The 92,057-nt window shown below is 39.8% G+C and carries 74 protein-coding genes; 44 read left to right on the top strand and 30 right to left on the bottom strand.

Annotation, left to right across the window (positions count from 1 at the left end):
• Positions 1–184 precede the first annotated feature (184 nt).
• The 7 genes from Q8M41_RS14670 to Q8M41_RS14640 form a co-directional block, all read right to left on the bottom strand.
• The gene (locus Q8M41_RS14670) at positions 185–2,272 is read right to left on the bottom strand and encodes a TonB-dependent receptor (protein ID WP_305366037.1); all 2,088 of its coding nucleotides are present in this window, start codon (positions 2,270–2,272) and stop codon (positions 185–187) included.
• Positions 2,273–2,406: 134 nt separating this feature from the next.
• Positions 2,407–2,832: a hypothetical protein gene (locus tag Q8M41_RS14665; RefSeq protein ID WP_305366036.1), complete on the bottom strand. Its 426-nt coding sequence runs from the start codon at positions 2,830–2,832 to the stop codon at positions 2,407–2,409.
• Positions 2,833–2,957: 125 nt separating this feature from the next.
• Entirely contained in the window at positions 2,958–4,130 is a 1,173-nt protein-coding gene (dnaJ, locus tag Q8M41_RS14660; protein WP_305366035.1) for a molecular chaperone DnaJ, read from the bottom strand.
• A gap of 77 nt (positions 4,131–4,207) precedes the next feature.
• A complete protein-coding gene (locus Q8M41_RS14655; RefSeq protein WP_305366034.1) occupies positions 4,208–4,840 on the bottom strand; it encodes a nucleotide exchange factor GrpE in 633 nt (210 codons plus the stop codon).
• Positions 4,841–5,010: 170 nt separating this feature from the next.
• Positions 5,011–5,691 carry a cell division ATP-binding protein FtsE gene (locus tag Q8M41_RS14650; RefSeq protein ID WP_305366033.1) on the bottom strand — a complete coding sequence of 227 codons (681 nt, stop codon included), beginning with the start codon at positions 5,689–5,691 and terminating at the stop codon, positions 5,011–5,013.
• Positions 5,688–5,891: a fructose-6-phosphate aldolase gene (locus tag Q8M41_RS14645; RefSeq protein ID WP_305366032.1), complete on the bottom strand. Its 204-nt coding sequence runs from the start codon at positions 5,889–5,891 to the stop codon at positions 5,688–5,690. The genes Q8M41_RS14650 and Q8M41_RS14645 overlap by 4 nt, the downstream gene beginning before the upstream one ends.
• Before the next feature lie 244 nt (positions 5,892–6,135).
• A complete protein-coding gene (locus Q8M41_RS14640) occupies positions 6,136–7,161 on the bottom strand; it encodes an acyl-CoA reductase (protein WP_305366031.1) in 1,026 nt (341 codons plus the stop codon).
• 104 nt (positions 7,162–7,265) lie between these two features.
• Here Q8M41_RS14640 and Q8M41_RS14635 point away from each other — a divergent pair, with 104 nt between their 5' ends.
• Positions 7,266–7,616, top strand: a complete 351-nt coding sequence (locus Q8M41_RS14635; RefSeq protein ID WP_305366030.1) for a 4Fe-4S dicluster domain-containing protein — start codon at positions 7,266–7,268, stop codon at positions 7,614–7,616.
• Between the two features lie 59 nt (positions 7,617–7,675).
• On the opposite strand, the gene Q8M41_RS14630 is transcribed toward Q8M41_RS14635, so the two are convergent.
• Positions 7,676–8,149, bottom strand: coding sequence for a universal stress protein (locus Q8M41_RS14630; RefSeq protein WP_305366029.1), 474 nt, complete (start codon positions 8,147–8,149; stop codon positions 7,676–7,678).
• An 86-nt stretch (positions 8,150–8,235) separates the two neighbouring features.
• On the opposite strand from Q8M41_RS14630, the gene Q8M41_RS14625 reads away from it, so the two are divergent.
• A complete protein-coding gene (locus Q8M41_RS14625) occupies positions 8,236–9,021 on the top strand; it encodes a C40 family peptidase (protein WP_305366028.1) in 786 nt (261 codons plus the stop codon).
• Between the two features lie 377 nt (positions 9,022–9,398).
• On the opposite strand, the gene Q8M41_RS14620 is transcribed toward Q8M41_RS14625, so the two are convergent.
• The 11 genes from Q8M41_RS14620 to Q8M41_RS14570 form a co-directional block, all read right to left on the bottom strand.
• On the bottom strand, positions 9,399–10,316 hold the full coding sequence (locus Q8M41_RS14620; RefSeq protein ID WP_305366027.1) for a WD40 repeat domain-containing protein: 918 nt from the start codon (positions 10,314–10,316) through the stop codon (positions 9,399–9,401).
• Between the two features lie 21 nt (positions 10,317–10,337).
• A complete protein-coding gene (gene hisIE / locus Q8M41_RS14615; protein WP_305366026.1) occupies positions 10,338–10,931 on the bottom strand; it encodes a bifunctional phosphoribosyl-AMP cyclohydrolase/phosphoribosyl-ATP diphosphatase HisIE in 594 nt (197 codons plus the stop codon).
• A gap of 11 nt (positions 10,932–10,942) precedes the next feature.
• Positions 10,943–11,743 (bottom strand): imidazole glycerol phosphate synthase subunit HisF, encoded by an 801-nt coding sequence (gene hisF / locus Q8M41_RS14610; RefSeq protein ID WP_305366025.1) that lies wholly within the window; start codon positions 11,741–11,743, stop codon positions 10,943–10,945.
• A 115-nt stretch (positions 11,744–11,858) separates the two neighbouring features.
• Positions 11,859–12,608: a 1-(5-phosphoribosyl)-5-[(5-phosphoribosylamino)methylideneamino]imidazole-4-carboxamide isomerase gene (gene hisA / locus Q8M41_RS14605; protein WP_305366024.1), complete on the bottom strand. Its 750-nt coding sequence runs from the start codon at positions 12,606–12,608 to the stop codon at positions 11,859–11,861.
• Positions 12,609–12,612: 4 nt separating this feature from the next.
• Entirely contained in the window at positions 12,613–13,206 is a 594-nt protein-coding gene (gene hisH, locus Q8M41_RS14600; RefSeq protein ID WP_305366023.1) for an imidazole glycerol phosphate synthase subunit HisH, read from the bottom strand.
• Complete coding sequence (gene hisB / locus Q8M41_RS14595; RefSeq protein WP_305366022.1) at positions 13,203–14,297, bottom strand: bifunctional histidinol-phosphatase/imidazoleglycerol-phosphate dehydratase HisB; 1,095 nt, start codon at positions 14,295–14,297, stop codon at positions 13,203–13,205. Before hisB ends, hisH begins: the two co-directional genes overlap by 4 nt.
• Complete coding sequence (hisC, locus tag Q8M41_RS14590; RefSeq protein ID WP_305366021.1) at positions 14,294–15,355, bottom strand: histidinol-phosphate transaminase; 1,062 nt, start codon at positions 15,353–15,355, stop codon at positions 14,294–14,296. Before hisC ends, hisB begins: the two co-directional genes overlap by 4 nt.
• 28 nt (positions 15,356–15,383) lie before the next feature.
• Positions 15,384–16,682 (bottom strand): histidinol dehydrogenase, encoded by a 1,299-nt coding sequence (gene hisD, locus Q8M41_RS14585; protein ID WP_305366020.1) that lies wholly within the window; start codon positions 16,680–16,682, stop codon positions 15,384–15,386.
• 10 nt (positions 16,683–16,692) lie between these two features.
• Positions 16,693–17,544 (bottom strand): ATP phosphoribosyltransferase, encoded by an 852-nt coding sequence (gene hisG / locus Q8M41_RS14580; RefSeq protein ID WP_305366019.1) that lies wholly within the window; start codon positions 17,542–17,544, stop codon positions 16,693–16,695.
• Between the two features lie 350 nt (positions 17,545–17,894).
• On the bottom strand, positions 17,895–18,149 hold the full coding sequence (locus tag Q8M41_RS14575; protein WP_305366018.1) for a four helix bundle protein: 255 nt from the start codon (positions 18,147–18,149) through the stop codon (positions 17,895–17,897).
• Positions 18,150–18,354: 205 nt separating this feature from the next.
• Complete coding sequence (locus tag Q8M41_RS14570) at positions 18,355–19,617, bottom strand: asparagine synthetase B (RefSeq protein ID WP_305366017.1); 1,263 nt, start codon at positions 19,615–19,617, stop codon at positions 18,355–18,357.
• A 115-nt stretch (positions 19,618–19,732) separates the two neighbouring features.
• On the opposite strand from Q8M41_RS14570, the gene Q8M41_RS14565 reads away from it, so the two are divergent.
• Positions 19,733–20,170, top strand: coding sequence for a peptidylprolyl isomerase (locus Q8M41_RS14565; RefSeq protein WP_305366016.1), 438 nt, complete (start codon positions 19,733–19,735; stop codon positions 20,168–20,170).
• Positions 20,171–20,350: 180 nt separating this feature from the next.
• On the top strand, positions 20,351–20,878 hold the full coding sequence (locus Q8M41_RS14560) for a DUF5606 domain-containing protein (protein ID WP_305366015.1): 528 nt from the start codon (positions 20,351–20,353) through the stop codon (positions 20,876–20,878).
• Between the two features lie 241 nt (positions 20,879–21,119).
• On the opposite strand, the gene rlmH is transcribed toward Q8M41_RS14560, so the two are convergent.
• The 9 genes from rlmH to Q8M41_RS14515 all read right to left on the bottom strand — a co-directional run bounded on the left by rlmH (position 21,120) and on the right by Q8M41_RS14515 (position 31,821).
• Positions 21,120–21,593: a 23S rRNA (pseudouridine(1915)-N(3))-methyltransferase RlmH gene (gene rlmH, locus Q8M41_RS14555; protein WP_305366014.1), complete on the bottom strand. Its 474-nt coding sequence runs from the start codon at positions 21,591–21,593 to the stop codon at positions 21,120–21,122.
• A 40-nt stretch (positions 21,594–21,633) separates the two neighbouring features.
• On the bottom strand, positions 21,634–24,282 hold the full coding sequence (locus Q8M41_RS14550; protein ID WP_305366013.1) for a gliding motility-associated C-terminal domain-containing protein: 2,649 nt from the start codon (positions 24,280–24,282) through the stop codon (positions 21,634–21,636).
• A 529-nt stretch (positions 24,283–24,811) separates the two neighbouring features.
• Positions 24,812–25,678, bottom strand: a complete 867-nt coding sequence (locus Q8M41_RS14545) for an SDR family oxidoreductase (protein ID WP_305366012.1) — start codon at positions 25,676–25,678, stop codon at positions 24,812–24,814.
• Between the two features lie 90 nt (positions 25,679–25,768).
• Entirely contained in the window at positions 25,769–28,036 is a 2,268-nt protein-coding gene (locus Q8M41_RS14540; RefSeq protein WP_305366011.1) for an aconitate hydratase, read from the bottom strand.
• A gap of 548 nt (positions 28,037–28,584) precedes the next feature.
• Positions 28,585–29,046 carry an OsmC family protein gene (locus tag Q8M41_RS14535; RefSeq protein WP_305366010.1) on the bottom strand — a complete coding sequence of 154 codons (462 nt, stop codon included), beginning with the start codon at positions 29,044–29,046 and terminating at the stop codon, positions 28,585–28,587.
• 12 nt (positions 29,047–29,058) lie between these two features.
• A complete protein-coding gene (locus Q8M41_RS14530) occupies positions 29,059–29,445 on the bottom strand; it encodes a DUF302 domain-containing protein (protein ID WP_305366009.1) in 387 nt (128 codons plus the stop codon).
• A gap of 111 nt (positions 29,446–29,556) precedes the next feature.
• Positions 29,557–29,910: a 6-carboxytetrahydropterin synthase QueD gene (gene queD / locus Q8M41_RS14525; RefSeq protein WP_305366008.1), complete on the bottom strand. Its 354-nt coding sequence runs from the start codon at positions 29,908–29,910 to the stop codon at positions 29,557–29,559.
• A gap of 43 nt (positions 29,911–29,953) precedes the next feature.
• A complete protein-coding gene (locus Q8M41_RS14520; protein WP_305366007.1) occupies positions 29,954–31,123 on the bottom strand; it encodes a beta-ketoacyl synthase N-terminal-like domain-containing protein in 1,170 nt (389 codons plus the stop codon).
• An 80-nt stretch (positions 31,124–31,203) separates the two neighbouring features.
• Positions 31,204–31,821 carry a polysaccharide deacetylase family protein gene (locus Q8M41_RS14515; protein WP_305366006.1) on the bottom strand — a complete coding sequence of 206 codons (618 nt, stop codon included), beginning with the start codon at positions 31,819–31,821 and terminating at the stop codon, positions 31,204–31,206.
• 100 nt (positions 31,822–31,921) lie between these two features.
• Between Q8M41_RS14515 and Q8M41_RS14510 the strand changes: the two genes are divergently transcribed.
• From Q8M41_RS14510 to Q8M41_RS14500, 3 genes are all read left to right on the top strand, one after another.
• Positions 31,922–33,271, top strand: a complete 1,350-nt coding sequence (locus tag Q8M41_RS14510) for a TolC family protein (protein ID WP_305366005.1) — start codon at positions 31,922–31,924, stop codon at positions 33,269–33,271.
• A gap of 29 nt (positions 33,272–33,300) precedes the next feature.
• The gene (locus Q8M41_RS14505) at positions 33,301–34,671 is read left to right on the top strand and encodes an efflux RND transporter periplasmic adaptor subunit (RefSeq protein WP_305366004.1); all 1,371 of its coding nucleotides are present in this window, start codon (positions 33,301–33,303) and stop codon (positions 34,669–34,671) included.
• A gap of 70 nt (positions 34,672–34,741) precedes the next feature.
• A complete protein-coding gene (locus Q8M41_RS14500; RefSeq protein ID WP_305366003.1) occupies positions 34,742–35,749 on the top strand; it encodes an NAD(P)H-dependent glycerol-3-phosphate dehydrogenase in 1,008 nt (335 codons plus the stop codon).
• 280 nt (positions 35,750–36,029) lie between these two features.
• On the opposite strand, the gene Q8M41_RS14495 is transcribed toward Q8M41_RS14500, so the two are convergent.
• Positions 36,030–37,907, bottom strand: a complete 1,878-nt coding sequence (locus Q8M41_RS14495; protein ID WP_305366002.1) for a DEAD/DEAH box helicase — start codon at positions 37,905–37,907, stop codon at positions 36,030–36,032.
• A gap of 358 nt (positions 37,908–38,265) precedes the next feature.
• Here Q8M41_RS14495 and Q8M41_RS14490 point away from each other — a divergent pair, with 358 nt between their 5' ends.
• The 37 genes from Q8M41_RS14490 to Q8M41_RS14310 all read left to right on the top strand — a co-directional run bounded on the left by Q8M41_RS14490 (position 38,266) and on the right by Q8M41_RS14310 (position 91,631).
• Entirely contained in the window at positions 38,266–39,927 is a 1,662-nt protein-coding gene (locus tag Q8M41_RS14490) for an aminotransferase class V-fold PLP-dependent enzyme (protein WP_305366001.1), read from the top strand.
• A gap of 46 nt (positions 39,928–39,973) precedes the next feature.
• Positions 39,974–40,441 carry a RidA family protein gene (locus tag Q8M41_RS14485; protein WP_305366000.1) on the top strand — a complete coding sequence of 156 codons (468 nt, stop codon included), beginning with the start codon at positions 39,974–39,976 and terminating at the stop codon, positions 40,439–40,441.
• Between the two features lie 135 nt (positions 40,442–40,576).
• Positions 40,577–41,158 (top strand): RNA polymerase sigma factor, encoded by a 582-nt coding sequence (locus Q8M41_RS14480; RefSeq protein WP_305365999.1) that lies wholly within the window; start codon positions 40,577–40,579, stop codon positions 41,156–41,158.
• Positions 41,159–41,278: 120 nt separating this feature from the next.
• On the top strand, positions 41,279–42,295 hold the full coding sequence (locus Q8M41_RS14475) for a FecR family protein (protein WP_305365998.1): 1,017 nt from the start codon (positions 41,279–41,281) through the stop codon (positions 42,293–42,295).
• Positions 42,296–42,489: 194 nt separating this feature from the next.
• On the top strand, positions 42,490–45,858 hold the full coding sequence (locus Q8M41_RS14470; protein ID WP_305365997.1) for a SusC/RagA family TonB-linked outer membrane protein: 3,369 nt from the start codon (positions 42,490–42,492) through the stop codon (positions 45,856–45,858).
• 49 nt (positions 45,859–45,907) lie between these two features.
• On the top strand, positions 45,908–47,464 hold the full coding sequence (locus Q8M41_RS14465; RefSeq protein WP_305365996.1) for a SusD/RagB family nutrient-binding outer membrane lipoprotein: 1,557 nt from the start codon (positions 45,908–45,910) through the stop codon (positions 47,462–47,464).
• 159 nt (positions 47,465–47,623) lie between these two features.
• Positions 47,624–48,373, top strand: a complete 750-nt coding sequence (locus Q8M41_RS14460) for a carbohydrate-binding family 9-like protein (RefSeq protein ID WP_305365995.1) — start codon at positions 47,624–47,626, stop codon at positions 48,371–48,373.
• On the top strand, positions 48,373–49,944 hold the full coding sequence (locus tag Q8M41_RS14455) for a PQQ-dependent sugar dehydrogenase (protein WP_305365994.1): 1,572 nt from the start codon (positions 48,373–48,375) through the stop codon (positions 49,942–49,944). Before Q8M41_RS14460 ends, Q8M41_RS14455 begins: the two co-directional genes overlap by 1 nt.
• 80 nt (positions 49,945–50,024) lie before the next feature.
• Entirely contained in the window at positions 50,025–51,224 is a 1,200-nt protein-coding gene (locus Q8M41_RS14450) for an amidohydrolase/deacetylase family metallohydrolase (RefSeq protein ID WP_305365993.1), read from the top strand.
• 196 nt (positions 51,225–51,420) lie between these two features.
• Complete coding sequence (locus Q8M41_RS14445) at positions 51,421–52,554, top strand: lactonase family protein (protein ID WP_305365992.1); 1,134 nt, start codon at positions 51,421–51,423, stop codon at positions 52,552–52,554.
• 631 nt (positions 52,555–53,185) lie between these two features.
• The gene (locus Q8M41_RS14440; protein WP_305365991.1) at positions 53,186–54,211 is read left to right on the top strand and encodes a PIG-L deacetylase family protein; all 1,026 of its coding nucleotides are present in this window, start codon (positions 53,186–53,188) and stop codon (positions 54,209–54,211) included.
• Positions 54,212–54,220: 9 nt separating this feature from the next.
• Positions 54,221–55,462, top strand: coding sequence for an amidohydrolase/deacetylase family metallohydrolase (locus tag Q8M41_RS14435; RefSeq protein WP_305365990.1), 1,242 nt, complete (start codon positions 54,221–54,223; stop codon positions 55,460–55,462).
• Positions 55,463–55,643: 181 nt separating this feature from the next.
• A complete protein-coding gene (locus tag Q8M41_RS14430; RefSeq protein ID WP_305365989.1) occupies positions 55,644–57,299 on the top strand; it encodes a PLP-dependent transferase in 1,656 nt (551 codons plus the stop codon).
• Between the two features lie 233 nt (positions 57,300–57,532).
• Positions 57,533–58,000: a RidA family protein gene (locus tag Q8M41_RS14425; RefSeq protein WP_305365988.1), complete on the top strand. Its 468-nt coding sequence runs from the start codon at positions 57,533–57,535 to the stop codon at positions 57,998–58,000.
• A 299-nt stretch (positions 58,001–58,299) separates the two neighbouring features.
• Positions 58,300–59,574, top strand: coding sequence for an amidohydrolase/deacetylase family metallohydrolase (locus Q8M41_RS14420; RefSeq protein ID WP_305365987.1), 1,275 nt, complete (start codon positions 58,300–58,302; stop codon positions 59,572–59,574).
• A gap of 55 nt (positions 59,575–59,629) precedes the next feature.
• A complete protein-coding gene (locus Q8M41_RS14415) occupies positions 59,630–61,294 on the top strand; it encodes an aminotransferase class V-fold PLP-dependent enzyme (protein ID WP_305365986.1) in 1,665 nt (554 codons plus the stop codon).
• A gap of 139 nt (positions 61,295–61,433) precedes the next feature.
• Positions 61,434–61,991 carry a sigma-70 family RNA polymerase sigma factor gene (locus Q8M41_RS14410; RefSeq protein ID WP_305365985.1) on the top strand — a complete coding sequence of 186 codons (558 nt, stop codon included), beginning with the start codon at positions 61,434–61,436 and terminating at the stop codon, positions 61,989–61,991.
• 97 nt (positions 61,992–62,088) lie between these two features.
• Positions 62,089–63,267 carry a FecR family protein gene (locus Q8M41_RS14405; protein WP_305365984.1) on the top strand — a complete coding sequence of 393 codons (1,179 nt, stop codon included), beginning with the start codon at positions 62,089–62,091 and terminating at the stop codon, positions 63,265–63,267.
• Positions 63,268–63,383: 116 nt separating this feature from the next.
• Positions 63,384–66,872: a SusC/RagA family TonB-linked outer membrane protein gene (locus tag Q8M41_RS14400; protein WP_305365983.1), complete on the top strand. Its 3,489-nt coding sequence runs from the start codon at positions 63,384–63,386 to the stop codon at positions 66,870–66,872.
• A gap of 24 nt (positions 66,873–66,896) precedes the next feature.
• Positions 66,897–68,450 carry a SusD/RagB family nutrient-binding outer membrane lipoprotein gene (locus tag Q8M41_RS14395; RefSeq protein WP_305365982.1) on the top strand — a complete coding sequence of 518 codons (1,554 nt, stop codon included), beginning with the start codon at positions 66,897–66,899 and terminating at the stop codon, positions 68,448–68,450.
• A 101-nt stretch (positions 68,451–68,551) separates the two neighbouring features.
• The gene (locus Q8M41_RS14390; protein ID WP_305365981.1) at positions 68,552–69,850 is read left to right on the top strand and encodes a hypothetical protein; all 1,299 of its coding nucleotides are present in this window, start codon (positions 68,552–68,554) and stop codon (positions 69,848–69,850) included.
• Positions 69,851–69,935: 85 nt separating this feature from the next.
• On the top strand, positions 69,936–71,189 hold the full coding sequence (locus Q8M41_RS14385; protein ID WP_305365980.1) for an amidohydrolase/deacetylase family metallohydrolase: 1,254 nt from the start codon (positions 69,936–69,938) through the stop codon (positions 71,187–71,189).
• A gap of 23 nt (positions 71,190–71,212) precedes the next feature.
• Complete coding sequence (locus Q8M41_RS14380) at positions 71,213–72,424, top strand: aminotransferase class V-fold PLP-dependent enzyme (protein ID WP_305365979.1); 1,212 nt, start codon at positions 71,213–71,215, stop codon at positions 72,422–72,424.
• Between the two features lie 125 nt (positions 72,425–72,549).
• Positions 72,550–73,770, top strand: a complete 1,221-nt coding sequence (locus tag Q8M41_RS14375) for an aminotransferase class V-fold PLP-dependent enzyme (protein WP_305365978.1) — start codon at positions 72,550–72,552, stop codon at positions 73,768–73,770.
• Between the two features lie 24 nt (positions 73,771–73,794).
• The gene (locus Q8M41_RS14370) at positions 73,795–75,048 is read left to right on the top strand and encodes an amidohydrolase/deacetylase family metallohydrolase (RefSeq protein ID WP_305365977.1); all 1,254 of its coding nucleotides are present in this window, start codon (positions 73,795–73,797) and stop codon (positions 75,046–75,048) included.
• A gap of 60 nt (positions 75,049–75,108) precedes the next feature.
• Complete coding sequence (locus Q8M41_RS14365) at positions 75,109–75,654, top strand: RidA family protein (RefSeq protein WP_305365976.1); 546 nt, start codon at positions 75,109–75,111, stop codon at positions 75,652–75,654.
• A gap of 27 nt (positions 75,655–75,681) precedes the next feature.
• Complete coding sequence (locus Q8M41_RS14360; RefSeq protein ID WP_305365975.1) at positions 75,682–76,917, top strand: aminotransferase class V-fold PLP-dependent enzyme; 1,236 nt, start codon at positions 75,682–75,684, stop codon at positions 76,915–76,917.
• A gap of 34 nt (positions 76,918–76,951) precedes the next feature.
• Positions 76,952–78,061 (top strand): bile acid:sodium symporter family protein, encoded by a 1,110-nt coding sequence (locus tag Q8M41_RS14355; RefSeq protein ID WP_305365974.1) that lies wholly within the window; start codon positions 76,952–76,954, stop codon positions 78,059–78,061.
• Between the two features lie 40 nt (positions 78,062–78,101).
• The gene (locus Q8M41_RS14350; protein ID WP_305365973.1) at positions 78,102–79,568 is read left to right on the top strand and encodes a M81 family metallopeptidase; all 1,467 of its coding nucleotides are present in this window, start codon (positions 78,102–78,104) and stop codon (positions 79,566–79,568) included.
• A 76-nt stretch (positions 79,569–79,644) separates the two neighbouring features.
• Positions 79,645–81,444 carry a gamma-glutamyltransferase gene (gene ggt, locus Q8M41_RS14345; RefSeq protein WP_305365972.1) on the top strand — a complete coding sequence of 600 codons (1,800 nt, stop codon included), beginning with the start codon at positions 79,645–79,647 and terminating at the stop codon, positions 81,442–81,444.
• Positions 81,445–81,483: 39 nt separating this feature from the next.
• Positions 81,484–82,854, top strand: a complete 1,371-nt coding sequence (locus Q8M41_RS14340; protein ID WP_305365971.1) for a hypothetical protein — start codon at positions 81,484–81,486, stop codon at positions 82,852–82,854.
• Between the two features lie 147 nt (positions 82,855–83,001).
• Positions 83,002–84,774: a c-type cytochrome gene (locus Q8M41_RS14335; protein ID WP_305365970.1), complete on the top strand. Its 1,773-nt coding sequence runs from the start codon at positions 83,002–83,004 to the stop codon at positions 84,772–84,774.
• A 13-nt stretch (positions 84,775–84,787) separates the two neighbouring features.
• The gene (locus Q8M41_RS14330; RefSeq protein ID WP_305365969.1) at positions 84,788–85,579 is read left to right on the top strand and encodes a carbohydrate-binding family 9-like protein; all 792 of its coding nucleotides are present in this window, start codon (positions 84,788–84,790) and stop codon (positions 85,577–85,579) included.
• A 10-nt stretch (positions 85,580–85,589) separates the two neighbouring features.
• Complete coding sequence (locus Q8M41_RS14325; RefSeq protein ID WP_305365968.1) at positions 85,590–86,537, top strand: 3-hydroxyacyl-CoA dehydrogenase family protein; 948 nt, start codon at positions 85,590–85,592, stop codon at positions 86,535–86,537.
• Between the two features lie 75 nt (positions 86,538–86,612).
• Positions 86,613–87,917, top strand: coding sequence for an aspartate aminotransferase family protein (locus Q8M41_RS14320; protein ID WP_305365967.1), 1,305 nt, complete (start codon positions 86,613–86,615; stop codon positions 87,915–87,917).
• Positions 87,918–87,987: 70 nt separating this feature from the next.
• Positions 87,988–90,822, top strand: coding sequence for an FAD-binding and (Fe-S)-binding domain-containing protein (locus Q8M41_RS14315; RefSeq protein WP_305365966.1), 2,835 nt, complete (start codon positions 87,988–87,990; stop codon positions 90,820–90,822).
• Positions 90,823–90,863: 41 nt separating this feature from the next.
• A complete protein-coding gene (locus Q8M41_RS14310; RefSeq protein WP_305365965.1) occupies positions 90,864–91,631 on the top strand; it encodes a 3-hydroxybutyrate dehydrogenase in 768 nt (255 codons plus the stop codon).
• Between the two features lie 197 nt (positions 91,632–91,828).
• Here the strand turns inward: Q8M41_RS14310 and Q8M41_RS14305 are convergent, their stop codons facing one another.
• Complete coding sequence (locus tag Q8M41_RS14305) at positions 91,829–91,969, bottom strand: hypothetical protein (protein ID WP_305365964.1); 141 nt, start codon at positions 91,967–91,969, stop codon at positions 91,829–91,831.
• Between the last annotated feature and the right edge of the window lie 88 nt (positions 91,970–92,057).

The following is a 92,057-nucleotide window of genomic DNA, read 5'->3' as shown; positions in this document are numbered from 1 at the left end:
GTACGCAAATGAGGAGACTATTCAAAAATATATAAATGAACAAGGCCAAGAAAAGACTGCTTATAAGAAGTTTCATAGGGCACAATTACGGTTATTCGAATAACGCGATACCTCGAAGCTCTGCTTCGGGGTCATTCATTACTCATCCGGCACTAAGAGGAAAGTCGGATGAGTATTAATTTAGCTACAAGGTATATTTTATTCCTCCAAAGAAATTGCGCTTAGGTGCAGCATTAAAGAACCGGCCTCCAAAGGCATTTATATCATTCCCAAGGCTATAAGTTTCATTCAACAGATTGTCTATCCCTGCGTAAAAATCCAAAACAGGTTTTCCGGGTTTTGAGCTTCTCCAACCCGCTTTGAAATGTACAAGGTCAAAACTTCCTGCATATACGCTGTTCGCATCATTCAAAGGGATTTTCGAGGTATAATTGTGCTGTGCGAACAGGTAGAAATTCTTTTGAAAGCGGAAATCCAGACCACTGACTATCACACTTCTGGGCGTGCCGGTTAAACGGTTTCCCGAATAATTTGCTGTTCCATTCTGATAATCCCTGAAAAAATATTTACTGAGTGTAAAACTGTTTTGCAGCTGAAGTCCGCTTAAGAACCCTTTTGAACCCGGTTCGATAAGCCAATAGCTGGTCTGGGTTTCCACACCAGTCTGCCGGGTACCACCAGCATTTAAATAGAATTCAGTATCATCTGCATTTACGCGTCGAACAATCGCATTTTCAAGTCGATACTGGAAAATTGAGGCATCCATCCAAAGACGGTCATTGCCATTACGTAAGCGGAAACCTGCTTCGTAATTCCATCCTGTTTCAGATTCCAGAGTTGTATTGATCTTCTTGTCAGATGCTCTAACCTCGGCAATTGTTGGAGGTGAATAACCTCTGCTGATAGAAGAACGAAGCGCAAGCATATCTGATATCTGATAAGATAGTGCAAATCGTGGCATTAGTTCAGGATCAAAATTGCGTTCAAATCGGCTCGCATAAGATCTGATATCCTTTGAAAACTTATACCTGTAATAATTTAAGCTGGCGGCAACTTCGGCGGTAAGCTTGTCGCCGATATTTGCAGAAAAACGTGTGAAATAGAAAAATTGACGCGAAAGTATATCGTCCTGTGCCTGTAGACTGCCCTGAACTCCTCTGTTATTATTATAGTTGGCAATATCAGCGCTGGTACCCTGCAATTCAAGACCGGCATTCCATTTCCAGTTAACTGCTTTATCTTCATTTCCGGATAGCTCGAGGTAGGTTCTTATTCCACCTGTATATTCTTTACGGATTTCATAATTGGTAATGAATGGGTTCAGATAATCGGTTTTTGAGCCATAGACTCCAAAAACATGCCGCAAATTACCGGTGATCTTTGCATCATTGACAACTCCGGCATATAAAGTATTGTTTTCAATCCTGGCTTTTTGTGCAACCGGGCCTGCAACAAATGCGGTTGATGGTCGGGCTGCCTGTGGATTGAGATTGTATTGAGCCAGGGTCAAACCTCCGGGAGTTTTGTATTCCAGGTCAGAATAAAAAGCAAGTACACGAAGCTGATTCTCTTCTGAATAATTCATGCGGTACATCAGTTGGGCATAATGACGGCTCATGGCACTATGTTCACGGTAACCATCTGATCTCTGATAGGAATGATTAATGTTCAGGTATTGGTTTTTGAATTTTTTCTGAACGGCTAGCTTTTCATGAAACAAACCATATGATCCGCTGCTGATACCGGCTGATGCCCAGGTACTGTCGGCATTTTTGTCGACAGGGTTTATCAATACAACTCCGCCGGAGTTTGCTCCGAATAAACTGCCATCGGGGCCTTTCAAAACTTCAATATTATGGATACTGTTCACATCGATCAGATTTAGATAGGTGTTTCCTCCCGCATCTGTCAATGGGAATTCATCCAGATAGATTTTTACGTTTCTTACTCCAAAAGGGGATCTTAATGAACTTCCACGAATGGATAGGCGATAACTTCCCGGAGATCTTTCTTCCATTCTGATACCGGGTACCGCGTTAAGGGCAGGTACCATTGAGATCCCGGGCTGGTCTCTCAATTGTTTATTACTGATTAAACTCACAGATGATGGAACCTGTAATATTGGCTGTTCTGAAAGATAAGCCCTGATCACAATTTCTTTTACTTTCTGAACCGAATCTACTTTGCTTTGTGCAAAGCTAACATTCACTAATAATGTAAATATCAGAGTGAATTTTATTCCCCTGAAACTAAAATATCTGCTTGTTTCCATTTTTTATATTAAAAATCCTTTTTTCTTAGGCGCGGCTAATTTATTAAAACTTATAATGAAATTTTGCTTTTATTGTAATGGATATTGAAAATTGATGTAAAATTTTTGAGTGTTTAGAAACAGCCCTGATCTGATTATTCAATAATTACCTTATTAAAGAAAATAGCCAGATTTGTTTTCCGGCGTTCATCATATCCTCCATGTTCTATGCTCAACATATATTTGTCTTTAAGATCAGGTCCTGCAGATATTTTTGGATTATAAAATGGCCCAATTGAAAAAAGGTTCCAAATGGGGTTTTCATCGTATTCAGCTACATTGACAAGTAAATTGCAACTGTTTTCATGACCTCCAGCTTGCATTGCGCTGCCTGATGGGTTTCCAACAAGAAACACCTTAATTATAAAACGATCAGCCATGATTATCATGCCTGAATCAATACTGCCTAATAGTTTAACAACAGACTTTGTTTTTACAGACTTTACAGAAGGTTCAGGTAATTGGCTAAAGGAGAGGAATGCATGACTTATTAGAATCAAGCAAATGATTATGGATTTCATCAGAGAAGGATTTATACATCAAGATACAAAATTTCAGTATGCCTGGTTCAAGCTAAACCCTGACCCATTTTCATAAAAAAACCCATCGATTTTGGATGGGTTTTATCAATCGAAATTAATTTTCTTTATTCGAAATATTCTTTCATTTTATCGAAAAAGCTCTTTTCATTTTTCCCTGGCTGAGGTTTGAAATTCGGAGATTCCCTAAGTTTATCAAGTATTTCATGTTCATCTTTTGATAATGCTTTTGGAGTCCATATATTGACATAAATGAGTTGATCTCCTTTATGATAGGAATTTACTTCCGGTACACCCTTAGCTTTCAGACGTAAAATTTTTCCGCCCTGGGTACCTGATTCAATCTTGATCTTTGCTTTTCCATCAATGGTTGGTACTTCAACGCTGGCACCTATGGCAGCATCAATGAAGCTGATGTGCAGGTCGTAAATGATATTATTTCCTTCACGCTTCAATGATTCATGAGGTATTTCTTCAATAAGAATAATCAGATCGCCTGGAATACCACCTCTTGGAGCAGCGTTTCCTTTGCCACTCATCGAAAGTTGCATGCCTTCACTTACCCCGGCAGGGATATTGATACTGATTGTTTCCTCGCCCCGTGTAAGTCCATCACCATGACAAACCGTACATTTTGAAGTAATCTGTGTTCCCTCACCATTACAGGTAGGGCAGGTGCTTGTGGTTTGCATCTGACCTAAGATGGTATTGGTTACCCTTCTTACCGCTCCGCTTCCATTACAGGTACTACAAGTATTAAATGAGGATTTATCTTTAGCACCGCTTCCATCGCAGGTGTCACAAACAATCTGTTTGTTAACTTTTACTTTTTTCTCAACTCCTTTGGCTATCTCTTCAAGACTTAATTTAACCTTGATCCGAAGATTACTTCCTCTGGAAGCACGACGACCACCTCTGGTCTGCTGCTGGCCACCGAAAAAACTATCGAATGGACTTCCGCCACCGCCTCCACCGCCAAAGATGTCTCCAAACTGACTGAAAATATCCTCCATATTCATGTGGCCACCGCCATAAGCACCGCCATTCGGACTAGAAGCTCCTCCGGCATGGCCAAACTGATCGTACCTTTTTTTCTTATCAGGATTGCTTAAAACCTCGTAGGCCTCGGCAGCTTCCTTGAAATTCTCCTCAGAAGCTTTATCCCCGGGATTTTTATCCGGATGATATTTGATCGCCATTTTCCGATAAGCTTTTTTTATCTCATCGGCATTTGAACTGCGTGTGACACCAAGTATGTCGTAATAATCTCTTTTAGCCATTTTTATAAATCAACAATATGCACATTGTTTAATTGAGCAATTAATTCTGATTCGAATATAATTACCAGCATATTATTTTATGCACCAATAATAACTTTTGCAAAGCGTATTACCTTATCATTCAGTAAATACCCCTTTTCTAATTCATCAATAACCTTGCCCTTCAAATCCGCTGAAGGTGCAGGAATACTGGTTATACCCTCATGCAAATCGGCGTCAAATTCTTTGCCTATTGATTCCATCTCCTTCAACCCTTTTTGGTTAAGGATACTTTTTAATTTAAGTTGAACAAGTGTTACCCCTTCTTTCACTGCTACCACATCTGTAGCAGTTTCTATTGATTTTTGTGCTCTTTCAAAATCATCGAGTACGGTTAAGAGATCAGATATGACATCTTTTCCTGCTATTTGCAGTAATTCCAGTCGCTCTTTACTTGTGCGGCGTTTAAAATTGTCAAATTCTGCATATAAACGCAGGTATTTATTCTGCCATTCGGTAGCTTCTGCCTTCAATTTATCTTCGTCTGAAATCTGGGATTCCTTATTTTCAGAAGACGATTCTTCTGATCCTTCTTCTACACCATCTGAAACTTCATTTTTATCGGTCTCATTCTCATGCAGTGTTTCATTTTGCTCTATATTTTCAGGATTTTGATTCACTTCCATTTTGTTCTTCTTCTTCTTTTTATTCAATATTTCTGAAAAATTCATATTAAGTCATCACAATTTTTTTGCCAAAGATAAAATCAGTCAAGCTGTCAGTGTTTTTGCAGGATAGGAGGATTAAAGAGCAAGGAACAAAGACAGTTTAGGATCAATAAAATTTTGATTTAATAGAGCTTGAGATCAAATTAGTGATCAAGATATAATTAACCTTTGCTCTATATTTTCACATCTTCATGAACCAGGCCAGCTTCACATTTAATAATTCTGGAAGGAAAGGTCCTGATGATATGATAATCATGTGAGGCCATTAGTACCGCGGTACCCGACTGACTGATCTGCTTCAAAAGCGTAACAATCTCTTCTGATGTTTCAGGGTCAAGATTTCCTGTTGGCTCATCTGCAAGTATTAATTCAGGATCATTCAATAATGCTCTGGCAATTACAACGCGCTGCTGTTCACCACCGGATAGTTCATGAGGCATTTTTTTGATCTTTGAACGTAATCCTACCTTTTCCAGAACATCAAGTATGCGTTCTGAAATTAGTTTTTGATCCTTCCAGCCGGTGGCTTTCATTACAAATTCAAGATTTTGTTCAATGGTGCGATCGGTCAGTAACTGAAAATCCTGGAAAACAATTCCCAGTTTACGACGAAGAAAAGGGATGTCTTTTACTGTTAGTTTCTTAAGATCAAAACCTGCAACAAGCCCGTTTCCATTTGAAATATGCAGATCTCCATAGATAATCTTCAATAAACTGCTTTTTCCTGAACCGGTTTGTCCGATTAAAAACACAAACTCACCCGGATTGATATGCAGATTTACATTGCTCAGTACCAGGTGCTTTTGCTGATACACATCTACACCTTCTAATTTTATAACGGAGTTTGCAATCATAATTCTAGTTTTAAAATTTGCCCGAAAGGCAGGTCTTTAATTTTGTTCATGATGTAATCTGCCTGTTCTGCAAGTCCCGCTTTCTCCAGTGCTTTTTCAGGCCGGTCAACGCGAAAATACGCCAGAAGTGTGAATTTCTCATCACGCAATTGAACATAATCCGGGATTTTTGCCCCCCCCTTTACTTTAATCACATACATTATGGTCAAAGTTAATTAAATAGTAGTTAGTAGTTAGTATTTAGTAGTTAGATTTATGGGAGATTCATTGGGAATTAGGGGCCTTTATTATGACAAAAGTCAACAGAATTGAGCCAGGAACCAGGAGCCAGGAATCAAGACTGGATTCAGCTACCTATGGTATTTTTTTAAGAACAAAGAGATGAAGTATTCTTTACTTTAGTATCCTCTTATCAGACCTCAGACTTCAGTCATCAGACAACTCCTACCTAAGTTCTCTTAAGAACTTCATCGTATTCACACCATCGGCATAATCAAATAGACCGGGGCACTGGCTTTGACCAAATGGCAATGTACTGAGTGGTAATTTAGAATTGGAAACGATGCATTGGATCAGATCTTCATTTTTCAGTAATTCGGATTCCACTTTTTCAAGTTTCTGATATTCTTCGTAATATAATACTGCGAGAGGCGAAACAAAATGTGAATCTTCTTTTAATAGCAGAAAGCCATTGTCAAGGTGTTTGTCGAGATTGACTAAAAAAATCGATTTGTTATAATCGTAGTTATTATTGTATTTATGATGATCAGCCACCGATTTAAATCCTTCAATCGATTCGAAAAATATTCTGAAATCATAGCCTTGAGGTACATAGAGTTTTGAAACATTCCGGCAGCCGAGACCGAAATAATCAAAAATATCATGGCCTAGAGCTTTGAGCTCTTCCCTGCTCTCCTGACCGTTTAATACAGCTACACTGTTTCGGTTTTTGCGGATGATATGCGGTACTTTACTGAAATAATAGTCGAAATATCTTGAAGTATTGTTGCTTCCTGTCGCGATTACTGCATCAAAATCTTTCAATCTATCGATATAGCTGATCTGTTGCTCAAAATTAGGCTCAATTTCAACTAGTTTATTCAGTATATAGGGTATTAACTTCTGATCCTGAGAAGATAGTTTGATCAGCGCTTTGTGCCCGGATGCCAGGACGCAAAGAATATCATGGAATCCAACTATCGGAATATTGCCTGCCAGAATTAAACCTATAGAGCGCATTTTTATTTCGGCGTTTCCTGATTCATTTTCCAGCCATTTTCCCAGATCCTTTTTATTCATCATTCCAGCAATTGCACTCACAGCCATTGCAGCACTTTGAGGAGTGAACCAGGCATTGTATTGGTGTGCAGAGTTAATTAATGCACTTAATTGCTCATCTGGTTTTGCCATGATATGGCCTAAAGCCTCAAAAGCCGTGATTCGTTGATTGCTTGTCAAAATCTTACTCATTAAAATATTTACTTCAAATAATGTTATATTTGTCCCACACTCAAAAATGAGCTTCTGCTCAATTTTAGTGCAAAAATAGCTTTACAAATAGACTTTTAGATAAGATGGCAATTAAAATCACCGATGAGTGTATTAACTGCGGGGCTTGTGAGCCCGAATGCCCAAATAACGCAATTTATGATGCCGGTGCAGCATGGAGATTTTCTGATGGCACAGGATTAAAAGGCCTCATTGATTTTGGAGATGGTTCAACCCTGAATGCAGAAGAAGCACAGGCTGCTATCTCGGATGAGGTATATTACATTGTTTCGGATAAGTGTACCGAATGTGTTGGTTTTCATGATGAACCACAATGTGCCGCAGTTTGTCCGGTAGACTGCTGCGTTGATGACGAAGATGTTCGCGAAAGCCGTGAAGAATTGCTTGCTAAGAAAGCATGGCTGCACGTTGAATAAGATTAATAGATTATGATAGCGGACTGATAATTCAGGCCGCTTTTTTTATGTCTGTTTTTTTATTTCTTTTCGGGATTGGGAATGATCAAAACCGGGCATTTTGATTTTCTGGCAACACTCTCAGAAACACTTCCTGAAATGAAATGATCAAATCCTGTTCTTCCGTGTGTTCCAAGAATAATGAGATCAGCTTTGCATTCTTCCGCAACTGCCAGAATCTCATCCTGAGCCCTGCCAATCCGGGTATAGGTTGAAATTTCTACGGTCTTACCATGCTTCTCAACTAATCTTTTAAAAAGATTTTTACTCGCTTCTTCCTGTATGTTCATCAGTTCAGGAATCATTGCCGGCGACTCATTAAGTAATGGATCAGCTGTGTATGATGAGGCAATGGGAATTTCATCAGCATGAACCAGAATGATATTCGAACCAAGATTCTTAGCCAGTAATACACCATAATTTACCGCCAATTCCGAATAAGGGCTGTCTTCAACCGCTATAAGTATTCTGTTAATGTTTTCAGGACTTATCATAATTCTTTTCTGGTTAAATTTTAGTGATTTTGGTATTTAGGCTTCAATTATCGCTCAATTTAATGTAAAATTGGTTTATTTGCAATATGAATCAACAGTTTGGTGTTTGTAATCTTGCACTTGTCCCGCTCCGGACTGATCCTTCTGATAAGAGTGAGATGTGCTCTCAGTTATTATTTGGCGAGGTTTTTAGTATTCTTGAGGTTGGAGAAAAATGGACAAGGGTTCTGACAAGCTACGATGATTATGAAGGCTGGATCGATAATAAGCAATACATCGGGATCACTGATACTGCACATGCAGGCTTATCAAACCTGAATACAATACTTGGTTTATTTGCCATTCATGCTGTATTGAAAACCGATACTTCAGAAGTGCTGAATCTGTTGGCTGGCACGATTATTCCACATACTGTCGATAATTATTTCTATTTGGGAGAGACCCGGTATAAACTTGAAGGGCAAGTCCACCATCCGAAAATTAACGAGTTCAGATCTTCAGTTGCTGAGGCAGCCATGTTTTATATGAATGCACCTTATCTATGGGGAGGACGTTCAGTTTTTGGGATTGATTGTTCAGGGTTTACACAAATGGTGTTCCGGCAGTTCGGTATCCGCATAAAAAGGGATGCCTGGCAGCAGGCCGAGCAAGGCCAATTATTAGGATTTATTCAGGAAGCCAGAGCCGGTGATCTTGCTTTTTTTGATAATGATGAAGGACGGATTACCCATGTAGGAATCATGCTTGATAATGACCGCATTATTCATGCTTCAGGTAGGGTAAGGGTCGATCCGGTCGACACCCAGGGCATATTTAATAAAGAGTTGAATAAGTATACGCATAAGTTGAGGATTGTTAAGAGGTTTAATTAAGTTAGTATTGAGTATAGAGTATTGAGTAGTGAGAGGCAGGAACCAAAAGAATCCTAATAAAAAGAACTGAATTGAGAATTGATATCCGATAGCTATCGGATTGACATTTAGTAAAGAAATTTGCTAATATTATTAATTTTAATTTAAGCAGGATGTCATCCTGATCCGCCCTGGGCGGAGAAGGAACTTCACAATGGGTGAGTAGGAGTTTTGCAGCGAAAATAGAGGTCGATAGGGGCTAAGTTCCCTCCTGCGTCGGGATGACAGATCGTTGAGAACTGATGGCTATCGGGTGGAAATTAAACCATCATGGCATTGAAAATTAAGTTTGCAATGAACCGAAAATTTACCAGCAACCAACAACTAACAACCAACAACTACCCACCAAACTCTACTTTCCAAATCTTCAACAATTTATCATCGCTAACTGAAATGAGTTGATTATCAACTGATTCCCAAATGATTTTATTGATGGACAGGCGATGGGCATTGTATCCTTTTTCAAGACTGATGGTTTTCTTTAAGCTATAAGTTTCTGTATCCCAAATCTTGATACTTTTATCTCTGCTTGCAGTGGCCATAAAAGGCAGATCGGGGTGAAAGGCGATACTATAAATCGAAAATAAATGTGCCGGAATACTTTGAACCAGGGAATAATCGGAACTGCTCCAGATCTTCAACTGAGCATCCCTGCTTCCTGATAAAAGGTGTTTCCCATCCGGAGAAAACTGGATTGAACTGATGGGCATCGTATGCTCATCAATAATATGAATCAGGCTATAATCTTCAAGATTGTATATCCTGATCGTATTATCCTTACAACCGAAAGCAACTGTTTTTTCATCCGGACTGATACTTATCACCCTGACTGTTTCTGAGGAGACCTTGAATGAAAATAACAGATTCAGGCTTTTAATATCCCAGATACTTACGGTACCATCTTCAGATGAAATAATCAGTTCATTTTTAGAGGATACAGATTTGATATCAAAAACCGGAAGTTTATGGTGATCTAATACAGCTACAATCTTTTGTTCCTCAAAATTAAAGACATCCACCTGCCCGCTACGCTCAGCAGCAAGAAGGAGTGGTGCTGAAACCGGGCAATGAAGACTATATACAGATGATTTTACCGGGAAAAGCACCTTGATAAAGCCCGGAGTTTTTACATTCCACTCCACAACTCCTTTATCATTTCCTCCTGTAAAGATTATCCCTGCTTTCTGAGAATTCTCGACAGTGAAAATAGGGTTCTGATGCCCCGATAAAGTGGCTGTGTTTTGAATCTCGATCATATTCGGAAGGTGTTCAAAAAATTATTTTCCCGAATGTCTGCCTTCCAGGTTTTGGGCAATTTTTTCGAGACTGACATTCTTTTCTTTCAATAATACCAGCAGGTGAAACACCAGATCGGACGCCTCATTGATTAAGTCATGCTCTGTTTCATTCAGCGCAGCGATCACAGTTTCAACACCCTCTTCACCAACCTTTTGCGCAATCTTGTTCAGTCCTTTATTACGAAGCTTGTTGACATAAGATCCTTCGACTGGATTTGCATAACGATCTCCAATGATTTTCTCCAGTTCAAAGATGAAATTCTGGTTAAAAGCCGTATCAAAACAGCTTCTGTTGCCTTTGTGACAGGTTGGCCCGACCGGATTTACCTTGATCAGCAGGGTATCATTATCGCAGTCCTCAGCGATGGATACCACATGAAGAAAGTTTCCGCTTTCTTCACCTTTTGTCCACAAACGGTTTTTCGTCCTTGAAAAGAAAGTAACCTTATTTTCAGACACCGTTTTCTGATATGCTTCTGCATTCATGTAACCAAGCATAAGCACTTCCAGTGTTTGCTCATCCTGAATAATTGCAGGTACCAGACCTTCTCCTTTATTGAAATCAATCGTCATTTTCTCCGGACTTATATTCTAACCTCGATATTATTTTGCTGCAGCACTTTTTTAAGATCAGGGATCAGTATTTCACCGTAATGAAAAACCGAAGCCGCAAGTGCTGCATCAGCATTACTTATTTTAAACACATCCACAAAGTCCTGAATATTTCCGGCACCGCCGGAGGCAATCAAAGGAATGCTCAGTGTATCATTTATTTTCTTTAACAGGCCATTGTCAAAACCCGCTTTCGTGCCATCATGGTCCATAGAAGTCAGAAGGATTTCTCCTGCGCCTCTGCTTTCTGCTTCTCTTATCCAGTCCTCTGTTTCAATTTCAGTAGCTATACGTCCGCCATTTAAATGAACATAGTTTTTGCCATTTATATGCTTGGTGTCGATAGCTACTACAACGAACTGCTTACCAAAGGCCAGTGCGAGTTCATCTATGAAGGCCGGGTTTCTTACAACCGCAGAATTTACGGATATTTTATCAGCTCCTGAGTTAAGAAGAATGTCGGCATCAGAGATCTCATTTATTCCACCGCCAATGGTAAATGGAATATTTACCTGCCGGGCAACAGCTTTAACCAGTTCAACTATGGTTTTTCGTCTCTCATGAGTAGCAGTAATATCCAGAAATACAAGTTCATCTGCACCCTGTCGTGAATACTGATAGGCAAGTTCAACAGGATCACCGGCATCACGTAATGCAACAAAATTGACGCCCTTAACTGTGCGGCCATCTTTTACATCCAGACAAGGAATGATTCGTTTTGCCAGATCATTGCCTGACTTAATAACTTCAGTTTGTAGGCTTGAGGATTCCAAAACTTAGATAAATATAATACCCATATTCATACGGGTCTTTGATCGTAAAACGATTTAATTAATTGCCTGACTAAGGACAAACCAAATTTCCTGGCTCTTAGAAAAATGCAGAATCTTAGAAACTAATCAACGCTTTCAGATTCCAGTCCTTAATTTCTTCTATCGAAATTCTTCCTTCATAAATTGCTTTTCCAACAACGCATGATTCTACTTTGATCTTCTGCAGATCTTCAATATCCTTCATTGAACTTATTCCACCTGAAGCAATTAGTTTTATAAAAGGGGAGTGTTCAAGCAGTTTTTTGTAAAGACTTACTCCTGCACCACCCAGTTTACCATCTTTATCAATATCAGTACAGAGAAATCTGAAAAACCCAAGATTTAAGCATTTATCAACATAATCCATCAGTTTAATCGGAGAACTTTCCATCCATCCCGAATATTTGATTACTTCATCAAGTACATCGATAGCTACAACAACCTGATCCTGACATTTCTCTTTACCGCAAACTTCCTCACTTAATTCCTTAAGGAAATTTACATTTGTGATTGCCTGAGTTCCAACTATAACCCGGTGGACTCCGGCATCAATTAGTTCTTTCACTTTATCTATGCTTCTGATACCACCACCGTACTGGATCTTAATACTTGTCTTATTGATAATATCAAACAGATATTTCTGATTGCTAAAATCACCCTTGGCACCATTAAGATCAATGATATGAATGAACTCTGTGCCATTAGATTTGTATTTTTCAATCATCTCCTCGAGGGTAACATCATAAAATGTTGCCTGCTCGTAATCACCTTCGCGTAAACGGACAACTTTTCCGTTTAAAATATCAATAGCTGGAATTATATACATGAGTTTATGCTAAGTGTGCAAAATTTTTCAATAATTGTTCGCCGGCAATACCGGATTTTTCCGGATGAAACTGAACGCCATAAAAGTTATCTTTCTGTATAACAGCAGAGAATTTTATTCCGTATTCTGCTAAAGCAATCGTAAAAATAGAATTAAATTCTATATAATAGGAATGAACAAAATAAAAATGAGTTCCCGGTGTGATATCACTGAATAAAGGATTAACAGATGACTGAAAGACTTTATTCCATCCTGTATGTGGTACCTTAACGTTCAGTTTGTTGCTGAAAAGCCTTGTTTCCAATGGAATAATACCTGTAAGTGCAGAATCACCTTCCTCAGAATGAGTGGTTAACAATTGCATTCCCACACATATTCCAAGCACAGGTTTCCTGAGAGCAATAATGGAAGGCACCAGACCGGTATCTTTCAGCTTTTGCATGGCAGAACCTGCATGACCTACACCAGGAATAATATAGCGGTCATATTTTTCAAAGTCTTCAGCTGTTTTGATCATCCCATAACTTAAGCCAAGGCGATCAAGTGCAGCTGTTAACGAAAAAATATTTCCGGCACCATAATATACTATACCGATCATAATACTCCTTTAGTACTTGGCAATTCTGTTCCGGTTATTTGAATCGCTTGTTTAATGCTTTTAGCCAGGGCTTTAAAGCTGGCTTCTATCATATGGTGGGTATTGCTCCCGTCAATAATTTTTAAGTTTAAATTCATTCCGGCATGTTCAGAGAATGATTTCATCCAATGTTCAAACATTTCTGTTGGGAAATCACCTACATATTCCCGGTCGAATTTGCCTTCATAAATAAAATAAGCCCGGTCAGAAAAATCAATGGCGCATTGAACAAGAGCTTCATCCATAGGCAAAAGGAATCCATAGCGCTCAATTCCGCGCTTATCTCCCAGTGCCTGTTTAAAGGCTTTACCCAATGCAATCGCACTGTCTTCTATCGTATGGTGTTCATCAATTTCCAGATCACCCTCAACCTTCAGAACCAGGTCAACACCTGAGTGCTTTGCGAGTTGATCGAGCATATGATCATAGAATTTCAATCCGGTATCAATCTTATGTTCGCCGTTCCCATCCAGATTCAGACTAAGCCGGATCTTCGTTTCCTTCGTATTGCGTTCAAGTTCAACCAGCCTGTCTTTTTTACCAGTTAGAAATTTGCAGATCTCAGGCCAGCTATTGCTGTTCAGGGCTGTATTTCCCAAATTCCTGTCTGAAAAAAAGATAGCCTTACATCCAAGATTTTGCGCAAGCTGAACATCCGTTTCCCTGTCGCCTATAGTATAGGAATTATGCAGGTCAATTAGGTTGGATATCAGGTAATTAGTTAATAGTCCGGTATTTGGCTTGCGATTCGGACTATTATCGTCCGGAAAGGAATCATCGATAAAAATTTCTGTAAACTCTATACCTTCATTTGCCAGAATTCTCAGCATTTTCTGATGTGGTTTCTGGAAATCCTCCTCTGGGAAGCTGCTTGTGCCTCTTCCGTCCTGATTGCTGACCATCACTAATTCGTAGCCATAATCCTGTAGCTTTTTCAGAGATGAGATCGCATAGGGCAGGAACTCCAGTTTTTCCAGGCTATCAACCTGTAAATCGATAGGTGGTTCTGCGATCATGGTTCCATCGCGGTCTATAAACAATACCTTTTTCATATTTTATCAGATTCCTGAAAGGATTTTAACGCGTTTAATAATTCTATATTTTCTTGCGGCGTGCCGATTGTGATCCTTAGACAGCCTTCACAAAGTTCAACTTTTGAACGGTCGCGTACAATGATCCCCAAATTGACGAGGCGGCTGTAAATACCTTTTGGATTGCTTGTTTTCACAAGAATGAAATTCGCATCTGAGGGGTATATTTTCAGGACAGATGAGATTTGGGCGAGTTCAGCTATTAATTTCTCGCGTTCTGCAACAGTTTCTTTGATCCAGCTGTTTATCTGATCCACATTTTGCAATGCTTCAAGAGCCAGTTCCTGTGATGCTTCATTAATATTATACGGAGGCTTTACTTTATTGAAAATTTCAATAATTTCTTCACTCGCAAATGCCATTCCAACTCTCAATCCGGCAAGTCCCCAGGCTTTTGATAAGGTCTGAAGTATAACCAGATTCGAATATTCAGTCAGTTCCTGAATAAAAGTTTTTTGCCTGCTGTAATTAATATACGCTTCATCAATAACCACCAGACCGTTAAAGTTGGCAAGAATGGTTTCAATATCCTTTCTGTCAATGGAGTTTCCGGTTGGGTTATTAGGAGAGCAGATAAATATGATTCTGGTATGCTCATCAATAGCTTCTGCAATAGCTTCCATATTCAGCTGATAATCAGTCCTGAGTGGTACTTTTCGTAATCTGACATTATTGATATTTGCAGAAACCTCATACATTCCATAAGTAGGAGGAAGGGTTATTACATTATCCACACCTGGATTGCAAAATGCTCTGAAAAGTATGTCAATGGCTTCGTCACTTCCATTCCCTAAGAAAATATTCTTAGCAGGCACTCCTTTTATTTCAGCAAGGCGATTTTTGACCTTCCATTGCAGCGGGTCAGGATAACGATTGTAATTGTGGTTTAATGGTGAGCCATAACTGTTCTCATTGGCATCCAGAAAAACCGATGCTTCACCCTTAAATTCATCCCTTGCAGATGAATAAGGCACCAGCTCCTTTATATTTTTACGAAGTATATTATCTATGTTGAACATCGTATTTCTTTTTTTAATGCCGGGATTATTATTCCAGGCTGTCTTTCAAACGTACAGTCACAGCATTCTTATGTGCTTGTAATCCCTCCAGCGATGCCAGTATCTCTACGGCAGGCCCCAGGTTTCTTATACCTTCTTTATTGATGTGCTGAAAAGTGATCTTTTTTACAAATGAATCTACTGAAACTCCTGAATATGCTTTTGCATAGGAACTGGTAGGCAGGGTATGGTTTGTCCCAGAAGCATAATCTCCTGCACTTTCAGGAGTAAGATGTCCAAGGAATACTGAACCTGCATTAATGATATCATCAGAGATACTTTCCCACTGGTCTGTTGCCAGAATCAGGTGCTCAGGTGCATAGGTATTACTGAATTGCATTGCTTCCTTGAGATCTGAACAAAGTACAGCATAAGAATTGGCAATAGCTTTTGCAGCGATCTCAGCTCTTGGGAGTACTATAAGCTGTTTTTTCAGTTCAAGTATAGTTTCTTCAATGATCTTTGCAGAACTTGAAACAAGCACAGCCTGACTGTCGATTCCGTGTTCTGCCTGAGCCAAAAGATCAGCGGCAACATATTCTGCATTTGCCGTATCATCAGCTATGACCAAAACTTCAGAAGGACCTGCAGGCATATCTATGGCAGTCTGACTTTCAGATTGTATGATCGTTTTTGCCTTGGTTACGTACTGATTTCCGGGACCAAAAATCTTATCAACTTTCAGGATACTCTCTGTGCCATAAGCCATTGCAGCTATTGCCTGTGCACCTCCCGCAAGATAAATCCGGTCAATTTCAAGCAGTTCGGCACAATAGGCCAGATAAGCATTTACCTTTCCGTCTTTCTGCGGCGGAGAACAAACAATAATTTCTTTACATCCGGCAATTCTTGCAGGTATGCCAAGCATCAGAAAGGTACTGGGCAGAACCGCGGTTCCTCCCGGTATATAGAGCCCAACTTTCTCAATTGCCCTTAGTTCCCGCCAACAGACCACACCTTTTGATGTTTCAGTCTTTTCTTCTGTTTTGAGCTGACTTGCATGAAACTTCCAAATATTATCGTATGCCAGTTTCAAAGCCTGTTTTGCCTCTTCAGAAGTACCTGAAGCAATAGTTCTGATCTCTTCCTTATCTAAAAAGAGTTTATCGAGTGTAATGCCATCAAACTTTTCGGCAAATACTTTCAGGGCATTGTCCCCATTAAGCTTTACCTCATCAATGATTTCTGTTACTGCTGCCCGGATATGATTATTGGAATCTATATTGCGTTTGCAAAGATCTTCAACAGCTTTTGCGTTCAGATCCTTTAAATTATAGACTTTCAACATGGCTGTCCTTTTATAAGATGATCTTTTCGATAGGCATCACAACAATGCCCTGGGCACCTGCACTTTTCAACAGGCTAATCTTCTCCCAGAAATCGCGCTCAGGAATTACCGTATGAACAGCTACCCATCCGCTTTCTGCCAGAGGTACTACCGTCGGACTTTTAACACCCGGAAGTAGCTCAAGTATGCGATCCAGATTTTTAGACTCTGCATTCAAAACCACATATTTGGTTTCTTTCGCCCGGAGTACCGATTGAATTCTTTGAATCAGTTCAACAACAAGAGGTTCAGCTTCAATTCCATTTCTTCCGATCAATACCGCTTCCGATTTCATCACTTCTGCGAATGGCTTCAGTCCGTTGCTTTTAAGTGTACCACCTGTTGATACAATATCAAATATCGCATCACTCAGACCGAGACCCGGGGCAATTTCAACCGAACCGGATATCGTGCGGATATCAGCACTGATATTATTCTTGTCCAGGAAGTTCTTCAGTATTACAGGATAGGAAGTCGCAATCGATTTTCCATTCAGGTCACTAACATTTTGGATGCTGCTATGAGTTTGTACTGCCAGTTTCAGTGTACACTTGCCGAATCCCAGCATTTGCAGGAAGCTGACATCGACCCCTGTTTCACTGATCACGTTTTCTCCTACTATTCCGAGGTCGGCAATGCCATCCTGAACATATTCAGGAATATCATCATCCCGGAGGAACAATATTTCAAGCGGGAAATTCGATACAGTGGATATCAGGGAACTTTTATAATTTTCGAAGCTTAATCCGCAATTTTTGAGCAGTTCGACCGATTTTTCGTTTAATCTACCAGATTTCTGGATAGCTATTTTAAGAGTTTTCAAATTGTAAGTTTTAATCAGACCAAAAAATTATTAAGAAACAGTTTCACGTAGAAACGTATATTATATTACATCGCCGCAAAGCGATGATGGAAATGTACGTGATGTGTGAAAACTATATTCATAATATTTGGCCCAAATAGCTTGGGAGGCGAGCAAATATAAGGATTGGATATGGGAATTAAAAATTTATGTTAGTTGACAGTTGACAGTTGAAAATGCCTGATAAATTTAAATAAATTATCAGGCATTTTTAGGTTTAATCAAATTGCTTTTTGTGGTTTTGACGATACTGATCAGGAGTCTGAGTACTTCTGAACAATCATGATTGATCGTGCTATATTCATCCTGATTTATAAATCCAGTATCTTTAAAAGGCTTATCCAATATTCAGTTTCATTAGCTTCCTTTAGGGCGATATTCATTTTATGGAGAAAGTCAGCAGATGATTGGGCATGTTTCGCCTCTTTGATTTGGGCACATATTGATGTGCCGCTTCTTAATAGTTGTTTTGATAGAACAAATTCTTTCCGCTCCTCAGACAGCACTTTGTAAAGTCTGATTGTTTGGATTGCAAAGGCATAAGATTTTGTCGCGACAATACTCATTATTCTAATTGATAATTGACACCCGGTAGCTATCCTATCGGGTTGACAATGGATAATTAAAAAGATTAACTTCAATATTATCTACTGAACCTCCAATCAAAATCTACCCTTTGGTAGCGAAGATCTATTTAACGGTAAATAAAAAATGGTAGCAGATTTTCATACCTACTACCATTCAAATTGTCAACTGTCAATTATCAATTAATCAAGTTTTCTGTTTCTTCCTCTTCGCAGCAGGGAATAAAACATTATTCAGGATTAATCTGTAGCCGGGTGAGTTAGGATGAAGATTCAGGTCGGTAGGTGGGTCTCCCACCATATGCTGATAATCTTCCGGGTCATGCCCGCCATAAAAGGTCCACTGCCCTTTTCCAAACTCTCCATGGATGTAACGGGCTTCATCGCTTGTTTTGGTTTCACCCATCACAAGTACATTTGGCTTAATGACGCTCTTTCTGAATGCGGTTGTCTGGCCCATGAATCCCTTCACCACTTTATCATGGTTTTGGGTAAGCATCGCCGGAACGATATCCCATTTGGCAGAGAAATCAAACAAAGTAAAAAAGTCGTTCGTGCGATTTAATATTTGCGAACGGATAGGAGTAGCATCAATATTTGAAAATTCATTGTTCGCCGGATTCATATCCAGCTTGAAGTTCTGGAAAGCAAAGGTTTGATTAAAATCCAGTTTCGATTGTGCTTTTGGGTCTGAAGTGTCACCATCAAAAACACGCTCCACAATGTCTGTTCCGTTAGCTGCCAGTGCAATATCAATGGTTTCGGGCCCTGAGCACATGGCAAACATGAAGCCACCACCTGAGCAAAAGTTTCGAATGTTTCTGGCGACCTCAAGTTTCATTTCAGACACTTTACTGAAGCCATTTCTCTTTGCAGTGGCTTCCTGTAATTTTACATCATCAATATACCATGAAGCATTTCTGAAAGCACTCCAGAAACGATTGTATTGTCCTGTAAAATCTTCATGGTGAAGGTGCAGCCAGTCGTATTTCGGCAATTCACCTTTTAAAACCTCATCGTCATACAAAATATCATAGGGAATTTCAGCATAGCTAAGTACCATGGTTACTGCATCATCCCATGGTAACTTATTTTTGGGGGAATAAACGGCAATTTTCGGGGCTTTCTCAAGTTTGACCATCTCCATGTTTACTGATGGGTCGGTCACTTCATTTAAAATCGCATTTACCTTTCCGTCAGCCAGCACTTCATAAGACACTCCCCTGATCTTACATTCCGATTCCATGGATTGGGTATATTTCATCAGAAAACTACCACCTCTGTAATTCAGCAGCCAGTCGGTTTCAAGTCCATTTTTTAGAGCCCAGTAGGTGATACCATAGGCTTTTAGATGATTTTTCTGATCCTCATCCATAGGTACAAGGATGGAAGCAGCTCTGCAAACTGCAGTTAAAATTAGGAAAAGAAGGGTTAATCTGGCTTTTAACATCAGGTTTTATAACGTTCTACAGTATTTAAAGGTATAAAAAGGAAGAAGATATTTTAAGAATTTCATCAATTGACCGAAATAATTACCTTTGTCTTCCAATGATAGTCAAAGAAATATGAGCAAAGCAATTATTAAAACCGAGAAAGGTGATATGACTGTTCAATTTTACGATAAAGATGCACCCAATACAGTTGCAAATTTCTTAAAATTGGCGAAATCAGGTTATTATGATGGGGTAACTTTTCACAGAGTGATCAATGATTTTGTGATTCAGGGCGGAGATCCGACAGGTACGGGTGCCGGTGGTCCGGGATATAGCATTGATTGTGAACTTGATGGGGAAAACCAATTCCACGATAGAGGCGTACTTTCTATGGCTCATGCTGGCCGTAATACAGGTGGTTCACAGTTTTTTATTTGCCATAGCCGTACCAATACCTCCCATCTTGACCGTAATCATACCTGTTTTGGTAAGGTTATTGAGAACGTAGATGTTGTTGACGACATCCGTCAGGGCGATAAAATATTAGGAATAGAGGTTATTGAAGACTAGTATTGAGTATTGAGTATTGAGTACTTAGAACCTGGACGAATATATCTAAGGGACAGGATCGTTTAACAATAGAGATCAAATTGAAATGATTTAGATTAGTGATAGTAATAGACGGTATATGCTTTAAATCCATAGTACTTTTTGTCTAAATACTAAATACTAACTACTAACTACTAAAAAATGAATTTAAGAGGATTAGTATCCGTATCCGGTAAACCGGGATTGTTTAAACTGATTGGCCAGAATAAATCGGGCTTTATCCTGGAAACATTGGATGAGCAGAAGAATAAGATCGTAGTGAATATCAGTACTGCAAAGATGGCCTCTTTAGAAGATATTACCGTTTTTGGTAATACGGCTGATTTGAAACTGAGCGATATCTTCCTCAAAATGAAAGACAGCAAAAATTTACCTGATGCAAAAACCGCAGATGGGAATTCTTTATGTGCTTTCTTTACAGAAGTAGCTCCTGATCACGATCAGGAACGTGTTTATGCTTCTGACATGAAGAAGATCATAAACTGGTTCAGTATCATTAAGGACTTACCTTTGTTCAACGAAGAAGCTCCTGAGCCGATAGCAGATGGCTCTCCGGTTGCTCCTGCAGATACTCCAGTCGTTAAAAAGCCAGAGCCTGTGAAAGAGAAACCTAAGGCTACCAAAGCTGCAGGAAAGAGCGCTACGAGATTGTCTCAGAAATCGAAGTAGGAGATCTGAAGTCTGAAATCTGATGTCTGAGGTCTGAGGTCTGAAATCTGATGTCTGAAGTAGGAATGGACGATAGTTAATCCATTTCCTATTTCCATAAATTCTGAATCACAAGTAGCGTATAATCAGATATCCAATAGCAATAGCGATCAGGGTCATTATCCAAAAAAGCCTGCTTTCTTTTGATCGGTTCCCTGAGCGGAATCTGTAATTTCTTTTATAGTCTGTCATAATTCAGCGCTTAATCATGATGATAAGGTTCTCCTTTCAAAATGGTGCATGCCCGATAAAGCTGCTCAGCAAAAAATAGGCGGATCATCTGATGTGAAAGAGTCATTTTAGAAAGGGATATTTTTTCATTGCTTCGTTCATAGACCTCATTACTAAATCCATAGGGGCCTCCAATGATAAACACAAGGTGCTGCAGCCCGCTTACCATTTTTTTATTTAAATATACTGAAAAGCCTCTTGAACTGAACTCTTTGCCATTCTCATCGAGCAGAATAACATGGTCGGTACTCAGAATATTTTTAAAGATCAGTTCTGCCTCCCGGCTTTTTTGTTGTTCCTGCGACAGGCTTTTCGTATTCTTTAATTCCGGAATTTCGAGTATCCGGAATGAGATATAATGTTTCAGGCGTTTCAAATAGATGTCAATCCCTTCAATCAGATATTTATCTTCTGTTTTGCCGATGGTTAAAAGAGTGATTTTCATCTGATAGCAATTGTTTTATTATCTGTGCAGGCGGTAATTGTTAACGTAATATAGTTACCGGCCCTGTTTTTTTGATCATATTTCCATTAAAATCGACGGCATCAATCAGATAATAATAGGTCCCAACCGGTAAGGGTTCATTATTGAAAGTTCCTTTCCAATGATTGAAAAGATTATCCGACACAAACATAGAAACCCCGAATCTATTAAAGATCTGTATTCTGTAGGTTTTTATATTGGTCATACTGATCACAAACTCATCATTCAAAGCATCATTATTCGGAGTAAATGTATTAGGGATGAACAGGATATTGTTTGCACTGATCATGAACTGGCCTTGTGAAGTGGATGCACTGCAAACCGAGCTTTTAAAGACAGTCAGCGTTACATCAAAGTCACCCGCACTGAGGTAGGTATGTTCGGGGTCCTTATCGGTAGAAGTATTCCCATCCCCGAAATCCCATAGAAATGCGTCTGCATCTTTAGATTCATTGAAAAAGCCGACCCGGATAGGGAATGAAAGTTTTGCGGGTGGCTTTGGCTCTGAACGGAATGCCGCCACGGGGTTCTTATAAATCGGTGGTACTACAATGCTTACCGTTTCGGTGCTGCAATTCCCCCTGCTCAATGTCAGGGTATAAGTACCTGCTACTGCTACACTTGTGACAGCTATTTCAGGTGATTGCAAATTGGAACTGAAATTATTAGGGCCAGTCCAGTTATAAGTAACATCACTTTGCGCTGCAGTACTGAGCCTGATTACGTCAGTCAGGCAGAAATCAGGTTTATTGACAATGATTACAGGTTTCACCGGACTCAATGCTACGATTACCTCTTGCGTGAAAACGCTGATACAGCCTGAACTTCCTTCTGCTTCCAGACGAATGGTTTTAGTTCCTCCGCTAGAATAAGTAATCGTATTTGCCGGATTACTGCCGCCGGGAGGAATATTTGAACCAGCTCCAAAATCCCATCTGATTTTCTGGAAGTCCTTAGAACTGTTCGTAAATGTGAAGCTTTGCCCGACAGTGCAGGGATTATTATTGGTTATAACAAATGAGGCTGTTGGTGTTTGACCGATAGAAGCTATGTTAACTGAGGCAGGGTCACTTATACAGCCATTCAGGGTGACAGTGACAGAGTATGTGCCCGCCTTTCCTGCACCGTCAACCGGGACTTTGATTTCTGCAGTGGTGGATGTAAATCCTCCAGGACCTGTCCAGGAATAAGTCGCTCCTTCCACTAAATCAACCTTCAGACTTATCGTTTCGCCAACACAGTATCTTGTTTGGAGTCCACTAATTTTTGGTGCATCGGGTTTAATGACATGCATGAAAGTTTCAGTTTGAACAATCGAGCACCCATCGTTATTCTTAACCTGTAAAACAACTGTTTTCAACCCGCTTGTGTTGTAGGTTACGGTTCCAGGATTTTGCTTAGTGCTTCCGGCTATACTTGCACCTTCTCCAAAATACCATTGTAAAATGGTGAAATCAGATGCATCACTGCTAAAGGTATAGGAAGGGCTGGAAGTGCACAGATTATTATCTACTTTCTTGATTTTTGCGGAAGGGCCTTTAAATAAACCGGTTCCGGCTTTGCCGGCTTTGTCGGTGAAGGCAATTTCAAATCCATTATTATTAGCTGAAGCGTTATTTACAAGGAGGGCGTAAACATAACCCTTTTTCATGGTGATGAACTGAACAACCCCATCTTGTCCTGTCCCACAGCCGCTTGCCTCCCTTAAATCAGTTGCGTTAAAGTCTAATCCTGTTTGTACATACGTTGCTTCATTCGCGCAACGTTGGTTGATGCCTTCCCCAGCGGCACATCTGATTGCATTAGAGGCTAAAGGATTCTGTGTATTACCTTCAGGTCCTAATTCATATAATACCCAGTCAATATCGTCCCTTTTGCTTGGTGTAATCGTAAAGACAAGAGTTCCATCATTGGCAGCTGTCCATTTATACCATGCAGAATTTGTTTCTGAAAAGGCAATACCGGGTTGAACATCCAGGCAAGTCCCTACTGCTTCATTGGGATTTAAACCCGCCCCAGATATGTTAACTTCTCTTATAATGCTCTCAATTGAGCAGATTAACGATGCTCCTGAGAAATCCTGCCCTGGTTTAATTTCAGATTGATAATTATCGATACAAAGTTTGAAAGTACCGGTACTGTTGTTTGTCCCGCTGATTCCAATGAAATAGGTAATGCCCGGAACTAATCCTGCACCGGTTATAATAGTCGTATTGCCATCTTTTACTGTTTGTACAGTCCTTTGTGTACCATCGCAACCATTGTACAAACGAATTTCAGGTGATTGTAAAGTACCAGTACCAGGAGAACCACTAATAGTCACCTTAACCTCAAAATTTCTTGCAGTAAACTTAAACCATACATCATTCCCAGTACCAATGAAAGAAGGGCTTGCATTTATATTGCTGTATTGTCCATTGCCTGAACAATATTCACGGGCATCAGTAATTTCAAATGCATTAGCGCACTCATCATTTGCAGGTTGTGCAAATGCAGTAAACACTGAAATGAAAAGAAGGAAAAAAAGTGAAATGTATTTCAATTTTCTGGTGTAGGCTGTTACGAAAATACGAAAAAACCGTCCCGGTTCGTCCAATGTCTGAACTTTGATTTTTTTGATTAGTGGGATTGTTGTGATTTTGATAATCATAATAATCAGATCAATCAGCTGGAATCATGGTTCAGACAAAGGGCTGAGTTCGAATATAAAGAAGGTTAAAAAATACTTTATAATTGGCCAGATAAGGCTCAGAAGCCAAAATAGTTTAATTTTGGAAAGCAATTCCTGCGTGGTATAGGTTGGTTCAGCCCTTTCCTCCGGAGTAGTTCCGGCAAAAAATCGCGTTCTATTTCAAATTATCAATAGCCGGAAGCTACCTCCTCCGGCAAGGTTTATTTTACCCGGAACTGTATTTCATCGGAAAGGGCACCCCGACCAAAGGACCATTTGCCATTGGAAATAAACCCGTGGCAGCTGTAGATTTTTGCCTGGCAGATTTTTATATTACAAAGGAATTTATTGGCAAAAACTACGGCAGAACACGGGACTGGCAAGACCGAAGAAGCACAGACCTTGCTTTCCAAAACAAGAGAAAATAACAGTATCCAACAAGATTTTATATCGAACTTACGCTAGTATTAATACATCGAAAGGACAAAGTGATATTAACCTTTCAAAATTACTTATTCAATATCCCCTTTCTCACCTGAGCTTTCATAATCTCACCATCCGGATCCAGGCTTGTTTTTAATTTCGTGAAGGCCAGAGTGCCCTCAGAAGTGAGGTAGCGAACTTTAGGATTCGGATCATTCATACATCTGATGATTACCTCAGCGATATCTGCAGGTTTTTGAAAGGCCTTTTCCTTAAACTCTTCCGTAAAAGTAGAGCGGTAAGCCATATAGTCTTCCATCAGAGGTTTGTAGTCATCATTCAAAATACCACCGGTCGACTCGAAATATTCGGTCAGGCTATTGCCGAACTCTGTAATCGTGCCTCCGGGCTCAATTAGTGATACATTGATCCCGAAATAGGGCTCCAGGTAGCTTGCAAGGCTTTCTGTTAAACCTTCAAGTGCAAACTTTGCGGCACAATAAATCTCATTTACCGGAGAACCTACAATTCCCCCGACTGAAGAAACATTGATGATATGGCCGCTTTTTTGCTTGCGCATATATGGCATTACGGCTTTGCTGCAGCGGATAGGTCCATAGAAGTTGACATCCATCACCTGCTGAATTTCTTCCATGCTTGCCTGCTCCATCGGTTTGATAAATCCGGCGCCTGCATTATTGATCAGCACATCAATCCTTTGTTCGGCCGAAATGATCTCAGCAATGCATACTGCTATGCTTTTTTCATCCTGAACGTCCAATTGTAAAACCCGGAGTTTAACTTTTCTTCTATCAATTTCCTGATCCAGCAAAGCTCTTTTATTCAGGTTGCGCATGCTTGCATAAACCTGATGGCCCTGTTCAGCAAGCTGAACCGCAGTTTCGAGTCCGATGCCGGTTGAAGCCCCGGTAATGAGAATTACTTTTGACATGATGAAATTTTAATAAAACAGAATTGGATTAAAAGCAAAAAGCCAAAAGTATTGAACTTTTGGCTTTTAAATATTTAACAGGTTAATTTATTAACCCTTTTGATTCATTCTGATAATGTTTAATGCACCACCAGCTTTAAACCACTCAATTTGTTGTTCATTATAAGTATGGTTTACACTGAATGATTCAGTATTTCCATCTGCATGATGAAGAACAATACTCAGCGGTTTACCGGGAGTGAAGTCATTTAATCCACAGATATCAATGGTATCATCTTCAAGTATACGGTCATAATCATTTACATCTTCAAATGTCAATGCAAGCATTCCCTGTTTCTTCAGGTTGGTTTCGTGAATACGGGCAAATGATTTTACCAGAATGGCACGTACACCTAAGTGTCTTGGCTCCATTGCAGCATGTTCACGTGATGATCCCTCTCCATAATTTTCATCTCCGACAACAATACTTCCAACACCAACTGCCTTATAAGCACGAGCAGTAGCAGGTACTGATCCGTATGCACCATTAAGTTGGTTTTTTACGTTATCCGCTTTTTCGTTAAAGAAATTCGTAGCTCCGATGAGCATATTATTAGAGATATTATCAAGGTGACCCCGGAATTTCAACCATGGACCTGCCATAGAAATATGGTCAGTGGTACATTTTCCTTTTGCCTTAATTAGAAGTTTTAATCCGGTAATATCCGCACCTTCCCATGCTTTGAATGGGTCAAGCAATTGGAGACGTGCAGAATTTGGATCTACGAGTACGCTTACTGCGCTTCCGTCTTCTGCCGGTGCCTGATATCCTGCATCTTCAACAGCAAATCCTTTGGTCGGCATTTCCAAACCCTGTGGCTCATCAAGTTTAACCTGTATGCCTTCTGAGTTAGTTAGCGTGTCGGTCAATGGATTGAAAGCTAAATCGCCGGCAATGGTCATTGCAGTAACAATCTCAGGAGATGCTACGAATGCATGGGTATTCGGGTTCCCGTCGTTACGCGACTTAAAGTTTCTGTTGAATGAAGTAATGATAGAGTTTTTACGGGTAGGGTCCTCACTGTGACGTGCCCATTGTCCGATACATGGTCCGCAGGCATTTGCCAGAACAACACCACCCATTTTCTCAAAAGTATTAAGATAGCCATCGCGCTCGACGGTGTAACGTACAAGCTCTGAACCAGGAGTAATTGTGAATTCAGCTTTTGCAACCAGTTTCTTATCAACAGCCTGCTGAGCAAGAGATGCTGCTCTCGAAATATCTTCGTAAGAAGAATTGGTACATGAACCAATCAAACCAACCTCTAAAGTTTGCGGCCAACCGTTTTCACGTACAGCTTCTGCAAATTTTGATATAGGCCATGCCATATCCGGTGTAAAAGGACCGTTTATATGAGGCTCGAGCGTTGAAAGATCGATCTCAATCACCTGATCAAAATAATTCTGAGGATTAGCGTAAACTTCATCATCACCTGTTAAGTGTTCTTTAACCTGATCAGCAAGTTTTGCAATTTCTTCTCTTTCAGTACCTTTTAAGTATGTAGCAATTTTATCATCGTATCCAAACACTGAAGTGGTTGCACCAATTTCAGCACCCATGTTACAGATTGTTCCTTTTCCGGTTGCTGAAAGTGATCTTGCTCCTTCTCCGAAATATTCAACAATATATCCGGTACCGCCTTTTACAGTCAGGATACCGGCAACTTTAAGGATTACGTCTTTAGCCGAAGCCCATCCTGAAAGTTTTCCTGTTAGTTTTACACCAATCAGCTTAGGGAACTTTAACTCCCATGCCAAACCTGCCATTACATCACAGGCATCAGCACCACCAACACCAATGGCTATCATTCCTAAACCACCTGCATTTGGTGTATGAGAGTCGGTTCCGATCATCATACCACCAGGGAATGCATAGTTTTCTAAAACTACCTGGTGGATAATACCTGCCCCCGGTTTCCAGAAACCAATTCCATATTTGTTTGATACAGAAGCGAGGAAATCATAAACTTCTTTATTCTGAGTATTGGCAGTTGCCAGATCCTCGTCAGCACCAATTTTCGCCTGAATCAGGTGATCGCAGTGTACAGTCGAAGGTACAGCTACTGTTGGTCTGCCGGCTTGCATAAACTGCAATAATGCCATTTGAGCTGTTGCATCCTGCATCGCAACACGGTCAGGGGCAAAGTCAACATAAGTGACTCCACGCTCATGTGCTTCGCTTGCGTTACCATCCCATAAGTGGGCATATAAAATTTTCTCTGTTAATGTAAGTGGCTTACCAACAACTTTACGCGCTGCCGCAAGACGCGGACCGTAGTTGTCATAAACCTTTTTGATCATGTCTAAATCAAATGCCATCTTATTTGCTTGATTTTAATTTATTCCCAATTCTAATTGCGAGCGAAGTTACATAAAACGACCTTAAAAATGAATAGAAAAGGCCATTGAAAACGCAAAAAAATATGTATTATCTGAAAAATAATACACAATTTCCCGAAAATGAAGGTGGGGAGAAGTTTAGAATAACCTGATTTCGATAATAGGAAGGGTAAAATAGTACGGTTAGAATACATCAGATAAGGCTCTGGAGCAATAATAATTTGTTTTTTGAAACCAATACCTGTGTGTTATAGGCTGATTCCGCCCTTTCCTACGGAGTATTTCCGGCAAGAAATTGCGTTCTATGTCAAATTACGAATAGCCGGAAGATACCTCCTGCGGCAAGGTTTATTTTACCCGGTGCTGTTTTTCATTGGGACGGATAGCCCTGCAAGATTTTGTATTGAATCGCTGCTGGTGCGCGCGTATCGCGCATTCCAGGAATTAAATTAACAAGCACACGCTACACGCGTGCGCCAGCATGGGATTTTATCTCGAACTCAGGTTAGACCAGAAAAAATGAGAAATTATAAGCTTTCGCTTAGTTCCTCATTTTTATTTGTGAAAATTTGTAAGTCATTATAGTTTACTTCCCATGTAACAGGAAGCGCCTTTTTGAGCATGCTGCTTACCCCGCAGTATTTTTCCTGAGAATCGGTAACGGCTTTTATTGCTGCATCTTTTGCAGCTTCAGAACCTTTAAAATTATAGATCAGGTGAATAGCAATATATTCAATTGGTGCTTGTTTGCTTATTTCACCGATTGCTTTGATATCAAAATCATCAACCGGCTGTCCAAATTTTCTGAGCAGTGATACAACATCCATACCTGTACAACCGGAAAGGGCTGTCAGTACAAATGGCTTAGGAACAGGGCCATTATCTTCACCGCCAACTTTTTCAGGTGCATCCATAATTACGGTATGACCGTTCACTAAGGCATTGAACTGCATTTTACCCATCCACTGGGTCTCAATTTCATGTGTCATGATCGCTGATTTCTAGAGATTTTCGATTACTCTGCGTAATTTACCGCTTACAGCAGAGGCGACTTCTCCAAGTGAATCATTTTTTATTGCCATCATTGATGCAATCGGATCAACTGCAGAAACTTCAATTCTGCCATCTTCGTGTTCCTGAACAATTACATTGCAGGGCAGCATAGTACCGACCTTGTCCTCAGACTTAATTGCCTCAAATGCGAAGTTTGGATTGCAGGCCCCCAGGATACGGTATTTGCGGAAATCCACGTCCAGTTTCTTTTTAAAGGTTTCTTTAACATCAATTTCAGTAAGTACACCGAAGCCCTCTTTTTTAAGTTCATCAGTAACTCTGGAGATGGCTGAATCAAAATCTGTGTTTAGGATTTTAGAGAAATAGTAGCTCATGGTTTTGTCTTTTAGGATTTGAATGATACTCAAATCTCACCTTTTTTCTAGCCGGAGAGTGTTACTATTGTTACATAGAAAAATTGATGTCAGAATTTTTGGAACAGCTGATTAACCCTCGTAAATCACTCCTGAACTAGGGGTTTCTTTTAGTTCGATCCTTTTTAATTCAGGAATCATGGGCTTTAATTTGTTCCATAACCAGATAGTCAGGATTTCGCTGGTCGGGTTTTCGAGTCCCGGTATTTCGTTCAATAAATGGTGGTCCAGAATATCAATAACGGGTTTGATATGCTTTTTAAGATCTCCATAATCAATGATCCATCCAGTTTTTTCATCGGGATGCCCTTCCACAAAAACACTGAGGGCATAGGTATGACCATGCATATTGGCACATTTATGTCCCTCTGGAACATTGGGAAGAAAATGTGCTGAATCGAAAGTAAATTGCTTGTAAATTAACATGCGGCAAAATTAGATTCTAAATTAAAGATAAAAATGATCCTGATCAGTTTTGCGGATTATTTTCAACCAGAATACTGAGTGCAGTTCCGCCAAAACCTGCTGCATTGATGAGGATTTTTTGCAGGGATTTAGGCTGCTTTTGCTGAGGAAGATATGGCACCTGAATAAATTGATTATGTTTCAGCATTAAAAGAGCCATTTCCAGACTTAGCGCACCGGAAGCCCCGAAAGTATGTCCGATTTTCCATTTATTTCCGGTTAAAAGGGGCTTGTTTTTACCAAAGATGGTTTCAATGGCTATCATTTCAGAGCTGTCGCCCAATATAGTGCCCGGCGAATGCATGATCACCGCGTCAACAGTTCCAGGATCATGACCCTCCAGAGCTATTTGCATTGATTTTTGCAGGCAGTCCGCATCTGCAGATAAGGAGGCTCCATGACTAATGATCTCTGTTCCAAAACCTATACCTGTAATAAATCCAATCGCGTTCTCAGAATTAAGCTCCAGGCAAAAACAGGCCGCACCTTCTCCCAGAATCAGGGTATTTTGCTCTTTTTTAAGATCCATACTCCTGCAGGGATAATCCTGATCAAGTGTAGAATATATTTTGAGAGCTTTCATCTGGGCAATTGTAAAGGGCGTTAGGGGAGCCTCGCTGCCTCCGGCTAAAAAGCGTTTGCAAAAGCCTGCCCGGAGCCATGCAGCGGCATTGGCAATCGACTGTAAAGCCGTTGAGCAGGTGGCAGAATGCGAAATGGCTGGCCCGCTTATATTCTGGTCGCAGGCAACCCAACTGGCAATATTCCCCAATGTGGTGCCGGGAGAGGTCAGTGGATTTACTTTTTGGCTACCACTCTCGATAAATTCACTGTGATATTTTTCAAAGCTTGCAGTTGCTCCTCTGGATGAACCCATATTAATACCAAATCCCTCACCGGTATTCCACCCCGCTTGCTTTACAGCGGTTCTTGATGCTGCAATGGCATAAAGTACACTGGAATCAAGCTGCTGATATTTCTTATCCTTAATCAGTCCGGTAATTAGTTCTTTCGACTCAAGGGAAAGTCTTGCTACCCATTCCGTTTTGTTAATTATCTGCTCCCTCTGAAAACAATGCTGATTATCCAAATATTTGTTCCAGACAGATTCACTGTTTATACCCAAAGCCGAAATACTTCCGTAACCACTTATCGCTATTTTTAGGTTTTTCATTATCGAAGGTAAGGTTGAAAATGAGGATTTGAGAATATCAACATTATAAATCAGCAATAGATTGGGAGAGTTTTGTTTTTTTAAAGCGTTTTAAACAGGAAACCTTGTTGAGTTAAACTTTCAAGAACGGCAGGCAGTGCATATTCCAGACGTTCGAATGCTTTCAGACTGTCGTGAAAAACGATAATTGAACCATTTTTGCAATGCTTTAAGACATTTTCGACGCATTGTTCTTTCGTGATGCTTTCATCAAAATCACCACTAAGTACATCCCACATCACGATTTCAGTCTCAGGAAAATGTTTTCTGATTTCAGTTATCTGTGATTTTTTTATCCTTCCATAAGGTGGTCTGAACAGACGTGTGCCTGTAAGTAAGGAACCTTTTCTTACATTGTCCAAATAATCGCTGGCTGATGATTTCCAGCCCTTGAGGTGATTATAAGTGTGATTTCCCACCGTATGTCCTTCGGCGATTATATCAGATAAAATTGATGGATGCTTATCTATATTATCGCCAATACAAAAGAAGGTGGCTTTGCAATTAAATTTTTTAAGAGTATTTAATACAAAGGGTGTAACAACTGCTATAGGTCCGTCGTCAAAAGTGATATATGCATATTTTTCTTCGCGGCTTTTATGCCAGGTTAGGGTAGGGTATAACCATCTAAGCCAAAAGGGGGAATAAGCTAAATACAATTGCCTTTTAATAATTTACCACGAAGATAAATATGTTATGAATTAAATGATAGTATTTTTAGAGTGGATTTACATCCTAACCAATCTTGTTGAATAATATATGAAACATCCAAACCCTAAGGTCTTTTACAGATATAGTGTTTTTGCCTTATTACTGGCCGGCTCAATAATGAATCCGATTTTTGCGCAGGAGCGTATCACCTTGAAAAGGGCTACTGAACTGGTCATTGAGAATAACCTTCAGATCAAGCAGGCGCAATTTTCTGAAGCCATATCCGAGGAGAACCTAAGCCAGTCTAAGCTTGCCCTTTATCCGACACTGAATGCGAATACAGGTCTTAATTTTAACTTTGGGCGTAGTATTGACCCATTGACCAATCAGTTTATCAATCAGGCAATCTCATCAACCAGTGGAAACGTTACTTCCAACACCAATTTGTTTCAGGGATTTAGAAGGATGAACGAAATATCCCAGAACAAACTCCAGCTTGAAGCTGATAAAAGCAATACCCAAAAGGTTAAGAATGATCTGGTGTTGGCTGTCGTAACCAATTATTTATCTGTACTCAATGCTCAGGACCTTTTAATAGCATCACAGCAGCAACTGGATATCGCGAATCAGCAACTGGATATAGAACAAAAATTCTTTGATGTAGGTAATAAGACGCTAGCCGATCTTTCGCAGGCGAAATCGCAGGTTGCTACTGCAGAACTAAATGTCACCAACGCGAAGAATCAGGTTGATCTATCATTCTTAAATCTCGCGCAGTTATTGGAGCGTGATCCATCAGTATCATTTGAAGTTGAAAAACCTCAAATTGATAATGTTAGTAGTGTTAATGCGGCCTATTCTGCTGTAGATGTTTTCAAAACCGCTTCATTGAATTTCCCGGATATAAAGCTTGCTGAATACAGAAAACAGGTACTTGAGAAAGAAATAGATATTGCAAGAGGAGGCTATTTCCCATCCCTCAACCTTCAGAGTGGTTTTGGTACCAGGTATTCTAACGGAACATTTGCCAATACTTCTTTTGCTGCACAGGTAAAAGATAACTTCAACCAGTTTATCGGTTTTGGCTTGAGTATTCCAATTTTCAACGGACTTGCAGCCAAGTCTAATGTGCGTAGGGCAAATATTAATTTTCAAAATGCAATGTTGTCTGAGCAGCTTGCAAAAAACAACCTGAATAAAGTTATTAACCAGGCTGTTTACGATCTCAGAGCTGCCGAGAAACGTTATTATTCTGCACTGACTGCTTATGAGTCATCAAAGGAAGCATTCAATGTAATACAGCAACGTTATGCAGTTGGTTTGGTTAACTCTCTTGATTTTAATCAGGCACAGACAAATTTAAATAGAGCACAGTTTGATCAGATTCAGGCACGTTATGATCTTATTTTCAGAAGTAAAGTAATTGATTATTATCTGGGCAATCCAATCACCTTTTAATCAGAAAAATTTCCCCTTATATCAAAAAAATGGCAAAGAAAAGTAATACGTTAAAATATGTGCTCATTGGAGCAGGAGTCCTCGTAGTTGTGGCAGTTGCGGGTAATAAACTCGGCTGGTTTGGCAAAAGCGACGTTATTAAAGTGGCAGTTGATAAGGTTGAGAAGCGAACCATCATCGAAACAGTTTCTGCCAGTGGTAAGGTGCAGCCCGAGGTTGAGGTAAAGTTAAGTGCTGAAGTATCCGGGGAAGTTGTAGAATTGCATGTTAAGGAAGGTGATGTGGTTAAAAAGGGACAATTATTGTGTAAGGTTCGTCCTGACGTACTTCAGTCGGGTTATGACCGCGCAGTAGCATCCCTGAATAGTCAGCGGGCTTCACTTGCAAGTACGCAGCAACAATTAAAGCAATCTGAGGCGAATTTTGCCAATACCGAGGCAAAGTACAAACGTAATCAGGAACTTTTTTCTAAAAAGGTAATCTCTGCCGCAGAGTTTGATGCAGTAAAAGCCGAGTATATGGGTGCAAAAGCGAGTCTTGAATCAGTTCGTCAGAATGTTGTAGGATCTCGTTTCGGTGTCGATCAATCGAGTGCTGTGGTAAAAGAAGCAGGTGCAAATCTTGCTAAAACTACTATTTATGCTCCGGTTGATGGCGTAATTTCAAAGCTTTCTGTTGAATTGGGAGATCGTATCCTTGGTACTTCACAAATGGCTGGAACAGAGATTATGAGGATATCTAATCTGAGCTCGATGGAAGTTAGTGTGGATGTTAATGAGAGTGATATTAACCGTGTTACTGTAGGTGATCTTGCTGATATTGAGGTAGATGCTTTCCAAAATCAGAAATTTAAAGGAGAAGTTACTGAGATAGCCAGTTCCTCGAGTGTGGTTGGAACTTCAACCGATCAGGTTACCAATTTTACCGTAAAGGTTCGGATTTTACCTGATTCTTATGCTAAGCTTCTTCGTTCTGATAGTGCAAATCCATCTCCATTCCGTCCGGGACTATCGGCTACCGTAGATATCCAGACCGAACAGTTCAATGGAATTGCTGTTCCGATCCAGTCGGTAACTATTCGAGATGAGAAGAAAGATGTAAAGGAAGGTGAAAAAGCTGCAAAACCATCATCTGCACCAACTACCGACAAGAAGGAAAAAGATAAGAATGCAGAACCTGTCAAAGAATATGTATTTGTTTATAGTGCCGGAAAGGTAAAACAGGTACAGGTTACAACTGGAATTCAGGATGATACCTATATTTATGTAAAAACTGGTTTGAAGGGTAATGAAGAGGTTGTATCACTTCCATTTACTGCAATTTCAAAAACACTGAAAGACGGCTCGATCGTTGAGAAGGTTGATAAAGAACAGCTTTTCAAAGCTGAAGGTAAAGAGTAATTTAACAGAAATACCTAAATTTCCCGCTTAATGTGCTGATATTTATAGCTCATTAAGCGGGATTATTTTTATGGTACAAATTCAGAAAAAGATAGCTGTAGTTGGTGGAGGTAGCTGGGCAACCGCGATTGTAAAGATCTTGTCCGATAATCTGATCGGTAAGGAGATTTATTGGTGGATGCGAAACCCGGAGGCAATTGACCATATCCGTCATTATAATCACAATCCGCATTACCTGAGTTCAGTGGAAATAAGAATCCCTGACAGGAACCTCAGTACTAACCTGAAGGAATTAATAGCACCTTGCGAATTGATTGTTCTGAATGTGCCCGCAGCCTTTTTAAAAGACGCATTGAATGGTATTAGTCCGGAGGATCTGAAAGGCAAAAAGATAATTTCTGCAATCAAAGGTATAGTTCCCGACGAGAATATGATCATCGGAGAGTTTCTGAATAAGCATTATCAGATACCTTTCAGTGATATCATTGTAATCAGCGGACCCTGCCATGCGGAAGAGGTGGCACTTGAGAAATTGTCCTATCTGACCATTGCTTCGCAGGATGCAGGCCTGGCAGCAGATTTTGCATCGATGCTTAATACCCGTTACATTAAAACAAATGTTTCCGATGATATTTATGGCACTGAATATTCTGCAGTTCTGAAAAATATTTATGCTATTGCAAGCGGTATTTGTCGTGGTATAGGTTACGGAGATAATTTCCAGGCAGTGCTTATTTCGAATGCAATTCGCGAGACTTCCCGTTTTGTTGAGGCAATACATCCAATACAAAGGGATATTAAAGAATCGGCTTATCTGGGAGATCTTTTGGTGACAGCTTATTCACAATTTAGCCGTAACCGTACTTTTGGTTTTATGGTCGGTAAGGGTTATACGGTAACATCTGCCCAACTGGAGATGAATATGATTGCAGAGGGTTATTATGCCGTTAACTGCCTTCATCAGATCAATAAAGCCTATAAAGTAAATATGCCAATCTGCCGTGCGGTGTATGCAATTCTTTATGAAAGACATTCTCCACAGATTGAGATGAAATTATTGTCGGAGCAACTGACTTGAGTATTGAGTAGTGAGTATTGAGTAGTGAGTATTGAGTAGTGAGTAGTGAGTATTGAGTATTGAGTAGTGAGTATCAAGAACCAAGACTTATTCTGGCTTCAATTAAAATTTGTGCTCAAGGATATTAAAAAAAGGTAATTCATTTGATAATTACTAACAACCAACAACTAAATAGTCTGTCTTGATTCCTGGTTCTTGGCTCCTGGTTCTAAACAAAAAAAGGAGCAAAAACTCAGGTTTAACCTTCGTCTTTGCTCCTTATACTTTGCTCTTTATTCTTCTAGATGCGTCTGCGTCTGTCGCCGCCTTCACGGCGTGCTCCACCGGCATTGCTTCCGCTACGATCTTCACGGCGTTTGCCAGAAAAATCACGGAAACCACCACCGCCGCTACCACCTTCGCGTCTGCCGGCACCGCCGTTTCCGCCACGGTATCCGCCACCACTTCCACCTTCTCTGCGTCCAGCACCGCCGCCTGCGCCACGGTAAGAAGAACCACCACGATCACCGCCTCCGGCATCCCGGTCGCCTGCTAATTCAATACGGACACTTCTTCCCTGGAAATCAACAGTTTTGAAACCTTCAACAACCTGATTGACTGCAGAATCTTCAACTTCAAAGAATGTAAACACACCTTTCAGGTCAATCTTTCCTACACTTTTTCCGCTGATCTTGGTATTGTTGCAAATGAATCCAAGCATATCTCCACGCGTGAAATCATCCACTGAACCCAGGTTCATAAACAATCGGGTATATCCGGCACTAGTGCCTGATCTCATTGGACGCTCAGAACGGTCACCTCTTTCAGAACGCTCAAATCCTCTGTCATCAGAAGAAATATTGAGATCAGGGGCTTTGGAATAATATTCAAGGAAACGGTTAAACTCAAGGGAAGCAAATCTTTTAATGATTTCTTCTTTATCCAGATCTTTAAATTCATCCATAATACGCGGGATGTATTGTTCGATCTGCTCCTGGTTAACCTCTACATTATGTACTTTATGAACAAGGGCAAACAATTGCTTTTCGCAAACGTCAAATCCGGTTGGAATCTCAGCTTTTGTAAACTGCTTACCTATGGTTCTTTCTATATGACGGATTTTACCAAGTTCTTTGGAGTTGATGATTGCGATAGAAATACCTGTTTTACCTGCACGACCGGTACGGCCACTACGGTGGGTATAATTTTCGATTTCATCAGGCAATGAATAATTGATTACGTGAGTAACATCATTCACATCAATTCCTCTTGCTGCAACGTCTGTAGCAATCAGTAACTGAAGGCTGCGTTCGCGATAACGCTTCATTACTTTATCGCGTTGCTGTTGTGACAGGTCACCATGTAAGGCATCTGCATTATAACCATCCTTCATTAATGACTCAGCAATTTCCTGAGTTTCAATTTTAGTACGGCAGAATACGATCCCGAAGATCTCAGGATTGAAATCAACGATACGCTTAAATGCTGCATATTTATCTCTTGCTTTTACAATATAATACTCGTGTTCGATATTGACATTTCCGGTATTTTTGGTACCCATAGTCAGTTCGAAAGGATCAGTCATGTATTTTTTTGCAATACGACGAACTTCGTTTGGCATGGTTGCAGAGAATAACCAGGTTTTTTTGTCCTCAGGAGTAGTTGACAAAATACTGTCAATATCTTCCTGGAAACCCATGTTAAGCATCTCATCTGCTTCGTCGAGTACAACGAATTGTACCTGAGTAAAATCAATTGCTTTACGATTGATGATATCAAGCATACGGCCAGGAGTGGCCACTACGATCTGAACGCCGCGTTTGATCTGGCGTAACTGATCTGAAATGTTTGCTCCGCCATAAACAGCAACGACTTGAACGTTTTTCATGTTTTTGGCGTAGTTTTTTATATCATTAGTGATCTGAAGGCAGAGTTCACGTGTAGGACATAAAATTAGCGCTTGTGGATAATTTTCTTCAAAATCCAGTAATTCTAATAGGGGGAGGCCGAAGGCTGCCGTTTTACCGGTTCCTGTTTGAGCTAATCCGACAAAATCGTTGCTGCCTGAAAGTAATACCGGGATAGATTGCTCCTGGATTGGTGTGGGATTTTCGAATCCCAGTTCAGTAATGGCATTAACAATATCATGACGGATACCCAAGGTAATAAATGGGTTCATGATAATTTTTATAGCCCTCAGCTATATTGCTGAAAGCGCCGCAAAGGTAAGGTTTTAATTTGGTATTTTCTTATTAAGCTGAAGATGGAGCTTTATGACTAGAGTTTAGGGATATGCCGGGTGTTGGAATTTGGAAATCATCAGTTCTTAGCCCTATGAATTAATAAATTCATAATTTCATTTGCATCAATGTTTATTTTGTATTTTCAAATGTTCTTGAATTCCGGCATTTCGGTCTTGGTCCTGATTTTGCCAATCAATAAATCTGTGTGAAAATAAATTAATTTAAACGAAATTATCTGTATTGAACATACTCTCATCACTTAGAAAAAGATAAAAAATAATTATTAATCATAAAATGAAACGAAGAAACGTAATTAAAGGATTAACACTGCTTCCGTTCGCAGGAACTGTGCTTAGAAATCAATCTGTACAGGCAAATACTCAAGTTGCCGGTAGTAATAACATAATTGAAACATCAACATCCAAGTCAGCAAATTCAGCTTTCATGGATGAAGCAAATATTTTTCGTTCCATTGGTGTCGAACCTGTCATCAATTGTATGGGGACTTTTACGATTATTGGAGGTTCTTTAGAGCGTCCTTCCGTTCGTGCAGCTATGGAGGCAGCTGCACATAATTTCGTGCAGTATGATGAACTGGCCGATGGAATTGGTCAGAGGCTGGCTGATCTTACGGGTGCTGAGTGGGGTATGGTATCGGCGGGATGTGCTGCCGGACTTAAACATATCACAGCTGCCTGCGTTACAGGAGGAAATCCCGAGAAATTAATCCGTATTCCTGATTTGAGTGGTTTTGATAAGAATGAAGTGATTATACCAGATTTTTCAAGGAATGCCTATGATCATGCCATACGAAACATTGGAGTTAAAATTGTGAGTGTGAAAACACCGGATGAGCTTCGGAAGGCAATTAATCCACGTACTGCAATGATCTATATCCGCTCGACCGATACAGATACATTTACCGGACAGCCATTATCACTTGAAGTGATTTCGCAGATAGCTAAACCACACCAGGTACCGGTATTAATTGATGCCGCTGCAGAGAATTTGACTTTACCACCGGTCCATCTAAAGAGAGGAGCCACAATTGTTGCGTACAGTGGTGGAAAGGCAATTTGCGGACCCCAATGCGCTGGTTTAATGCTGGGTGATAAATCTATTTTAATGTCTGCATGGCAGGCAAGTTCTCCGCATCATGGTCCGGGCCGCGACAATAAAGTAGGCAGAGAAGAGATGGTTGGGATGATGGCAGCAGTAGAAGACTGGGTAAAGCGTGACCATGATGCCGATTGGAAGAAATGGTTGGGATGGCTGGATACTATTTCAAAAAGATTAAGCCCGATTTCGGGTTTGAAATTAGAAGTGATTGAACGCATCTTACTTGATAATAAAACGCCAGTATTAAAAATTAGCTGGGATCCCCAAAAACTGCATATCAGCGGGTTTGAACTTGCTGAAGAACTGGGAAGAAATAAACCCAGAATTGCGGTTTGGGCAGAGGATGATAGTAGCGGGGAGAGTTTTTTTAATATCACCACCGGGCAAATGCAGGCCGGAGAGGAAAAAATTGTAGCAGAAAGAGTGTTTTCAATTTTCTCGAAAAAGCGTAATCCTAAACCTGAAAGCATGATGGCACCTGTAGCTAACCTTAGCGGGCGCTGGGACTTAAGCGTTCAGTTTTTCAGTAGTGTCAGTCAGCACTCATTAAATATCGTGCAGGATGGCAATTGGTTGAGCGGAACACATAAGACTGAATTTCAATCAGGAAGTATGAGTGGGACAATTGAGGGAAATCGGGTCATGATGCAAAGTGCTATGCGAATTGTGGGTGATGATCTGTCCTATCAGTTTTCAGGGATTGTAAATGGAGACAGCATGTCTGGTGATATTCATCTCGGTGAGTACCGCACAGCTAAATTCACAGCTAAACGAAATGTGCAGAAAGCGCCAAGAAGAAAAGTGAATATTCCTGCAGGTCCGCCATTGGCAACCTGATCAGGCCGCTAAATTTTAAAGAATTCAATAAATAATACAACAGGCTATGAAATCAACACGAAGATCAGTTATAACCAGCCTTTTTTCAACCATTGCCGGACTTGCAGGATATAGTCTGGTGGCTCAGTCCCAGACTCCCCAAAACAATGATGCCCCGTTTTTGAGTACAGGTACATCCCCGGATGTTACCTTGTATCCCGGATCTATAAGATATGGAAATCTGGTTTTTGTCTCAGGGACCGGTGCAGATGCGGAATCCGTTTTTGAAATCAAGGCTGATACTGATTTTGTACTAAAAAAGATGGAGAAGAGATTGCTTGCTGCAGGCTCCTCGATGGAAAAGGTATTGAAAGTCACCGTATTTTTAAGTGATATGGCTGATTTTGATGGGATGAATGAGGTATACAGAGGAAGGTTTGGTAAAAAAACACCAGTTCGCTCAACTGTTGCAGTTGCTAAAGGAGGAATTCCGGGTCGATCGATTATTGAGATTGATTGTATTGGATATGTATAAAAATAGGATGTTCTCAAAAAATATATCTATCGTCCGGTGGCTGCATTTAGAATTGTAACGAACAAGTATCAATTCTTTGTATTTAAAATGTAAAATTTTATATTGGAATCAACTTTTCAAAAATCAGGCTAATAAATGAAAATTTTACAGAATGAGTCAGAAATTTTACGCCTTGTTTCAGAGGGTAATGAGCTGGCATTCCGTGAAATTTTTAACCATTATAGTAGCAGGCTTTACAACTATACTTTCAGGATAACTGATGATGAAGAGCTTTCAGAGGAGATCGTGATGGATGCATTCCTGAAGGTTTGGTGTAATCGTCAGGGTCTTGGCGAAATAGTTCATTTTGGTTCGTACCTGTATACATTAGTTAGAAACAGAGCATTTAATGCGATCAAACGCAGAGCTCTGGAAGCTGTGATAATTGGTAAACTCAGCTTAAATAATTCCGAATATCAGGATACCACAGAAGAAACAGTGATTTATAAGGAATATCAGCATATTCTAGGTCAGGCTGTTAATCAGTTACCACCTCAGCAGCGAATTGTATTTAGCATGAGTCGGGATGAAGGTATGAAGTACGAGGAAATAGCGAACCACCTTAATCTTTCTAAAAATACGGTTAAAGCTCATTTAAAAAAGGCATTAAGTACCCTTCGGCTAGTTGTTTCAAACTATTTGGTGCTGAATATTTATATCTTATTTTCTAATATTTGATCAGAATTTCTATCTGATTGAGAATATTTTTTTTTGACTAACCCTTTTTTGTTTCTCGCCTGTCTTTATTATATAGATATGGATAGAGGAGGAAATCACCTTTATTTAAAATTTTAGATTATGTCAATTCATAGGTTCAGGTACCTTTTTCAACAGTTTATCAAAAAGACGGCTTCCTCTGATGAAATTGAGGAATTTCTTGCAATGATGAAGCGGGAAGACTTTGATGATGAGGTAAAGATTCTTTTGGATGAATTCTGGAATCAGGTTGCTTCAGACGCTCCAATTCCTGAAGAAAAAGCTGAGCGCATCTTTAATTCAATAATGGCTTCTTCAAGAGAAAAAGAGTCATTTCTAAAACTCAAAAGTAAAAGTTTTTGGTATAGATCGGCAGCTGCCATATTTATAATCGGACTTTCTGCAATGTTTTATTTAAGCAGATCTGGAATTTCAGAATCTCAACAGGTTAAGGTGATTTTAGAAAAGCCAAAAATAGTGGAAAAGCCTACCCGTCGGTTTATTAACCTTCCCGATGGTAGCTCAGTTATCCTTAATGAAAACAGTCAGATTGAAATTGCTGAAAATTTCAATTCTGATGCGAAACGTGAAGTTTACCTTATGGGGGAGGCCTATTTTGATATTAACCATGATTCAGAGAGGCCTTTTATTGTGCATACAGGGAAGTTGAAAACTACAGTTCTTGGAACCGCTTTCAACATTAAGTCAAGTGCCGGTGCAAAGACAGTTACAGTTACGGTTACCAGGGGAAAGGTTGAAGTCGGGGATGAAAACCAGACTTTTAATGTGATTACACCGAATGAGCAAATTGTTTTTAATGAGGAACATAATAATGTAGTTAAGACTCCGGTTAAGGCAGAGTCATATATCAAGTGGACAAACGAAGATATTTATTTTGATGATGTAAGTATTAAGGATGTGGCTAAGCAGCTTCAGGAAAGGTTCGGAGTTTCTATTGTATTTTCAAACGAGCAGATTAAAACTTGCAAATTCAGTGCTACATTTTTGAAATCTCAAAGCCTTCCACAGATATTAAATATTATTGCTGAGTTTAATCAGATTAAGTACCAGTTCAGGGACAATAAAGTCGTAGTTCTGGATGGTTCAGGTTGTGAATAATAATTGAATAGAAGTTGTTTAAAATAAAAAAATATACCATGTATAAGAAATTACCGCCCTAAAACATCAAAACCCCCTGAATACTTCACGGCAATGAAGCATTCAGAAGGTTTCGCGCTATTGGTTAGACCTATAGCAGTTTTAATCTAATTCATCCATAGAGAGGATTTTAATCAAATAAAACATGTAAAAGTATGAAATATTTTACAAACAATACCTCAGGTGTTGCCATAGTGAATACTATCACAGGTAGCTCTAACCTCAAAAACTATATAATACATATTATGCGAATTGGCTTTATATCCATTGCCTTTCTACTCGTTTCTTTACAGATGCTACTGGCTTTACCAGCTAATAGCCAGAAGATTGGTTCAGTAGAAGTTAGGTTAGAGCTCAGAAACGAGACTTTATTGTCTGCGTTTAAAAAAATCGAACAACAAACTCCCTTTCGCTTTGTGTATCGCAAAGGGGAATTGATGACCTTACCTTCAAAAAATATTAGTCAATCAACTTATACAGTGGAGCAGGTGCTTAACATGCTTTTGGAGAACACGCATCTTTCTTATAAGCAAGTTGATAATAATGTACTGATTCAATCAAACAACAACAAGCCTGTAAAACAAATTAAAACGCAGGAAAATATAAACTTCGTTGCTGATATTCTTATCCGCGGACAGGTTACTGATTCCAAAGGAGAAACTCTCCCTGGGGTAAGTATTAAAATTAAAGGTACTAATACCGGTGCCACAACTGATCTTGATGGAAAATACTCTATAAATGTTCCTGATAATGGCAGTGTTTTGGTATTTACATACATAGGTTATAATACCCAGGAGCTTGTTGTAGGTGACAGAACCACAATTAACATTCAATTGGAAACTGCAAATACAGTGTTGAACGAGGTAGTTGTAACTGCTTTGGGTATTTCAAGGGAATCGAAATCTTTAACTTACTCTGCACAGAATGTTAAAGGAGAAGAACTAACAAAGGCTACAGGAACTAATGTGGTAAATGCTTTGCAGGGAAAAGTTGCAGGTATGACTATAACCAGAGGGTCAGGTGGTGTTGGAGGAGGATCAACGGTTTTACTCCGTGGAAACCGCTCAATAACAGGTAATAATGCACCTTTATATGTTACAGATGGTGTTCCTGGAAGTATAGGTATTGAAGATGGAGATAATATTGAGAGTATTACTGTACTTAAGGGTGCAGCGGCAGCTGCACTGTATGGTAGCGCTGGTCAGAACGGAGTAATTCTTATTACAACTAAACGGGGAAAGGCTGGAACAACATCTGTTGATTTTAATGGAGGGGTTCTCTTTGATCAGGCTGATATTCATACTGAGCTTCAAAGTGAATATGCGCAGGGCGATGCTGGAATTTATGTTCCATCTTCAGAGCATAGCTATGGCCCTAAAATGACAGGTCAAAGCGTTGCATTATGGAATGGAAAGACCATATCACTCGCTGGGCAACCAGATAACTTAAAGGATTTCTTTCGAACAGGGGCAACTTATAATAACTCTTTTAGTATCAACACCGGAACTGAAAAAATGCAAACATTCTTTTCATACGGGAATATAATGGCTCAGGGAGTGATGATGAATAATGATCTTACAAGACATAACCTGACATTAAGAGTAAACAATACAATATCTAAAAAACTTTCTATTGATACCAAGTTAACTTATAATGCAGAAAATGTTGATAATAGCCCGGTAAGCTATGCTATTACTTCTATTTATAGAACACCTGTTTCAATTCCAACAAGTGAGATGAGGAATTATATGTATACAGATGTAAACGGTAATCTCCGGCAGAATTATTGGAAACCGGGGTCCTCAATTATCGGGAATCCTTATTTCTACATGTACCGAAATCTAAATAACGAAAATGTGAGTCGTGTAGTAGGACTCCTTTCAGCAAAATACGATTTTAATAATTGGTTATCTTTTCAAATTAGAGGTAATATAAACAGGACTTTTTCTGAAAATGAAAATAAGACCTATTCTGATTCATATTGGAGTACTGTAGGGTCAACATATTCTATGGGTTTTAATAATAATATCAACTCAAACATTGATGGATTATTAACATTTAAAAGGGATCTGACAAAAACCATAAATTTATCCGGTCATATTGGAGGATATACCCAGGGGAGTACAAATCGCGGGACTACCAGTAATACCAATGGTTTAAATAAGCAGGATTTTTTCTATTTGGGTAATGCAAGGGCTATTCAGGCTGTTAATACATATTCTCAAAGCCCTCTTATTCAGTCTGTTTATTCCTCACTTACTTTTGCCTACAAGAATTATTTGTATTTGGATGTTACAGGAAGAAATGACTGGTCTTCAGCGCTTCCAGGAGGAGAAGAATCGGTTTTTTATCCTTCAATTGGTTTAACAGCAATTGTATCTGATATGGTTAAATTGCCTTCCTGGGTTTCTTACGGTAAAGCTAGAATTTCGTCAGCTAATGCCGGAAACGGAGGTAATGCCTATTTTGGAAAAGAGTATTACAGGGTTGGTATTGGAGGTCTTATTTCAACTCCAACAATTCAGACTTTTGATAATTATAAACCTGAATTAACCACTTCCTTTGAAGCAGGCTTGGATTGGAGATTTTTCAACAATCGCTTAGGTTTTGATTTAACATATTATAAAACCAAAACGACCAATCAGTTGCTTCTCATAGGGGCGCCGTCAGCTTCAACTTACGATCAAAGATATATTAATGCCGGATTGATTGAGAACAACGGTATCGAACTTATCATGAATGTTACCCCTATCAAACTTGGAAGTTTTTCATGGGATGCAACATTTAATTATTCCAAGAATAACAACAATGTTGTACGAATTACTGATGAACAAAAGTCGGTAATAATACAAAGCGACGATATCGTTACCACAAGGGTGGAAGTAGGCAGGCCTTTTGGTGAATTGTATGTGAAAGGCTGGCAAAGGAATGCACAAGGAGGCAAATTGGTCGACAATCTGGGGCGTCCATTACTTACCCCGGGTTTAACCACGTATGCCGGTAATTTTAACCCTGATCTCATGGCAGGTTTAACAAATAGTTTTAACTATAAAAATTTGTCATTTGGTTTTCAAATCGATTACAGAAATGGGGGGAATATAATTGCGGGTACTCAACCATTGTTAGATGCGGATGGACACTCGAAACGTTCTTTAGAGGGTCGTGAAGGAGGTATTGTATTAGATGCTTACCGCGCAGATGGTACTAAGAATACGACTTCAATAACATCTCAAGCCTATTTCAGTACCATAGGTGACAGGAAACCTACTGGTGAAGAATACAATTATTCTGCAACGAATATGAGATTAAGAGAAATGACATTGGATTACAAAATTCCAACAAAGTTGCTGACCAAGACGAAATATATTAAGGGTGCAAGGATTTCCTTGATTGGAAGAAATTTATTCTTTTTTAGCAAGTCAACTCCATTCGATCCTGATATTGCACGTGGCAGGGGAGGAAATGAGTATATCGCACTTCCATTTTCAAAAACATTTGGTCTTAATTTGAAAGCATCATTTTAATCTTAATAAAGAGTTAGATTAATGTCATTACATTATTAAATTTTAGGAAATGAAAAATTATATAAATATTCCGTTAAAGCTTAATATGCTATTTTTAGTGCTTGCTGCAGCTATTCTGAGTAGCTGTACAAAGGAGTTTGACGAAAGAAATACCGACCCTACAGCCGTTACGACATTAAGTCCAACTGATTTGAAGGGTCTGTTCCCAAATGCACAATGGCAGGGAGTTGCTCTGGGCGGCGGAACACAATATCAAAGAGGAGTGAACGCATTTGCTGATTTATATGCTCAGTATTTTGCTGTAACTCAAACATCCTTCGCATCGGATCGTTTTGATTTAACTCAGGCTCGCTTACAAAATCATTGGATACGGTCATATGTATTTACCATGCCGTCATTATTAACAATTATTAAGCAAACACAGACACCCGAAACTAAACCTTTGAATGCAATTGCGCGAATTTGGAAAGTATTTAGTTTAATGCGTATTACAGATTATTATGGACCTGTACCTTACTCAAAAATTGGCTCTACGGAAAAAGCAGTTGCTTATGACTCACAGAAGGATATCTATTACGATTTTTTCAAGGAATTAACCGAAGCAAGTGCTGATCTTAAAAATAATATTGCACTACCTGGTTATGGATCTCAGGATTTGATTTACAACGGGGATAATGCCAAATGGCTTAAGTTTGCAAATACGTTACGTCTACGTCTTGCGTTGAGAATTTCCAAAGTAGATGCTGCTAAAGCAAAGACTGAGGCTGAGGCAGCCGTTGCTAACGGTGTTATGACAGTTGTTGCTGATGATGCCTATTTGAAAGTTGATCCCGCCCGTCCGAATGCCCTTGGATTTATCTCAGCTTGGAATGAATTCAGGATGAGCCAAACTATGGAGAGCTTCTTGAAAGGCTATGATGACCCACGCCTTAGTAGCTATTTTCAACCAGCTGTTAATGATAAGCAATACCGTGGGTTAAGAAATGGGATGATTCCAGCTCAAATTGTTTTACCTCAAAATGGATATAATAACGCTTCTAATCTAAACGACCGTTTTACACCAGTTAAAATGACTACCGAGCCAATGACGGTTATTCGTTCTGGCGAAGCGTATTTACTCCGGTCAGAAGGTGCCGTAAATGGCTGGAACATGGGCGGGACTGCGGCTGAATTATATGCCAAAGGTATTGAAATGTCTATGCGAACGAATGGCATTACCGATGTAACAGTTATTAATAGTTATATAAATAGTACTAATCTTCCCTCTGCTCCCGGAGGATATTTTAATACTCCTGCTATAAGTGATATTCCTGTAAAATTTTCTAGTGATCCAACTAAGCAGCGAGAACAGATTGGAACACAAAAATGGCTGGCTTTATTCCCTGATGGACAGGAAGCCTGGGCCGAGGTCAGGAGATCAGGCTTTCCCAAAAGATATAATGTGATTAATTCGGATAATCCCGATGTTCCAGTTGGGAAATTTGTACGTCGCATTGTATTTCTTGAATATGACAAGGATAGGAACGGGCAGGCTGTGAAAGATGCAGTAGCTCTTTTGGGGGGACCTGATTTAGCTTCAACACCTCTTTGGTGGGATAAAAATTAAGTACACAGGTTTTTTTAATTACTGAACAGCATCCGAGATAATAATGTCAAGGATGCTGTTCATCCTGATATCATACTTCGGTTACTATTATTCAATGTTTCAAAGCTTTAGAATGATCAATGTTCTCTATGGAATAAATTTCAAACAAGCTCAACCTGTATGAATACTTATAAATTGACATTGATCCTTATTCTGAGTTTGTGGATTCCGCAAATGGCCAGCGCTCAGGAAAGTTCTTTAAACTTAAAAAATGAAGCGAAAACATATAAGGTTATTAGGTTAAAGCATGAGCTAAAGATAGATGGGAATTGGAATAAACCTCAATGGCGAAAAGTAAAGCCTATCGAGGTCAATAATTTCATCCGTGAAAATCCGAAATTTCGTCCCCGCGTAAATGCAAAGCTGATGTATGATAATGAAAATATATATGTTATTTTTAGGGTGGAGGATCGTTATGTAAGAAGTATAACTACTGAGATTAACGGACCTGTTTGGAAAGATTCAGCCGTTGAATTCTTTTTTTCACCGGATCCAGCTATGCCTAAGAGTTATTTTAATCTTGAGGTAAATTGTGGTGGGACACCTTTATTGGGATATAATTCTATACCACGTAAACGGCCTGTAATTGAAGATATTAAGAAAATCACCATAGGACATTCACTTCCTAGTCAGGTAGATCCTGAAATATCAGAACCCATAACCTGGACAGTAGAGTATAAAATTCCAATTAATATGCTCGAAAATTATTCGAAGGTAGCTCGCCCTGAAAAGGGAGTAATTTGGAGAGCTAATTTTTACAAAATCGCAGAAATAAATTCAAATCCTCACCATGCAACCTGGTCGGTGATAGATGCACCTAAGCCTACATTCCATCTCCCTCAATTTTTTGGTTTGCTTAAATTTCAATAATGAATAAAAACAATATTTTCATCAGCGTACTTTTCTCATCTGCTATTGTTTTGGTTTTACTTCTCAGTTTGAAACCGCTGCAAGAACCCTGGAAAGCTCCTGCATGGACAGATGGCTTAAAATCGACATTTCGTCAGAACCCAAATACCCTGGTACAAGGAAAGGAACTTTATTTACAGTATTGTCAATCATGCCATGGAGATACAGGCTATGGAAATGGGGTACTTGGTGGCGAATTATCGGTTAAACCAGCAAATTTTCATCTTCCACTTGTTTCTGATCAAAAGGATGGAGCGCTCTTTTGGAAGCTATCCGAAGGCAGAGGAAGTATGCCATCTTATAAGGAATCATTATCTGCTGAGAAAAGATGGCAACTAGTGTCTTATATCAGGCAGTTAGTCTCTGAAAAAAATGCACGAGTTGTTTCGAAACCAAAAAATTTACTTCCAGTATCTGATTTTAACATTGAGAGCAGATTTAAGAGTAAATACTTTCCAATTCCCGAAAAAGTTATCAATGCTATATCTTCTGAGGAATTAGTTTTCATGGTTGATACAGTTGTTTCGGGTCTGCAAAGACCCTGGAGTATGGCGTTTTTGCACGATAATAGAGTGTTGATCACTGAGCGCTCAGGAAATCTCAGAATAGTTAAAGATGGCAAGTTGGTGGCTAATTCTGTTTCCGGTAATGTACCAAAGGGTTTACGCGATCTGAAGTTACATCCTCAATTTTCCAGGAATGGATTGATTTATTTGTCCTATTACATAGAACCTAAAAAACCTGAGGGGGGCTATACTGTACTAATGAGGGCTAAGCTTACTGGAAATCATTTTTTCGATGAAAAAATAATCTATAAAGCTGGTCCCTTTAAAGAAGGAGGTGAAACATTCGGAAGCAGAATTGCTTTTGATAAGTATGGGTTTCTTTATTTCACCGTAGGACAGCGCACAATAGATGATCGGCACAGGTGGAAAACAGTTCAGGATAAAACAAATCCATCGGGTAAGGTAATGCGTTTTAAAGATGATGGAACGATACCAAATGATAATCCATTTGTTGATAGTTTAAAGGTACTACCTGAAATTTATACCTATGGTCATCGTCAACCACAAGGTTTGATCAGACATCCGTTAACGGGAGAAATTTGGGAAACTGAACACGGTGAAATGGGTGGCTCAGAACTAAATCTGCTAAAATCAGGAGGGAACTATGGCTGGCCAGATGTAACTTTTAGCAGAAACTATGATGGTACTCTTATTTCCGGGGATACAGTTCGAGTGGGAATTGAGGCACCTGCCCATCATTGGACACCTTCTATTGCACCTTCTGACTTTGACTTCGTGTTTAGCAATATTTATCCAGAGTGGAAAGGTAATTTGTTTGTTGGAGCGATGGTACATAAAAGATTGAATAGGACAGTTTTTAACAATGGGAAGCCAGTACATGATGAAATACTCCTCGAAAATATTGGTAGAATAAGGGATGTAAAGGTTCCATCAGATGGGTTTATTTACCTAATGATCGAAGATACGGGACACATTGTTCGGCTTGTACCATTAAAAAAGAAATAATTACTCAATTAAAATCAATATTAATCAAAATGAAAATGAATGGATTAAAGAAATATAGTAATTCCTGCTTAATGACAATTATGATATTTTTTGCAGTGGGATTAACAGTAACTAAGGCTCAGCAGATAGATATTTTAATAAAGGGTGGTCATGTCATTGACGCTAAAAATAATATCAATTCTATAATGGATGTAGCAATTACTGGTAAGAAGATTTCTCAGGTTGTCGCCAATATTCCCGTAAATTCTGCCAAAAGGATTATTAATGCGAAGGGCTTATACGTAACCCCGGGATTAATTGATATGCATGCCCATCATTTTGCCGGCATATCTGAAGAAAGAAAAGGCGATCCAATGCCCGACGACTTTACATTTAGAACAGGTGTCACTACATCAATTGATGCCGGAAGCTCTGGATGGAAATCTTTTAATGCTTTTAAAGCTCACACAATCGACAGGTCCAGGACAAGGGTACTTGCCTGGCTGAATATTGTTGGTGAAGGGTACCTTGGCAGGGAACCCTGGGAGCAGAATACTGGTGATATGGATGCAACTCTGACGGCAATGTCGGTAAAGAAAAACAAGGAATATATAATTGGTATAAAGGTATCTCACTATAAACGTGGCGACTGGATTTCTGTTGACCGGGCTGTTGAAGCAGGTAAGATTGTAAATATGCCGGTCATGGTTGATTTTGGAGAGCATAGTCCTCCACAATCTATTGAAGAGCTATTTACAAGGCATCTCCGTCCTGGTGATATATTCACTCATACTTTTGCCGGAGGGGCTTCTAGCAGAGAAACAATTGTTGACGAAAATGGTAAACTTAAGCCATTTGTAATTGAAGCTCAAAAGAACGGAATAATTTTCGATGTGGGTCATGGAGCAGGTGCTTTTGCATTTTCTCAGGCTGTACCTGCATTAAAACAGGGTTTTGTTCCAAATTCCATTAGTACTGATTTTAATAATGGAAGTAAGAATGCTGCCATGAAAGATCTTTTGAATGTAATGTCAAAATTCATGGCTATGGGGATGGATCTGCAAACTGTTTTTAAACTAACTACAATGACTCCTGCAAAGCAAATACAAAGGGAAGATTTGGGTAATTTATCTGTTGGAGCGGAGGCAGATGTAGCGATATTCAGCGTAAGGAATGGCGATTTCGGTTTTACTGATGTCAGGAGAACTAAAGTGAAAGGAACTCAAAAACTTGAAGCTGAACTTACTATTCGTGCTGGTAATATAGTTTGGGATCTTAATGGTATTAGTATCCCGGATTGATTTTTTGCTCATTTGGTCTTGACTATTAAGGTCTTGTGCTTTGATTATTGAAGCGGACTATTTTATGAGTCGAATTAGCAATATTTTTTAAGATAAATTCACCGAGCCGGAGGTATTTGAGCAGTTGGAGAAATCGATTAAATAACATTAAAAGCTAATAATAGGAATACATTAAAGGAATTCAATCATATGCACAATGAAAACAAAAATTATTTTTCTTGCCCTTCTCATAGTTTTGATTGTTAAAGATATTTCAGCTCAATTACCTTTAAGAGATATTATATATGCTGGTACTTCCTCGGTTAGAGGCAGTAAAGGTATATATGTGTTCGAATTTGACCGACTTCAGGGGAAATTTAAGGAGTTGCAAACAGTTACTGAGGGTACCGGCCCAGGTTTTTTAGCTCTAAGCCCTGATAATAAAATCTTGTATTCCATTTACAGTAAGGGTACATTGTCTGATGGCAATGGGAGTGTCATGTCATTTAATATTGATGCTCAAAGCGGGTTATTAACCAAGCTTAATGAGCAATCTTGCGGTGGGAGGGGCCCAGCACACATAAGCGTAGATCCCAAAGGCAGATTTGCTTATGTTTCAAACTATGGAGATGGCTCATTATCTGTTTTCCCAATAAACAAGGATGGGTCCTTAGCTAAAGCCTCTGATTTTATCAAGCATACGGGTAGCAGTATTGTTGTAGGACGGCAGGAGCGATCCTATATACATTCAGCAATTCCATCACATAATGGTAGGTTCCTTTATGTATCGGATCTTGGCATAGACAAAATTATGATATACAAGGTAAATGAAAATGGCAAACTTAGCTCTGCAGTGGTTCCATTTGTAAAGAATACTCCCGGCTCAGGGCCAAGACATTTCAAAATACATCCCAATGGTAAATTTGCTTACTCTGCTGAAGAAATATCATCAACCGTCGCTTCTTTCCTTGTTAATAAAAGGACTGGGGAACTAAAAGCTTTAGAACGTCTAAATATGCGCCCCGAAGGCTTTGTTGAAAGGAATTCTGCAGCAGATATTCATTTTTCCCCCGATGCAAAATTTTTATATGCTTCAAATCGTGGGCACGAAAGTCTTGTTATCTATGAGGTGAATCCAAAGAATGGCATGCTTACTTTAGTGGGTCATGAAAACACAGGTGGTAAACATCCACGAAATTTTATGATTGATAAAAAAGGAGAATATGCTTTAACCGCAAATCAAAATACAGATAATGTAGTAGTTTTCGAAAGAAATAATAAAACTGGTAAACTTAGGCCTACAGGAGAACAAATAACTGTACCAGCAGTCACCTGCTTGATACAATTTTAGGCAATAACCCTTCCTATGGCTTTTTTGAACTTTTGCTTAATAAATTTCCAAAGCTTTAAAAGGATGATTAATATCCGGAAACAGAATCTATAGAATCATTTTTCCAAGTTAAAAGTCAAAACATTTTAACTAAAAGATTGTAAATTAAATTTATTTGAGTTTCAATATTGATTTATTAATGCTCAAATAGGTATAAGTATTAAAATCTTTTTTTATAAGTATTGGGTAATCTATTTTTTCTTTCAACTGTTTGATGCAGTTTTATATTTATAATCTTCAGGCAATCAAAATTCTCAATTATACTTTTGATTACTGATAAAAGATCACAGGCCTTTAGGCAATTTTAGATCAAATATTACATTAGGTGTTTTCAACCATCATCTCTTTTTGATAAGTTGGGATTATGCAATACAAGCATTTTTATTGGATTGGGAATACATAATCCATAATTCTATACTCAGGTTGAATGTGATCCTTTCCACTGTTCATAGTATGACGGGACCTTATTAAGGTAAAATCTAAAATAAATTAGAAATCAATATTTTTTTGTCGAAATTGTTTAACGTAAATACCATTTAATTAGAATGATAAATGTCAGGCATTGAATTGTCCTTGGTTAAAACATTTTATTATGAAGAGAAGAAATTTCTTAGAGAAAACACTGGCTACCAGCGGTGCCTTATTGGTTCCGGGAGCTACTGTTGCAGCTATTAACAACAAAGAAGCAGTGCCAATTGATAAAAATGATAATGAAACGGTTTTTGATGAGGTGATCATTGAGCGGCCGGTCAGTGGCAAGCCCCATCAGGGGAAAGTTTTAGCAGTAATTCAGCCGCACTGCGATGACATTCCAATTTTTGCAGGGGGAACTGTAGCCAAATTAATTGATGAAGGTTATACCGGTTACCTGATCAGAACCACTAATGACGATGCCGCCGGAAGCGGAAAAAATTATGGTGAAGTAGTAGCCAATAATGAAGCTGATACTGAGGCGGTTGCAAGGGTTCTGGGCTTAAAAAAAACCTATCACCTGAATTACAGGAATCATAATATGGATGAGAATAACATTCAGGAAATCAAAGCCAGAATGATCTTTTTAATCCGAATGCTGAAGATTGATACGGTTATATGTTATGACCCCTGGGCGCCTTATGAAAATAATCCTGATCATTATATCACTGGTCGTGCAGTTGAAGCAGCCATTACTCCGGCAGCCAGTCATCTCGATTATCCTGAACACTTGGATCTTGTTAAGCCACATAGCGTTGCTGAAAGATATTTCTTTACCAGAAGAGGTCCGCAATATGTCAATAGAATTGTAGATATCTCAAAGTACATAGATAAAAAAGTCGAATCTAACATGGTTAATGTCACTCAGGGCCCTGCAGGTAATAACGGATCAATACTCAGGAAGAAACTGGCCGCTGAGGGTAAAAGCCTTCCTATTCTTGGGGATGATGACAGGACTGCTGATTTTAATTATATCAAGCATTTCGTTCTGGATATTGAATCCCCCAGATTGAGATTTGCCCCCTCTGACAAGAAAATTGGTGAAAAATATGGTCTGGAATGGGCAGAACGATTCCATTACATTGGCCCGCTCCATTCAAATCAGGATGATTATATCACAAAAAATGCAGTCCCACTTAAAAGATAATTTTGCGCAATGTTTAAACTAAAGCACTTATTTGTTCTGGCCCTTTGGCTATGCAGTCTTTCATTATCCGCACAGCAAATCAGTAAGGTCTATGGGATAATTATCAAGGGCGGGCATGTAATTGATCCCAAAAATAATATTGATGAAGTACTGGATGTTGCCCTCAATGATGGCAGAATAGCATTAATTGCAAAAAATATTAATGCTGATCAGGCCACTCAGGTGGTAGATGCTGCAGGAATGTACGTTGCACCAGGCTTAATTGATATTCATTCACGTCTGGGCTCTACCCTTCCTGATGGTTATACTTTCAGGGTTGGGGTTACAACCATTGTCGATGCCGGAGATTCTGATTATGAATCCTTTGCTAATTTCAAAAAGCAGATTATTGATAAATCAACTACCCGGGTTCTGGCTTTTTTGAATATTAGGGGAGGAGATTATAAAGGTGGTGCAAACGAAAAGAGTACAGGGGATAAAATTGCTTCCGAGTCGGCTAAACTTGCTTTAGCTAATAAAGACATCGTCGGTTTTAAAGTTGATTTCGTTGGACCCGACTGGACAGCGGTAGACCGTGGAGTTGAGGCTGGCAATATTGCCAATATGCCAATCATGCTGGATGGTGGTCGTAATCATCCATATCCATCACTTAGAGACTTATTTACCAAACACATGAGGCCAGGTGATATCTACACGCATACCTATACCATCATTGAAGATATCAATGCCCGGGATATGATTGTTGACCAGCAAAGCTCTTTAATCAAACCAGCCTTCCCGGAAGCCCAGAAACGGGGTGTAATTTTCGATGTTGGTCATGGTTCTGCATTCAGGTATTCAAATGCCATCCCTGCAATGAAAGCCGGTTTTTTGCCAAACACAATCAGTACTGATCTATCTGCCGGAAGTACTAATGCATTCATGAAGGATATGATGAATGTAATGTCTAAATTTCTGGCCATGGGAATGAGTTTGAAGGAGATAATAAAAGCAAGCACCTGGAGTCCGGCAAAAGCAATTAAACGGGAAGAACTTGGGCATCTTTCACCCGGAGCAATTGCTGATCTGGTGGTATTCAGTCTGCGGGAAGGGAAGTTTGGTTTTTATGAGACTGCAGGTTTTAAAATGACAGGCAATAAAAAGTTTGAATGCGAAATGACCATCAAGGGAGGCAGGATCGTCTATGATTTGAATGGGATTGCAACGCCACTGAATAATTTCTTTCGTGAAGGAAATCAATTCAGGTGGTAATACAATATAAAAAACATTAAATAAGATGACCTAAAATTGGAAGGATTTTTTTAGTACATATATTATTGATTCTTAAATTAATCTGGTATAATTAAAATAAACATAAAAATTCTTAGCGACTGTTAATTTTAATCATAAAAATTTCCATCCCGCACAGTATAAAAACCATAAAAATAAACTGATGAAACGAAGAGAAATAATTAAGGGCTTGACCTTATTGCCTTTTGCCGGGAGTGCTGTTGCTGCACCAATGAACGAGAGTTCTTTCAATATTAATGGAATCCAGGATCATTTAGAGGAAGTTTCAAGAGTAATTGATGAAGAACTTGTAAAAAAGGGTGAAAGTTTACTAAAATCTATCGGTGTTGAGCCTTTTGTGAATTGTAAGGGTACTAATACAATTATGGGTGGTTCTATCGAGAGGAAAGAAGTCAGATTAGCGATGGAGTCTGTTTCTACCCTGAATGTTCAGATGGATGAACTGGCTTTTGGGATTGGGAAAAGGTTAGCAGAACTGACAGGAGCTGAATGGGGTATTGTTACAGCAGGTTGCGCAGCCGGTATCAAGATGGTTACTGCGGCCTGTCTGACAGGTGGGGATCCGGAGAAATTGTTGAGAATTCCGGATCTGACCGGATTTGCAAAATCTGAGGTAATCATTCCGCTATCTTGCCGAAATGTTTATGATCATGCGGTCAGAAATGCCGGTGTAAAAGTAATCACCGTTGAAAGTCTTGATGAATTAAAAAGAAGTATTAATTCCCGGACGGCAATGATTTATATGACGCCTTCGGAAGATGAATTTACAATCTCAAGTGTTTCAAAAATTGCAAAGCCTTTAAATATTCCTGTCTTTGTTGATGCTGCTGCTCATATTCTTACCATTCCGGATGTTCATTTAGCTCAGGGAGCTGATGTAGTAGGTTACAGTGGTGGAAAAGGAATAAAAGCACCAAGTTGTTCGGGATTGATTTTAGGCAGGAAAGATCTCCTGATGTCTGCCCATCAGGTAAATTCACCGCACCATGGTTTTGGGAGAGACAATAAGGTTGGACGGGAAGAGCATATAGGAATGCTGGCAGCAGTTGAAGCATGGGTTAAGCTTGACCACTTGAAAGAAATGAACACCTGGGTATCCTGGCTTGAAACAATCAACAAAAAGGTGTCAACTATCAATGGGATTAAAACAACGATTACCAGGCCTGATCCGGAATTGATTCACCATGTTACTCCATACCTCCACATCAGGTGGAATCCTGAACAACTGCATGTCACCGGTGAGGATGTTGCTGAAGAACTTGGAACAATTGCTCCTCGAATTGCAGTTCAGGTTGGCAAAGATGAAGCCGGACTTACGGGTATTACCCTGGTGGGGTATATGATGATTGAGGGAAATGATAAAGTGGCAGCAAATCGTATCCATGAAGTTTTATCGAGGAAAAGGCAGCCTAAAGTTATACCCGCAATGAAAAATCCGGTGATGAATATGGTTGGGCAATGGGATATGGAAGTTGAATACTACAGTAGCAAAGTAACCCAGCATTTATTCATAGATAATCAGGATGGAAACTGGATTACCGGTATTTTTAAATCAGATTTTTCAAGTCGCCCTTTCTCCGGGAGCATTGATGGAAATGAGGTAAAAATCTTGTGTAATTATAATGTGCCGGGAGACAGAATTCTGACCACAATGCAGGGAAGTATTAATTCTGGTGTTTTAGCAGGCGAGATGGATTTTGATGAGTTTAATACTGCCAAATTCACAGCTAAAAAGCACAAATACTCTCAGAATAAAAAGCCCATTAATTATCCAAAACACCGGCCACAGTCAAGTTAATATTTGACAGTGCATTTTAAGGAGAATTATTTGGCCAATAATACAAGGGCTTAGGCTAAAAGATCAGGGCATTTTTATTGAGTAAATTTTTGATAATCAGTTGGTTCTGATTTCTCAGTGATTGATAACCTGAAGAAAACTTTATATTAGTTTATTCAACATTTCTAGAGAGTTTGATTATGTAAAGGAAAAATTCTGGAAATAATTATTAACTATTCAAAATAAAAATGAAAATGAAAACAGAAAGAAGATCAGTATTAAAGAAATTATTTGCCTCTATTGTAGGTGTTGCTGGATTTGGTATGGCTGCAAATGCGAATGCACCAATCTCTTCTCCTGAAAAGGAAGTTGGAAAGATTACAGAGTTTCAGGACGTGCCATTATTTTCGAGTTATACCAAACATGGTAACATGGTTTATGTTTCCGGAAAGGGAGCACACACTGCGCCATTTGAGATCAAAAATCATACGGAGATTGTATTAAAACGAATTGAGGATGAGCTTATTAAAGCAGGTTCTTCTATGGAAAAGGTTTTAAAAGTAAATGTTTATCTGAATGATTTTGCAGATTACCAGGGTATGAATGAAGTATATAAAGGCCGTTTCGGAAGTAAGCCGCCTGCCCGTACTACAGTTGCTGTTGCAAAAGGCGGTATTCCTGGAGATACGATAGTTGAAATAGATGCAATTGCCTATATCTAAAAGATGTATCAGGGTATGGTTTTGTGAGCCGGGGCCTGATAATCATGCCCTTCTTTTAGTTATTTATAATCGGCATTGAGTATCTTTTTCGGATAGGAATCTTATTATCAATCATATCTATATTATATTATTTTGTTATCAATTTTATCTATATATTGATTTTTCGAATTTGTGATTCGATCAGGAGTCCACTCTATTAATTAAAAATTGAAGCTAATTTTAACAGTACCTGATTCGTTACAAATCTTGCTAAATATTAAAATGTAAAATAATTACCTTATTAATCTCAAAATCAATCTATGAATCTCAAAATTTTTCGCATTTTCCTTCCTTTCCTGACAGGAATTTTACTGAGCATGAGTGCAATATTACATGCCCAGACTTATGATATTTTACTTAAAGGTGGTCATCTGATTGATCCGAAGAACAAGATCAATGAGAAAATGGATCTTGCCATTAATCAGGGCAAAGTAGTTCGTGTTGCAGCGGATATTCCTGCCTCGTCTGCCAAAAAAGTAATAGATGTTAAAGGTTTATACGTTACTCCGGGACTTATTGATATTCATGTTCATGTATTTGCCGGAACCAATAAGGAGCAGCATTATATGGATGGGCCGAACTCGCTTCCTCCGGATGGCTTTACTTTAAGGGCAGGTGTTACTACGGTTGTAGATGCAGGAAGTTCAGGATGGAGGTCATTCCCCCTGTTCAAAAAGAATATTATAGATCAGTCTAAAACCCGGGTTCTAGCCTTTTTAAATATAGTGGGTGATGGGATGGGTGCCAATGAACAGGATTCAACAGACATGAGCCCGGTAATGGCTGCCCGTTTTGCCGAATATTATAAGGATGATATTGTGGGTTTCAAGGTAGCTCATTACAATGGACTGCAGTCAATTCCGGTCGATAGTGCGGTGATGGCCGGCAAGCTTTCAAAAAGACCTGTAATGATCGATTGGAGAGGAATGCCTCCATCAAACTCCTTTGAGCGACTTTTGATGAAACACCTGAGGCCGGGGGATATTTTAACCCATATGTACCATGCAGGTACGCGGTCGCCAACAGCACCATTTTATAAGGAAGCTCTGGTTGATCAAAATGGAAGGGTTAAACAATACATTTTCAATGCACAAAACAGAGGAATTATATTTGATGTTGGTCACGGTGGTAACGGTTTCGTATTCTCTCAGGCAATGCCCTCACTTAAACAGGGACTGTATCCTAATTCAATCAGTTCCGATCTTCATATTGGAAATATGAATGCAGGAATGAAAGATATGAATAACATCATGTCAAAATTCCTGAATATGGGGATGTCTCTAAACGATGTTATTTTAAAGTCCACCTGGAATCCTGCACAATATATTCAAAGGCCTGAACTTGGGCATTTAAGCCCTGGTGCAGAGGCAGATATTGCTGTTTTAAATGTTAAAAATGGGGATTTTGGATTTATTGATTCACATGGTTTCGTTTTGAAAGGCAGTCAAAAACTGGAAACAGAGCTTACCATCCGGGCAGGAAAAATTGTATGGGATTTAAATGGACGCGGTGCCACAAAAATAGAATCAAAATAGATTTATAATTAAATGCTCATTAGCCTAAAAAATATTTAGACAAAATTCTTAATTTATGAAACGCAGAGATATAATTAAGGGCCTGACCCTGCTCCCTTTTGCTTCAAACGCATCAGTGTTGGAGAGTGAAGCATCTCAGAGTAAAAATGGATTTGCTTTTTTATCCGGAGTTTCGAAAACTCCGGATGCTGAACTTGCCGAAAGAGGACACAAAATTTTAAAGTCTATTGGGGTTGAACCTTTTATCAATTGCAAAGGTACAAATACAATCATGGGTGGTTCGGTGGCAAGACCAGAAGTGAGATTGGCTATGGAGGCTGTTTCTACCCTGAATGTGCAGATGGATGAATTGGTAGAGGGAGTAGGTAAGCGCCTTGCAGAGTTGACGGGAGCAGAGTGGGGGCTGGTAACTTCTGGTGCAGCGGCCGGAATTAAGCTTTGTACTTTCGCATGTTTATCAGGCGGTAATCCCGAAAAACTAGTCCGAATGCCTGATTTGAGGGGATTCGAAAAAACAGAGGTTATCATTCCAAAAGCTTCACGCACAGTTTATGATCAGGCTATAAGAAGTACAGGAGCTACAATTATTACTGTTGAGAATGAAGAAGATCTAAGGAAGAAAATTGGTCCGAAAACAGCCATGATTTATATAGATGCTGAAAAGGAATCTTTTTTGCCACTTGAGATTATTTCAAAAATCGCTAAACCTTTAAATGTTCCGGTTTTTGTTGATGCTGCTGCGCACATTCTTACATTTCCGAATGATCATTTATCGAGAGGAGCTGACGTGGTTGCTTTTAGTGGTGGAAAGGGCCTTAAGGCTCCCGGCAGTTGCGGACTTTTATTAGGAAGAAAGGATCTGTTGATGTCTACATGGCAGGCTGCAGCCCCACATCATGGTCCTGGTCGTGATAACAAAGTGGCCCGCGAAGAACATATCGGCATGCTTGCAGCAGTAGAAACCTGGGTAGGGATGGATCATAAAAAGGAGATGCAAAACTGGGTAAACTGGCTCGAAAATATTGGAAAGCAGGCTGCAACAGTGAAGGGGGTTAGTTATCGTATCAGAATGCCCGACCCGAAATTGATACATCATGTAACACCTTATTTATTTATAACCTGGAATCCGGATGAACTTCATGTAACTGGTCAGGAGGTTTCTGAAGAATTGGGAAATACCTTTCCACGAGTTGGGGTTGCCATCTATAGAGATGAACCTGGTCTGACCGGAATCAGTTTGGTAGGATATATGATGGTTCCCGGAGATGATAAGATCGCCGCATCCCGTATTAGGGAGGTTATTGCAAGGAAAAGAAGTCCGAAACCCATTGTGGCAATGAAGGCTCCATCCGTAAATATGCTGGGACGCTGGAATCTGGAAGTGCAGTTTTATAATAGTCTTGATAAGCAACATCTGTTTATTGACCGGCAGGACGGAAATTATTTTTCAGGAGTTCACATATCTGATTTTTCGGAGCGTGAAATAAATGGGACAATTGAAGGGAATGAGATTAAAATGCAAAGTACCTGGGTGATACCGGGTGATAGGATTCAAACCACATTTAAAGGTATAGTCAGTGCTGAATCGGTTTTCGGAGAAATAGATATGCATGAATTTCTTTCGGCAAAGTTTAGCGCCAAAAGAACTAAATCTGAAATTGTCAAAAAGCCTGTAATTTATCCAAAAGGAAGACCACAGGGAGGTAATTTTTTGATTTAGCTTGTTTTTTGAGGCATAATTGCCCGGTTTTTTGAGGTTTATCGATAAAAAACCATGATTTCAAATAAAATCATGATTTTTTTTTGGAGTATTTTGTAATTGAATATTCCTATATTGGACTTGTATAATTGAAGGTATCTTGAACTATAAGTCCTCATCTGATAAAGAATTACTTGAGTATTTAAAAGAAGGCAGCCAGGGAGCGTTTACAGAAATCTATAATAGATACTGGAAACAGATGCTGGCAATAGCCTACACTTTTAGTAAGGATAAATCTGTATCACAGGATATTGTTCAGGAAATATTTGCCAAATTATGGGCCAGACAAGCCGAACTGAATATTGAATACCTTAATACCTATCTTGGTTCCGCCGTCAGATTTTCTGTATTCAAACTAATTTATAAACAGAAAAGAAGACTGGAGATAGAATCTCATAACGTTGCGGATGAATTGTCTACTCTCACTGAGGAGCAAATTGATACCCGGTTTATTCAGGAGTATATTAATAAAGTGGTTGAAGACCTGCCTGAGAACTGCAGAATGGTATTTAACTACAGTCGTAATTATGGCCTATCTACAACTGAAATCTCAATGGAGCTTGGTATTTCCAAGAAAACTGTAGAAGGCTATCTCACAAAAGGCTTGAAGATCATTCGTCTGAATCTCAAGAATGCAATGAATTTGTTCCTCTTTTAAGTTCATGTAAATTTTCTGTTAAATCTTTTTTCATTTTTTGCAAGGGTGCTTGTCGACTTATGGCACTATATAGTATATAAGCCTAAAACGGTGATCTATGCAACGAGAAGAAATTCAAAAATTAGTTGAAAAGTATCTTCATAACTCTGCTTCAGCTGAAGAAACTGAAAAATTGTTTCAGTGGTATCGCTCTGAAATGAACACGGATTCGGAATGGGATTTTGACCCACAGGAGGATGAGGAAAATCTGAAATCATTTATTTTTTCAAAAATTGATTTGCCTGAGTTGGCAGAAAGGCAAGTACCTGTTTACCGTAGATATTCTTCCCTGGCCGCAGCGGCCACTATCCTCATTTTTCTGGCAAGTGGATTGTATTTCTATTTTAAGAATGATCAGATTCAAACTGCTCCGGTTCCTGTAAAAGTAGCTGCAAAGCAAAAAGTAGAAGATATTCAGCCAGGAGGGATTAAAGCAATTCTCACACTTTCTGATGGAAAGAAGATTGTATTGGATGATTCACAAAACGGGGTTTTGATTAATCAGGGTGGAATCAAGATCCATAAGAATTCAAAAGGTATCATTGAGTATACACTCAGTAAATCAGCTAATGAACAGTCATTAACTGAGAAAAGAGAAATTCAAACAGTGTATAATACCATTCAAACACCAGTTGGCGGAAAATTTCAGTTAAATCTGGCAGATGGCAGTAAGGTATGGCTGAACTCTGCCTCTTCTTTGCGTTTTCCGGTGTTTTTTGCCGGAGATACACGCGAGGTTGAGCTAAAAGGAGAAGCTTATTTTGAAGTCTCCAAGAATGATGATAAAAAATTTTCAGTTCGGTCTGGAAATCAGACAGTTGAAGTGCTTGGTACTCATTTTAATATCAATGCCTATTCTGATGAGCCCTCTATTACTACTACGCTGATTGAAGGAGCTGTTCGGGTGATAGAATTAAATACAAAAAAATCTCAAATACTTAAACCAGGTGAGCAATCAAAGGTTGACAGGGATATCAGAATACAAAGAAAGGACACTCAGGCTGAAGTGGCCTGGAAAGATGGTTATTTCTATTTTGAAAATGCCCGTATCGAAACAGTTATGCGTCAGTTGGGCAGGTGGTACGGGATAACTGCCAGATATGAAGGGGTGTTACCGGAACAACATTTTGAAGGTGCCATAGCAACAAATCTGACCCTTTTGGAGGTGTTGGAAATACTTCAGAAAAGTAATATTCACTTTAGACTAGATGGGAAGGAGGTTGTCGTTATGCCTTAAACTGAAATAGTAGAAGGCAGAAAAAAACCAGAAGCGTTGACGCGCTCCTGGCTAAAGTCTGGTCTTCTAATAAAAAATATTGAGATAGATTATTGACCACCAAACAAAGCAAATTTATGAATTTATTTACTAAAACAGAGGGCTCTCTAAGTCGTGTTACAACTCTCGACTTAAAGCCGACAATTACTGGCGGAATTCGATTCTTTACGTATAGTAAAAGCCAGTTGATTTCATTTAATCCAATTCTCCTTGTCATGAAGCTGACATTTATTTTACTTTTAGCCATAATCTTAAATGTTCGGGCAGAAGGATACTCTCAAAAAGTAACCTACAGCGGCGAAAATGTTTCGATTGAGAAGGTTTTTTCCTCAATTAAGAAACAAACGGGTTATGGATTTTTCTTTCAGAAAGAACTGATCAGTTTAGCGAAGCCAGTAACCATAAATGCGGTTAATGAGGATCTTTCTGAGGTATTGATCTCATTATTTAAGGATCAGCCTTTAGAATTCAGTATTAAGAATAAGACAATACTGGTATTAAAAAGGACTGTTTCGGTCATGGTTCCTGAAAGCAATCTGATTAACATTTCAGACTTATTGGAAGAGAAAGATATTGTAGTTAAAGGTCAGATTACTGATGCACAGGGCGAGACTTTACCGGGAGTAAGTATAAAACTGAAGGGTACAGCTATTGGTGCAACTACAGATTTAGATGGACGATTTACAATTAATGTTCCTGATAATAATAGCGTACTTGTTTTTACATATATCGGTTATCAAACTCAGGAGCTTACAGTAGGCAACAGAACTACACTAAATGTAAAACTTGAGGCTGCCAACACAGCGTTAACAGAAGTAGTAGTTACGGCATTGGGTATTTCCAGAGAGAAAAAGGCGCTGGCCTATTCAGTAACGGAGGTGAAAGGTGAAGAGTTTACCCAGGCAAGAGAGAACAACGTGGCAAACGCGTTCAGCGGTAAGATTGCCGGTGTAAACGTAACAGGTATGTCTTCAGGTCCTGGTGGTTCAAGTCGTGTCATCATCAGAGGTAACGGTTCATTAAGTGGTAACAACCAGCCATTATATGTAATTAATGGTATGCCAATGAACAATACAGCTCGTTCACAGGCACAAGGTGAAGGAGCGACAATCTTAGACCGTGGAGATGGTATCGCTGCCATCAATCCGGATGATATTGAGACAATTAACGTCTTGAAGGGTGGGCCAGCTGCGGCATTATATGGTAGCCAGGCATCGAATGGTGTAATTTTGATTACAACCAAGAGTGGAAAAGCCCAAAAAGGAATTGGAGTAGAATTCAATAGCAATTTCACAGTTGGTAGTCCTTCAATGTATCCTGATTTACAATATACCTACGGTCAGGGTCTGGATGGTGTAAAGCCTACCACTAAAGCTCAGGCAATCAGTTCCGGTCGTTTATCTTTTGGAGCTAAAATGGATGGACAGCCTTATGTCCAGTTTGATGGAGTTATGAGGCCTTATTCTCCGGTTAACGTAAAAGATAACTGGAAAAATTTCTACAGGCCAAGCACGAATTTAACAAATACGATAGCATTTTCTGGAGGTACTTCACCATCACTTACTTACAGGGTATCATTATCTGATCTCGAAGCTCAGGCAATGGAACCAGGTTCAAGTTATGCCAGACAGACTGGTAATGTAAGTTTGAGATCTGTGCTAGGTAAAAGGATTATTGTTGAATCAACCTTACAATATAATGTAGAGAAGGGAAAAAATCGCCCTGGAAATGGATATGCTGATAATACCACTTCATGGGCTACAAACCTGTTGGCAAATACAGTGGATATCCGCAGTCTGGCTCCTGGTTATGACGCCAATTTCAATGAAGTTCAATGGCAGCAGGTTCCTGAGGCTCAGAACCCTTATTTCGTAATCAATCGTATGGGGAATACAGATGCCAAAAACCGTTTTATGGGTCAGGCAAGTATCCAGTACAATATTCTGGATGATTTATCTGTAAAGGTGAGTGGAATGAGGGATATAGACAGGTTCCAGTCTATGGATTATATGCCGATTGGTACTGCAAAAAGACCTAGAGGATTGTTTAATTCAGGAACCTCATTTGTAACTAAAACTACTGCTCAGGCTTTGCTGAATTACAATAAAACCTTCTTCGAGGATTTCCAGTTTACTGCAATGGCAGGAGGAAATATTGAGCGGAACGTTGCTGAATCAACTTCGAATTACGGTTCAGAATTCATTGTTCCTGATTTTATCAGTTTCTCCAACCTTGCGATCCAATCTGCTACTGTAGGTTTAAGCCGTTTCGGACAGAATTCAGTATTCGGTTCTGCAGATATTGGTTACAAGAGTTTGCTTTATTTTACCTTTACCGGAAGACAGGATTGGTTTTCAACCCTAAATCCGGGTAATAACTCAATTTTTTATCCATCATTCGGAACCAGTTTCATTCTTTCTGATGCGATTAAGCTGCCATCAATAATTAGTTTTGCAAAGATCAGGGCTTCCTGGGCACAGGTGGGAGGTGCAACTGTAAATCCTTATCAGATCAATCAGTTGTATACTTTTGAGCAGGGAGGTCATATAGGTCGTCCGGTTCAGGGTACTTCTTCCGCTTTGTCAAATCCGAATCTGAGACCACTTACTTCAACTACCTATGAAGGGGGTATCGATATGCAATTCCTGAATAACCGTTTAGGTTTAGACTTCACTTACTATAACCGTAAAACAACTGATGATATTCTGAGTACTTCAATTGCAGCATCTTCAGGTTATACTTCAGCATTACTAAATGTTGGTGAATTAAGTAACAGAGGTGTAGAGATCTTATTAACCGGTACTCCAATCAAGTCAGATAAATTCACCTGGGATGTAAGCTATAATGCTGCCTACAACAAGAGTGAGATTTTGAAACTTGCACCCGGACTTAGTACCGTTGGAGGAGCAGGTGTTGGAAGACCCTACAATACTATCAGAGGAAGAACTTATTTAACCAATGCAAGCGGTGTTCGTGTTTACAACAAACTTAGTGGTTATGAGGTTCAAGGTCCAGAGATAGAATATGGTCAGGGCGTTCCTCCATATACGATGGGATTGACCAATAATTTCAGGTACAAAAACTTCTCCCTGAATGTTCTTCTTGATGCTAAATTCGGAAATATTGTTCAGTCAGGACTAAGCCGTTATATGTACCGCTTTGGATTATTGAAAAATACACTTCCGGGCAGAGAAAGTGGTTTAACTGTGTCGGGAGTTGATCAGGCAGGTTTGCCTTTCACTAAAACATGGCCGGTTGATCAGTTAGATACCTATTATAATAACCAGGCTAGTTTAAGCCCACTCACTACTTCTGTATTTGATGGTGATTTTATTAAACTTCGTAGCGCAGTACTTAGCTACAGGTTGCCTGTTAGTAAGCTGCAATCTTTGAAGATTCAGTCAGCAGATATCTCACTTGTTGCCAGAAATCCATTTATTCTTTTCAAGCATATCACTGACTTTGATCCGGAATCTGCTTATACTATCGGTAACAATCAGGGACAGTCCTCAAATACAATTCCAAGAACCCGTGAGTTTGGGGTTAATTTAATTGTAAGGTTTTAATTAATGTTATCTAAAATTTTCAAGATGAAAAATCTAAGTTTTAAACCAATATATACGGCTCTTATATTAGCGATTTCTTTGTCATCATGTACAAAGGATTTAGCAGAGCTTAATAAGAATCCGAATGCTTACGAAAGTGTAAATGCTAATTTTCTGTTTACAAAGGCTCAATTGAGTGCTATCGGATTAAACCCGAATGGTAATCGTTTCAACAATATGCAAATGCTGCAGCAGGAAGCTACCTACAGTGAGGTAACAGCACCGGGTGATAAGTATTTCGCTGAAGGTTATGTGAGAAATAACTGGTCTGCTTATTCCGGTTGTTTGAATCAGATACAACTGGTGATTAATGAAACCAGGAAGGATCCTGCAAACATCAATAAGCTCTCAGCTGCCAGAATCTGGCGTGTTTATATCGTTCATCAATTAACAGATCTTTACGGAGACATACCTTATACTGAGGCTTTGAAAGGTCTGGAAGCTAAATACCAGCCTAAATATGATCTGCAATCTGATATCTACAAGGATATGTTCAAAGAACTTGAAGAGGCAGCTTTAGCTTTTGATGCATCTAAAGCAACCTATGGAAATTCAGACTTGTTTTATGATGGAAATACTGTAAAATGGAAAAAGTTCGCTTATTCAATGATGCTGAGACTCGGAATGCGTTTGACAAAAATTGATGCAGCACTTGCTAAAACCTGGGTAGAAAAGGCAATTGCCGGTGGTCCGATTATTGATGATGCAGACCTTACAAGAGCACCTTATGCTGATGGTGGACTGTTAAGTAACAGAAATCCATTCTCAGAACAAATGCGGGTGTTGGATTATGTTGACGGACAGAACCCATTAAACGTTCAGGGTTCAAAAATTTCTCAGCGTTTTATTGATCACCTGAAAGGGAATTCAACAACTACGAAAGATCCGCGTTTGAATGTGATCTCAGTTTTATGGGTCAAACAATCTGGTGGAGGATATGTGGCTGATACAGCAACTGCCCTGCAAAAAGGTATGAAAAATGCGCAGTTTAACGGATATCCTGCGGATTTTGAAACTTATTCTGAGCCAAATCCAAATACGGTGATGAGATATGATGCTCCGGTAATAGTGATGGGTGCTGCAGAGGTTCATTTTTTGCTTACTGAAGCCTCAATCAGAGGCTGGTATGCCGGAAATGCCACAACTTCTTATAATAATGGTGTAAGTTCTGCCATGAAACAATGGTCGCTTTATGGAGCGGGAGGTGCAATTTCTACCGATAAGGTAACAACCTATCTGAAATATAATCCGTTCCTTGCTGCAGGTACCTTTGAGCAGAAGCTTGAGCAGATCTCTACTCAGCGCTGGGTATTGGGTTATCTTGACCAGATAGAAAACTTCTCTAACTGGAGACGTACAGGATATCCTGTGTTAATTCCAACTAATTATCCTGGAAATATCACAGGTGGGAGAATTCCGCGTCGTTATATTGTACCTGAATCAGAAGAAACTTTGAACAGAGAGAACTTCCTGGCAGCCAAAGCAAGACAAAGTGGTGATAATACACTTCTAAGTCGTGTTTGGTGGGATAAAGAGTAATTTTTTATGATCAGAGAGGGGAAATTTATATCTTAGGATATAAATTTTTCCTCTTTGTTTTTTAATTTAATTCACAGTCAAATATTCCTTTTTTAAAAGAAATGAAGCGCAGAGAACTTATTAAATACCTCTCAGTTTTACCGGTTTCCGGAGCTGTAACAGGTGCTGTATTGCCTTTCCAGTCGGTTCAGGCTGAAGAAATGCCGGATTATAAGCCGGAATTTCAATCAGGACCAAAACGGCTTGCAGCAATTATTACTGAATATCGTCCTGGTTCACATGCCGATGTAATTATCGGAAAATATCTTGAAGGTTTTAATCAGGATCAGATGGCTCCTTACCCTGATTCAAAGATCGTTTCGATTTTTACAGAACAGGTTCCTGATAATGATATGAGTCGCCCATTAGCAAAGAAATACAATGTTCCAATCTTTAGAACAGTGGCAGATGCCCTGACTTTGGGCGGTAATCAGCTTGCTGTTGATGGAGTTATACTTATCGGCGAACATGGAGTATATCCCACAAATGATAAGGAGCAAAAACTGTATCCAAGATTTGAAATGTTTCTGAAGATTACTGATGTATTCCGTCAGTATAAGAAGTCGGTCCCGGTATTCAACGATAAGCACCTTTCATGGAGCTGGAGACAGGCTAAACGTATGGTTGAAATTTCCAAAGAATTGAAATTTCCGATGTTAGCTGGATCTACTATTCCTGTTTCCTGGCGTATTCCTGCGGTGGATACTCCTTATGGGGCAAAGCAAAAATATGCAGTTGGAATTTCATTCAGCGGACTTGATATCTATGGCTTTCATCTACTCGACGGGCTGCAGGCAGTGGTTGAAAGAAGGAAGGGGGGTGAAACAGGTGTTCGTGCAGTCCAATGTCTCGAAGGACAGGATTGCTGGAACTTCATTGACCAGAATGAATGGGTAAAACGGCTTTTTGATCTGGCAATTTCACACAGTGAAACGCGGGTGGCAGGTAGCATGAGAGACTTAGTGAAAAAGCCTGCAGTGTTTATTATCGATTATAATGATGGGTTGAAGGCTGCTGCATTTCTGCTTACCGGCCTGCTTCAGGACTTTACTTATGCGATAGATATCGAAGGTCAGCAAAAGCCATTTTCTACACTCATGAAATTACAGGCCGGAAAACCGCATTATCATTTCGGATGTCTTGTTAAAAACATGGAGATCATGTTCAAGACAGGTAAGGCTCCTTACCCGGTTGAGCGAACCATGCTAAGCAGTGGCATCTTGGATTTTGCACTTGAATCCCGTATCTTGGGATATAAAATATTGGAGACACCTGAATTGTCACGGGTACGTTACCTCAGCTCTCCAGAATCGCATTTTTTTAGCAAAGGATGGGATAAAAACGGAAAAAGATTGGACTGATAACAGTTCAGACTTTCTGTTAAACTGGTATTATTAAATTTATTTCAATTATCAAATTCGTAAACATTTAGAATCAACAATTAAAATGAGGAAGTTCTGTATTTTCTTTGTAAGTATCCTGTTACCAATTGCGCTTTTCGCACAAACAAAACCTTACAACATTATTATTAAAGGCGGGCATGTTATTGATCCAAAAAATAATATAAACCGTGTTATGGATGTGGCCATTAAAGATGGTAAGATCGCAAAAGTAGCCTTAAGCATTGATGTTTCTGAGGCAAGTAGTGTGGTGAATGCTTCAGGGATGTATGTAACTCCGGGGCTGATTGATATTCACGGTCATGTTTTTGCAGGAACTGAGCCTAACCATATGTACAGTAATGGATTTAACAGTATAATGCCTGACGGCTTTTATCAGCGCGTCGGAGTAACTACTGTTGTGGATGCCGGAGGGTCGGGCTGGAGAGATTTCCAGACTTTTAAAACGAATATTATTGACAATTCTCAAACGCGCGTACTGGCATTCTTGAATATCGTTGGTAATGGTATGCGGGGTGGTGTTATTGAGCAAAATACTACTGATATGGATGCTCAGGTCGCTGCAAAAGCAGCTTTGGCTTATAAGGAGCATGTTGTAGGTATTAAAGTCGCCCATTTTACAAGTCCCGATTTTACGAATGTGGATCGTGGTGTGGCTGCAGGTAAATTGGCAAATATGCCTGTTATGATCGATTTTGGAGGAACCAAGCCTCGTCTTTCCCTATACTCTTTGTTAATGGAGCGCTTGCGCCCCGGAGATATCTTTACCCATACTTTTGGTGAATTACTTGATACAAAAGAGGCTATTGTAGATACAGCAAAACAAGCTTTAAAGCCTTTCGTGATGGCAGCTCAGAAGAGAGGAGTCATTTTTGATGTGGGTTATGGAGGATCAAGTTTCAGATATTCCCAGGCGATTCCAGCTGCAAAAGCCGGTTTCCACCCCAATACAATCAGTACGGATCTGCACATCAGCAGTATGAAGGGTTCAATGAAAGATATGCTTTTAGTAATGTCTAAATTCCTGAAATTGGGAATGGATCTTCCTGAGGTGATTAATGCGAGTACCTGGGCTCCGGCCAAGGCAATCAACCGTCCACAACTTGGCCATCTTACTGAAGGTGCTATCGCGGATGTCGCTATTCTTGGCATGAGAAAAGGAAAATTTGGTTTTTATGACATGCAGGGCTTTAAAATGGACAGTGATGAAAAGCTTGAATGTGAAATGACCATATTCGGAGGTAAAATTGTTTATGACCTTAATGGCATTGTAAACCCGCTTCCGGATCTTACTAAATAATTGCTATCTATACTTTTGAATCAATGAAGCGCAGGGAAATTCTCAAAACCTTAACCATGTTGCCGCTTGCAGGCGCGATAGGGAATTCCGGTTCGTTGGTACAATCCGCTCAGGCGGCTCCTTCATCAAAACGTGATTTGTTTAAGGAGTTTGGATTAAGAACTTTCATCAACGCTTCGGGGTATTTTACAAGCCTCAGCGGATCTTTAATGCAGCATGATGCAGCTGATGCAATTCGTGAAACTGCAACATCTTTTTGCAGGCTTGAAGAGGTGCAGGATAAAGTGGGAGAAAGGATTGCCAGTCTGTTACATGCTGAGTCGGCCATGGTCACTGCCGGTGCATTTTCTGCCCTGATGCTTGGAATGGCAGGAGTACTTAGTGGAACCGACCAAAAGAAGGTTTCTCAAATCCCCAGACTTGAGGGTTCAGCTATGAAAACTGAAGTGATCCTGCAGAAGGCTCATAATGATGGTTATGCTCATGCGCTGACCAATTGTGGTGTGAAATTAATCACTGTGGAAACAGTCGAAGAGTTGGAGAAGGCAATCAGTGATAGGACTGCCATGATGTATTTTATAAATTATCAGTCTTCGCTGGGTAAAATACAGCATAAAGAATGGCTTGAGCTTGCCAGGAAACACCGGATACCAACCATGATTGATATGGCTGCTGATCTTCCACCAAAAGAAAATTTATGGAAGTTTCATGATATGGGTTTTGATTTGGTTTGTGTTTCAGGAGGTAAATTTATGAGAGGGCCTCAAAGCACAGGAATCCTGAGCGGAAAGAAAGAACTTATTGCTGCGGCCAGAATGAGTGCCCCTCCGAGGGGATCAAACATTGGCCGTGGAATGAAGGTGAATAAGGAAGAAATATTTGGTTTATATATCGCTTTAGAGCACTTTATTAATACAGATCAGGAAAAGGAATGGAAAATGCTCGAAGACAGAATAGCTGTCATTGCAAAAGAAGCTGCCTCCGTTCCGGGAGTAAAGGCCGAATTGATTCCTTTGCCATTGATTAATCGTATTCCTACCCTGAATATATCATGGGATAAATCAAAAATCAGATTAGAAAATCTGGCGGTCAACCTACGGAATGGAAACCCATCCATTGAAGTAATGGGCGGTCCCGCAGGAAGCATTAACGTAACCTCTCATATGCTGAAAAAGGATGAGGTTAAAATTGTAGCATCAAGAATAAGAGAGGAGCTTTTCAAAGCACATGTTTAGACAATACCCCAGAAGTTGGTTTTCTAAATTTTATCGCATAGAGAGCCTTAAATTTTATAAATATTGAATTTTATGATTCTCCTGTTACAGGAATAATAAGTAATTAATAGTAAATAATCTCAATAATGAAACGCAGAGAAATTTTAAAATCCCTCACCCTGCTTCCGCTGGCTGGTGGGATTACAGCGACAGCTGCACCACTTAATAACATGCTTTCTGCACCAGCAGCGGGCCGCGATCTGTTCAAAGAGCTGGGTATCCGAACTTTTATAAACGCCGCAGGCAATTACACAGTTATGTCGGGTTGCCTGATGCCACCTGAAGTTATGGAAGCAATTAATGGAGCATCAAAGAAATTTGCTCTTGTTGATGATGTGCAGGAGAAGGTGGGTGAACGGATTGCGCAGATGTGCCATGCAGAAGCAGCATTGGTATCTGCAGGTTGCTGGTCGGCATTGATGCTGGGTATGGCAGGTGTTTTGACAGGGATGGATTCCAAGCGGGTAAGTCAGGTACCAAATCTTGCAGGAACCGGGATGAAATCGGAAGTGATTCTTCAAAAGAGTCATTCGATGGGTTATGATCATGCCCTTACCCAGGCTGGAGTAAAGCTGATCAAAGTCGAAACCCGGGCAGAAGTTGAGGCTGCAATCAATGAGAATACGGCTATGCTGTGGTTTTTGAACCGCGAAGTTCATGTAGGTCAGATCAAGCATGCAGAATGGCTTGAATTGGGTAAAAAGTATAATCTTCCAACAATGATTGATATTGCTGCAGACGTACCACCTGTTGAAAATCTTTGGAAGTTCAATGATATGGGCTTTGATTTGGTTGTAATTTCAGGTGGCAAGGCTATGCGCGGTCCTCAGAGTGCTGGAATTTTAATGGGTAAAAAGAAGTATGTCGATGCGGCCCGTCTGAGTAATAACCCAAGAGGTGGTATTGGCCGCGGACAAAAGGTAAATAAGGAAGAAGTATTCGGAATGTATGCCGCTCTTGAGCGTTTTATCAATCTGGATCATAAAAAGGAATGGGAGATGTGGGAAAGAAAAATTGCCTATATCGCGGGTGTTATTAAATCTATCCCTGGTGTCACTACAGGCACCCATATTCCATCAACAGAAGATAATAAAATGCCTACTCTTAAAGTTACCTGGGATCCAAATAAGATTAAGCTAACGAATATAGAAATGGGAGAACGTCTTCGCAAGGGAAATCCATCTGTAGAAGTAATTTCCTGGGAAGCACCGAATACCCTTCGTTGTGGTATGCATGTTCTTGAAGCAGGAGAAGAAAAAATTGTGGCAAGCCGTTTAAAAGAAGAACTCTTGAAGGCTTCAGTATAAATCAAAAATCAAAAATCAATAAAAATGCAAAAACGTTATTTCTTATTAGCAGCGCTGTATTTACTCGCTAATTTTTCAGTTCAGGCCCAGACTTATCAAACCTTGCTGAAAGGCGGGCATCTCATCGATGCAAAAAACAACATTAACAAAGTAATGGATGTCGCCATTCAGGATGGTAAAATCGCAGCAATTGCCGCCAATATAGATCCCAAAATGGCAAAACAGGTGATTGATATCACCGGAAAATATGTGACTCCTGGATTGATCGATATTCACGGACACGTTTTTGCAGGTACTGATCCTGATGGTCAACTGGAAAATGGGTTTTCTTCGCTTGCAGCAGATGGGTTTACCTTTCGTGTTGGGGTAACCACTATCGTTGATGCAGGTGATGCCGGGGCAGAAACTTTTGATTTGTTCAAGAAAAATGTAATCGATAAAGTTCAAACCCGTGTTCTGGCATTTTTGAATATCTCCAAAAAGGGAATGTACGGTGATGAAAATTCTCTGGAACAGCAAAATAATAGCTTTTTTGATGCTCAGATGGCTGCTGACGTAGCAAAACATTATAAAGATCATATTGTTGGGATCAAAGTTGCTCATTACCATAAATCTGACTGGGTTGCTGTTGATCGTGCGGTAGAGGCCGGTAAACTGGCTAATATGCCAATCATGGTTGATTTTGGAGGAACTGTTCCCCGTTTATCATTAGAGGAATTATTCCTGCGGAAAATGCGCCCTGGCGATATTTTTACCCATACTTATGGTGAGCTGATCAGAACTAAAGAGACTATAGTTGATCTGGAAACTAAGAAGCTGAAGCCATTCGTTCTTGAAGCCCGTAGGAGAGGTGTAATTTTTGATGTAGGTCATGGTGGTGGAAGTTTTACTTTTTCACAAGCTATACCGGCAACTCAGCAGGGATTTTTTCCGGAAACAATCAGTACAGACTTACACACCGGTAGCATGAACTCTGCTATGAAGGACCAATTGAATGTGATGTCTAAATTCATGGCTATGAATATGCCATTGGCAGATGCTGTTAAAGCAAGTACCTGGGCTGCTGCAAAGGCAATAAAGCATGAAGAACTAGGGCATCTTTCGGTAGGTGCAATTGCTGATGTAACTGTATTGAATCTTCGGGAAGGTAAATTCGGATTCTATGATGTTGCCAGATTCAAACAGGATGGGAAGAATTTACTTGAATGTGAAATGACTATTAAGGGAGGAAGGATTGTTTATGATCTGAATGCTTTGTCTTTTCCAATGGCTAAATAGCCTCAACCGCTAATACAATAGAAAATTTAATCTTTAACAAATAATATATCTTTAAATCACATGAAAAAGCAAATCACATTTATCCTTTTTATACTGTTGGCAAGTGTTATTGTATACAATTCTGCTAAGGCTCAATCGGTTGCTAAAGATCCCGAAACAAGGATCAGGGAATTGGGGATAAAATTAAGGACTCCCGGCCCGCCTTCAGCGAATTTTTTGGGTGCTGTCAGAGTAGGTAATCTGGTATTTCTTTCCGGGCAGGGTCCCCTAAAGGAAGATGGAAAATTCATGATCGGTAAGGTTGGTAAAGAGTTCAGCTTTGAAGAAGCAAAATATGCTGCACGTTTAACAGGAATTAGCTTATTGGAATCATTGAAAGCTGAAGTAGGTAATCTGAATAATGTAAAGCGAATTGTAAAGGTTTTGGGTATGGTGAATGCAGTACCAGAATTCGATAATCACTCTCAGGTAATCAACGGATTTTCGGACCTGATGGTTGAAGTATTTGGTGAAAGTGGTAAGCATGCGCGCTCAGCCATAGGGTTGGGATCATTACCTAGAAATATTCCGGTTGAGATTGAGATGATCGTTGAAATGAAGGACTGATTTTTTTAATAGTTAAAAATTATAAATATGAAACGTAGAGACGTTATTAAATTTTTATCAGTTGCTCCATTGGCAGGAGGAATTATTGGTACCGGTTTAACAGCTTCTTCAGCATCAGCCGAAGAAGCAACACCTGCTATCGCAGGACGTGACCTTTTTAAAGAACTGGGTCTTAAAACATTTATAAATGCGTCATGTGTTTGTACAACTTTGACTGCTTCTTTGATGCCGCCTGAAGTTACCCAGGCAATTACTAAAGGTGCAGAAGAATTTGTATTGCTGAATGATGTCCAGGATAAAGTTGGGGCTAAGATAGCTGAGCTTTGCCATGCGGAGGCAGCTACAGTTACCGCCGGTTGCTGGTCGGCATTGGTGCAGGGACTTGCTGGTGCAATGACTGGCATGGACCGAAAAAAGGTGATGCAACTTCCGAATGTAGATGGTATGAAGTCTGAAGTGATACTTCAAAAGGCTCATGCCAATGGATACCATCAGGCATTGACCAATACAGGTGCGAAACTTATAATCGTAGAAACTTTAGAAGAAGTTGAAGCAGCGATCAGTGAAAAGACCGCAATGCTTTGGTTTTTGAACAGGGAATTGAACAAAGGGAAATTGAACTATGAGCAATGGCTTGCCCTTGGTAAAAAGCATAATATTCCAACCATGATTGATATTGCTTCGGATGCACATCCGGTGGAAAATCTCTGGAAATTCAATGATATGGGCTTCGATATGGTTGCGATTTCAGGAGGTAAGGCAATGAGAGGGCCACAAAGTACAGGTATACTCATGGGCAAAAAAGATCTGATAGCAGCATCACGTTTAAGTGCACCGCCAAATAGCGGAATCTGCCGTGGACATAAAGTGAACAAGGAAGAAATCCTTGCTATGTATGTTGCATTGGAAAGACATATTAAAATGGATCATGAAAAGGAATGGAAGATGTGGGAAGCCAGTATGGCTGTTGTAGTGAATACCATTAAAAATATAAATGGAGTAAAAACTGAAGTTTTCATACCTGAGATCGCAAATAATACACCCACCTTACATCTTTCATGGGATGAATCTAAGATAAAAATGACAGGAAGGCAACTCAAAGAGCGTTTGTGGAATGGTAATCCGGGCATTGAAGTAATGGGTGGCGGTACAATGGGGGAAAAAAGAGATGGAATTGAACTTTCAGTATGGCAATTAAAACCAGGGCAGGAGAAAATTGTTGCTGGCAGGGTCAAAGAAGAGTTACTTAAGGCATCCGTTTAGTTTTTTTTAATCAATTTTTATCTTATCCGATACGATGAATAAGGGTGTCTTTTCCAAGCTTTTGATGGGGATTTCAATAGTTAGTTTGTTGATTTCCCTCTATATGGCTTCTAATGGCAATATTGCAGAGGCAGGGCCATTTGTTATTGCTTTTTTATTATTACTCGCAATTAGTTTCAGAGGTTTTCCTGTACTTCGTGGACTAACATTTACTACTACAATCCTTTCTGTGGTTGCAACTTCATTGTATTATCCACAATATTTCAAGGAATATAATGGATTTGAATTCGCCACTTTAATTACCCCTCTGATCCAGATAATCATGTTTGGAATGGGCTGTTCAATGGGTCTGAAAGATTTTATAGCACTGGCGAAATCTCCTAAATCAGTTATTGTTGGAGTTATCGGCCAATACACAATAATGCCTTCGCTTGGTTTTGCATTGGCAAGTTTCACTGACTTTCCACCCGAAATTTCGGCAGGAATCATTCTACTGGGATGCGCCCCAACATCTGTTACTGCAAGTGTAATGTGTTATCTGGCAAAAGCAAATGTGGTGCTCGCTATTACGATTACAGCCATTACAACTTTGCTTGCACCTTTCCTTATTCCCCTGCTTATGAAAGTACTCGCGGGTGGATTCATTGAAATAAATGTTATGGAAATGATGTGGGGTATTGTGAAAATGGTATTTATACCTATAGGCGCCGGACTCATTTTTAATAAATTTCTCCATGGGAAAGCGAAATGGCTGGATGATTCAATGCCATTGGTTTCTATGATTGGTGTTGCATTTATTGTTGCGATAATTATGGCTGCAGGAAGGGATAGTATACTGAATATCGGACTTGAACTGATCATCGTAGTTTTTCTTATGATTCTCTTTGGATTTTTCTTTGGCTACTGGCTGGCAAGACTTTTCAAATTATCTGAATTTGATTGCCGTACAATTTCAATTACCACTGGCACTCAGAACGCCGGCCTTGTTTCAGGGATTGCAAAAGTTATGGGTAAGATTGCAACTGTTGGACTTGCCACCGCTGTTTGCGGGCCTATCATGGGTTTTTCATCATCGATTCTTGCTTCATACTGGAATAGTAATCCGCCTAAAGAGGAGGCTTCAGCCGGAATGGCAGAAGCTTAAATCCTGAATTTTTGAATTTTTAATATTAGAATACAATATCATGTCTTTTAGAATAGCCCTAATGGGTATCTACCACGAGTCAAATACTTTTGTTCCCCAGGCTACAACCACTGCCGACTTCAGGAACGGTAAATATTTGACCGGTGAAGCAATCAGAAAAGAGTATCAAACCGCCCATAATGAAGTAGGTGGGATGCTGGAAGTAATGGACAGGGAAGGAATGCAAGTTATTCCGATTCTGTTCGCATCTGCAACGCCCGGTGGTGCTCTTTCTGCAAATACATATAATGGGCTGCTGAAAAATATGATGGATGAACTTGAAAAAGTTCTGCCTGTGGATGCCTGTCTGGTTATACCCCATGGGGCAGGGGTTTCTGAAGAATTTCCAGATATGGACGGACATTGGTTAAGTCTGTTAAGAAAAAGAGTAGGTGATTCAGTTCCTATTTTCGGAACTCTTGATTTGCATGCAAACGTCAGTCCGCTGATGGTATCATCCACTAATGCTCTGGTGGCCTATAAAGAGAATCCGCATGTTGATATGAGACAGCGGGGTGTTGAGGCTGCAAATTTGCTGGTAGATCATTTAAAGGGCAAAACAAATCCGGTTCAGGTATTGGTTCAGGTTCCTCTGGCTATCAGTATTGAGCAACAGTTAACTGCTAATGAACCTTGCAAAAGCCTTTATGCTTATGCCAATGAATTGAGCCGGGACCCTGAGATTTTATCTCTCAGCATTCAGCACGGTTTTCCTTATGCTGATGTGGAAGAAATGGGGACCTCAGTAATTGTGGTAGCCAATGGGAACAGGGCAAAAGCACTTGAGATTGCAAAGAAATTGGAAACTTATATTCTCGATAGAAAGGAAAGTTTTGTAGGTGTTAAAAACGACATTCAATCTTCTCTGGATTTGATTGATAACAGTGAAAAGCCGGTTTTATTACTCGATATGGGTGATAACGTGGGTGGAGGCGGTCCTGCAAATAATTGCTGCATTCTGGAAGCCTTCGAAGAGAGTAAAAAATATAAATATTTCGTTTGTATCTATGATCCTGAGGCTGTTCGTATGGCTGGCAACCATCAGCCGGGAGAGTGGTTCGAGCTGATTATAGTTGGTACAGGGAAGGATGGAATAAGAACCTACAGGCTTAAAGTAAAATTGCTTCGTGTAACAAATGGTGAATTCCAGGAAAGCAATCCACGGCATGGCGGACAGATCAATTTTAATATGGGTAAAACAGCAGTAGTTGCGACAGAACAGGGTAGTGAAATCATGCTGACCACCCTACGAGTAATGCCCTTCAGTTTGCAACAATTAATTTCTCAGGGTGTACAACCTTCTGATTTTGATGCAATAGTGGCCAAGGGGGTGAATGCTCCTATTGCGGCCTATGCACCGGTTTGTCCGACTATAATTCAGGTAAACACTCCCGGAGTAACCCAGGCTGATATGACACTATTTAAATATGAACACAGGCGCAAACCATTATTCCCCTTTGAAAAATAATTAATGTATCGAATAATATCTTAAGTCCGAATTGTTTTTTTACCCTTCGGACGAATATAATTTAAACGGATTCACAATGGATAGACAGGAAATTAACAAAAAGAGAAACAGGGCATTATTTCTGATCTTCGGAATGGCATCGTTACTGATACTACTGAATGTACAGGTATATGCCCAGGCAGCAAAAGATAATCTGCGTCCTGCTGCACTTGGAAAGAATGGTATGATTGCTACAGCAAATCCGCTAGCAACGCTGGCTGGCCAGAAAATTTTAGTTAAAGGGGGAAATGCTATCGATGCAATTGTTGCCGCCGCGGCTTCCCTTAATGCCGCAGAACCTTATATGTCAGGAACTGCAGGTGTGGGATACATGCTGTTCTATTCTGCAAAGGAAAATAGGGTGAGATCCCTGGTTTTTGGAGGTTGGGTACCTGAAACTTTCAGAATCACAAAGTTTAAAACTGATGTTAAAGTTGCAGATGGTGCCGGTCATGGCGCAATGGAAAGTATTGGGCCAAGAATTGCCTCAGTTCCCGGAAATCTTGCCGGTTGGGCTAAGGCATTGAAAGATTACGGAACGATGCCTCTTTCTGAAGTCTTCGAGAGCGCAATTGATTATCTTGAAAATGGGGTTCCAATCACAGAATTTGATCAGGCAATGTGGGCCGGGACGGTTAAGAGGATTGCTCCTCATGCTGAATCAAGAAAGATTTTCTTTAAAAATGATAAAGATCCTTTTGTAATCGGTGATTATTTTTCAAATAAGCCTTTGGCGAAAACGATGAGACGGATTGCAAGTGAGGGAATTGATGTTTTTTACAAGGGTGAGATTGCTAAAGAAATGGCAGCAGCTTTTGCCCGTGATGGAGGTTTTATCACTGAAAAGGACCTTGCCTCTGTACCTGATAAAGTGCAGTGGGTTGATCCCATCTCAATTAAATACCGTGATTATACAGTTTACAACAACCCTCCTCCGGGAATGGGTCTCCAGCAACTACAAACGCTGAAGATCATGGAAGGTTTTGATCTGAAAAAGATGGGTCATAACAGCGTGGACTATCTGGCACATTTGCTTGAGGCGGTGAATCTGAGCAGAATTGATTCTGATAAATATATTGGTGATCCAAAATTCGTCAATGTTCCCGTGGATATGTTGCTTTCAGATGCATACATCGCCAAACAACGTGAAAAGGTTATTGCTAAGGTGAAAGAAAGAAAGGCCGGATTGAAGCCTGAGACTTCTCAAAACATTAGCCCGGATGCTGTTGACGATCCAAATGCAGCCAAATACAGATACGCAACAACAAGTCTGTCTGCAGTTGATAAATGGGGTAATGCAGTCGTAATTATCCAGACTCATGGCGGAGGATTTGGATCAGGATATGTTGCCGGAAATACCGGTGTGGTGTTTAACAGTGCGCTTGATTGGATGACACTCGAGCCTGGTAAAGCAAATACTGTTGTTCCGGGCAAGGCTGTTGGATGGTGTATAGGTGGAATGATGCAATTCCATAAGGATGGTAAACCTCAGTTAATTGTAGGTTCACCGGGTAGTTTCGGTATTTTACAGTCTGTTCCGCAGGTAGCTATGAATAACATAGATTTTGGAATGAACATTCAGGATGCGATCAGTGCGCCCCGCTTCAGATGGAAGGATGAGTTGGGCTCAGTACCGGCAAAGGAGATCATCATGGAAACCAGAGTACAAGCAGGCGTTATCAAAACATTACGAGGGATGGGTTATGTGATAGACACAAGCCTGGGCGATTGGTCAATGACCGTCGGAGGAGCTCAGGGGATTACCATAGACCAGAAAACAGGCTGGCTGATGGGTGGTGCCGATCTGAGGAGAAATGGTTATGCAGTGGGTTGGTAATCCTTTATAACGTTATTTATTTTACATAAACCTATTAAGATGAAAGTAAAAAGCACAAATCCCAGAAGGGACTTTATTAAAAAATCAGTTCTAACCGCAGCCGGTATGAGTATCGTTCCCGGGTTTGTTATGGGTGAGAATGGGAATATTACTTCCATTACCGAACAGCTTTCAAGAGCTCTGGCAGGTCAGGATGGGATTAAGAAAGTTGCATTCATAACTCATATATACAGAAATAGTGCTCATGCTGATGTTATCGGCACCAAGCTTTTTCTTGGTATTCCAACTGATGAGGGAATGGTAGCTCCTCAGATAAAAATTGCTTCGGTCTACATTGAGCAGGTTGGTGCAAATGACACGGGTATCAGAATCGCGAATATGAATAATACTCCGGTCTATCCCACAGTTGAAGAAGCATTAACACTTGGAGGAGACAAACTTGCTGTCGATGCGGTGATTTATGTCGGTGAACATGGTGAATATCCCTACAACAGACTGGGAATGAAATTATATCCCCGCATGAATTATCTTGAGAGGATATTCAGAGTGTTTGATGCATCCAATAGATCGGTGCCTGTTTTTACAGATAAAGCCTTGTCTTATAGCTGGTTGGATAGCAGATGGATTTATGATCGTGCAAAGGAATTGAATGTTCCTATGATGGCGGGCTCTTCTTTGCCTTACTGCTGGAGAGATAAACAATTGATTCATCCCATTGGAGTTAAAATATCAGAAGCAGTTGCAATCGGATATGCATCACTTGATGCCTACGGTTTTCACGTAACTGAGATTCTGCAGTGTATGCTTGAAAGAAGAGCTGGTGGAGAAACTGGGGTTAAAAGTGTTGAGGGCTTGAAAGGAGATGATGTTTGGAAAGCCATCGATTCAGGAAAGATTTCTCAAAAGTTGGTTGATGCAGCATGTGATACGATACAGGGTAAGGCTACCGGAAATATGCGTGAAATAGTAACTACACCTTATGCTGTAATTGTTAATTATGCAGATGGTACTAAAGGTACAATTATGATGCTGGATAAGTATGTTAATACAGGTTGGGCTTATTCTGCAAACACCTCAAAAGGAATTGTTGCAACAGAATTTGTACTAAGTGGCGGCCCAACTTATGCCCATTTTAGCTATTTGGCTCTGAATATTCAGAAATTTATTGTAAGCGGCCCAACTGCCCCAATTGAAAGAAACTTATTGACAAGCGGTATTATTGATATGGGAATACGTTCACTGGCTGAGGGCAAGGTAAAAGAGACACCGTTTTTAAATATTAAATATTCAGCTGCAGGTTACGAGCCAATCAGACCTACCGCACCGCGACCAACGGGACAAAGTATAGCTCCATGGCACCCTAAGGAGTATGAGTTTATGATCCCGGATGCCTTTAAGAACAAGGGATAATCATTTCACGAAAATTTATTTAAATAGCAGATACTTTTTTTAGAATATACCAGAAATAATACGCGTTTAATTTGGAAAATCAGTAAAAAGTCAAGAATATGCATTTTATTTAAACAACACCCAATTTAAAAGCAAAATTCAATAAAAATGAAAGTCAATTTTAAAAATTTATACGGGACTAATCTTCGCACAAAGCTAATTGCTTTTTTAGGTCTGGCATTTCTGATTACGATCAGTTTTATTAAATCAGGAGGACCTGGTGGACTACCACAGGGTGATCCTGGTAATGGCGGACTTGCACTTCCCGGCGATTTTGAGGCGGTTGTAGTTGCTGATTCTCTCGGTCGTGCAAGGCATCTTGCAATTAATAAGAACGGAGATATTTATGTTAAATTAAGAGTGCCTGATGCCCAAAAACGTGGTAGTGTTGCCCTGAGAGACAATAATAATGATGGTAAAGCAGATATCATTGAGTATTTCGGAAGCTATCCGGATACAGGCAATTATGGAACTGCAATGCGTATCCACAAGGGTTATCTGTATTTCAGTACAGCAGGAGAGGTTTTAAGAACCAAACTGACTCCTGGAAAATTAGTTCCGGAAGGCAAAACAGAAACTATTGTTGTTGATAATTACAAAAGAGGAAAATATTCCCATATCGCTAAACCAATTGCTTTTGATAATAAAGGAAATATGTATGTTCCTTTTGGTTCCCCAAGTGATGTTTGCCAGATTGCTGACAGACAACCAGGTTCTTTGGGTCAAACACCTTGCCCTGAATTGAAAGAGCATGCAGGTGTTTGGAAATTCAGTGAGAGTAAATTAAACCAGAAACAGAGTGACGGTACTATGTATGCTACAGGTATTCGCAGTATCGTAGGTATGGCATGGAATAAAGCAGATAACTCTTTGTATGCAATGCAGCATGGACGTGATGATCTTTCCAGAACATGGTCTGATATGTATACTTCATGGCATAGCGCACTTTTGCCATCTGAAGAGTTTCTGAAAGTACCTGAAGGATCTGATTCAGGCTGGCCATACTACTATTATGATTTTATGCAGGGTAAAAAATTATTAAACCCTGAATATGGTGGTGATGGTAAAAAAGAGGGTGATGCTGCTAAATACAACATGCCAATCATTGGTTTTCCTGGTCATTTTGCTCCAAACGATTTACTTTTCTATACTGGAAATCAGTTTCCTGAGCGTTATAAAAATGGAGCATTTGTTGCTTTCCATGGCTCAACGATACGTGCGCCATATCCACAGGGAGGTTATTGTGTAGCTTTTGTTCCATTTAAGAATGGCAAGTTTTCAAGCGAATGGGAATTATTTGCTGATGGATTTGGCGGGGTAGACACCATCGTTTACACATCGGATGCTAAATACCGTCCAATGGGTCTGGCGCAAGGTCCTGATGGATCTCTTTACATGAATGATAGTGAGAAGGGAAAGATCTGGAGAGTTATGTTTAAAGGTGATAAGAAAAAGTTCGGTACCAGCCAGCTTGCTGGTATGGCAGCCCGTAAATTGACCTCACCAAATGTAAAAAGTCCGGACTTCGAAAAGGACAATCTTATGAAAGGTCAATTGGCCGCAGGTGCCAAATTGTATAATACCTACTGTGCATCATGCCATCAGCAGAATGGTAAAGGAGATGGAACACGTTTCCCTCCGGTTGCTGAATCTGAATGGGTAAATGGCGACAGAAGAAAGTTGATTGAATTAGTACTAAACGGTCTTTCAGGTCCAATTACAGTTAAGGGTGTTGGATACAATGAAGCTATGCCACCTCATGGTTATCTGAAGGATACAGAAATCGCACAGATATTAACTTACGTTAGATCAAGCTTTGGAAATAATTCAAGTGCTATTACTTCAAATGAAGTGTCCAGATATCGCGCTGGACGAAGATAGATAAACAAAGAGTATGAAATTTATCACCTATCTGTTATTTATATCTCTGACTTTCTTAATGAAAGGCGGAGATATTCTTTCTTCTGCGAAGCCAAACTCATTCTCAGTAGCTGGTTCTCCAATCAAGCCCGCTGATGATAAAAAGTATAAAGTTTCTAAATTAAAGGGTGCTTTAACAATCAACGCAGATTGGAATAAGGCGCAATGGAAGAATATAGAAACGATTAAAATCGAAAACTATATGGGGACAATTCCACCGTTCAAACCAACGGTTGAAGCCAAAATGATGTATGATAATGATAATGTTTATGTGATCTTTCGTGTAAAAGACCGTTATGTTCGAAGTCTGGTGCAGGAGTATAATGGCAATGTTTCAGGTGATTCTTGTGTTGAATTTTTCTTTGCTCCTGATTCTAATTTTCCATTAAATTATTTCAATCTGGAAATTAATGCCGGAGGTACACCTTTGATTTTTTATATTAAGCATCCTTATCCTTCAACTCCTTACGTAAAACTTGAAGTAAGTGAAATTGAAGAAATTGAAATTGCACATTCATTACCATCAAAGGTTGATCCTGAGATTACTGAACCTGTAACCTGGACTATTGAATATAGAATCCCCTTATCAATGTTAGCCAAGTTCTCAAATGTAAGCCGTCCTGCACCGGGTGTGGTTTGGAAAGCAAATTTTTATAAAACTGGTAGCAGAACATCGAATCCAAATTATATTACCTGGAATATTGTTGATAATCCCAGACCAAATTTTCATCTTCCCCAGTTTTTCGGAACGCTGATATTCCAATAATTTATCGATTGTGCCGGGTTCAAATGAGATGGAAAAACTGGCGATAATAGGCTGCGGCACCATGGGGCATTCAATCGCCCTGAATGCTGCCTGGGTGGGTATGAAGGTGAAAATGTATGGTGTTGATACAAATGATATTCAAAAGGGAATGTCAGGTGTCAATGATAAATTAAACACGCTTCTTAAAAATGACCTGATTACCAATGACCAGCTAAGCCAGATCCTCAAAAATATTACCGGAACATCTTCACTGTCAGAAGCTGTTGATGGTGCTACTTTTATCATTGAATGTATCCCTGAAGTTCTGGAGCTTAAAAATGATCTTTTTAGAAAACTGGATGAAATGTGCGGCGAGGAGGTTATTCTTGCAACAAATACTTCCGGACTGAGCCCAAGTCGAATTGCTTTGAATTTAAAGCATCCCGAAAGAACCCTTGCAACACATTTTTGGAATCCAGCTCATCTTATTCCTTTGGTGGAAGTATTAAGAGCTGAGTTTACGGATGACAAAACTTTCAACAGGGCGATTAATATGTTGAAGTTCATGAATAAAAAGCCGATCGAAGTTAAAAAAGAAGTGCCCGGACTCGTCGGAAACCGACTTCAGTTCGCACTTTTCAGGGAGGCACAATATCTTCTGGAGCAGGGAATCGCAAGTAAAGAAGATATCGATGCAGCAGTAACTTACAGTATCGGGCGAAGGTTGCCTGTAACTGGTCCTCTGCTCTCTGCGGATATGGGTGGACTGGATGTTTTCGCTTCAATCTCTGATTACCTTTTCAAAGATCTGAGTAATGCTGATCAGTCATCAGCAAATTTGAAAGATTTGGTTGCCCAACGTCACTTTGGTCAAAAAAATGGAGAAGGATTTTATCTGTGGGATGAGAAGTTTTCGGAAGAAATGAATCACAAAAGGGAAGAACAGCTCATCCGATTTTTAAAAGAGGATATCAATTAAAACAGAAATATATAACATTAAATAATGTGAACCAATGGAAATTGGTCTCATATTCAATAAATTAAAAAAAACTACATGAAAAGTTTAGACTATTCCAAATCAGCCGAATTACTTGGAAGGGCAAAGAAAGTACTTGCCGGTGGCGTTTCTTCAGAATTCAGAAAATACAATCATCCGCATGCGATATTTTATACCCATGGTAAAGGAAGCCACCTGTTTGATGTGGACGGGAATGATTATCTGGATTTTACCTTAAGCCAGGGACCACTGATTCTGGGTCACTCACACCCTCATGTCTTAAAGTCGGTAAAGGAATATTCTGAGCTGGGTCAGCTTTATGCCGGACAGCATATCAGGGAAATTGAACTTGCTGAAAAAATTAATAAGCTGATTCCTTCCGCCGAATTAATGCGTTTCTGTCTCGATGGTTCTGAAGCAGTTCAAACTGCTTTCAGGGTTGCCAGAGCGAAAACTGGGAAACAAAAATTCCTTCGTTTTGAAGGACATTATCATGGATGGTTGGATAATGTGGCCTGGGGAATTTCTACTCCATCTGCTGAGGCCCTTGGAAGTAGAGAAAACCCAAATGTGTATCCCTGGTCCGCCGGAATACCGGATCATTCAAAGGATGAATTCATCATACTTCCATGGAATGATATTGAACTGGTGAAGAAAACCCTTGCAGAGCGCCATGGGGAGATTGCTGCGATAATTACTGAGCCAATTATGTGTAATAATGGATGCATCATGCCTGAGGAAGGTTTTCATGCCGGTTTGCGCAGTTTATGTGATCAATATGGCATTGCTCTGATCTTTGATGAGGTAATCACCGGTTTCAGAATGAGCATTGGCGGTTCTCAGCAATATTTCGGAATTACTCCTGATATGTCAATATTCGCGAAAGCAATGGGTAGCGGATACCCAATCAGCGCCATTGTTGGAAAAAGAGAATGGATGGGATTAATTGAAGAGGCAAAAGTAATTCATGCAGGAACAATGAACTCCAGTAATCCAACAATTGCGGCCGCTTTGGCAACTATTGAAGTTCTGGAGCAGGAAAATCCATATGAAAGAATGTTCAGACTTGGAAACAAGCTAATGAATGGGATAAGAGAGGCAGCTAGTGGAAATAATCATAATTTGCTGGTTCAGGGTCCTGGTCCGATGTTTAATATCGGTTTTACAGATCTTAAGAAGGTAAAGGATTATCGAGATACCCTGACTTACGATAAGGCAAAGCTTGGTAAATTCATTTCTGCGATGCACGATGAGCGGATCAGGATAATTGGCAGAGGCTTATGGTATATTAGTACCGCCCATACTGAGGCTGATATTGACCACGCAATAGCAGTATCCAAGCGTGTTTTGAGTACTATGTAAAATACTGGCTTTTCTTAGGAATTTGTATTCCATTAGAAATTATTTCAATTTAGAGGTCTAAACAAAAAATATGGATACTGGGAAGCTTTTGGAAGCTATTCTGCCAAAAGAACGAATAAAATGCCGCTTAATTGACCTTGTTGCTTATGCGTCTGATGCAGGTTTTTATTATCTGAGACCAAAAGCAGTTGTGCAGCCGCTTAGTGAAAAGGAAATTATCTCGCTCCTTGAATTTTCTCACCGGAATAAAATTCCAATGACCTTTCGGACAGGGGGGACCAGTTTGTCGGGTCAATCCATATCTGATGGTATCCTGGTAGATTTAAGCCAGTACTGGAATCAATTACTTATTGAAGATAATGGTGGCCTGGTGAGGGTACAGCCCGGAATTACCGGTTCGATGGTTAATACCTTTCTTAAAAAGCATAAACGCAAAATAGGACCTGATCCATCCAGTATCGACTCAGCAATGATCGGGGGGATTCTGTCGAATAACTCAAGCGGGATGTGTTGCGGAGTTAGTCTGAATTCCTACCATACTACAAAACACATTCGTTTTATTCTGCCTTGCGGTAAAAGCTTTTCAACCGAAGTCAAAGCAGATTACCATCGCTTTAAGGAGGAATGTCCGGATATCTATTCCACATTATTAAATTTAAAGAATCAGATCGTTGAGAATGCTGCTCTTTCGCAGAGGATCAGAACAAAATATCTCACAAAAAATACGGTTGGGTATTCCTTGAATGCCTTTATTGATTATTCCGATCCGCTCGATATTCTTTCGCACCTGCTGATAGGTGCAGAAGGTACACTTGGCTTCATTGCTGAGGCAGTGATGGAAACCGTACCCGATTATCCGTTCAAGTCCACCGCATTCATCTACTTTGAGACCATTTATTCTGCCTGTCAGGCTATTGGCCCATTAACGGAGTCGGGAGCCGAAGCTGTTGAGCTAATGGATAGAGCATCTCTAAGGTCGATTGAGGATTTGAAAGGTGCTCCTGAGATATTAAAAACTTTGCCTGAAACGGCAGCAGCATTATTGGTTGAATATCAGAGTAACAGCAAGGAAGAACTACAGGCTAAAATTGACAGCCTCCTGCCTCATACCGGCTCATTTTTACTACTGGAGCCTATCAGTTTTACCGAGGATCCATATATTCAGGCATTTTACTGGAAACTCCGAAAGGGGATGTTTCCGGCAGTTGGTGCTGTCAGGGCGAGCGGGACGACCGTAATTTTGGAAGATATTGCTTTTCCGGTTGCTAAACTTGGAGATGCTATTCTCGATTTGCATGTTCTCTTTGAAAAGTATGAATATGAAAATGCAATCATCTTCGGCCATGCCAAGGATGGTAATATTCACTTCGTAGTAACTCAATCCTTTAATTCTGCAGAGGAAGTAGTACGCTACGATAAATTCTTAAGGGAAGTTGTTGAGCTGGTTGTCGATAAATATGATGGTACACTGAAGGCTGAGCATGGCACTGGCCGAAACATGTCTCCATTTGTAGAGACTGAATGGGGTTCTGAAGCCTATCAGATCATGAAGAGGTTAAAGCAGGTCGTAGATCCGCAGAACCTGCTGAATCCCGGAGTCATTATCAATGAACATAAAAATGCCCATTTACACGACCTGAAATCTTTGCCAAGTGTTGAACAGGAAGTCGACAGATGTATTGAGTGCGGCTATTGCGAGTATAAATGCCCGAGTCGGAATGTAACCTTAACGCCAAGACAGCGGATAGTTGTCAGACGCGAACTGGCATTGTTAAAAGCTAAAGGCGATCATGGCACTCATGCTGAATTAGTCCAGCAATTTCAGTACGACGGTCTTGATACCTGTGCTGTGGATGGCCTTTGTGCAACGAGCTGTCCGGTGGACATAAATACCGGCGATCTGGTTAAGCGATTGAGAAGAGAAAGCCATTCAGGTTTTTCAAATCAGGTCGCACTTTTTGTCTCAAAGAATTTCCGGTTGGTAACTTATATTGTGAATTTTGCACTTGAGGCAGGTACATTTATCAATAAGGTCTTTGGAAAGAATTCAATGAACCTGATGACCAGAGGGATAAAAAAGATCATTCCGGCATTTCCACTTTGGAGTAATCAATTGATTGTAAGTAGCTCTATTTCAGGAAAATACGAGAAGGTTGTAAATCTTGAGATCAATAATGGACCAGCTGTAGTTTATTTCCCAACCTGTATTTCAAGGGTAATGGGTGGTACCGCAGGTAAAAAGAATATCCCGGATACATTTTTAAGTGTGTCATCCAAATCCGGGATTCAGGTCATCATTCCTGAGGGAATTGAATCGCTTTGTTGCGGACAGCTTTTTTCTTCAAAAGGATTTAATCCCGCTTACGCAGATAAGGTTAATGAGACCATTGAGAAACTTTGGACAATAACCAATGGAGGAATGTTGCCTATAATTCTGGATGTAACTTCCTGTTCCCATACACTTCAGCAATGCCGCCCGGTTTTGAGTGATAGTAATAAGGAGAAGTATGATCGCTTAAGCATTTTGGATAGTATTGATTACCTCCATGATTATGTAATACCGGCATGCGGACCTGTTGAAAAGAAGGGTACCATTGTACTTCACCCGGTTTGTTCTTTACAAAAAATGGACCTTGAGAGGAAGTTTGTTGCAGTTGCTTCTCATTTTAGTAATACCGCGGATGTTCCGGTGCATTCAGGATGTTGTGGAATGGCAGGAGATCGTGGGTTTCTGTATCCCGAACTGACTGCTTCAGCTACAGCTCCGGAGGCAATGGAAGTCAAAAAAGGTTTTTATGAAGGTTATTATTCTTCAGGTAAGACCTGCGAGATTGCTATGTCTGAAGCGGTGGGTAAGAATTACGAGTCTGTTCTGTACCTTGCAGATGAATGCATAAAGGATTAGATCGCATATCCATTTAAACAAAATAGTGAGGGCTCTATGAATTGAAGAATGTTTTGATTACCGGAAGTACCAGCGGTATCGGCCTCGGTATTGCTATAGAATTTGCAAAATCAGGTTATAACCTTGTTTTTCATGGACTGGAGAAGGATGGTGCTGAGATTGCTGCTGAGATTGGAAAGCAAAATCGAATAAATGCCTTTTTCTCCTCAGCAAACCTGCTTGATCCTTCAGAGATCGCAATAATGGTTAAAGAAGCATCCACCCAACTGGGTGATATAGACATTCTGGTGAATAATGCCGGGATTCAGTATGTATCGCCTGTTGAAGATTTCCCATTGAACAAATGGAATGATATCATTGCTGTAAATCTGACCGCTGCATTTTGTACATCTCAGGCGGTTTGGCCTGGCATGAAGGCCAAAAACTGGGGAAGAATCATCAATATTTCCTCTGCACATGGTTTAGTGGCATCAGAAAACAAATCTGCCTATGTAGCATCCAAACATGGCTTAATCGGTTTAACCAAAACTTTGGCTCTGGAGGGAGCAGGCTATGGAATAACAGCGAATGCAATTTGCCCGGGTTTTGTTAAAACTCCATTAGTTGAAAAGCAAATCACAGATCTGGCAAAGCAACAGAATATTACCGAAGCCGAAGTAATTCAGAAAAATATTTTACAAAAGCATGCTGTCAAAAACTTTGTAAGTCCTGAGGAGATTGCTGTTCTTGCCTTGTTTCTAGCGTCAAAAAATGCTTCAATGATTACAGGTACTTCGATACCTGTAGATGGGGGCTGGGTTGCGCAATAGTGCCCCGCCCCGCACCGGATCAAGTCCGGTGTGACTCGTGTTATGTCAGGTATTAATACCAGTACGGTTGATTAATAGGCCCCAGCTTTAGCTGGGGTCAACATTTTGTTCATTTTCGGGCTTCAGCCCATAGACTACACTAGTTGAAAGTTTTGAAATAATAAAAAATCGGGTTATGGAATAGTTTTGGGGATTATTTATCGGCAATATGGTGCTGAAGCACCAGTAATTGTTCCGTTCTGGTCGCTTAGGTTTTGGGCTGAAGCCCGGCCTAAAACCTGATCCTTACCCGGAGCTAAAGTGCTTGTTGCGCAACCCTGCGCTGAAAGATTCAACATTGTAGGTGTTAGTGAGCATATTATTGGGTGATAGGTAGCAGATTAAACCATCCCCTGTAAAAGAGAGCTACACTGTTAGTAAAGTCAT

The organism is Daejeonella sp. (assembly GCF_030684675.1).
Lineage (GTDB): Bacteria > Bacteroidota > Bacteroidia > Sphingobacteriales > Sphingobacteriaceae > Daejeonella.
Note: the sequence above shows the minus strand (reverse complement) of the source record. Positions and strands in the feature narration are given on the sequence as shown.

Bases quoted from the DNA above. Each gene is read 5' to 3' on its own strand.
- Q8M41_RS14645 (WP_305366032.1), bottom strand. From the start codon at position 5,891: ATGTATGTGATTAAAGTAAAGGGGGGGGCAAAAATCCCGGATTATGTT.
- Q8M41_RS14445 (WP_305365992.1), top strand. From the start codon at position 51,421: ATGAAAACAAAAATTATTTTTCTTGCCCTTCTCATAGTTTTGATTGTT.
- Q8M41_RS14565 (WP_305366016.1), top strand. From the start codon at position 19,733: ATGAGCAAAGCAATTATTAAAACCGAGAAAGGTGATATGACTGTTCAA.
- Q8M41_RS14630 (WP_305366029.1), bottom strand. From the start codon at position 8,149: ATGATAAGTCCTGAAAACATTAACAGAATACTTATAGCGGTTGAAGAC.
- Q8M41_RS14450 (WP_305365993.1), top strand. From the start codon at position 50,025: ATGATATTTTTTGCAGTGGGATTAACAGTAACTAAGGCTCAGCAGATA.
- Q8M41_RS14380 (WP_305365979.1), top strand. From the start codon at position 71,213: ATGAAGCGCAGGGAAATTCTCAAAACCTTAACCATGTTGCCGCTTGCA.
- hisA (WP_305366024.1), bottom strand. From the start codon at position 12,608: ATGTATATAATTCCAGCTATTGATATTTTAAACGGAAAAGTTGTCCGT.
- Q8M41_RS14520 (WP_305366007.1), bottom strand. From the start codon at position 31,123: ATGAAAAACCTAAAAATAGCGATAAGTGGTTACGGAAGTATTTCGGCT.
- hisB (WP_305366022.1), bottom strand. From the start codon at position 14,297: ATGAAAAAGGTATTGTTTATAGACCGCGATGGAACCATGATCGCAGAA.
- Q8M41_RS14350 (WP_305365973.1), top strand. From the start codon at position 78,102: ATGTCTTTTAGAATAGCCCTAATGGGTATCTACCACGAGTCAAATACT.
- Q8M41_RS14470 (WP_305365997.1), top strand. From the start codon at position 42,490: ATGAAATATTTTACAAACAATACCTCAGGTGTTGCCATAGTGAATACT.
- hisC (WP_305366021.1), bottom strand. From the start codon at position 15,355: ATGTTCAACATAGATAATATACTTCGTAAAAATATAAAGGAGCTGGTG.
- Q8M41_RS14375 (WP_305365978.1), top strand. From the start codon at position 72,550: ATGAAACGCAGAGAAATTTTAAAATCCCTCACCCTGCTTCCGCTGGCT.
- Q8M41_RS14570 (WP_305366017.1), bottom strand. From the start codon at position 19,617: ATGTTAAAAGCCAGATTAACCCTTCTTTTCCTAATTTTAACTGCAGTT.
- Q8M41_RS14465 (WP_305365996.1), top strand. From the start codon at position 45,908: ATGAAAAATTATATAAATATTCCGTTAAAGCTTAATATGCTATTTTTA.
- Q8M41_RS14670 (WP_305366037.1), bottom strand. From the start codon at position 2,272: ATGGAAACAAGCAGATATTTTAGTTTCAGGGGAATAAAATTCACTCTG.
- Q8M41_RS14405 (WP_305365984.1), top strand. From the start codon at position 62,089: ATGCAACGAGAAGAAATTCAAAAATTAGTTGAAAAGTATCTTCATAAC.
- Q8M41_RS14640 (WP_305366031.1), bottom strand. From the start codon at position 7,161: ATGAGTAAGATTTTGACAAGCAATCAACGAATCACGGCTTTTGAGGCT.
- Q8M41_RS14385 (WP_305365980.1), top strand. From the start codon at position 69,936: ATGAGGAAGTTCTGTATTTTCTTTGTAAGTATCCTGTTACCAATTGCG.
- Q8M41_RS14490 (WP_305366001.1), top strand. From the start codon at position 38,266: ATGAAACGAAGAAACGTAATTAAAGGATTAACACTGCTTCCGTTCGCA.
- Q8M41_RS14655 (WP_305366034.1), bottom strand. From the start codon at position 4,840: ATGAATTTTTCAGAAATATTGAATAAAAAGAAGAAGAAGAACAAAATG.
- Q8M41_RS14305 (WP_305365964.1), bottom strand. From the start codon at position 91,969: ATGTTGAATCTTTCAGCGCAGGGTTGCGCAACAAGCACTTTAGCTCCG.
- Q8M41_RS14415 (WP_305365986.1), top strand. From the start codon at position 59,630: ATGAAACGCAGAGATATAATTAAGGGCCTGACCCTGCTCCCTTTTGCT.
- Q8M41_RS14430 (WP_305365989.1), top strand. From the start codon at position 55,644: ATGAAACGAAGAGAAATAATTAAGGGCTTGACCTTATTGCCTTTTGCC.
- hisH (WP_305366023.1), bottom strand. From the start codon at position 13,206: ATGATCGGTATAGTATATTATGGTGCCGGAAATATTTTTTCGTTAACA.
- Q8M41_RS14330 (WP_305365969.1), top strand. From the start codon at position 84,788: ATGAAATTTATCACCTATCTGTTATTTATATCTCTGACTTTCTTAATG.
- Q8M41_RS14400 (WP_305365983.1), top strand. From the start codon at position 63,384: ATGAATTTATTTACTAAAACAGAGGGCTCTCTAAGTCGTGTTACAACT.
- Q8M41_RS14545 (WP_305366012.1), bottom strand. From the start codon at position 25,678: ATGTCAAAAGTAATTCTCATTACCGGGGCTTCAACCGGCATCGGACTC.
- queD (WP_305366008.1), bottom strand. From the start codon at position 29,910: ATGTTAATTTACAAGCAATTTACTTTCGATTCAGCACATTTTCTTCCC.
- Q8M41_RS14390 (WP_305365981.1), top strand. From the start codon at position 68,552: ATGAAGCGCAGAGAACTTATTAAATACCTCTCAGTTTTACCGGTTTCC.
- Q8M41_RS14365 (WP_305365976.1), top strand. From the start codon at position 75,109: ATGAAAAAGCAAATCACATTTATCCTTTTTATACTGTTGGCAAGTGTT.
- Q8M41_RS14485 (WP_305366000.1), top strand. From the start codon at position 39,974: ATGAAATCAACACGAAGATCAGTTATAACCAGCCTTTTTTCAACCATT.
- Q8M41_RS14560 (WP_305366015.1), top strand. From the start codon at position 20,351: ATGAATTTAAGAGGATTAGTATCCGTATCCGGTAAACCGGGATTGTTT.
- Q8M41_RS14435 (WP_305365990.1), top strand. From the start codon at position 54,221: ATGTTTAAACTAAAGCACTTATTTGTTCTGGCCCTTTGGCTATGCAGT.
- Q8M41_RS14370 (WP_305365977.1), top strand. From the start codon at position 73,795: ATGCAAAAACGTTATTTCTTATTAGCAGCGCTGTATTTACTCGCTAAT.
- Q8M41_RS14395 (WP_305365982.1), top strand. From the start codon at position 66,897: ATGAAAAATCTAAGTTTTAAACCAATATATACGGCTCTTATATTAGCG.
- dnaJ (WP_305366035.1), bottom strand. From the start codon at position 4,130: ATGGCTAAAAGAGATTATTACGACATACTTGGTGTCACACGCAGTTCA.
- ggt (WP_305365972.1), top strand. From the start codon at position 79,645: ATGGATAGACAGGAAATTAACAAAAAGAGAAACAGGGCATTATTTCTG.
- Q8M41_RS14540 (WP_305366011.1), bottom strand. From the start codon at position 28,036: ATGGCATTTGATTTAGACATGATCAAAAAGGTTTATGACAACTACGGT.
- Q8M41_RS14530 (WP_305366009.1), bottom strand. From the start codon at position 29,445: ATGAGCTACTATTTCTCTAAAATCCTAAACACAGATTTTGATTCAGCC.
- hisIE (WP_305366026.1), bottom strand. From the start codon at position 10,931: ATGACGATTGATTTCAATAAAGGAGAAGGTCTGGTACCTGCAATTATT.
- Q8M41_RS14635 (WP_305366030.1), top strand. From the start codon at position 7,266: ATGGCAATTAAAATCACCGATGAGTGTATTAACTGCGGGGCTTGTGAG.
- hisD (WP_305366020.1), bottom strand. From the start codon at position 16,682: ATGTTGAAAGTCTATAATTTAAAGGATCTGAACGCAAAAGCTGTTGAA.
- Q8M41_RS14425 (WP_305365988.1), top strand. From the start codon at position 57,533: ATGAAAACAGAAAGAAGATCAGTATTAAAGAAATTATTTGCCTCTATT.
- Q8M41_RS14505 (WP_305366004.1), top strand. From the start codon at position 33,301: ATGGCAAAGAAAAGTAATACGTTAAAATATGTGCTCATTGGAGCAGGA.
- Q8M41_RS14620 (WP_305366027.1), bottom strand. From the start codon at position 10,316: ATGATCGAGATTCAAAACACAGCCACTTTATCGGGGCATCAGAACCCT.
- Q8M41_RS14625 (WP_305366028.1), top strand. From the start codon at position 8,236: ATGAATCAACAGTTTGGTGTTTGTAATCTTGCACTTGTCCCGCTCCGG.
- Q8M41_RS14510 (WP_305366005.1), top strand. From the start codon at position 31,922: ATGAAACATCCAAACCCTAAGGTCTTTTACAGATATAGTGTTTTTGCC.
- Q8M41_RS14340 (WP_305365971.1), top strand. From the start codon at position 81,484: ATGAAAGTAAAAAGCACAAATCCCAGAAGGGACTTTATTAAAAAATCA.
- Q8M41_RS14550 (WP_305366013.1), bottom strand. From the start codon at position 24,282: ATGATTATCAAAATCACAACAATCCCACTAATCAAAAAAATCAAAGTT.
- Q8M41_RS14535 (WP_305366010.1), bottom strand. From the start codon at position 29,046: ATGACACATGAAATTGAGACCCAGTGGATGGGTAAAATGCAGTTCAAT.
- Q8M41_RS14500 (WP_305366003.1), top strand. From the start codon at position 34,742: ATGGTACAAATTCAGAAAAAGATAGCTGTAGTTGGTGGAGGTAGCTGG.
- Q8M41_RS14460 (WP_305365995.1), top strand. From the start codon at position 47,624: ATGAATACTTATAAATTGACATTGATCCTTATTCTGAGTTTGTGGATT.
- Q8M41_RS14360 (WP_305365975.1), top strand. From the start codon at position 75,682: ATGAAACGTAGAGACGTTATTAAATTTTTATCAGTTGCTCCATTGGCA.
- rlmH (WP_305366014.1), bottom strand. From the start codon at position 21,593: ATGAAAATCACTCTTTTAACCATCGGCAAAACAGAAGATAAATATCTG.
- Q8M41_RS14440 (WP_305365991.1), top strand. From the start codon at position 53,186: ATGAAGAGAAGAAATTTCTTAGAGAAAACACTGGCTACCAGCGGTGCC.
- Q8M41_RS14480 (WP_305365999.1), top strand. From the start codon at position 40,577: ATGAAAATTTTACAGAATGAGTCAGAAATTTTACGCCTTGTTTCAGAG.
- Q8M41_RS14420 (WP_305365987.1), top strand. From the start codon at position 58,300: ATGAATCTCAAAATTTTTCGCATTTTCCTTCCTTTCCTGACAGGAATT.
- Q8M41_RS14315 (WP_305365966.1), top strand. From the start codon at position 87,988: ATGGATACTGGGAAGCTTTTGGAAGCTATTCTGCCAAAAGAACGAATA.
- Q8M41_RS14650 (WP_305366033.1), bottom strand. From the start codon at position 5,691: ATGATTGCAAACTCCGTTATAAAATTAGAAGGTGTAGATGTGTATCAG.
- Q8M41_RS14665 (WP_305366036.1), bottom strand. From the start codon at position 2,832: ATGAAATCCATAATCATTTGCTTGATTCTAATAAGTCATGCATTCCTC.
- Q8M41_RS14475 (WP_305365998.1), top strand. From the start codon at position 41,279: ATGTCAATTCATAGGTTCAGGTACCTTTTTCAACAGTTTATCAAAAAG.
- Q8M41_RS14575 (WP_305366018.1), bottom strand. From the start codon at position 18,149: ATGAGTATTGTCGCGACAAAATCTTATGCCTTTGCAATCCAAACAATC.
- Q8M41_RS14355 (WP_305365974.1), top strand. From the start codon at position 76,952: ATGAATAAGGGTGTCTTTTCCAAGCTTTTGATGGGGATTTCAATAGTT.
- Q8M41_RS14495 (WP_305366002.1), bottom strand. From the start codon at position 37,907: ATGAACCCATTTATTACCTTGGGTATCCGTCATGATATTGTTAATGCC.
- Q8M41_RS14335 (WP_305365970.1), top strand. From the start codon at position 83,002: ATGAAAGTCAATTTTAAAAATTTATACGGGACTAATCTTCGCACAAAG.
- Q8M41_RS14455 (WP_305365994.1), top strand. From the start codon at position 48,373: ATGAATAAAAACAATATTTTCATCAGCGTACTTTTCTCATCTGCTATT.
- Q8M41_RS14320 (WP_305365967.1), top strand. From the start codon at position 86,613: ATGAAAAGTTTAGACTATTCCAAATCAGCCGAATTACTTGGAAGGGCA.